Source organism: Thauera chlorobenzoica (genome assembly GCF_001922305.1).
GTDB classification, from domain to species: Bacteria; Pseudomonadota; Gammaproteobacteria; order Burkholderiales; family Rhodocyclaceae; genus Thauera; species Thauera chlorobenzoica.
The window spans coordinates 3,602,307-3,716,461 of sequence record NZ_CP018839.1; the positions used below are offsets into that span (position 1 = coordinate 3,602,307).

Annotated in this window: 99 protein-coding genes, 6 tRNA genes and 3 pseudogenes (2 of these 108 cut by a window edge); 26 read left to right on the top strand and 82 right to left on the bottom strand. The window is 65.6% G+C overall.

All coding sequences use genetic code 11. From position 1 onward, the window contains the following. The 5 genes from tkt to fba all read left to right on the top strand — a co-directional run. A protein-coding gene (gene tkt / locus Tchl_RS16860) for a transketolase (RefSeq protein ID WP_075149392.1) crosses the window boundary here: on the top strand, positions 1-1,537 show its 3' portion. 491 nt of this gene lie to the left of the window's left edge; 1,537 of the gene's 2,028 nt are visible here — the last part of the coding sequence; its start codon lies beyond the left edge, outside the window; it ends in the stop codon at positions 1,535-1,537. 136 nt (positions 1,538-1,673) lie between these two features. Then, the gene (gene gap / locus Tchl_RS16865; RefSeq protein WP_075149393.1) at positions 1,674-2,702 is read left to right on the top strand and encodes a type I glyceraldehyde-3-phosphate dehydrogenase; all 1,029 of its coding nucleotides are present in this window, start codon (positions 1,674-1,676) and stop codon (positions 2,700-2,702) included. A gap of 74 nt (positions 2,703-2,776) precedes the next feature. Beyond that, on the top strand, positions 2,777-3,961 hold the full coding sequence (locus Tchl_RS16870; RefSeq protein ID WP_075149394.1) for a phosphoglycerate kinase: 1,185 nt from the start codon (positions 2,777-2,779) through the stop codon (positions 3,959-3,961). 119 nt (positions 3,962-4,080) lie between these two features. Then, positions 4,081-5,535: a pyruvate kinase gene (pyk, locus tag Tchl_RS16875; RefSeq protein WP_075149395.1), complete on the top strand. Its 1,455-nt coding sequence runs from the start codon at positions 4,081-4,083 to the stop codon at positions 5,533-5,535. 103 nt (positions 5,536-5,638) lie between these two features. Continuing rightward, positions 5,639-6,703, top strand: a complete 1,065-nt coding sequence (gene fba, locus Tchl_RS16880; RefSeq protein ID WP_075149396.1) for a class II fructose-bisphosphate aldolase — start codon at positions 5,639-5,641, stop codon at positions 6,701-6,703. An 88-nt stretch (positions 6,704-6,791) separates the two neighbouring features. Here the strand turns inward: fba and Tchl_RS16885 are convergent, their stop codons facing one another. The 25 genes from Tchl_RS16885 to fdxA form a co-directional block, all read right to left on the bottom strand. Continuing rightward, positions 6,792-7,976, bottom strand: a complete 1,185-nt coding sequence (locus Tchl_RS16885) for an O-succinylhomoserine sulfhydrylase (protein ID WP_075149787.1) — start codon at positions 7,974-7,976, stop codon at positions 6,792-6,794. A gap of 46 nt (positions 7,977-8,022) precedes the next feature. Further along, entirely contained in the window at positions 8,023-9,564 is a 1,542-nt protein-coding gene (gene purF, locus Tchl_RS16890) for an amidophosphoribosyltransferase (RefSeq protein ID WP_075149397.1), read from the bottom strand. Positions 9,565-9,575: 11 nt separating this feature from the next. Next, on the bottom strand, positions 9,576-10,067 hold the full coding sequence (locus tag Tchl_RS16895; RefSeq protein WP_075149398.1) for a CvpA family protein: 492 nt from the start codon (positions 10,065-10,067) through the stop codon (positions 9,576-9,578). A gap of 9 nt (positions 10,068-10,076) precedes the next feature. Further along, positions 10,077-10,748 (bottom strand): SPOR domain-containing protein, encoded by a 672-nt coding sequence (locus Tchl_RS16900; protein WP_075149399.1) that lies wholly within the window; start codon positions 10,746-10,748, stop codon positions 10,077-10,079. A gap of 9 nt (positions 10,749-10,757) precedes the next feature. Beyond that, positions 10,758-12,080, bottom strand: a complete 1,323-nt coding sequence (folC, locus tag Tchl_RS16905; RefSeq protein WP_075149400.1) for a bifunctional tetrahydrofolate synthase/dihydrofolate synthase — start codon at positions 12,078-12,080, stop codon at positions 10,758-10,760. Next, positions 12,080-12,958 carry an acetyl-CoA carboxylase, carboxyltransferase subunit beta gene (gene accD / locus Tchl_RS16910; protein ID WP_075149401.1) on the bottom strand — a complete coding sequence of 293 codons (879 nt, stop codon included), beginning with the start codon at positions 12,956-12,958 and terminating at the stop codon, positions 12,080-12,082. The genes folC and accD overlap by 1 nt, the downstream gene beginning before the upstream one ends. Beyond that, positions 12,955-13,776, bottom strand: coding sequence for a tryptophan synthase subunit alpha (trpA, locus tag Tchl_RS16915; RefSeq protein ID WP_075149402.1), 822 nt, complete (start codon positions 13,774-13,776; stop codon positions 12,955-12,957). Before trpA ends, accD begins: the two co-directional genes overlap by 4 nt. Positions 13,777-13,818: 42 nt before the next feature. Next, positions 13,819-15,030 (bottom strand): tryptophan synthase subunit beta, encoded by a 1,212-nt coding sequence (gene trpB / locus Tchl_RS16920; protein WP_075149403.1) that lies wholly within the window; start codon positions 15,028-15,030, stop codon positions 13,819-13,821. Then, complete coding sequence (locus Tchl_RS16925; protein WP_075149404.1) at positions 15,017-15,640, bottom strand: phosphoribosylanthranilate isomerase; 624 nt, start codon at positions 15,638-15,640, stop codon at positions 15,017-15,019. The genes trpB and Tchl_RS16925 overlap by 14 nt, the downstream gene beginning before the upstream one ends. Then, the gene (gene truA, locus Tchl_RS16930) at positions 15,641-16,438 is read right to left on the bottom strand and encodes a tRNA pseudouridine(38-40) synthase TruA (RefSeq protein WP_075149405.1); all 798 of its coding nucleotides are present in this window, start codon (positions 16,436-16,438) and stop codon (positions 15,641-15,643) included. After that, a complete protein-coding gene (locus Tchl_RS16935) occupies positions 16,435-17,043 on the bottom strand; it encodes a CbiQ family ECF transporter T component (protein ID WP_075149406.1) in 609 nt (202 codons plus the stop codon). Before Tchl_RS16935 ends, truA begins: the two co-directional genes overlap by 4 nt. A 59-nt stretch (positions 17,044-17,102) precedes the next feature. After that, complete coding sequence (locus Tchl_RS16940) at positions 17,103-20,021, bottom strand: FimV/HubP family polar landmark protein (protein ID WP_075149407.1); 2,919 nt, start codon at positions 20,019-20,021, stop codon at positions 17,103-17,105. A gap of 217 nt (positions 20,022-20,238) precedes the next feature. After that, the gene (gene asd / locus Tchl_RS16945) at positions 20,239-21,372 is read right to left on the bottom strand and encodes an aspartate-semialdehyde dehydrogenase (protein ID WP_075149408.1); all 1,134 of its coding nucleotides are present in this window, start codon (positions 21,370-21,372) and stop codon (positions 20,239-20,241) included. Positions 21,373-21,426: 54 nt separating this feature from the next. After that, the gene (leuB, locus tag Tchl_RS16950; protein ID WP_075149409.1) at positions 21,427-22,491 is read right to left on the bottom strand and encodes a 3-isopropylmalate dehydrogenase; all 1,065 of its coding nucleotides are present in this window, start codon (positions 22,489-22,491) and stop codon (positions 21,427-21,429) included. Positions 22,492-22,509: 18 nt separating this feature from the next. Next, the gene (gene leuD, locus Tchl_RS16955; protein ID WP_075149410.1) at positions 22,510-23,148 is read right to left on the bottom strand and encodes a 3-isopropylmalate dehydratase small subunit; all 639 of its coding nucleotides are present in this window, start codon (positions 23,146-23,148) and stop codon (positions 22,510-22,512) included. Next, on the bottom strand, positions 23,148-23,276 hold the full coding sequence (locus tag Tchl_RS16960; protein ID WP_075149411.1) for an entericidin A/B family lipoprotein: 129 nt from the start codon (positions 23,274-23,276) through the stop codon (positions 23,148-23,150). The genes leuD and Tchl_RS16960 overlap by 1 nt, the downstream gene beginning before the upstream one ends. 28 nt (positions 23,277-23,304) lie before the next feature. Further along, a complete protein-coding gene (gene leuC, locus Tchl_RS16965) occupies positions 23,305-24,714 on the bottom strand; it encodes a 3-isopropylmalate dehydratase large subunit (protein ID WP_075149412.1) in 1,410 nt (469 codons plus the stop codon). Between the two features lie 79 nt (positions 24,715-24,793). Next, positions 24,794-25,609, bottom strand: a complete 816-nt coding sequence (locus Tchl_RS16970; RefSeq protein ID WP_075149413.1) for a M48 family metallopeptidase — start codon at positions 25,607-25,609, stop codon at positions 24,794-24,796. A 15-nt stretch (positions 25,610-25,624) separates the two neighbouring features. Then, positions 25,625-26,785 (bottom strand): MFS transporter, encoded by a 1,161-nt coding sequence (locus tag Tchl_RS16975; RefSeq protein ID WP_075149414.1) that lies wholly within the window; start codon positions 26,783-26,785, stop codon positions 25,625-25,627. A 167-nt stretch (positions 26,786-26,952) separates the two neighbouring features. Beyond that, complete coding sequence (gene aroC, locus Tchl_RS16980) at positions 26,953-28,083, bottom strand: chorismate synthase (protein WP_075149415.1); 1,131 nt, start codon at positions 28,081-28,083, stop codon at positions 26,953-26,955. A gap of 141 nt (positions 28,084-28,224) precedes the next feature. Next, on the bottom strand, positions 28,225-28,542 hold the full coding sequence (ilvN, locus tag Tchl_RS16985) for an acetolactate synthase small subunit (RefSeq protein ID WP_075149416.1): 318 nt from the start codon (positions 28,540-28,542) through the stop codon (positions 28,225-28,227). Beyond that, the gene (gene ilvB / locus Tchl_RS16990) at positions 28,542-30,209 is read right to left on the bottom strand and encodes an acetolactate synthase large subunit (RefSeq protein WP_075149417.1); all 1,668 of its coding nucleotides are present in this window, start codon (positions 30,207-30,209) and stop codon (positions 28,542-28,544) included. The genes ilvN and ilvB overlap by 1 nt, the downstream gene beginning before the upstream one ends. 291 nt (positions 30,210-30,500) lie before the next feature. Continuing rightward, positions 30,501-32,183: a long-chain-fatty-acid--CoA ligase gene (locus Tchl_RS16995; protein ID WP_075149418.1), complete on the bottom strand. Its 1,683-nt coding sequence runs from the start codon at positions 32,181-32,183 to the stop codon at positions 30,501-30,503. 202 nt (positions 32,184-32,385) lie between these two features. After that, a complete protein-coding gene (locus tag Tchl_RS17000; RefSeq protein WP_075149419.1) occupies positions 32,386-32,847 on the bottom strand; it encodes a CBS domain-containing protein in 462 nt (153 codons plus the stop codon). Between the two features lie 101 nt (positions 32,848-32,948). Next, positions 32,949-33,272: a ferredoxin FdxA gene (gene fdxA / locus Tchl_RS17005; protein WP_075149420.1), complete on the bottom strand. Its 324-nt coding sequence runs from the start codon at positions 33,270-33,272 to the stop codon at positions 32,949-32,951. A 294-nt stretch (positions 33,273-33,566) separates the two neighbouring features. Between fdxA and trxA the strand changes: the two genes are divergently transcribed. Then, positions 33,567-33,893, top strand: a complete 327-nt coding sequence (gene trxA / locus Tchl_RS17010) for a thioredoxin TrxA (protein ID WP_075149421.1) — start codon at positions 33,567-33,569, stop codon at positions 33,891-33,893. Between the two features lie 178 nt (positions 33,894-34,071). Next, complete coding sequence (gene rho, locus Tchl_RS17015) at positions 34,072-35,331, top strand: transcription termination factor Rho (protein WP_268810516.1); 1,260 nt, start codon at positions 34,072-34,074, stop codon at positions 35,329-35,331. A 75-nt stretch (positions 35,332-35,406) separates the two neighbouring features. Here the strand turns inward: rho and Tchl_RS17020 are convergent, their stop codons facing one another. After that, positions 35,407-36,261, bottom strand: a complete 855-nt coding sequence (locus Tchl_RS17020; protein ID WP_075149423.1) for a 3-hydroxybutyryl-CoA dehydrogenase — start codon at positions 36,259-36,261, stop codon at positions 35,407-35,409. Between the two features lie 333 nt (positions 36,262-36,594). On the opposite strand from Tchl_RS17020, the gene Tchl_RS17025 reads away from it, so the two are divergent. Next, entirely contained in the window at positions 36,595-38,295 is a 1,701-nt protein-coding gene (locus Tchl_RS17025) for an IS1634 family transposase (protein WP_075149424.1), read from the top strand. Positions 38,296-38,521: 226 nt separating this feature from the next. On the opposite strand, the gene Tchl_RS17030 is transcribed toward Tchl_RS17025, so the two are convergent. From Tchl_RS17030 to Tchl_RS17090, 13 genes are all read right to left on the bottom strand, one after another. Further along, positions 38,522-38,598 (bottom strand) — tRNA-Asp (locus Tchl_RS17030). Positions 38,599-38,661: 63 nt separating this feature from the next. After that, positions 38,662-38,737: transfer RNA gene (locus Tchl_RS17035), tRNA-Glu, on the bottom strand. A gap of 22 nt (positions 38,738-38,759) precedes the next feature. Further along, positions 38,760-38,835, bottom strand: a tRNA-Ala gene (locus Tchl_RS17040). A 97-nt stretch (positions 38,836-38,932) separates the two neighbouring features. Continuing rightward, a tRNA-Asp gene (locus tag Tchl_RS17045) sits at positions 38,933-39,009 on the bottom strand. 63 nt (positions 39,010-39,072) lie between these two features. Further along, positions 39,073-39,148: transfer RNA gene (locus tag Tchl_RS17050), tRNA-Glu, on the bottom strand. A 22-nt stretch (positions 39,149-39,170) separates the two neighbouring features. Continuing rightward, a tRNA-Ala gene (locus tag Tchl_RS17055) sits at positions 39,171-39,246 on the bottom strand. Positions 39,247-39,311: 65 nt separating this feature from the next. Next, entirely contained in the window at positions 39,312-40,766 is a 1,455-nt protein-coding gene (locus tag Tchl_RS17060; protein ID WP_075149425.1) for an FAD-binding oxidoreductase, read from the bottom strand. A 17-nt stretch (positions 40,767-40,783) separates the two neighbouring features. Next, positions 40,784-41,764: a patatin-like phospholipase RssA gene (gene rssA, locus Tchl_RS17065; RefSeq protein ID WP_075149426.1), complete on the bottom strand. Its 981-nt coding sequence runs from the start codon at positions 41,762-41,764 to the stop codon at positions 40,784-40,786. Positions 41,765-41,804: 40 nt separating this feature from the next. Further along, on the bottom strand, positions 41,805-43,136 hold the full coding sequence (gene rimO / locus Tchl_RS17070) for a 30S ribosomal protein S12 methylthiotransferase RimO (RefSeq protein WP_075149427.1): 1,332 nt from the start codon (positions 43,134-43,136) through the stop codon (positions 41,805-41,807). A gap of 64 nt (positions 43,137-43,200) precedes the next feature. Continuing rightward, the gene (gene phaR / locus Tchl_RS17075) at positions 43,201-43,791 is read right to left on the bottom strand and encodes a polyhydroxyalkanoate synthesis repressor PhaR (RefSeq protein WP_075149428.1); all 591 of its coding nucleotides are present in this window, start codon (positions 43,789-43,791) and stop codon (positions 43,201-43,203) included. 118 nt (positions 43,792-43,909) lie between these two features. Next, positions 43,910-44,650 carry a beta-ketoacyl-ACP reductase gene (phbB, locus tag Tchl_RS17080; protein WP_075149429.1) on the bottom strand — a complete coding sequence of 247 codons (741 nt, stop codon included), beginning with the start codon at positions 44,648-44,650 and terminating at the stop codon, positions 43,910-43,912. 283 nt (positions 44,651-44,933) lie between these two features. Next, complete coding sequence (gene phbB, locus Tchl_RS17085; RefSeq protein WP_075149430.1) at positions 44,934-45,674, bottom strand: acetoacetyl-CoA reductase; 741 nt, start codon at positions 45,672-45,674, stop codon at positions 44,934-44,936. Positions 45,675-45,785: 111 nt separating this feature from the next. Then, positions 45,786-47,531: a PHA/PHB synthase family protein gene (locus Tchl_RS17090; RefSeq protein WP_075149431.1), complete on the bottom strand. Its 1,746-nt coding sequence runs from the start codon at positions 47,529-47,531 to the stop codon at positions 45,786-45,788. 86 nt (positions 47,532-47,617) lie between these two features. Between Tchl_RS17090 and Tchl_RS17095 the strand changes: the two genes are divergently transcribed. Next, the gene (locus tag Tchl_RS17095; RefSeq protein WP_075149432.1) at positions 47,618-47,833 is read left to right on the top strand and encodes a hypothetical protein; all 216 of its coding nucleotides are present in this window, start codon (positions 47,618-47,620) and stop codon (positions 47,831-47,833) included. Between the two features lie 70 nt (positions 47,834-47,903). Here the strand turns inward: Tchl_RS17095 and pgeF are convergent, their stop codons facing one another. Both pgeF and rluD read right to left on the bottom strand, forming a co-directional pair. Beyond that, entirely contained in the window at positions 47,904-48,659 is a 756-nt protein-coding gene (gene pgeF, locus Tchl_RS17100) for a peptidoglycan editing factor PgeF (protein WP_075149433.1), read from the bottom strand. A gap of 8 nt (positions 48,660-48,667) precedes the next feature. Beyond that, on the bottom strand, positions 48,668-49,627 hold the full coding sequence (gene rluD / locus Tchl_RS17105; protein WP_408646114.1) for a 23S rRNA pseudouridine(1911/1915/1917) synthase RluD: 960 nt from the start codon (positions 49,625-49,627) through the stop codon (positions 48,668-48,670). A gap of 13 nt (positions 49,628-49,640) precedes the next feature. On the opposite strand from rluD, the gene Tchl_RS17110 reads away from it, so the two are divergent. Next, complete coding sequence (locus Tchl_RS17110) at positions 49,641-50,450, top strand: outer membrane protein assembly factor BamD (RefSeq protein WP_075149435.1); 810 nt, start codon at positions 49,641-49,643, stop codon at positions 50,448-50,450. Positions 50,451-50,526: 76 nt separating this feature from the next. Next, positions 50,527-52,134: an MFS transporter gene (locus Tchl_RS17115; protein ID WP_075149436.1), complete on the top strand. Its 1,608-nt coding sequence runs from the start codon at positions 50,527-50,529 to the stop codon at positions 52,132-52,134. A gap of 82 nt (positions 52,135-52,216) precedes the next feature. Here Tchl_RS17115 and Tchl_RS17120 read toward each other — a convergent pair whose 3' ends face one another. The 15 genes from Tchl_RS17120 to Tchl_RS17190 all read right to left on the bottom strand — a co-directional run bounded on the left by Tchl_RS17120 (position 52,217) and on the right by Tchl_RS17190 (position 70,282). Beyond that, a complete protein-coding gene (locus tag Tchl_RS17120) occupies positions 52,217-54,400 on the bottom strand; it encodes a malate synthase G (protein WP_075149437.1) in 2,184 nt (727 codons plus the stop codon). A 195-nt stretch (positions 54,401-54,595) separates the two neighbouring features. Beyond that, positions 54,596-57,388 carry a formate dehydrogenase subunit alpha gene (fdhF, locus tag Tchl_RS17125; RefSeq protein WP_075149438.1) on the bottom strand — a complete coding sequence of 931 codons (2,793 nt, stop codon included), beginning with the start codon at positions 57,386-57,388 and terminating at the stop codon, positions 54,596-54,598. Then, positions 57,388-59,151, bottom strand: a complete 1,764-nt coding sequence (locus tag Tchl_RS17130; RefSeq protein ID WP_083945267.1) for an NAD(P)H-dependent oxidoreductase subunit E — start codon at positions 59,149-59,151, stop codon at positions 57,388-57,390. The genes fdhF and Tchl_RS17130 overlap by 1 nt, the downstream gene beginning before the upstream one ends. A 119-nt stretch (positions 59,152-59,270) precedes the next feature. Further along, a complete protein-coding gene (gene paaH, locus Tchl_RS17135; protein ID WP_408646115.1) occupies positions 59,271-60,806 on the bottom strand; it encodes a 3-hydroxyacyl-CoA dehydrogenase PaaH in 1,536 nt (511 codons plus the stop codon). A 63-nt stretch (positions 60,807-60,869) separates the two neighbouring features. Then, a complete protein-coding gene (locus Tchl_RS17140; RefSeq protein WP_075149439.1) occupies positions 60,870-61,037 on the bottom strand; it encodes a rubredoxin in 168 nt (55 codons plus the stop codon). Between the two features lie 150 nt (positions 61,038-61,187). Further along, a complete protein-coding gene (locus Tchl_RS17145) occupies positions 61,188-61,961 on the bottom strand; it encodes an alpha/beta fold hydrolase (RefSeq protein WP_075149440.1) in 774 nt (257 codons plus the stop codon). 85 nt (positions 61,962-62,046) lie between these two features. After that, complete coding sequence (locus Tchl_RS17150; RefSeq protein WP_075149441.1) at positions 62,047-62,760, bottom strand: ABC transporter ATP-binding protein; 714 nt, start codon at positions 62,758-62,760, stop codon at positions 62,047-62,049. Further along, the gene (locus tag Tchl_RS17155; RefSeq protein ID WP_075147518.1) at positions 62,753-63,508 is read right to left on the bottom strand and encodes an ABC transporter ATP-binding protein; all 756 of its coding nucleotides are present in this window, start codon (positions 63,506-63,508) and stop codon (positions 62,753-62,755) included. The genes Tchl_RS17150 and Tchl_RS17155 overlap by 8 nt, the downstream gene beginning before the upstream one ends. Further along, positions 63,501-64,472 carry a branched-chain amino acid ABC transporter permease gene (locus tag Tchl_RS17160; protein ID WP_075149442.1) on the bottom strand — a complete coding sequence of 324 codons (972 nt, stop codon included), beginning with the start codon at positions 64,470-64,472 and terminating at the stop codon, positions 63,501-63,503. The genes Tchl_RS17155 and Tchl_RS17160 overlap by 8 nt, the downstream gene beginning before the upstream one ends. A 3-nt stretch (positions 64,473-64,475) precedes the next feature. After that, positions 64,476-65,342 carry a branched-chain amino acid ABC transporter permease gene (locus Tchl_RS17165; RefSeq protein WP_075147516.1) on the bottom strand — a complete coding sequence of 289 codons (867 nt, stop codon included), beginning with the start codon at positions 65,340-65,342 and terminating at the stop codon, positions 64,476-64,478. Between the two features lie 118 nt (positions 65,343-65,460). After that, positions 65,461-66,588 carry an ABC transporter substrate-binding protein gene (locus Tchl_RS17170; RefSeq protein ID WP_232311732.1) on the bottom strand — a complete coding sequence of 376 codons (1,128 nt, stop codon included), beginning with the start codon at positions 66,586-66,588 and terminating at the stop codon, positions 65,461-65,463. A gap of 249 nt (positions 66,589-66,837) precedes the next feature. Beyond that, entirely contained in the window at positions 66,838-67,623 is a 786-nt protein-coding gene (locus Tchl_RS17175; RefSeq protein WP_075149443.1) for a crotonase/enoyl-CoA hydratase family protein, read from the bottom strand. A gap of 35 nt (positions 67,624-67,658) precedes the next feature. Next, complete coding sequence (locus Tchl_RS17180) at positions 67,659-68,669, bottom strand: acyl-CoA dehydrogenase (protein WP_075149444.1); 1,011 nt, start codon at positions 68,667-68,669, stop codon at positions 67,659-67,661. A gap of 12 nt (positions 68,670-68,681) precedes the next feature. Next, positions 68,682-69,833 carry an acyl-CoA dehydrogenase family protein gene (locus Tchl_RS17185; RefSeq protein WP_075149445.1) on the bottom strand — a complete coding sequence of 384 codons (1,152 nt, stop codon included), beginning with the start codon at positions 69,831-69,833 and terminating at the stop codon, positions 68,682-68,684. Then, positions 69,830-70,282 carry an acetyl-CoA hydrolase/transferase C-terminal domain-containing protein gene (locus Tchl_RS17190; RefSeq protein ID WP_075149446.1) on the bottom strand — a complete coding sequence of 151 codons (453 nt, stop codon included), beginning with the start codon at positions 70,280-70,282 and terminating at the stop codon, positions 69,830-69,832. The genes Tchl_RS17185 and Tchl_RS17190 overlap by 4 nt, the downstream gene beginning before the upstream one ends. A 167-nt stretch (positions 70,283-70,449) precedes the next feature. Here Tchl_RS17190 and Tchl_RS17195 point away from each other — a divergent pair, with 167 nt between their 5' ends. Further along, positions 70,450-72,150: an IS1634 family transposase gene (locus Tchl_RS17195; protein WP_075147077.1), complete on the top strand. Its 1,701-nt coding sequence runs from the start codon at positions 70,450-70,452 to the stop codon at positions 72,148-72,150. Positions 72,151-72,171: 21 nt separating this feature from the next. Here Tchl_RS17195 and Tchl_RS17200 read toward each other — a convergent pair whose 3' ends face one another. The 16 genes and pseudogenes from Tchl_RS17200 to istA form a co-directional block, all read right to left on the bottom strand. Next, positions 72,172-73,065, bottom strand: coding sequence for a hypothetical protein (locus Tchl_RS17200; RefSeq protein ID WP_083945269.1), 894 nt, complete (start codon positions 73,063-73,065; stop codon positions 72,172-72,174). 33 nt (positions 73,066-73,098) lie between these two features. Then, positions 73,099-73,503 carry a 3-hydroxyacyl-CoA dehydrogenase family protein gene (locus Tchl_RS17205; RefSeq protein WP_083945270.1) on the bottom strand — a complete coding sequence of 135 codons (405 nt, stop codon included), beginning with the start codon at positions 73,501-73,503 and terminating at the stop codon, positions 73,099-73,101. 44 nt (positions 73,504-73,547) lie between these two features. Further along, positions 73,548-74,684 carry an acyl-CoA dehydrogenase family protein gene (locus Tchl_RS17210; protein WP_075149449.1) on the bottom strand — a complete coding sequence of 379 codons (1,137 nt, stop codon included), beginning with the start codon at positions 74,682-74,684 and terminating at the stop codon, positions 73,548-73,550. Between the two features lie 429 nt (positions 74,685-75,113). Further along, on the bottom strand, positions 75,114-76,694 hold the full coding sequence (locus tag Tchl_RS17215; protein ID WP_075149450.1) for a benzoate-CoA ligase family protein: 1,581 nt from the start codon (positions 76,692-76,694) through the stop codon (positions 75,114-75,116). Between the two features lie 468 nt (positions 76,695-77,162). Beyond that, the gene (locus Tchl_RS17220) at positions 77,163-77,933 is read right to left on the bottom strand and encodes a cyclohexa-1,5-dienecarbonyl-CoA hydratase (RefSeq protein ID WP_075149451.1); all 771 of its coding nucleotides are present in this window, start codon (positions 77,931-77,933) and stop codon (positions 77,163-77,165) included. A 13-nt stretch (positions 77,934-77,946) separates the two neighbouring features. After that, positions 77,947-79,110 (bottom strand): 6-oxocyclohex-1-ene-1-carbonyl-CoA hydratase, encoded by a 1,164-nt coding sequence (oah, locus tag Tchl_RS17225; RefSeq protein ID WP_232311621.1) that lies wholly within the window; start codon positions 79,108-79,110, stop codon positions 77,947-77,949. Continuing rightward, the gene (gene had / locus Tchl_RS17230; protein WP_075149453.1) at positions 79,111-80,178 is read right to left on the bottom strand and encodes a 6-hydroxycyclohex-1-ene-1-carbonyl-CoA dehydrogenase; all 1,068 of its coding nucleotides are present in this window, start codon (positions 80,176-80,178) and stop codon (positions 79,111-79,113) included. An 84-nt stretch (positions 80,179-80,262) separates the two neighbouring features. Then, positions 80,263-81,126, bottom strand: a complete 864-nt coding sequence (locus Tchl_RS17235; RefSeq protein ID WP_198158972.1) for a 3-hydroxyacyl-CoA dehydrogenase family protein — start codon at positions 81,124-81,126, stop codon at positions 80,263-80,265. Positions 81,127-81,138: 12 nt separating this feature from the next. Continuing rightward, positions 81,139-81,909 (bottom strand): enoyl-CoA hydratase/isomerase family protein, encoded by a 771-nt coding sequence (locus tag Tchl_RS17240; RefSeq protein ID WP_075149455.1) that lies wholly within the window; start codon positions 81,907-81,909, stop codon positions 81,139-81,141. A 10-nt stretch (positions 81,910-81,919) separates the two neighbouring features. After that, complete coding sequence (locus Tchl_RS17245; protein ID WP_075149456.1) at positions 81,920-83,116, bottom strand: thiolase family protein; 1,197 nt, start codon at positions 83,114-83,116, stop codon at positions 81,920-81,922. A gap of 13 nt (positions 83,117-83,129) precedes the next feature. Continuing rightward, positions 83,130-83,972, bottom strand: coding sequence for an amidohydrolase family protein (locus Tchl_RS17250; RefSeq protein ID WP_083945271.1), 843 nt, complete (start codon positions 83,970-83,972; stop codon positions 83,130-83,132). Positions 83,973-84,731: 759 nt separating this feature from the next. After that, positions 84,732-85,553: an acyl-CoA dehydratase activase gene (locus tag Tchl_RS17260; RefSeq protein WP_075149459.1), complete on the bottom strand. Its 822-nt coding sequence runs from the start codon at positions 85,551-85,553 to the stop codon at positions 84,732-84,734. A 3-nt stretch (positions 85,554-85,556) separates the two neighbouring features. Then, on the bottom strand, positions 85,557-86,366 hold the full coding sequence (locus Tchl_RS17265) for an acyl-CoA dehydratase activase (protein WP_075149790.1): 810 nt from the start codon (positions 86,364-86,366) through the stop codon (positions 85,557-85,559). Positions 86,367-86,387: 21 nt separating this feature from the next. Then, on the bottom strand, positions 86,388-87,554 hold the full coding sequence (locus tag Tchl_RS17270; protein ID WP_075149460.1) for a 2-hydroxyacyl-CoA dehydratase subunit D: 1,167 nt from the start codon (positions 87,552-87,554) through the stop codon (positions 86,388-86,390). 20 nt (positions 87,555-87,574) lie between these two features. Beyond that, complete coding sequence (locus Tchl_RS17275; protein WP_075149461.1) at positions 87,575-88,912, bottom strand: 2-hydroxyacyl-CoA dehydratase subunit D; 1,338 nt, start codon at positions 88,910-88,912, stop codon at positions 87,575-87,577. Between the two features lie 191 nt (positions 88,913-89,103). Next, a pseudogene (gene istA / locus Tchl_RS17280) lies at positions 89,104-89,820 on the bottom strand (IS21 family transposase); the annotation flags it as partial. A gap of 120 nt (positions 89,821-89,940) precedes the next feature. Here istA and Tchl_RS17285 point away from each other — a divergent pair. Continuing rightward, positions 89,941-90,117 (top strand): annotated as a pseudogene (locus tag Tchl_RS17285) (IS66 family transposase); the annotation flags it as partial. Between the two features lie 34 nt (positions 90,118-90,151). Here the strand turns inward: Tchl_RS17285 and Tchl_RS17290 are convergent. Continuing rightward, positions 90,152-91,722 (bottom strand): IS3 family transposase gene (locus tag Tchl_RS17290; protein WP_103893907.1). Its coding sequence is split into 2 segments (ribosomal slippage): positions 90,152-91,290 and positions 91,290-91,722, totalling 1,572 coding nucleotides; the frame shifts between segments, so codons are not numbered across the junction. Positions 91,723-91,784: 62 nt separating this feature from the next. On the opposite strand from Tchl_RS17290, the pseudogene Tchl_RS17300 reads away from it, so the two are divergent. The 5 genes and pseudogenes from Tchl_RS17300 to Tchl_RS17870 form a co-directional block, all read left to right on the top strand. Further along, positions 91,785-92,095 (top strand): annotated as a pseudogene (locus tag Tchl_RS17300) (transposase domain-containing protein); the annotation flags it as partial. Continuing rightward, the gene (locus Tchl_RS17305) at positions 92,095-92,352 is read left to right on the top strand and encodes a hypothetical protein (protein WP_075149464.1); all 258 of its coding nucleotides are present in this window, start codon (positions 92,095-92,097) and stop codon (positions 92,350-92,352) included. The pseudogene Tchl_RS17300 and the gene Tchl_RS17305, both read left to right, overlap by 1 nt. Before the next feature lie 194 nt (positions 92,353-92,546). Next, a complete protein-coding gene (locus tag Tchl_RS17310) occupies positions 92,547-92,876 on the top strand; it encodes a TetR/AcrR family transcriptional regulator (protein WP_075149465.1) in 330 nt (109 codons plus the stop codon). A 72-nt stretch (positions 92,877-92,948) separates the two neighbouring features. Continuing rightward, positions 92,949-94,034, top strand: a complete 1,086-nt coding sequence (locus tag Tchl_RS17315; protein WP_075146924.1) for an IS5 family transposase — start codon at positions 92,949-92,951, stop codon at positions 94,032-94,034. 245 nt (positions 94,035-94,279) lie between these two features. Then, positions 94,280-94,600, top strand: coding sequence for a TetR family transcriptional regulator C-terminal domain-containing protein (locus Tchl_RS17870; RefSeq protein WP_157110126.1), 321 nt, complete (start codon positions 94,280-94,282; stop codon positions 94,598-94,600). A 354-nt stretch (positions 94,601-94,954) separates the two neighbouring features. On the opposite strand, the gene Tchl_RS17325 is transcribed toward Tchl_RS17870, so the two are convergent. Further along, positions 94,955-95,926: a YcjF family protein gene (locus Tchl_RS17325; protein ID WP_075149467.1), complete on the bottom strand. Its 972-nt coding sequence runs from the start codon at positions 95,924-95,926 to the stop codon at positions 94,955-94,957. Between the two features lie 231 nt (positions 95,927-96,157). Between Tchl_RS17325 and Tchl_RS17330 the strand changes: the two genes are divergently transcribed. From Tchl_RS17330 to can, 6 genes are all read left to right on the top strand, one after another. Beyond that, positions 96,158-96,817, top strand: a complete 660-nt coding sequence (locus Tchl_RS17330) for a PepSY domain-containing protein (protein ID WP_075149468.1) — start codon at positions 96,158-96,160, stop codon at positions 96,815-96,817. 59 nt (positions 96,818-96,876) lie between these two features. Beyond that, positions 96,877-98,196, top strand: coding sequence for a ferredoxin reductase family protein (locus tag Tchl_RS17335; protein ID WP_075149469.1), 1,320 nt, complete (start codon positions 96,877-96,879; stop codon positions 98,194-98,196). A 123-nt stretch (positions 98,197-98,319) separates the two neighbouring features. After that, entirely contained in the window at positions 98,320-99,186 is an 867-nt protein-coding gene (locus tag Tchl_RS18195) for a response regulator (RefSeq protein WP_083945272.1), read from the top strand. Positions 99,187-99,196: 10 nt separating this feature from the next. Then, positions 99,197-100,189: an ATP-binding protein gene (locus Tchl_RS17345; protein ID WP_332307177.1), complete on the top strand. Its 993-nt coding sequence runs from the start codon at positions 99,197-99,199 to the stop codon at positions 100,187-100,189. 70 nt (positions 100,190-100,259) lie between these two features. Next, entirely contained in the window at positions 100,260-100,766 is a 507-nt protein-coding gene (locus tag Tchl_RS17350; RefSeq protein WP_075149471.1) for a hypothetical protein, read from the top strand. Between the two features lie 137 nt (positions 100,767-100,903). Continuing rightward, complete coding sequence (gene can / locus Tchl_RS17355) at positions 100,904-101,551, top strand: carbonate dehydratase (RefSeq protein ID WP_075149472.1); 648 nt, start codon at positions 100,904-100,906, stop codon at positions 101,549-101,551. A 36-nt stretch (positions 101,552-101,587) separates the two neighbouring features. On the opposite strand, the gene Tchl_RS17360 is transcribed toward can, so the two are convergent. Both Tchl_RS17360 and Tchl_RS17365 read right to left on the bottom strand, forming a co-directional pair. Next, complete coding sequence (locus Tchl_RS17360) at positions 101,588-101,899, bottom strand: hypothetical protein (RefSeq protein WP_075149473.1); 312 nt, start codon at positions 101,897-101,899, stop codon at positions 101,588-101,590. Positions 101,900-101,902: 3 nt separating this feature from the next. Beyond that, positions 101,903-102,520, bottom strand: a complete 618-nt coding sequence (locus Tchl_RS17365; RefSeq protein WP_075149474.1) for a cytochrome c oxidase subunit 3 family protein — start codon at positions 102,518-102,520, stop codon at positions 101,903-101,905. Positions 102,521-102,641: 121 nt separating this feature from the next. Here Tchl_RS17365 and Tchl_RS17370 point away from each other — a divergent pair, with 121 nt between their 5' ends. Further along, positions 102,642-104,048 carry an aminotransferase-like domain-containing protein gene (locus Tchl_RS17370; protein WP_075149475.1) on the top strand — a complete coding sequence of 469 codons (1,407 nt, stop codon included), beginning with the start codon at positions 102,642-102,644 and terminating at the stop codon, positions 104,046-104,048. 25 nt (positions 104,049-104,073) lie between these two features. Here Tchl_RS17370 and Tchl_RS17375 read toward each other — a convergent pair whose 3' ends face one another. Then, on the bottom strand, positions 104,074-106,263 hold the full coding sequence (locus Tchl_RS17375) for a primosomal protein N' (RefSeq protein WP_075149476.1): 2,190 nt from the start codon (positions 106,261-106,263) through the stop codon (positions 104,074-104,076). 154 nt (positions 106,264-106,417) lie between these two features. Between Tchl_RS17375 and Tchl_RS17875 the strand changes: the two genes are divergently transcribed. After that, positions 106,418-106,609, top strand: a complete 192-nt coding sequence (locus Tchl_RS17875) for a hypothetical protein (RefSeq protein ID WP_146060765.1) — start codon at positions 106,418-106,420, stop codon at positions 106,607-106,609. 55 nt (positions 106,610-106,664) lie between these two features. On the opposite strand, the gene hemE is transcribed toward Tchl_RS17875, so the two are convergent. From hemE to Tchl_RS17400, 5 genes are all read right to left on the bottom strand, one after another. After that, entirely contained in the window at positions 106,665-107,735 is a 1,071-nt protein-coding gene (gene hemE, locus Tchl_RS17380) for a uroporphyrinogen decarboxylase (protein WP_075149477.1), read from the bottom strand. Between the two features lie 100 nt (positions 107,736-107,835). Next, positions 107,836-109,293 (bottom strand): TrkH family potassium uptake protein, encoded by a 1,458-nt coding sequence (locus tag Tchl_RS17385; RefSeq protein WP_075149478.1) that lies wholly within the window; start codon positions 109,291-109,293, stop codon positions 107,836-107,838. Positions 109,294-109,309: 16 nt separating this feature from the next. Beyond that, a complete protein-coding gene (gene trkA, locus Tchl_RS17390) occupies positions 109,310-110,713 on the bottom strand; it encodes a Trk system potassium transporter TrkA (RefSeq protein ID WP_075149479.1) in 1,404 nt (467 codons plus the stop codon). Between the two features lie 108 nt (positions 110,714-110,821). Further along, on the bottom strand, positions 110,822-112,069 hold the full coding sequence (locus tag Tchl_RS17395) for a sigma-54-dependent transcriptional regulator (RefSeq protein WP_075149480.1): 1,248 nt from the start codon (positions 112,067-112,069) through the stop codon (positions 110,822-110,824). A gap of 3 nt (positions 112,070-112,072) precedes the next feature. Beyond that, on the bottom strand, positions 112,073-114,155 hold the 3' portion of the coding sequence (locus Tchl_RS17400; RefSeq protein ID WP_075149481.1) for a sensor histidine kinase. The gene runs 38 nt beyond the window's last position; 2,083 of the gene's 2,121 nt are visible here — the last part of the coding sequence; the start codon falls outside the window, past its right edge; its stop codon occupies positions 112,073-112,075.

The window sequence follows — 114,155 nt, forward strand, 5'->3', positions numbered from 1 at the left end:
CTGCCTGATGGAAGGCATCTCGCACGAGGCCTGCTCGCTCGCCGGCACCTGGGGCCTCTCCAAGCTCGTCGCCTTCTACGACGACAACAACATCTCGATCGACGGCCACGTCGACGGCTGGTTCACCGACGACACCCCGAAGCGCTTCGAAGCCTATGGCTGGCAGGTGATCCGCGACGTCCAGGGCCACGACCCGGCCGCGATCGAAGCCGCGATCGAGCAGGCGAAGGCCAATACCACCCAGCCCACGCTGATCTGCTGCAAGACCATCATCGGCGCCGGCGCCCCCAACAAGCAGGACAGCCACGACGTGCACGGCGCCCCGCTGGGCGCCGCCGAAATCGCCGCCGCGCGCGAGCACATCGGCTGGAACCACCCACCGTTCGAGATCCCCGCCGACGTCTATGCGGCGTGGGATGCGCGCAGCAAGGGCGCCGCGCTCGAAGCGCAGTGGAACGCCGGCTTCGCCGCCTACCGCGCCGCCCACCCCGAGCTCGCCGCCGAGTTCGAGCGCCGCATGGCCGGCGCGCTGCCCGCCGACTGGGACGCCCACGTCGCCGCAGTGCTCGCCGGGGTCACCGACAAGGCCGAGACCATCGCCACCCGCAAGGCCAGCCAGAACAGCATCGAAGCCTACGCCCCGAAGCTGCCCGAGCTGCTCGGCGGCTCGGCCGACCTCGCCGGCTCCAACCTCACCCTGTGGTCGGGCGCGAAGGGCGTGAGCAAGACCAGCGGCGGCAACTACGTGTATTACGGCGTGCGCGAATTCGGCATGGCGGCGATCGCCAACGGTATCAGTCTGCACGGCGGCCTGATCCCCTACACCGCCACCTTCCTGATGTTCAGCGAGTACGCGCGCAACGCCCTGCGCATGGCCGCGCTGATGAAGGTGCGCCAGATCTTCGTGTTCACCCACGATTCGATCGGCCTCGGTGAGGACGGCCCCACCCACCAGCCGGTGGAGCAGACCGCCTCCCTGCGCCTGATCCCCAACATGGACGTGTGGCGCCCGTGCGACACCACCGAATCGGCGGTGGCCTGGGCGAACGCGATCGAGCGCCGCGACGGCCCCACCGCGATGTGCTTCTCGCGCCAGAACCTGCCCTTCCAGGCGCGCACGGCGGAGCAGATCGCGGCGATCCGCAAAGGCGGCTACGTGCTGTCGGAGGCCCCGGCCAACGTCAATGGCGGCAAGGTGCAGGCGGTGATCCTCGCCACCGGCTCCGAGGTCGCGCTCGCGGTCGCGGCGCAGAAGACGCTGGCCGAGCAAGGCCTCGCGGTGCGCGTGGTGTCGATGCCCTCGACCAACGTCTTCGACCGCCAGGACGCCGCGTACAAGGCGGGCGTGCTGCCCGCCGGCCTGCCGCGCATCGCGGTCGAGGCCGGCAGCACCGACGGCTGGTACAAGTACGTCGGGCTGGAGGGCCGCGTCATCGGCCTCGACCGCTTCGGCGAATCGGCGCCGGCGGGCGAGCTGTTCAAGTATTTCGGCATCACCGCGGAGGCGGTGGTGCAGGCAGTGAAGTCGGTGCTCTGACGACAGCCCGGCGCCGGAGCGGCTCCGCAAGCGGACCGCTCCCGCTGCACATCAGGGCGTAGTCCGGCACCGGCCGGCAGGGCATCGGCAACGATAAACACCCGGTTTTCCACCGTTATTCCACGGAGAAGTATCGATGAGCATCAAGGTCGCCATCAACGGTTTCGGTCGTATCGGTCGCTGCACGCTGCGCGCCATCTACGAGCAGGGCCTGCAGAACGAATTCGAAGTGGTCGCCATCAACGCCTCCGGCGATCTGGCCACCAACGCCCACCTGCTCAAGTACGACACCACCCACGGCCGCTTCGCCACCCCGGTCGACACCGAGGGCGAGAACGTCATCATCATCGACGGGAAGAAGATCCCGTTCTACTCGACCAAGGACCCGAAGGGCGTCGACTGGGGCCGCCACGGCGTGGACGTGCTGCTCGAATGCACCGGCGCCTACACCACCAAGGCCAAGGCCCAGGCCCTGCTCGACCAGGGCGCCCGCCGCGTGCTGATCTCGGCCCCGGGCGGTGACGACGTGGACACCACCATCGTCATGGGGGTGAACGAAGAAGTGCTGCGCGCCGGCATGACCGTGGTCTCCAACGCCTCGTGCACCACCAACTGCCTGGCGCCGGTGGCCAAGATCCTGGCCGACAGCGTCGGCATCAAGCAGGGCCTGATGACCACCATCCACGCCTACACCAACGACCAGGTCACCGTGGACGTGCGCCACAAGGACCTGCGCCGCGCCCGTGCCGCCGCCGCCAACATCATCCCGACCAAGACCGGCGCCGCCAAGGCCGTCGGCCTGGTGCTGCCGCAGCTCGCCGGCAAGGTCGACGGCTTCGCGCTGCGCGTGCCCACGATCAACGTCTCGCTGGTCGACCTCACCTTCACCGCCGAGCGCGCCACCACCAAGGAAGAGATCAACGCGCTGATGACCGCCGCGGCCAACGGCCCGCTGAAGGGCATCCTCGCGGTCAACACCGAGCCGCTGGTGTCCTCCGACTTCAACCACACCACGGTGTCCTCGACCTTCGACGCCACCCAGACCCGCGTCATCCAGGGCGCGGACGGCTCGGTGCTGGTCAAGGTGCTGGCCTGGTACGACAACGAGTGGGGCTACTCCTGCCGCATGCTCGACGCCGCGCGCGCCTTCCATAACGCCAAGTAAGCGCCCAGCAATACCGACATCCAGTCGAACCGACGCCCTGCCCCGCAGGGCGTTTTTCCAGGACCGAGCGAATCATGCAAGTCAATAAACTCACCGACCTCGACGTGCGCGCCAAGAAGGTGTTCATCCGCGCCGACCTCAACGTGCCGCAGGACGAAGCCGGCAACATCACCGAGGACACCCGCATCCGCGCCTCCATCCCGTCGATCCGCTACTGCCTCGACAACGGCGCCGCGGTGATGGTCACCTCCCATCTGGGCCGTCCCACCGAAGGCACGGTCGGCCCCGACGACACCCTCGCGCCGGTGGCGGTGCGCCTCGGCCAGCTCCTCGACAAGCCGGTGCGCCTGATCCAGGACTGGGTCGACGGCGGCTTCGAGGTCAAGCCGGGCGAAGTCGTGCTGCTCGAGAACTGCCGCTGCAACAAGGGCGAGAAGAAGGACAACGAGGAACTGGCGCAGAAGATGGCCGCGCTGTGCGACATCTACGTCAATGACGCCTTCGGCACCGCCCACCGCGCCGAAGCCACCACCCACGGCATCGCCCGCTTCGCGCCGGTGGCCTGCGCCGGCATCCTGATGGGCGCCGAGATCGACGCCCTGTCCAAAGCCACCGAAAACCCGGCACGCCCGCTGGTGGCGATCGTCGGCGGCGCCAAGGTATCGACCAAGCTCACCATCCTCAAGACCCTGGCGGAGAAGGTCGACCAGCTCATCGTCGGCGGCGGCATCGCCAACACCTTCCTCCTTGCCGCCGGCAAGCGCATCGGCGAATCGCTCGCCGAGCCCGAGATGGTGCGCGAGGCGCAGCAGGTGATGGACCTCATGAAGGCGCGCGGCGCCGAAGTGCCGCTGCCGGTGGACGTGGTGGTCGCCGACGAGGTCTCGGCGCTGGCCCGCGCCAACCGCATCCCGGTCGACGAGGTCGGCCCCCACGACCGCATCCTCGATTTCGGCCCGAAGAGCTCGGTGCGCCTCGCCGACATCATCGCCCACGCCGGCACCGTGGTCTGGAACGGCCCCGTGGGCGTCTTCGAGTACGCCCAGTTCGCCGGCGGGACCAAGATGATGGCCTCGGCGATCGCCCACTCCGAGGCGTTCTCGATCGCCGGCGGCGGCGACACCCTGGCCGCGATCGGGAAGTTCGACATCGCCCGCGACGTCGGCTACATCTCCACCGGCGGCGGCGCCTTCCTCGAGTTCCTCGAAGGCAAGACCCTGCCCGCGATCGCCGCGCTGGAACAACGCTACAGCGCCTGATTCCACCCCGCTCCGCCCCGATGGCCGCCAGGGGCGGCCATTTTCATGCCGGCTGCGGATTAGAATGTCGGGCCATCGCCCACCCTGCACCCATCCGCCAGACCGCCTCCGGAGATTCCATGCCCCGCCACACCAAGATCGTCGCCACCCTCGGCCCCGCCTCTTCCGACCCGCAAGTCCTCGAACGCATGGTCCATGCCGGCGTCGACGTGGTGCGCATGAACTTCTCCCACGGCAAGGCCGAAGACCACATCGCCCGCGCCGCGGCGATCCGCGAAGCCTCGGCGCTGGCCGGCCGCCCGGTCGGCATCCTCGCCGACCTGCAGGGGCCGAAGATCCGCGTCGGCAAATTCGCCGAAGGCCGCATCGTGCTGGTGCGCGACATGCCCTTCATCCTCGATTCGCGCTGCGAGCTGGGCAACGCCGAGCGCGTCGGCCTCGACTACAAGGACCTGCCCAAGGACGTCAAGGCGGGCGACGTGCTGCTGCTCGACGACGGCCGCCTCAAGCTCGGGGTGACCCGGGTGCTCGGCCACGAGATCCACACCGTGGTCAAGGTCGGCGGCGAGCTCTCCAACAACAAGGGCATCAACCGCCAGGGCGGCGGCCTCACCGCGCCGGCGCTCACCGCCAAGGACATGGACGACATCCGCACCGCGGCGCAGATCGGGGTCGATTTCGTCGCCGTCTCCTTCCCCAAGAGCGCGGCCGACATGTACATGGCCCGCCAGCTGATCCGCGCCGCCGGCGGCGAGTCCTTGCTGATCGCCAAGATCGAACGCACCGAAGCGGTGGCCAACCTCGACGAGATCCTCGACGCCTCCGACGGCATCATGGTGGCGCGCGGCGACCTCGCGGTCGAGGTCGGCGACGCCGCAGTGCCGGCGCTGCAGAAGAAGATGATCCGCGCCGCGCGCGACCGCAACAAGCTCACCATCACCGCCACCCAGATGATGGAGTCGATGATCACCAGCCCGGTGCCGACCCGCGCCGAAGTCTCCGACGTCGCCAACGCCGTGCTCGACGGCACCGACGCGGTGATGCTGTCGGCCGAGACCGCCGCCGGAAACTATCCGGTCGAAGTCATCGAGGCGATGAGCCGGGTCTGCCTGGAGGCGGAGAAGTCCTACGATACCGGGCTCGACCGCGAGATGCTCGACCGCGTGTTCACCCGCATCGACCAGTCGATCGCGATGGCGGCGATCTGGACCGCCTACCACCTCAAGGTCAAGGCCATCGCCTCGCTCACCCAGACCGGCTCGACCGCGCTGTGGATGAGCCGCCTGATCGCCGGCGTGTCGATCTATGCGCTCACCCCGGAAGTCTCTGCCCGCAACCAGATGACGCTGTACCGCGAAGTCTACCCGCTGCTGATGAGCCAGACTCACCAGGACCGCGACGTGCTGCTGTGGGAAGCCGAGCAGGTGCTGCTCGAGCAGGGCGTGGTCGACTACGGCGACCTGATCGTGCTCACCATCGGCGAGCCGATCGGCGCCTCCGGCGGCACCAACACCCTGAAGATCGTGCGCGTCGGCGAACATCACCGCCCCGGCACGCTCGACGATCCGGTCTGAACGCTGCGGCCCGCGCCATCCGCACCCGGACCAAGGCTAAAATAAACACTTTCGAACCACCCCGAGCGCCGCGCCGCCGCGCGCGCCTCCCCGGAGAATCCCCATGCCCCTCGTTTCCATGCGCCAGCTGCTCGACCACGCCGCCGAACACAGCTACGGCCTGCCCGCCTTCAACGTGAACAACCTCGAGCAGGTCCAGGCCATCATGGAAGCCGCGGCCGAATGCGACAGCCCGGTGATCATGCAGGCCTCGGCCGGGGCGCGCAAATACGCCGGCGAGGCTTTCCTGCGCCACCTCATCGACGCCGCCGTCGAAGCCTATCCGAACATCCCGGTGGTGATGCACCAGGACCACGGCCAGAGCCCCGCGGTGTGCATGGCGGCGATCCGCTCGGGCTTTTCCAGCGTGATGATGGACGGCTCGCTGCTGGAAGACGGCAAGACCCCGTCCTCCTACGAGTACAACGTCGCCGTCACCCGCGAGGTGGTGAAGTTCTCCCACGCCATCGGCGTCACCGTCGAGGCCGAGCTCGGCTGCCTGGGCTCGCTCGAGACCGGCCAGGCCGGCGAGGAAGACGGCGTCGGTGCCGAAGGCACGCTCGATCACTCGCAGCTGCTGACCGACCCCGACCAGGCCGCCGATTTCGTCCGCCAGACCGACTGCGACGCGCTCGCGATCGCCATCGGCACCAGCCACGGCGCCTACAAGTTCAGCCGCAAGCCTACCGGCGACATCCTCGCCATCGACCGCATCAAGGCCATCCACACCCGCATCCCCAACACCCACCTGGTGATGCACGGCTCGTCCAGCGTGCCGCAGGAGCTACTCGAAATCATCCGCCAGTACGGCGGCGACATGAAGGAAACCTACGGCGTGCCGGTCGAGGAGATCGTCCAGGGGATCAAGTACGGCGTGCGCAAGATCAACATCGACACCGATATCCGCCTCGCGATGACCGGCGCGGTGCGCAAGTTCCTGGCCGAAAACCCGTCCAAGTTCGACCCGCGCGAATTTCTCAAGCCGGCACGCGAGGCTGCCAGGCTGGTGTGCAAGGCGCGTTTCGAAGCCTTCGGCTGCGCCGGTATGGCCTCGAAGATCAGGCCGGTATCGCTGGATAAAATCGCCGCTCGCTACCAAGCCGGCGAACTGAGCCAGGTCGTGCGCTGAGCGCCCCCCGCCGGCTACAAGCCGCCGCCGCGGCTGCCGCGCCCGTCACCGACCGGTCGACATCATGGCAGCCGCAGCCGATGCGCGCTCAGCGTGCCAATCCCCGCGCCAGATCTTCCTTCAGATCCTCGATATCCTCGAGGCCGACTGCGATCCGCAGCAGGCCCTCGCCAATCCCCGCGGCGGCCCGTGCCTCGGCGCTGATGCGGCCGTGGGTGGTGGTGGCCGGATGCGTGATCGTGCTCTTGGTGTCACCCAGGTTCGCGGTGATCGAGATCAGACGCGTTGCATCGACCACCTTCCACGCCGCATCGCGTCCGCCCTCGAGCTCGAAGCTCAGGATTGCGCCACCGCTCTTTTGCTGGCGCATCGCCAGCTCGTGCTGCGGATGCGAGGCAAGCCCGGGGTAATGCACCCGCGCCACACCGGCTTGCGACTCCAGCCAGCGCGCCAGCTCCAGCGCGCTCGCCGACTGCGCCTCCATGCGGATACGCAGGGTTTCCAGCCCTTTCAGGATCACCCAGGCGTTGAACGGCGACAGCGTCGGTCCTGCGGTGCGCAGGAACTTGAACACCTCGTCGGTCACCGCCTTGCTGCCGGCGATGGCGCCGCCCAGCACCCGCCCCTGGCCGTCGAGGTACTTGGTCGCCGAATGCACCACCACGTCGGCCCCCAGCGCCAGCGGGCGCTGCAACACCGGCGTGCAGAAACAGTTGTCCACCGCGAGCAGCGCCCCCGCCTCGTGCGCGATCGTCGCCACGGCGGCGATATCGACCACCTCGGTGAGCGGATTCGACGGCGTCTCGATGAAGAACAGCTTCGTGCGCGGGCGCAGGGCGTCGCGATAGGCATCGAGTTCGGTCGCGGGCACGAAACTCGTCTCGATGCCGAACTTCGCCAGGATGCCGCCGAACAGCTGCTGGGTGGCGCCGAACAGCCCGTTGGAGGCGACGATGTGATCTCCCGCCTGCAGGGTCGCCATCGCCAGCGACAGGATCGCCGACATCCCCGAAGCGGTCGCAACGCAGGCTTGTGCACCTTCGAGCGCGGCGAGCCGGGTCTGCATCGCGCTGACGGTGGGGTTGGAGAAGCGGGCGTAGACATAGCCCTCCTCGGCACCGGAAAAACGCGCCGCGGCCTGGGCCGCACTGTCGAACACGAAGCTGGAAGTGAGGTACATGGCCTCGCCGTGTTCGCCGAACTGGGTGCGTTCGGTTCCGGCACGTACGGCGAGGGTGTCGGGGCGGAAGGCCTGCTCGTCAGGAAGAGTCATGGTCGTGGTCGGGATGAGGGTCTTGATCGAGGGCGGGCAGCGCACCTCAGCGTTCGCCACCGGAAGCCAGGTTCAGATCGAGCTGGCCGCCGTCGTCATCGCCGTCGCCGCTGTCGGGCCTGGCCGGCTTGGCTGCGCCGCGCTGGTTCTCGACGCCGTTGAGATATTCGGTGGTGATGTCGCCAGTGATGTAGCTGCCATCAAAGCAGGACGTTTCGAAGAACCTGAGCGCAGGATTGAGCGCGCGAACCGAAGCCTTGAGATCGTCCAGGTCCTGGTAGATCAAGCCGTCGGCGCCGATCTCGCGGCAGATCTCCTCGTCGCTGCGGTCGGAGGCGATCAGTTCGGCACGGGTCGGCATGTCGATGCCATAGACATTGGCGTGGCGCACCGGCGGCGCCGCCGAAGCCAGATAGACCTTCGTCGCCCCCGCTTCGCGCGCCATGTTGACGATTTCCCTGCTGGTCGTGCCGCGCACGATCGAGTCGTCGACCAGCAGCACGCTCTTGCCCTTGAATTCCTGGTGGATGGTGTTGAGCTTCTGGCGCACCGACTTCTTGCGCGTGGCCTGGCCCGGCATGATGAAAGTGCGGCCGATGTAGCGGTTCTTGACGAAGCCTTCGCGGAACGGCAGGCCCAGGCGCTGCGCCATCTGCATCGCCGAAGGACGGCTGGAATCGGGGATCGGGATGACCACGTCGATGTGCACGTGCGGCATCGTCCGCTTCATCCGGTCGGCGAGGAATTCACCCATCTTCATCCGCGATTCGTACACCGAAACGCCGTCGATGATCGAATCCGGCCGCGCCAGATAGACGAACTCGAACATGCAGGGCGCATGGACCGTGCTGTCCGCGCACTGCCGGCTGTGGAAATGGCCGGCGGTGTCGATCAGCACCGCTTCGCCGGGCGCGATGTCGCGCACCAGCTTGTAGCCGAGCACGTCGACTGCCACCGATTCCGAAGCGACCAGCCATTCACAGCCAGCCCCGGTGTCGTTGCGCCCGATCACCAGCGGGCGGATGCCGTACGGATCGCGAAAGGCGAGCAGGCCGTAGCCGGAGATCATCACCACCACCGCATAGGCGCCGCGGCAACGCCGGTGCACCTCGGCAACCGCGCGGAAAACCGCGTCCTCGTCGAGCTTGAGCCCCTTGCAGGCGGCCTGCAGCTCATGGGCGAGCACGTTGAGCAGGACTTCGGAGTCGCTGCTGGTGTTGATATGGCGCAGGTCGGAGAGGAACATCTCGCGCTTGAGTGCTTCCGAGTTCGTCAGGTTGCCGTTGTGCGCCAGCAGCAGGCCGAAAGGCGAATTGACGTAGAACGGCTGCGCTTCGGCGGCATTGTAGGCCGAGCCGGCGGTGGGATAGCGCACGTGGCCGATCCCCCAGTTGCCCTGCAGATTGCGCATGTTGCGGGTGCGGAACACGTCGCGCACCAGGCCCGACCCCTTGTGCATGTGGAAGCGCCCACCTTCCGAGGTGGCGATGCCTGCGGCATCCTGACCGCGGTGCTGCAATACCTGCAGCCCGTCGTACAGCAGCTGATTGACCGGTGAGGTGGCTACGACCCCGAGAATTCCGCACATGGAAGTTACGCCTATCTGAATCGAATCTTGTCGGCTACCGCATCGGGCAGCCAGGGTTTTACCGCAAGGACCGCCGACTCCATCGGCGCCGAAAACAATGCCTGTGTCCACCACGGCTCACGCGACACGCCCGCGAGTCCGCCGATCAGCACCACCACGCAGGCGACCGCCAGGCCGCGCGCGACCCCGAACAGGGCACCGAAAAAGCGGTCGGTTGCCCCCAGCCCTGCGGCTCGCAGCAGCTCACGCAGCAGATAACGCAGCAACGCCGCCAGCAGCAGCACGCCGACCACCACCAGCGCAGCGCCGGCCACCTGGCGCCACATCGGCTCTGCGATCATCGCGGAAAACACGCTCGCCGCCTGTTCGTTATAGCGCCATGCGGCGAACAGCGCCGCCACCCAGGCGAGCACGGCCATCACTTCGCTGACCAGCCCGCGCCACATGCCGACTGCGGCAGACAGGGCCAGGATTCCGAGAAAGACGTAATCGAATACAGTCATCGTCACCGCTCAGCGCGCCTGCAGCACGGCCTGGTGGCCGCCCGCCTTGAGGCGGGTCGCTACCGCCTCGGCGGCGGATCGTCCCGGCACCGGCCCGACCCGGACCCGGGTCACGCTGCCCACCACCTCGGTATAGGCAGGAAAGCCCTTCGCCTTGAGCTCGTCGGCCAGACGCGCCGCCTTCGCCGCCTCGCTGAACGCACCGACCTGGACGACGAAGGACTCACCGCGCGGCGGCACCGGCTGGCCGCTGAGGATCGCCCGCACCCGGGCCTCCTCTTCGGCAGATACGGCAGGAAGCGGACCCGCCTCGGGTGCCGGGCGCACGGGCGCTTCCGGTTTGGGTGTGGGAGTCGGTGCGGGAGTCGGCGCAGGCCTTGGCGCCGGTGCCGGCGGGGAGTCGGCGGCCGGCGCCGGCTTGTCGCCGGGGGCGGCAACGCCGTCCTCTTCTTCCGGCGGCGGAGCGATGTCGACGGGCGGCGGGGCCATCGCGAGCGGACGCTGCAGCCCGGTAGCGGCCTCCCGGTCGGGGATGGTGATCTGGATGTCCTGGACCGCGGAGTGCGGCTCCTGATCCATCGTCATCGGCAGCACGATCGCCGCCAGCAGCGCCAGCGCAATGGCGCCAACCAGCCGCCGCCGCGCACGCTTCTTGATTTCCAGATTGTCTGCGTCGCTCACCGGAGAACCTCACCCGTGCCGCGCAGCCCTGAGCGCTGCAAGCACGTCCGCCACCGTCAGGAAGGAACCGAAGGCGACGATTCTATCACCCTCGGCAGCGCGCTCCTGCGCTGCAACAAACGCTTGCGCAGGCGACGGAAAACAATCGATGTCGCCCTGGCCGCCGGCCGCGCGCACCCGCTCGGCCAGCGCCTGCGCCGACAGCCCCCGCGCCCCGGGCAGATCCGTCAGCAGCCAGTGCTCGACCCGGCCGGCCATCCGCGCCACCACGCCAGCGACATCCTTGTCGCCGAGCATGCCCAGCACCGCCCAGGTTTCGGGATAAAACCCCATGTTGCCGAGATTTTCCGCGAGCACGCCGGCGGCTTGCGGGTTGTGCGCGACATCGAGCACCACCGTCGGCCGCCCCGGCAGCACCTGGAAGCGCCCCGGCACGTCAACCAGCATCAAGCCCTGGCGAACGTGCTGCATCGACACCGGCAGGCGCTCCCGCAGACATTCGAGCGCGGTCAGCACGGCGGCGGCGTTGAGCAGCTGGTTGGCCCCGCGCAGCGCCGGGTAAGCCAGCCCGCCGCGCCTGAGCAGCGCACCCTGGGCGGCAGGCTGCGCATAGCGCCAGTAACCCCACTGCTGGCGGTCGCCGCCGAAGCCGAAGTCCCGCCCACTGACCCACAGTTCGGCACCGATCGCACGCGCATGTTCGAGCAGGCTGGCCGGCGGCTGGGGGTCGCCGCATACCGCAGGCCGGCCACCGCGGAAAATGCCGGCCTTTTCGAAGCCGATCTTCTCGCGCGTGTCGCCGAGATACTCCATATGGTCCATCGCCACGCTGGTGACGATCGCACAGTCGGCGTCGAACACGTTGACCGCGTCCAGGCGCCCGCCCAAGCCGACTTCGAGGATGATCACGTCCGGACGCGCGGCGGCGAACACCGCCCAGGCGGCGAGGGTACCGTGCTCGAAGTAGGTCAGCTCGGTGTCGCCGCGCGCCGCCTCGACCGCGGTGAACGCGGCGACCAGTCGCGCATCGTCGGCGTCCCGCCCGTCGATGCGCACGCGCTCGTTGTAGCGCAGCAGGTGGGGCGAGGTGTAGCAGCCGACCCGGTAGCCGGCAGCGAGCAGGATGCTCTCGAGCATCGCGCAGCACGAACCCTTGCCGTTGGTGCCGCCGACGGTGATCAATACCGCCTCCGATGGCGCACCCATCGCCGCCCGCACCGCACGCACGCGCTCGAGGCCGAGCTCGATGCGCTGCCCGTGGCGCTGTTCGAGGAGGTCGAGCCAACCGGCCAGTGTGTCCGGCAACAACGGCCGTTCGGCGCCGCGAGGCATCAGGCGGCAACCACGTCGGCAGGGTGGCGGGCCAGCATCGCGAGCAGTGCGGCCAGCCGGTCGCGCATCTCGCGCCGGTCGACGATGATATCGACCGCGCCTTTTTCGAGCAGGAACTCCGCGCGCTGGAACCCTTCCGGAAGCTTCTCGCGCACCGTCTGCTCGATCACCCGCGGCCCGGCGAAACCGATCAGGGCCCCGGGCTCGGCGACCACGACGTCGCCCATGAAGGCGAAGCTGGCCGACACGCCGCCCATGGTGGGGTCGGTCAGCACGGTCACGAAAGGCAGGCGGCGCTCGGCCAGACGGGTGATCGAGGCCGTGGTCTTGGCCATCTGCATCAGGGACAGCAGGCCTTCCTGCATGCGCGCGCCGCCCGACGCGGTGATGCAGATGAACGGCAGGCGCTGCTCGTAGGCTTCGCGCGCACCGCGCACGAAGCGCTCGCCCACCACCGAGCCCATCGAACCGCCGAGGAATTCGAACTCGAAGCAGGCCACCACCACCGGCAGGGTCTTGATCGCGCCGCGCATCACCACCATCGCGTCGGCCTCGCCGGTGTCGGCAGCGGCGGCCGCCAGGCGCTCGGGATACTTGCGCGAATCCTTGAACTTCAGCGCGTCGACCGGGGTGACTCCGGCGCCGATCTCGATGCGCTCTTCCGCATCGAGGAGGATGTCCAGGCGCCGCCGTGCGCGCAGCCGGTGATGGTGGCCGCACTTGGGGCAGACGCCAAGGTTGCCGTCGAGATCGGCGCGGTACAGCACCGCCTCGCAGCCCTCGCACTTGCTCCATACGCCTTCCGGGATCGACTTGTTGCGCGCCGATGCCTGGCCACGCTTGATCCGCGGCGGCAGCAATTTCTGCAGCCAGCTCATTGTGCCTCTCCTTTTGCCGGCGCGAGCCCATCGAGCGCAGCACGGATGCCCCGCATGAAGGCGGTGACGCAGGCCACTTCCGCGCCCGGGTTGTTTTCGATTTCCTCGATGATGCGGCTGCCGATCACGACCGCGTCGGCGACCGCGCCGATGCGCCGTGCGCTCTCGGCGTCGCGAATGCCGAAGCCGACCCCGACCGGCATGCCGACCGCGGCACGGATCTGCGGGATGCGCCGTGCCACTTCATCGACGTCGAGCTTGCCGCTGCCGGTCACCCCCTTCAGCGACACGTAGTAGATGTAGCCGCTGCCGGCGCGGGCGACATCGGCGAAGCGCTGCGCGGACGAGGTCGGCGCGAGCAGGAAGATCGGATCCAGCCCGCCGGCCTTGGCCGTCGCAGCGAAGGCGACGCATTCCTCGGGCGGATAATCGACCACGAGCACGCCGTCGACGCCGGCCGCGACGGCCTCGGCGACGAAGCGCTCGGCACCCATGGCTTCGATCGGGTTGGCATAGCCCATCAGCACCACCGGGGTGGTGACATCGGTGGCGCGGAAGGTGCGCACGATGTCGAGCACCTTGCGCAGGCTCATGCCCTGGGCGAGCGCACGCTCGGAGGCGCGCTGGATCGTCGGGCCGTCGGCCATCGGATCGGAGAACGGCACACCGAGCTCGATGATGTCGGCGCCGCCTTCGACCAGCGCATGCATCAGCGGCAAGGTCAGCCCGGGGGCGGGAAAACCGGCGGTCACGAAGGGGATGAGCGCCTTGCGGCCACCGGCCTGCAGGCGCTGGAAAACGGTATGGATTGTCGACATGTCTCGATCACGCTGCGGGCCGCAGAAGCGGCCCGCTCGGGTTCAGAACTGGAGGCCGGAACGCTCGGCGACGGTGTGCATGTCCTTGTCGCCACGCCCGGACAGATTGACAAGCAGAATGCGGTCCTGCGGCAAGGTCGGTGCCAGCCTGGCCGCGTGGGCCAGCGCATGCGAGGACTCGAGCGCCGGGATGATGCCTTCGAGCCGGCACAGGTCGTGGAAGGCCTGCAGGGCTTCGGCATCGGTCACGCCGACGTACTCCGCACGGGCAGAGTCCTTCAGCCAGGCATGCTCGGGGCCGACGCCCGGGTAGTCGAGGCCGGCGGAGATCGAATGGGTCTCGATGATCTGGCCGTCCTCGTCCTGCAGCAGGTAGGTGCGGTTGCCGTGCAACACGCCCGGGCGGCCCGCCGTCAGCGACGCCGCGTGGTGGCCGCTGTCGAGGCCCTCGCCCGCCGCCTCGACGCCGACGAGCTTGACGCCGGGCATGTCGAGGTAGGGGTGGAAGATGCCCATCGCGTTGGAGCCACCGCCGACGCAGGCGATGACGTAATCGGGCTGGCGGCCGGCCATCTCGGGCATCTGCACCAGGCATTCCTTGCCGATCACGGCCTGGAAGTCGCGCACCATCATCGGGTAGGGATGGGGGCCGGCGACCGTGCCGATGATGTAGAACGTGTCGGCGATGTGGGTGACCCAGTCGCGCATCGCTTCGTTGAGCGCGTCCTTCAGCGTCTTCGAGCCCGAGTCCACCGGGACCACGGTGGCGCCGAGCAGCTTCATGCGGTAGACGTTGGCGGCCTGGCGCTTGACGTCCTCCGCGCCCATGTAGACCACGCACTCCATGCCGTAGCGCGCGGCGACGGTGGCGGTGGCGACCCCGTGCTGGCCGGCGCCGGTCTCGGCGATCACGCGCTGCTTGCCCATGCGGCGGGCGACCAGCGCCTGGCCGATGCAGTTGTTCACCTTGTGCGCGCCGGTGTGGTTGAGGTCTTCGCGCTTGAGGTAGATCTGGGCGCCGCCGAGCAGGCCGGACCAGCGTCTGGCGTGGTAGATCGGGCTCGGACGGCCGACGTAGTGCTTGAGTTCGTATTCGAACTCGGCGACGAAGGCGGGATCGTTCTGGCACGCGGCGTAGGCCTCGCGCAGTTCGGCCAGCGCCGGCATCAGGGTTTCGGCGACGAACACGCCGCCATAGGGGCCGAAATGCCCGCTGGCATCGGGAAACTGGTAAGACGTATCAGCCATCTGCATCTCGAACTCCGGCGATGAACGCGGCGATCTTGGCCGCATCCTTGATTCCCCTGGCACTTTCCACTCCGCTCGATACGTCCACCGCCCACGGGCGAACGCGGCGGACCGCCTCGGCGACGTTGTCCGCATCCAGGCCGCCGGACAGCACCAGCGGCCGCCCGAAGCCCTGTGGGATCAGCGACCAGTCGAAAGTCTTGCCTCCGCCGCCGTAGCCGTCGACGAAGGCGTCGACCAGGATGCCGCGGGCGCGCGGATGCGAAAGGGCGAATTCTAGCAGATCGACTCCCGCCCGCATCCTCGCCGCCTTGATCCAGGGCAGGCCGTAGCGGGCGCAGTCGGCTTCGCGCTCGTCGCCGTGGAACTGCAGCAGCTGCAGGGGTACGCGTGCGAGCACCGCCTCGACCTCGGCCGGTGCGGGATTGACGAACAGGCCGACCGCGGTCACGAACGGCGGCAGCAAGGCGGCAAGCTCGGCCGCACGGTCGACATCGACCGCCCGCGGGCTGGGGGGATAGAAGACGAAGCCGATCGCATCGGCGCCGTTTTGGACGGCCGCACGCACGTCTTGCGCCCGCGTCAGGCCGCAGATCTTGATTCGGGTACGGGACATTCAGGCGAGAGGAAGCTGGGGCAGCGCGATGATACGCCCATCACCTGGCAGCGACCAGCGCGGCGGGTAGCTCACCCCGCACAGGTAGAGGCCGTCGGGAGCGAAGGTCGGTGCGGCGCGGGCGCGATCGCGCGCTTGCAGCAGTTCGCCCATCCAGGAGGGCGGGTAACGTCCCTTGCCGACATAGACCAGGGCGCCGACCAGGTTACGGATCATGTGGTGGAGAAAGCCGTTGGCGCGGAAATCAAACAGCAGGTAGTCGCCCTGGCGCCCGACCCGGGCCTCGTGCATCACCCGCACCGGCGTCTTCGACTGGCAGCCGGCGGCCCGGAACGAGGAAAAGTCGTGGGTTCCGACCAGGCAGGCGGCAGCCTCGGCCATCCACGCCAGGTCGAGCGGCAGATGGAACCAGCCCACCCGCCCCGCCAGCAGGGCCGGCCGGGTCGGGGCGTTGTGCAGGATGTAGCGGTACTGGCGCTCGGTGGCGAGATAGCGCGCATGGAATGCCCGGTCGGCCTGCGCCGACCAGCGCACCACCACCGTCGCCGGAAGCAGGGCGTTGACCCCGCGCACCCAGGCCGACAGCGGGCGTTGCGCGCAGGTATCGAAGTGCACCACCTGGACGCTTGCATGGACCCCGGTGTCGGTGCGCCCGGCGCAGTGCAGCCGCACCGGCGCGGCGGCGATCTTCCCGAGCGCGGCCTCCAGCACATCCTGCACGGTGCGCCCGTGCGCCTGGCTTTGCCAGCCGCAGAACGCGTCCCCCGCATATTCGAGCCCGAGCACGATCCGCTTCATCCCAGGCTCCACCAGAACAGCATCCCGAACACCCCGAGCGCGACCACGGCGTCGGTCCGGCTCAGGCGCTCGCGCTGCAGCAGCACCGAGGGGTTGTCCGAGCCCGTCGACTCGTCTTCCAGCCACTCTTTCCAGTGCATCGGCTTGTGCCCGCGGGGCGACGCATCGACATAGCGCAGCACCAGCAGCAGGCGCAGCGCCAGCCGCTCCGGCGGCACCCCGATCAGGCGCAGGGGGCGACTGAGCGCGTACAGGCCACCGATCAGGCGCGCCAGGGGAAGGTGTTCGAGGAGCAAGGCGACCGCGCACACGACCGCCACCAGCCGGGCGCCGTGCAACAGGGCGAGGGCGCTTCCCTCACGACTGGGCCCCACCCGCGGCCAGTCGAGCAGGAGCGCCTCGCCCGGCGTAAACCAGGCGAACAGGATCACGATCGCCAGCAGCAGCAGCCGGATCCGGCGCAACAGGCGAAGGCTGCGCACGCGCGCGAACAGCAAGGCGGCGGCCGCACACGACAGCACCGCAGGCCAGAGGGCGGCAGAAGGCAGGACCTGGATCGAGGCCACGGCGGCGAGCCAGAGCAGCAGGATGAGACCGGAATGCATGTCGTTGAGCGCAAAAAGGGGGGCGGGCGGCCGTTTCGCAGCCGCCCTGCGGCGCCATATCAGTTCAGACCAGAGAGCATTTCGCGCGCGGCGGCCTGCTGCGCCGCCGACCCTTCGCCAATGACTTCCTGGAGCAGCTCGATCGCTCCTTCCCTGTCGCCCATTTCCTCGTATGCCCGTGCCAGCTCGAGCTTGGTTTCGGTTCCGTCATCGGCGCCATACGAGGGAGCAACGGCAAGGTCGGCGCCGGCATCTGCCGCAGCCTCGCCGGCGTCGGGGATTTCCGTCACCGAAATGCCAGCTTCATCGAGTTCGTCGAGTTCGAGATCGATCGCACTCAGATCGAGTCCGGGCGCGGCATCCGCCGGCACGGCGGCGGGCGCAGGCTCATCGAGACCGAAATCGAAAGCGGGCGCAGTGCTGGCGCGGCCCGCTTCCCCCAGGCCGGATGCGAAAGCCGGCGCGAAGCCCGCCCCGCGGTTCGCTGTCGACCCCGGGCGCTCCTCGTCGAACACGCCGCCAGCCTCATCCGGGCACACCACCGTGGCGTCCATGTCGACCGCCCAGGGCTGCGGCGCATCCAGCTCGAGATCGGGCAACTCGAAATCGAGCGGTGCGCCAGGTTCAGCGCCCTCGGGGTAATCCTGCGCGCTGCGGTCGCGCCCGGCCGGATCGGCGTCCTCGGCGCCGGCGCCAAAATCGAGATCGAAATCGAATGCCAGCCCGGCCTCCTCCTGCACTGCAGCGGCCGAATCGGTCTGCACCGACGCTTCAGGAGCACGCCCGCCCCCAGCTGCGGGCGCGGCGGGCGCCGGCTCGGCAAAAGGCGCGGAACCGACCGCCTCCGCGCCCCCCGGCTGCGCCACTCCAGCGGCGGACCTCGCCTGATCAGCGGACGCCTCCGGCAGCGTGGCGGGAGGCATTCCGCCTCCCGCCTCCGCGGCGCTGCGGCTCGCGGCGCCAGGCGCTCCACCATGCTCCGCGTGCACACCCGGCGGGGGCACCGGCACGGTGAAATCGAGCGCATGCGGAATGGCAGCCTCCTGATGCGCCCCGGAAGCCTCATCGGCCGCGCCCTGCGATGCATGAAGCACCCCGCCCAGCACCACCGCAGCAGGCGCTCCGCCCGCCCCGCCCCGCCCGTCCGTCCTCGCCCCTGCCGGCGGCGCCACAGGCTCTTCGGCGCGCGGCTCCTGGTAACGCGGATTCTTCGGGTCGAGCTTGCGCCCCAGCGTCGCAGCCTTCTCCCACTCCCGGCCGTGGCCGGCGGTAAGGGCGAACAGCTTGCGTTCCACGTCCTCGAACCGGGACGAATCGCCGCGCAGGGCATAGATCTCGAGCAGCTTCAGGTGGATCGCGGCGCGCTTCGGGTCTGTCTTGAGCGCATCCTGAAGGATTTCCTCCGCCTGCGCGTCACGGCCATACGCCATATACACATCGGCTTCGGCAACGGGGTCCACGCCTTCATCGGTATCGATCGACGACAGCCCCGACTGGCCGAAATCAGTATTCATGATGCTCGCGGCCAGCCCCGCATCCTGCCCGTCACTGCCGGCAAAAGCGGCGTCCTCCACCCCGTCCTCCCTCGCTCCGGCGACCCGCTGCGCGGCTTGCCTGCGCCGCTGCCTGAGTCCCGCGTACGCCAGCAGCAGCACCAGAATGGCAGCACCACCGAGCAGCAGTTTCGAGTTTCCAAGCACGGTTTCAAGCACGCCGGGCTCATTGCCGGCAGCAGGCGGCAGCGCGGCGCGCTGGGCGGGGGGCGGTGCGGCCTGCGGCACGCCAGCCACCTCGGCACCAGCCGCAGCCGGTTGCGCATTCAGGCCGCGGCCAACCTGCCCTTCCCGGGCACTCGGCGCAGCCGGTGCCGCCTGCTCCTGCAAGCGGCCCATGGTCCCGTCTTGCAGCTCGAGCAGGCGCTGCAGGCCGCGGATGCTGTTTTCAAGCAGGGCAAGGCGGGCGGCGGCCTCGTCGAGCGAGCGCTCGCGCGAGCCCAGCTCCTCCTCGAGCGCCTGCAGGCGCTGTTCGGCCTCACCCGCACCGGCAAGGCGGCTGCGGGATACACGCAGCTGGTCGGCGCTGTCCTCGCCGGGGGCGGGCGCATCCACCCGGGGCACGATACGCCCCGCGCCCGCCTGCTCATCGGCAGGCGCGGGCACCGGCGCACGGTCTTCCACCGCAGCAGCGAGGCCGCGCCGGTAGGCGTCGAAATCGGCCGCCTGGGCGCGGATTTCGCGCTGCGCCTGTTCGGTGCCGAGCGCCCGCACCGCGCTGGGCGCGGGCAGGCTCAGCACCGAGCCGGCGCGCAAACGGTTGATATTGCCCCCGGCGAAGGCGTCGGGATTGGTGCGATGGAGCGCCACCAACATCTGATCGAGCGTCATCCCCGGCTGAAGATGAGCGCTGGCAATGCGGTAGAGCGTATCGCCCCGGTTCACCACATAGGTCGATGGCGGCGCGCTCCCGGAGGGGGCGGAGCGGGGCGCGGACGGGGACACGGATTCGGCCGCGGGGGACGACGGGCGCTGCACCGGCAGCACCGCGGGAGGATCGACGGCCGCAGTGGCAAGCGCGCCCGGCGTGGCGAAATCGACCGGATCGAGCAGGAAGGTGTATTCGCGCACAAGCCGTCCTGCGGCCCAGTTCAGCTCGACCAGCAAATCGACGAAGGGATCGTCGATCGGACGCTCGCTCGACAGCTGGATCACCGCGCCCGACGCACGCGCATCGACGCTGAGGCGGATGGCGCGGGCTGCGCTGCCATAACCGAGGTCGGCCTGGCGGAAGGCCTCGGGTGAAGCGATCCGGGCACTGAGCGAGCGCAGTTCCTCGGGCGTCGCACTGACCGGGATCTCTGCGCGCAATGGCTGACCCAGGGCGCTGAACACTCGGATCTGCCCCAGTCCCGCCCCATGCACGGCAAAGGGGAGGGCCGCGATGGAAAGGGCGATGAGCGATGCCTTGAACGACCTGGTCATGTTGAATTTCAAACCGCGTTTCCCCCGAAACTGAGCTTTACGGTCAAAGGCGTCATAAACCGGTTTGTGAATCTAGCATCTTCCCGCCCTTCCCGCATTAGCCGGGGCCGGCTCCGGTGTTCCGGTCTCAAGCCAGTGGCAGGCGTGATGCGATGGTCCGTAGTGATGACAAAGGGGGCTTTCGCCCCCCTTTTTGATCTTCTCGATGGAAGAACGCTCAGCGTTCGAGCAGGATGCGCAGCATCCGGCGCAGCGGCTCGGCGGCGCCCCACAGCAGCTGGTCGCCGACGGTGAAGGCGCCGAGGTACTCGGGGCCCATCGCCATCTTGTGCAGGCGCCCGACCGGGACGGTCAGCGTGCCGGTGACCGCGGTCGGGGTGAGTTCGCGCTCGGTGATCTCGCGCTCGTTGGGCACGACCTTCACCCATTGATTGCCGCCGGCGATGATCTCGCTGAGCTCGTCGAGCGGCACGTCCTTGTTGAGCTTGATCGTCAGCGCCTGCGAATGGCAGCGCATCGCGCCGATACGCACGCACAGGCCGTCGATCGGGATCGCGCCCGGGCTGCGGAAGGCCGGGTTGCCGAGGATCTTGTTGCACTCGGCGCCGCCCTTCCACTCTTCCTTGCTCTGGCCGTGCTCGACCGGGACGTCGATCCACGGAATCAGGCTGCCGGCGAGCGGGGTGTTGCGGAAGTTCTTCTTCGGGAAGGCGTCCGAGCGCATGGTCGCGGCGACCTTGCGGTCGATCTCGAGGATCGCCGAGGCCGGGTCGGCGAGCAGGTCCTTGACCGAGTCGTGGATCGTGCCCATCTGGCTGATGAGTTCGCGCATGTTCTGCGCGCCGGCGCCCGAAGCGGCCTGGTAGGTCATCGCCGAGATCCACTCCACCAGGCCGTGGCGGAACAGGCCGCCGAGGCCCATCAGCATCAGCGACACGGTGCAGTTGCCGCCGATCCAGTTGCGCCCGCCCTTGGCGAGCGCGGCGTCGATGACGTTGCGGTTGACCGGGTCGAGGATGATCACCGCGTCGTCGTTCATGCGCAGCGCGGATGCGGCGTCGATCCAGTGGCCGTTCCAGCCGGTGGCGCGCAGCCTGGGGAAGACTTCCTTGGTGTAGTCACCGCCCTGGCAGGTGATGACGATGTCGCAGGCCTTGAGCGCGTCGATGTCGGTCGCGTCCTGCAGCGGCGACGCCGCTTCCTTGCCGCCGAAGGACGGCGCCTTGCCGCCGGCGTTGGAGGTGGAGAAATACACCGGCTCGATGAAGGCGAAGTCGCCCTCTTCCACCATGCGCTGCATCAGCACGGAACCGACCATGCCACGCCAGCCGACCAGACCGACTCGATTCATGTTCATCACTCTCTACAGAAACGTTCTTCGAAAAACCTTTGCAGGTACGACAGCTTACAGTGCCGCGAGCACCGCGTCGCCCATCTCGCGCGTACCGACCTTGTTGGTGCCCGGCTCGAAAATATCGCCGGTGCGATAGCCCTGGGCGAGCACCTTCTTGACCGCGTTCTCGACGCGCTGCGCGGCCGCTTCCTGATTGAAGGTATAGCGCAGCATCATCGCCGCCGACAGGATGGTGGCGAGCGGGTTGGCGAGGTTCTTGCCAGCGATATCGGGCGCCGAGCCGTGCGAAGGCTCGTACAGGCCCTTGTTGTCGGCGTCGAGCGAGGCCGAGGGCAGCATCCCGATCGAACCGGTGAGCATCGAGGCCTCGTCCGACAGGATGTCGCCGAACATGTTGCCGGTGACCATCACGTCGAACTGCTTGGGCGCACGCACGAGCTGCATCGCGGCATTGTCGACCAGCATGTGGCTGAGCTCGACCTCGGGGTAGTCGTTCGCCATCTCGTCGGCGATGTCGCGCCACAGCTGGGTGCACTCGAGCACGTTCATCTTGTCGACCGAGCACAGCTTCTTGCCGCGCTTTTGCGCCGCCTCGAACGCGACCTTGAGGATGCGGCGGATCTCGTACTCGGCGTAGATCATCGTGTTCCAGCCCACGCGCTGCGGCGTGCCCTCGACCTCGCGCGTCTCGATGCCGCGCGGCTGGCCGAAGTAGATGTCGCCGGTCAGCTCGCGCACGATCAGGATGTCCAGGCCGGCGACGATCTCGGGCTTGAGCGAGGAGGCGTTGGCAAGCTCCGGATACAGGATCGCCGGGCGCAGGTTGGCGAACAGGTTCAGATCCTTGCGGATGCCGAGCAGCCCGCGCTCCGGGCGCTGCTCGCGCGGCAGGGCGTCCCACTTCGGGCCGCCGACGGCGCCGAGCAGCACCGCGTCGGCCGCGCGTGCGAGCTTGCGGGTCGCTTCCGGATACGGATTGCCGGTGGCGTCCACCGCACAGCCGCCGAGCAGAGCCTCTTCCATTTCCAGCTTCAGGTCGAGCGCGTCGAGCACGCGCACGGCCTGCGCCATGATCTCGGGGCCGATGCCGTCACCCGGCAGCACGCAAATTTTCATCGAGTCGTTTTCCTTGGTTCAGGCAAAGTAATAGGGGTGTTCGGCGCGACGCCGCTCTTCGAAGGCGCGGATCTTGTCGGCGTGGCGCAGCGTGAGGCCGATGTCGTCCCAGCCGTTGAGCAGGCATTCCTTGCGGAAGGGATCGATATCGAAGGGAATCGACTTGCCGTCGGGGCGGGTGATGGTCTGCGCGGCGAGATCAACCTTGAGGCGATAGCCCGCGCTGGCCTCGCACTGGCAGAACAGCGCGTCGACCTCGGCGGCCTCGAGCTTGACCGGCAAGAGGCCGTTCTTGAAGCTGTTGTTGAAGAAGATGTCGGCGAAGCTGGGTCCGATCAGGACACGGAAACCGTAGTCTTCGAGCGCCCACGGCGCGTGCTCGCGCGAGCTGCCGCAGCCGAAGTTGTCGCGCGTGAGCAGGATCTGCGCGCCCTGGTAGCGCGCCTGGTTGAGCACGAAGTCCGGATTCAGCGGGCGCGCGCTGCAGTCCTGGCCGGGCTCGCCGACGTCGAGGTAGCGCCATTCGTCGAAGGCGTTGGGGCCGAAGCCGCTGCGCTTGATCGACTTCAGGAACTGCTTGGGGATGATCGCGTCGGTATCGACGTTGGCGCGGTCGAGCGGCGCGACCAGGCCGTCGAGCGTGGTGAACGGTTTCATTACTTGACTGCCCTCTGGATGGCCTCGCCACCCTTTTCGATGTCCTTGCCGACGCCCTGCACGGTGTTGCAGGCGATGGAGACGAAGCCGGCGACGAGCGCAGCGGCGATCAGTGCGAGTTTGTTCATGGCATTCTCCGGAATCCGGATGCGGTGCTCAGGCCAGCGTGCGCACGTCGGTGAAGCGCCCGGCCACCGCAGCGGCCGCCGCCATCGCCGGGCTCACCAGGTGGGTCCGCCCGCCCGCGCCCTGACGGCCTTCGAAGTTGCGGTTCGAGGTCGAGGCGCAGCGCTCGCCCGGTTCCAAGCGGTCGGCGTTCATCGCCAGGCACATCGAACAGCCCGGTTCGCGCCACTCGAAGCCGGCGGCGAGAAAGATCTCGTGCAGGCCTTCCGCTTCGGCCTGGCGCTTGACCAGGCCCGAGCCCGGCACCACCAGTACGCGGCGGACGCTGGCCGCCTTGCTGCGCCCTTTCGCCACTGCGGCCGCTTCACGCAGGTCTTCGATGCGCGAGTTGGTGCACGAGCCGATGAAGACCTGATCAACGGCGATCTCGGTGATCGGCGTGTTCGGGGCCAGTCCCATGTATTTCAGCGCGCGCTCGATGCCCTCGCGGCGCACCGGGTCGGCGACCGCGGCGGGGTCGGGGACGCACCCGTCGATGGAAGTGACCATTTCCGGCGAGGTTCCCCAGGTGACCTGGGGCTGGATGTCCTCGGCCCGCAGCTCGACGACCTTGTCGAACTGCGCCCCGTCGTCGCTCTTCAGCGTGCACCAGTAGGCCACGGCCTTGTCCCAGGTTTCGCCCTGCGGCGAGAAGGGGCGATCCTTCAGGTAGGCGATCGTGGTTTCATCGACGCCGACCAGGCCGGCGCGGGCACCGGCCTCGATCGCCATGTTGCAGACCGTCATCCGCCCTTCCATCGACAGCGCGCGGATCGCGCTGCCGCCGAATTCGATCGCATAGCCGGTGCCGCCGGCGGTGCCGATCCGGCCGATGATGGCAAGCACCACGTCCTTGGCGGTGACGCCGCGGCCGAGTTCGCCGTCGACTTTCACCAGCATGGTCTTCGACTTTTTCTGCAGCAGGCACTGGGTGGCGAGCACGTGCTCGACCTCGGAGGTGCCGATACCGTGCGCCAGACAGGCGAAGGCGCCGTGGGTGGATGTGTGCGAGTCGCCACAGACCACGGTCATGCCCGGCAGGGTGGCGCCGTTCTCCGGCCCGATCACGTGCACGATGCCCTGGCGGGCGTCCTTGAACGGGAAGTAGGCCAGCGAGCCGACGGCGCGGATGTTGGCATCGAGCGTCTCGACCTGCTGGCGCGACACCGGATCCTGGATGCCTTGCTCCCAGTGGTCGGTGGGCGTGTTGTGGTCGGCGGTGGCGACGATGGAACTGATCCGCCACGGCTTGCGCCCGGCCAGCTTGAGCCCTTCGAAGGCCTGCGGGCTGGTCACCTCATGCACCAGATGGCGGTCGATGTAGATCAGCGCCGTGCCGTCGGCTTCCTGGTGGACGACATGACTGGACCAGAGCTTTTCGTACAGCGTTTGCGCTTGCATCCGGTGAATTCCACGTCAACAAAAGAGGAAGATTATTTCACAAAGCCCGCAAGACTGAACAGCCGATCGCACATCCGGGTCAGCGCCGGGCGGACTGGTAGAGCGGCATCACCCGCGCGGCGTAGTCGGCAAGATCGCGCTGGCGGTTGGCGTGCGAAGGATGGGTGGACAGCCACTGCGGCGGAGCCCCTGCCGACCGGGTCGCCATCTTGTCCCACAGCGTCACTGCGGCGCGGGGGTCGTAGCCCGCGCGCGCGGCCAGCTCGACGCCGATACGGTCGGCCTCCACTTCATGCTCGCGCGAGTTGGGCAGTTCGAACGTGACCTTGGCCACCGTGCCCATCAGCTCCTGCCCTACCTGCCCCACGCCGAGCAAAGCCCCGGCCACGGAAATCCCCAACCCGGTCGCCATCGATTTCGATACCTGTTCGCGCACATGCTCGCGCAGCGCGTGGGCGATCTCGTGCCCCATCACTGCCGCGATCTCGTCGTCGGTCAGGCGCAGGCGCTCGATCAGACCGGTGTTGATCGCCATCTTCCCTCCCGCCATGCACCAGGCGTTGAGTTCGTCGGATGACAGAACATTGACTTCCCATTGCCAGGACGGCGCATCCTGGCGGAACGCCCGGGTCTGCACCGTCAGCCGCGAGACGATGTGCCGCACGCGCTGGACCGTGGCGGGGTCGCGGTTGAGGGTGTTCTTGCGCCGCGCCTCGGCGAGCAGTTCCTGATACTGCTGGACCGAGGCCTGCTCCACGTCCTGCGCCGACACCATCATCAGCTGCGAACGCTGCACCCCGACCGCACCGCCGCCGGTGGTCTGCACCGTCTGGCAGGCCACCGTGATCGTCGCCGCCAGCAGCGCCGGCAGCATCGTCCCGAACATCTTCTTCATCACCCCAGCTTCTCCTCATTCGATACCGTTCGCATCGTGCCCGCTGGCACTGCGCCAGCCCAGCAACAGCCACAACAACCCGGCGAGCGCGAAAACCGAACCCAGAGTGTAGGTCCATGCGGCGCCGAACGTTTCCCAGGTGTAACCGCTGATCAGGCCGCCGAGCATGCCACCGGCACCGAACGACAAGCTCCCGTACAGCGCCTGCCCGCGGGATTGGAGCCGCCCCGGGAACCACAAGTTCACCACCGCGATCGCCGCCGCATGGTAGGCACCGAACGTCGCACCATGGAGCAGCTGCGCCACCAGCAGGATCTCGAGGCTGTCCGCCCCCCAGCCGATCATCACGAAGCGAAGCACCGCGCAGGCGAAGGCGAAGAGCAGGATCGAACGCAGCGCGAAACGCTTCATGATGCGCGGCATCAGCATGAACACGGCGATTTCGGCGAGTACGCCCAGCGTCCACATCCAGCCCACCAGCGCCTTGCCGTAGCCGTGCTCGACCAGAAAGATCGAGTAGAACACGTACAGCGCACCATGCGCCGCCGACATCAGGAAGCAGGCGCCGAGCAGGGCCTGCACCTGGGGACGGCGCAGGACCTCGCCCAGGCGAGCGGATTCGTGCTGCAGCGGCGGACGCTCGGCCTCGGGCAGGGCCAGCGCACAGGCGAAGATACCGCCCAGGATCGCGGCCGTGGCCCACAGCACGGCCTCGATCGGCACATGGTCGAGCAGATGGCCGAGGGCGAGCACGGCGACGATGAAGCCGACCGAGCCCCAGACCCGGATGCTGCCGTAGCGATGCCCATCGCCCCCCAGGTGCGAGAAGGTGAGCCCTTCGGCAAGCGGCAGGGCGGCGCTCCAGAAAAAAGCCATCAGCGCCATCGCCGCGAACAGCCCGGCGAACTCGGTGGTCATGAAGAACACCGAAAACCCGGCCAGGCTCGCCAGCGCCGACAGACGCACGATCGCCAGACGCATCCCCAGGCGTTCGGCCAGCCAGCCCCACAGATTGGGGGCGAGCACCCGCATCAGCTGCATCAGCGACATCAGCAAGGCGATGTCGGTGGCGGTGAGCGCGATCGACTGCAGATAGAGGGTGAAATACGGCGAGAACGCGCCGACGAAGGCGAAGTAGAAAAAGTAGTACGCCGACAGGCGCCAGTAGGGAATCATCGTCAAGACTGCATTCGAACCCGGATGGAGAAGCGGCGCGGAGCGGCTCCGGGCTCGTGCCCGTGCCCACGGATCGGCGGCACAGCGGCATCATCCGCTGTCACCGCGCTCCTGGCGTCTGCTGCGGGCGGGCCCGGAAAGCCTGCGCGCGGGCCGCAGCGGCAGCTTCAGCGTGGCGAAGGCAGGCGCTGGCTGCCCTGCGGCGCGAGCGCAGCGATCCGCGGCGTGGCCGATGCGACATCGCCGCACTGGGCGCGGTGGCGCAGCGCGTGGTCGATCAGCACCAGCGCCAGCATCGCCTCGGCGATCGGGGTGGCGCGGATGCCGACGCAGGGGTCGTGGCGACCGTGGGTGTTGACGATCACCGGGTTGCCGGCGCGATCGATCGAGCGCCGGTCCAGGCGGATGCTGGAGGTCGGCTTGATCGCGATGCTGGCGAGGATGTCCTGCCCGGTGGAAATCCCGCCGAGCACGCCGCCGGCATGGTTGGAAAGGAAGCCCGCGGGCGTCATCTCGTCGCTGTGCTCGGTGCCATGCTGGATCACCGAGCGGAAGCCGGCGCCGATCTCGACCCCCTTGACCGCGTTGATGCCCATCATCGCCCAGGCGATGTCGGCATCGAGGCGGTCGTACACCGGCTCGCCCCAACCCGCCGGCACGCCGCTGGCGACGACCTCGATGCGGGCGCCGATCGAGTCGCCCGACTTGCGCAGCTCATCCATGTAGGCTTCGAGCTGCGGCACGATCGCGGCATTGGGGGCGAAGAAGGGATTGCCGGCGACTTCGTCCCAGGACACGAAGGGGATCTCGATCGGCCCGAGCGCGCTCATGCAGGCGCGGATCTCGATGCCGTAGCGCTCGCGCAGCCATTTGCGCGCGATCGCGCCGGCGGCAACCCGGACTGCGGTCTCGCGCGCCGACGCCCGGCCGCCGCCACGGTAGTCGCGCAGCCCATATTTCTGCTGGTAGGCATAGTCCGCATGGCCGGGACGGAACGTGTCGGCGATGTTGCCGTAGTCGTGCGAACGCTGGTCCTGGTTGCGGATCAGGAGCGCAATCGGCGTGCCCGTGGTGACGCCCTCGAACACGCCGGAGAGGATTTCCACCGTGTCCGGCTCGCGGCGCTGGGTGACATGGCGCGAGGTGCCGGGCTTGCGCCGGTCGAGTTCGGCCTGGATGTCGGCCGCGCCGAGCGCCAGCCCCGGCGGACAGCCGTCGACCACGCAACCGATCGCCGGGCCGTGGGATTCGCCAAATGAAGTGACGGTGAAGAGCGTGCCGAGAGTGCTGCCGGACATGAGAAGACTCGCCTGTAGGCCGCCGCCGCCATCCCGGGGAAGGCGTGCGCGGCGGCGCGGAAACGTCGGGAAGGAACGCGGCCGAGTTTATCACGGCCCCTTCTCTTCGGCCGGCACACGAAACGGGCATACCCCGCGCCGTCAGTGGAAAAAGCGCTCCAGCCGTTCGAACACCTCGTGCTCGGTGCCGTGCCGGCGCACGGTGAGGACATCTTCGAGCTTTTCGAGCTGGCGAACCATCTGCTCCAGGCGCAGGTCCTCGAACACCAGCAGCCAGATGCGCGAGCGCCGGCCGTCGGATACCGGCATGCACAGGATCCCCTCGACGTTGAAGGCACGGCGGGCAAAGAGATTGCAGATGTGGCTCATCACCCCGGGATGGTTGTTCACGTCCAGCTCGAGGACGACTTTGGCATAGCCCGCCTGGGGCAGGGGGTCGGCAACCTGTTCGATCATCATCAGTCTCCGATCATTTCGGTGTTGGCCGCACCCGGCGGCACCATGGGGTAGACGAACTGCTCGCAGTCGATGCTGGCGTGGATCAGGCACGGCCCCGGCGCGTGCAAGGCCCCGGCCAGGGCCGCACGCGGGTCGTCGGCCTGGTCCAGATCGAGTGCGGCAACGCCGAAACCTTCGGCAATTTTGGCGAAATCAGGCGCGGCGCGGTATTTCGAGGCGAACAGGCGCTTGCCGTAGAAAAAGTGCTGTTGCTGGTGCACCAGGCCAAGCGCGTTGTTGTTCATCAGCACGATCTTGACCTTCAGCCCCTCCTCCGCCAGCGTCGCCAGTTCCTGGATGTTCATCTTGAAGCTGCCGTCGCCGGTAAAGCACACCACGGTGCGTTCGGGTTCGGCCAACGCCGCGCCGATCGCCGCCGGCAGGCCGAAGCCCATCGTCCCCAGCCCGCCGGAAGTCAGCCACTGGCGCGAACGGCGGAAGGGATAGGCCTGCGCAACCCACATCTGGTGCTGGCCGACATCGGTGGCGATGATCGCGCGGTCGTCGAGCGCAGCGGCCACGGCATGGACCAGGCCGTAGTGGCTGCGCACGTCATCCACCCCCGGCAGGCGCATCGGAAACCGCAGCTTCAGGCTTTCCACGTGCGACAGCCAGCGCTTGCGCAAGGCCGGCCTGATGCGCGGCAGCAGGGCTTCGAGCGCCGGGCCGAGACCGGCGTGAATGGCGACATGGGCATTCCGGATCTTGTGCAGTTCGGAGCGGTCGATGTCGATATGCACCACCTTCGCGTTCGGGCAGAACTGCGCGGCGCGGCCAATCGCACGGTCGTCGAAGCGCGCACCGAGGCAGATCAGCAGGTCGGCTTCTTCGAGCACGAAGTTGGTGTAGCGCGCACCGTGCATGCCCAGCATGCCGAGCGACAGCGGATGGTCCATCGGCATCGCACCGAGCGCCATCAGCGTCATCGTCGTCGGCAGCCCGGCCTGCTCGGCGAGGCGCACCGCGAGCGCTGCGGCCGCGCCGTGAATGACGCCGCCGCCCAGGTACAGCACCGGCCGCTCGGCGTCATTGATCCTCTTCGCCGCCGCCTCGACCGCCTCCAGGTCGAGCGCCGGCGGCACGCCGGGCAGCGCCGGCGGCGGCAGTTCGTCGACCGCAACGAGCTGGTTCTGCACATCCTTGGGAACGTCGATCAGCACCGGCCCGGGGCGGCCCGACATCGCGATGCGGAACGCATCGGGGATCACCTGCAGCAGTTCGTGGGCCGAGCGCACCAGATAATTGTGCTTGGTCACCGGCACCGTGATGCCGTAGATATCCACCTCCTGAAAGGCGTCGGTGCCGATCATCGCCTGCGGCACCTGGCCGGTGATGACGACCATCGGAATCGAGTCGAGGCAGGCATCGGCAATCGCGGTCACGAGGTTGGTGGCACCCGGACCGCTGGAGGCGACGCACACCTGCGGCACTCCGCTCACCCGCGCCATGCCCTGCGCGATGAACCCCGCCCCCTGTTCATGGCGGGCGAGCACGTGGCGGATCTGCGCACTGTCCGCGAGGGCATCGTAAAACGGCAGGATGGCGCCGCCGGGAATCCCGGCGATGGTGCGCACGCCCTGGCGCTCGAGAAGGCGCACCATCAGTTGTGCGCCGGTCAGTTGCATCATCTCTTTCTCCTTGACTGCGAAAGTGGCGACCCGACCGGCGATACAAAAGCAAAACCCCCGCCGGCCTGGTGCGCCGACGGGGGTTGGTGTTGCTGCTGTGCCTGAGTGAGCTGTCCCGTTACGACGCGCGCATGCCTACGCCTACTACGCGTACTACCGCTGCGGTACGGGTCGGGGCGAAGGAACAGGCGGACGGGAACATTGCGGCTCGAAGCGGAAAATGTGAGTGAAGCGGTGACCGCAGTTTAATCATGAAAACCTCCCGGGCACAAGCACGTTGTCCGTGCATGCTCAGCTCGCTGCAGGCGTCGAAGCGCTGTCGCGCAGTTCCCTGCGCAGAACCTTGCCGACATTGCTCTTGGGCAGCGCCGTCCTGAACTCCACGTGACGCGGCACCTTGTAGCCGGTCAGGTTGGCCCGGCAGTGGGCGATCACCGCCTCGGCGGTAAGGGCCGGATCCTTGCGCACGACGAACACCTTCACCGCCTCGCCGCTATGCTCGTCGGGCACACCGACCGCCGCCACTTCGAGCACGCCGGGGAGGCTGGCGATGACATCCTCGATCTCGTTCGGGTACACGTTGAAGCCCGACACCAGGACCATGTCCTTCTTGCGGTCGACCAGGGTGATGAAGCCCTTCTCGTCGATCACCGCGATGTCTCCGCTGCGGAGATAGCCGTCGGCGGTGAAGGCGCGCGCGGTTTCCTGCGGGCGGTTCCAGTAGCCCGGCGTGACCTGCGGGCCGCGGATGCAGAGCTCTCCACGCTGCCCCGGCGGCTGCTCCTGGTCGTCGTCGTCGCGGATGCTGATTTCGGTCGAAGGCAGCGGCAGGCCGATGGAGTGGTTGAAGCGCCCGATGTCGAGCGGATTGATCGTGACCGCAGGCGAGGTTTCGGTCAGACCGTAGGCTTCGACCAGGGCCTTGCCGGTCAGCCGGAACCATTTGTCGGCCACCGCCTGCTGTACCGCCATCCCCCCGCCCAGGGTGATCTTCAGCGCGGAGAAATCGAGGCGGGCGAAATCGGGGCTGTTGAGCAGGGCATTGAACAGGGTATTGACGCCGGTGATCACCGTGAAGCGGTGGCGGCGGAGTTCGCCGACGAAGGCGGGAATGTCGCGCGGATTGGGGATCAGCACGTTGGTCGCACCGATCTTGAAAAAAGTGAGGCAGTTCGCGGTCAGGGAGAAGATGTGATAGAGCGGCAGCGCGGTGATGATGATTTCCTCGCCGTCGCGCACGACAGGGCGGATCCAGGCGTGCGCCTGCTGCAAATTGGCGATGATGTTGCGGTGCGTCAGCACCACCCCTTTGGCCACCCCGGTGGTGCCGCCGGTGTACTGCAGATAGGCGATGTCGTCGTGGCCGGTATCGACCGGCTGCAACGGATGCGCCTCTCCCCGGGCCAGCGCCTGCGAGAACCGGATCGCACCATCGATACGCCACGCCGGAACCATCCTCCTGATCCGCCGGACGACGAAATCGGTGATTACGCCTTTGGGAAAACCGAGCATTTCGCCGACGCTGGTGACGATCACCTGTTTCAACGTCAGGTCCGCATGCACCCGCTCGAGCGTGTGGGCGAAGTTCTCGAGGATGACGATCGCCTCGGCGCCCGAGTCGGCGAGTTGATGCGCCAGCTCCCGCGCGGTGTAAAGCGGATTGACATTGACCACCGTGTATCCGCCGCGCAGCGCGCCGAACATCGCGATCGGATACTGCAGCAGGTTCGGCATCATCAGGGCGACGCGCGCGCCCTTGCGCAAACCGAGCGCTCCCTGCAGATACGCCGCGAAGCGGGCCGATCGGGCATCCAGTTCGGCATAGGTGAGCGTACGCCCCATGCAGACATACGCCGTTTGGGCCGAAAAACGCGCGACGCTGCAGGCGAAAAGTTCGCCCAGCGAACGGAATTCGTCGACATCGATTTCGTCCGGCACGCCTGGCGGGTAGCTTTTGAGCCAGATCTTGTCCACGCCCGTCCCTCCCGCCGCGAAAAATTCGCGAAGTGGCCGATGGCAACCAACCTCCCGCGCTTTCGCAGCACCCTTGCAGAACCTGCGTCGTTCTTTGCCTTCGCGCAGTTCACCGCATCCTGCAAGCAGCGGCGAAGGCGCCCGGGATGCGGCGAAACCCGCCGGGGACGGCGGAGCAGCGGCGCGCCGAGGGCATCCGCCCTCACTCGCCCTGTCGCTCGCCCTCTTCCGCTTCCGGCCAGTTGCGGATGTAGTTCTTCAGCATGCGATTCTCGAAGCTTTGCTCTTCCAGCACCGCCTTGGCGACATCATGAAAGCTGACCACGCCAAGGAGGATATATCCGTCCATGACCGGCAGGTAGCGTTGATGGTGCTCCACCATCAAGCGGCGCAACTCGTCCATCTCCATGTCCGGCGAGGCGGCAAACGGGTCCCGGACCATCACGTCCTCGACACTGAGCGCCTGCCAGCCCGCTCCTCCGCGCTGCACCGCCTGCAGCACCTCGCGAAAGGTCAGCATTCCCGTCATCCGCCCGCCGGAAAAGACCACCAGCGAGCCAACATCCTGCTCGTTCATGACTTCGACCGCTTCCGCGACACTTCTGCCGGGCCCGATGGTGAACAGCACCTTACCCTTGATCGCGAGAATCTCGCTCACCAGCATGACGCCCCCTTGCACTCCGTGTTTACCGAACAATCGACTGTGCGCCATCTTAGTGCATTGGCCAGACGAGGCAAAGCGAAACCCCGGCCAACTGCAGGGTCTCAGCGCTTGAGCTCACCGAGCTTGCCTTTTACTTTCGACCAATCCTCGGCATCGGGCAACGCGTCCTTGCGTTCGACGATCGGCTTCCACTGCTTGGCAAGCTCGGCATTGAGGGCGATGAACTGTTGCTGATCCTGAGGCACATCGTCCTCGGCAAAGATGGCCTCGACCGGGCACTCGGCCACGCACAAGGTACAGTCGATGCACTCATCGGGATCGATGACGAGGAAATTCGGCCCTTCCCGGAAGCAGTCCACCGGGCAGACATCGACACAATCGGTATATTTACAGCGGATGCAGCTCTCGGTCACAACGTAAGCCATGATGTTTCTCCTTGGGGATGGCGTTCGCCCGCTTCGCGCGCGAAGCGAATCCGCAATATAGTGCAGCCGTTTGCTTTTTCGCCACGGTCCCGCGCAACAAATAATGGGAGAGGCCGTCAATTTCCTTGACGCGACTGCCGCCTTCGCATAACTTCCTGCTGAACTTCTTCAGGGAGGCGCCTGCCTTCCGCACCCGGTGTGCGCTCTCCGCCACTCCGCCCCCATCCGAGCAGTACCCCCGCGAGCACAGTCCCAGACTCTCGTTGACACCTGCTATCCCTGACGTGAGGAATCATGAGCGAGCATATTCATTATGTGACCGACGGCAACTTCGAAATCGAAGTGCTGCAGTCCCAGATCCCGGTGCTGGTCGATTACTGGGCAGAATGGTGCGGCCCGTGCAAGATGATCGCCCCCATCCTTGACGACGTCGCGAAAGATTACGCCGGCAAGCTCAAGGTCGCCAAGCTCAACATCGACGAAAACCAGGAAACTCCGGCCAAGTACGGCATCCGCGGTATTCCGACGCTGATGCTGTTCAAGGGCGGCAATGTCGAGGCGACCAAAGTGGGCGCCCTTTCCAAATCTCAACTGACCGCCTTCATTGACAGCAACATCTAAGCCGGACCAGGCTCCGGCCCGTTCTCGCGGTTCTTCGCGTGCCCGACGCCGTGGCACGCGCAACCGCGACGGTAATCTCCCCCAGAACACCCCGCCCGAAAACGAACTCTTCGACGTCGAAGGGACGTACGAGGAAACAGCTTCTTCATCCGGTGAATCCGCCGGGCCCGGACTCCATCTGTCGGAGCTCAAGGCCCTCCATGTCAGCGAATTGCTGCAGATGGCGGTCGAAAACGAGATCGAAGGCGCAAACCGGCTGCGGAAACAGGAACTCGTCTTCGCCCTGCTCAAGAACCGGGCCAAGAAGGGCGAGCCGATCTATGGTGACGGCGCGCTCGAAGTCCTGCCCGACGGCTTCGGCTTCCTGCGCTCGCCTGACACCTCGTACCTCGCCGGGACCGACGACATCTACGTCTCGCCCTCGCAGGTCCGGCGGTTCAACCTGCGCACCGGCGACACGATCGAAGGCGAGATCCGCACGCCCAAGGATGGTGAGCGCTACTTCGCCCTGGTCAAGCTCGACCGCATCAACGGCCGCCCGCCTGAAGAGTGCAAGAGCAAGATCCTGTTCGAGAACCTGACTCCGCTGCATCCGCAGGAGTGTCTGAAGCTCGAACGCGAGATCCGCGGCGAGGAAAACATCACCAGCCGCGTGATCGACATGATCGCGCCGATCGGCAAAGGGCAGCGCGGCCTGCTCGTCGCTCCGCCCAAGAGCGGCAAGACGGTCATGCTGCAGCACATCGCCCACGCGATCGCGACGAACCATCCGGACGTCAAGCTGATCGTGCTGCTGATCGACGAGCGCCCGGAAGAAGTGACCGAAATGCTGCGCTCGGTCAAGGGCGAGGTGGTGGCCTCGACCTTCGACGAGCCCGCCACCCGTCACGTCCAGGTCGCCGAAATGGTGATCGAGAAGGCCAAGCGCCTGACCGAGCACAAGTACGACGTGGTGATCCTGCTCGACTCGCTGACCCGCCTCGCCCGCGCCTACAACACCGTGGTACCGGCCTCCGGCAAGGTCCTGACCGGGGGCGTGGACGCCAACGCACTGCAAAAGCCGAAACGCTTCTTCGGTGCGGCACGCAACATCGAGGAAGGCGGCTCGCTGACCATCCTCGCCACCGCGCTGATCGACACTGGCAGTCGCATGGACGACGTGATCTACGAGGAATTCAAGGGCACCGGCAACATGGAGCTCCACCTCGACCGGCGGATGGCAGAAAAGCGCGTCTACCCGGCGATCAACGTCAACCGCTCCGGCACCCGGCGCGAGGAACTGCTGCTGAAGGCCGACGTGCTCCAGAAAGTGTGGATTCTGCGCAAGTTGCTGTACGGCATGGACGACATCGACGCGATGGAGTTTCTCCTCGACAAGATCAAGGCCACCAAGGGCAATGCCGAGTTCTTCGACGCGATGCGTTCGGGGCGCGGCTAGAAAGCCCGGCACTGCAAAACAAAAAACGCCATCAGTCATACGATGGCGTTTTTCTTGGCACTTCCGGCTACACCCTCACTGGCCGTAGTCGTAAAAGCCCTTCCCTGTCTTGCGTCCGAGATACCCGGCCTCCACCATTTCCACCAGCAGCGGAGCGGGACGGTATTTAGGATCCTTGAAGCCCTCGAACAGCACCTGCATCACCGCCAGCTCGACATCCAGGCCAATCAGGTCACCCAGCGCCAGCGGGCCGATCGGATGATTGCAGCCGAGCTTCATCGCCTCATCGATCTCGGCCGCCGTGGCCAGACCTTCGCCGAGGGCGAAAATCGCCTCGTTGATCATCGGACACAACATGCGGTTCACCACAAATCCGGGGCTGTTCTTGATCTGAACCGGAGTCTTGCCGATCGCCCTGGCCACCGCTTCGACTGCGGCATAGGTCTGATCGCTCGTCTGCAGCCCGCGAATGAGTTCAACCAATGCCATCATCGGCACCGGGTTGAAGAAGTGCATGCCGATCACCCGATCCGGGCGCGAAGTCGCCGCAGCGAGCTTGGTAATCGAAATCGACGAGGTGTTGCTGGCGAGAATCGCCCCGCTCTTCATGACGCGGTCGAGATCGGCAAATATCTTGAGCTTGAGTTCCAGATTTTCGGTCGCAGCCTCGATCACCAGATCACAGTCGGCCAGCGCCGATGCTGAACTGGCGGTACCGATCCGGGCCATCGCCGCAGCCTTCTGCTCGGCACTCATCTTGTCCTTCCTGACCAGCCGCTCCAGGCTGGCACTGATGGTATCCAGGCCGCGCTGAATTTGCGGCTGTCCGACATCCATCATGATCACATCCTGCCCTGCAACGGCGAACGCCTGGGTAATGCCATTTCCCATCGTCCCCGCCCCAACGACCCCGATCTTGCCGATAGTCATCCTCGTTTCGCTCCTGTCCAGTTGATCGACGGCGCACCTCAGCGCGGAATGCCGCTCATTCCATACCGGTACGTATGGGCAGGCACTTTATCGGATTAGGCCCGCTCGCACCAGCACTTGACACACATCAACGCCCGCCGCCCATCTTCTCCGTACCACACCGACGCCGAGAACCGGGGTTCGACACTTCACCCCGAATTTCGCCCCTTTTCGGAAAGTGCCTTCAGCACCGGCGCGGGTTTCAAGGCCATGATCGCAAAAGTGCTGTGGTGGCACGTTTGTAACAGCCACCTTCAAACTTAACGAGGCCTTGTGCCTGGGTAAAGTGGCGGCATGCACGTCAAGCTCACCACCTCCGGAGGTCGCCGCTACGTCCAGCTTGTCGAGTCTTATCGCGACGAGGCGGGACGGGTGAAGAAGCGCACCGTCGCCACGCTCGGCCGTGCCGAGCAGGTCGATGGTTCGCTCGACGCGGTGATCAACGGCCTGCTCAAGGTCACCGGCCGCGAACCGATGGGCGCCAAGCCACCGGCGCCGACGGTGTCGTTCGAGTCCGCGCGCTCGCTCGGTAACGTGTGGGCGCTGACCGAGCTGTGGAAGTCGCTCGGGTTCTCGGGGCTGCGTCGGGTGTTCCGGCGCACGCGCCGGAACACGGATGTAGAAGCGCTGATCCGCCTGATGGTGCTCAACCGCCTGTGCGATCCGGAATCCAAGCTCGGCGTGCTGCGCTGGGTACAGACGGTGGCGCTGCCCGACTTCGGGCCGAAGGCGGTCACGCACCAGCAGTTGCTGCGCAGTCTCGATGCCCTGATGGACCACCAGGATGAGGTCGATGCGGTGATCGCCGGGCTGCTGCACCCACTGATCGACCAGGATCTGTCGGTGGTGTTCTACGACCTCACCACGATCCGTAGCGAAGGACTCAGCCAGCAGGCTGGCGACGTGCGCCAGTACGGCATGGCCAAGGAAGGACTGATCGCCCGCCAGTTCATGCTCGGCGTGGTGCAGACCGCCGAGGGGCTGCCGATCTACCACGAGGTGTTCGACGGCAACACGGCCGAGACCCGGACCCTGTTGCCCACGCTCACCAAGGTGCTCGAGCGCTTCCCGTCGGTGCAGCGCCTGGTGCTGGTCGCTGACCGGGGGCTGCTCAGCCTGGACAATCTGGAGGCGCTGAAAGCCGTGCGCCTGGCCAGCGGCAAGCCGCTCGAGTTCATCGTCGCCGTGCCCGGTCGGCGCTACAACGAGTTCATCGAGCTGCTCGAACCCTTCCACGAGCAGCAGTGCGCCACCGCCACGCAGGAAGTGATCGCGGAGCAGGCCTGGAACGAGCTGAGGCTGGTGGTCGCGCACGACCCGGTGGCTGCGGCCACCAAGACCGAGCAGCGCAACGAGCGTATCGACGCGCTGACCCGCCAGGCGGACCAATGGACGGGCAAGCTCACCGAGCAGGATGAAGGCGTGAAGCACCGGGGTCGCAAGCTCTCGGACAGCGGCGCCAAGGCGCGCTTCTACCACGCGGTCAGCGAAGCGCACCTGTCGCGCATCCTCAAGGTGGATCTGGCAGAGGAGCTGTTCAGCTACCACATCGACGACAAGGCGAAGCGCCTTGCCGAAATGATGGACGGCAAGCTGCTGCTGGTCACCAACGCCGAGGGCCTGTCCGCACAGAACGTGATTCAGCGCTACAAGTCGCTCGCCGACATCGAGCGCGGCTTCAAGGTGCTCAAGTCCGAGATCGAGATCGGCCCGGTGTATCACCGCCTGCCCGAGCGGATTCGCGCGCACGCGTCGATCTGCTTCATGGCGCTGATCCTGCATCGGGTCATGCGTAGCCGACTTAAGGCCACCGACGCGGGTTACACGCCCGAGCGCGCGCTCGAGCAACTACAGCGCATCCAGCATCACCGGGTGCGGCTGAACGGCGGCGAGCCGGTGGCGGGAGTGTCGACGCTCAGCACGGAGCAGAACGAGGTGCTTCATGCATTAGGAATCGAAAAGCCAACAGCGCCGGAGCAGTTAGCGCTGTTGTAGTGGCATTTTTGAAAGTGCGCTCTAGCAAAAACAAGCACTTGCGAGCGTAACTGTCGAACTCGGGCGAGAACGGCGTCGGTCACTGAGAGAATCCATCGCAGACATCGACACCACCTGGCAGCCTCCCAGAAGCGGCAAAACGGCAACGCCAGAACGGACCCGCGCGCCCATGGGGCAGCGTGCTGGGCTCACCATGAAAAAAGGAGCCCGAAGGCTCCTTTTTTGGTGGCGGAGTGGACGGGACTCGAACCCGCGACCCCCGGCGTGACAGGCCGGTATTCTAACCGACTGAACTACCACTCCGCGCTGACCTGCACCGGCGTCACTGCCGGCTTCGCCTGCCAGCCGAAGCCGACAAGCCGAAATTGGCGTCCCCACGGGGATTCGAACCCCGGTTATCGCCGTGAAAGGGCGGTGTCCTAGGCCTCTAGACGATGGGGACTACGTACTGCAAACCTTCAGGTTGGTGGAGGTAAGCGGGATCGAACCGCTGACCTCTTGCATGCCATGCAAGCGCTCTCCCAGCTGAGCTATACCCCCACAACGAACTGGCGATTATAGCTTGCACCAAAGCCCACCACAAGCACCCCGGCACTTCAATTTCAGGGCGCAGCAGGCAAAAAAACCTGCTTGAAACTGGCGGAGTGGACGGGACTCGAACCCGCGACCCCCGGCGTGACAGGCCGGTATTCTAACCGACTGAACTACCACTCCGCGCTGACCTGCACCGGCGTCACTGCCGGCTTCGCCTGCCAGCCGAAGCCGACAAGCCGAAATTGGCGTCCCCACGGGGATTCGAACCCCGGTTATCGCCGTGAAAGGGCGGTGTCCTAGGCCTCTAGACGATGGGGACTACGTACTGCAAACCTTCAGGTTGGTGGAGGTAAGCGGGATCGAACCGCTGACCTCTTGCATGCCATGCAAGCGCTCTCCCAGCTGAGCTATACCCCCGTCACCGAAGAGCGCGCATTATAGAACCCACCAATACCTCTGTAAACCTCTTTCGTGCTTTATTTTTAAGTCATCCAAGCATCGGGGTCCGTCCCCGCACCTGGGCGTTCAGTATCCAGCAGCTTGCCTGGGTTCATCAGCCCTCGCGGGTCGAAAGCCTGCTTGATCGCGCGCATCATATCCAGCTCGACTACCGACTTGTAGCGCAGGATTTCGTCGCGCTTGAGCTGGCCAAGACCGTGCTCGGCTGAAATCGATCCACCGAGGGTGGCCACCAGATCATGCACGATCCGGTTCGCTTCGGGTGTCCGTTCGATAAAGACGGCATTATCTTCGGCTGCCGGCCTGGAAAGATTGAAGTGCAGGTTGCCATCGCCAATATGGCCGAAGGCGACGATGCGCACCCCAGGCCATACGGCGCGCAGCGCTGCGCCTGCCCGTTCGAGGAATTCGGGTATGCGGCTGACCGGCACGGCAATGTCGTGCTTGATGCTGAGCCCTTCGATGCGCTGCGCCTCCGAAATGCTTTCGCGCAGCGTCCACAGCGCCTGCGCCTGCGCAAGACTCGCGGCAATCACCGCATCTTCGACCAGTCCCTGCTCGGCGGCCAGACTCAGCACGTCCTGCAACATGGTCTCCAGACCGATATCGGCCGCGGCATCGGACAACTCGACCAGAACAGCCCATCGGGCGGGCTGGGAAAAAGGATTGCGGGCCGAGGGAATATGCTTGAGCACGAGCTCGAGGGCGCTGCGCCCGACGATCTCGAAAGCGCTGACCCGCTCGCCGCAGTCCCCCCTCAGCAGCCCGAGCAGGCGGACAGCGGCCCGCGGATCAGGAACGGCTACCCAGGCGGTGGCACGCGAGCGGATCGCCGGAAAAAGCTTCAGCACCGCCGCCGTGATGACCCCCAGCGTTCCCTCAGCACCGATGAACAGCTGCTTCAGGTCATAGCCAGTGTTGTCCTTGCGCAGGCCGCGCAAGCCATTCCACACCCGCCCGTCGGGCAGCACCACCTCCAGCCCGAGCACGAGCTCACGGGCATTTCCGTAGCGCAGCACCTGCACCCCGCCGGCATTGGTCGACAGGTTGCCCCCGATCAGGCAGCTGCCTTCGGAAGCCAGCGCCAGCGGGAACAGGCGGCCGGCCGCAGCGGCCGCCTGCTGCACCGCCGCCAGCGTGCAGCCGGCATCGACGCAGAGAGTGTCGTTGTCGGCGTCGAGCGCCCGGATGCGGTCGAGCCGGGACAGGCCGAGCACCACTGCCCGGCCATCGGCCAGCGGAGTCGCGCCACCGCACAGGCCGGTATTGCCGCCCTGGGGCACGATCGGCACCCCCGCCTGGGCACAGGCCGAAACCACTTCGGCCACTTGCGCCGTGGTCGACGGCTTCACCACCGCCAGGGCAGCGCCATGATAGCGTCCTCGCCAGTCGGTCAGAAACGGCGCCATGTCCTCTGGCGCGGTCAGCACATGGTCGGCGCCAGCCGTGCGGACCAGTGCAGCGAGCAGTTCGTTCATCGTATTCCTCCCACCGCTCAGTCCGCGTCCCGCCCCATCACTTCGTGCAGCAGCGGACGCATGCGGGCGACAGCGGCTTCTCCTTCGGCGATCGCCTCGGCGGCACGGTGGTAATCCATCAGGGCGAGCTGTCCGACCCGCGGGGCGATCAGCACATCGGCGGGATCGCCCGCGAGACGGCTGCGGGCGATCCGGACCTGCATGATGTTGAGGCTGGAACTGATCACCGAGATCAGCGAGGGCAGGCCGCCATCGTCGGCAAAAGCGGCTGCCCGCGCCTGAGCCAGGCTCTCGCCGGCAGCAGAGGCGAAGCGGGTGAACAGGCGCTCCGTCCACCCCGCCTCGCCGCCCTCTTCCGCAGCCGGCTGCGGCACGATGCGCCGTGCTACGTGGCCGACGACATCCGAACCGAGATCGACGGCGATCACGATGTCCGCCCCCATCGCCCGGCACAGCGACACCGGCACCGGGTTGACCAGACCGCCATCGACGAGCACGCGCCCGTCGTGCATGACCGGCGTCATCAGCCCGGGCAGCGCGATCGAGGCCCGCACCGCCGCCGACACGCTGCCGTCGTGGAGCCAGATTTCGCGTCCAGTCGACAACTCGGTGGCAACGCAGGCAAAACGCAGGTCGAGTTCGGAGAAGTCGCGATCGGTGAAGTTGCGCTCGAAAAACCCGATCAGGCGCTCGCCCTTGATCAAGCCGCCGCGCAGGGAAACGTCGAGCAGGGACATGACATCCTGCCATTTCAACGCGTCCGCCCAGCGGATGAGCTTGTCGAGGTCCCCGGACGCGGCGGCGGCGCCGACGAACGCCCCGATCGAGCAGCCGCAGATCACGTCGGGGGCGATGCCTTCGGCCGCCAGCGCGCGCAACACCCCCAGATGCGCCCAGCCGCGTGCCGCGCCGCTACCGAGCGCGACACCAACCACCGGGGCGTGATGCTTGCGCGCGGCTACCGGGATGGTCCCCGAACTCGGTACGGCCTTGCTCATGCGCTACTCCATCATCACAGGTCCGTTTCAGGCGTCAGGCTCAGTCCAGGCGTTCGGCGTAAAGGTCATGGACGTCACAGTCGGTGATCCGCACCCGGACGAAATCGCCCGGCGCCAAGCCTTCGCCATCCGGGATGATCACCAGCCCATCGACTTCCGGCGCATCCCCCGGCGAACGTGCGAGCGCCCCCTCTTCGTCGACTTCATCCACGAGCACGGTCATCTCGCGGTCGATCTTCGCCTCGAGGCGCTGGGTGGAAATATCCTCCTGGAAATCCATCAGCCGCGCCCGCCGCTCCTCGCGGATATCGTCGGGGACGGCGCCGGGCAGATCGTTCGCTGTCGCCCCTTCCACCGGCGAATAGGCAAACGCGCCGACGCGATCGAGCTGGGCCTGCTCCAGGAAGTTCAGCAGCATTTCGAAGTCTTCCTCGGTCTCCCCCGGGAAGCCGGTGATGAAGGTCGAGCGGATGGTCAGATCGGGGCAGATGCTGCGCCACTTGCGCACACGCTCGAGCACGTTCTCGGCATTCGCCGGCCGCTTCATCGCCTTCAGGATGCGCGGACTGGCATGCTGGAAAGGCACGTCCAGGTACGGCAGGATGCGCCCCTCGGCCATCAGCGGAATCAGCTCATCTACGCTCGGATAGGGGTACACGTAGTGCATGCGAATCCAGATCCCGAGCTCGCCCAGGGCCCTGGCCAGGTCCACCAGGCGGGTCTTCACCGGCCGTCCGCCCCAGAAACCGGTGCGATACTTGATATCGACGCCGTAAGCGGACGTGTCCTGCGAAATCACCAGGATCTCCTTCACCCCAGCATCGGCCAGAGCCTCGGCCTCGCGCATCACCTCGTGGATCGGCCGGCTGAGCAGATCGCCCCGCATCGACGGAATGATGCAGAAGGAGCAGCGGTGATTGCAGCCTTCGGAAATCTTCAGGTACGCGTAATGCTGCGGCGTCAGGCGGATGCCTTGCGGCGGCACCAGATCGGTGAACGGATCGTGGGGCTTAGGAAGAAACTTGTGCACGGCATGCATCACCTCCTCGGTGGCATGCGGGCCGGTCACGGCCAGCACCTGTGGATGGGAGGCGAGGACGACATCGTCCTTGGCACCAAGGCAGCCGGTGACGATCACCTTGCCGTTCTCGGCCAGCGCCTCGCCGATCGCATCGAGCGACTCCTCGACCGCCGCATCGATGAAGCCGCAGGTATTCACCACCACCAGGTCGGCGTCGTCGTAGCTGCCGGAAATCGAGTAGCCTTCGGCGCGCAGCCGGGTCAGGAGGTGCTCGGAGTCCACGGTTGCCTTTGGGCAGCCGAGCGACACCATGCCGACGCGCGGCAGTTCCGGAGTCTTCAAAGTGGTCATGCTGGCGCAGGCCTTGTCAGCGGCCGCGGCGGCGTACGCCCGGGGCGGTACGCCGGCGCGGGTTTTACTTGTCGGAGTCGCTCTTCCCGGCGGCGGGTGCGGCACGCTCTTCGCCGGGCTTGACGTACTGGGGAAACTGGAAGCCGGTGAACATGTTGCGGGTCTGGCTTTCGAGTTGCTGCTGCATCTGCTCGAACATTTTCCTGGACTGGTCCACGTAGGCCCCCATCATGCTCTGCAGCGCCGGCCCCTGGAAATTCAGGAACTGGGCCCAGAGATCCTGGCCGACCGGGCTGTTCTCGCCGTAGATCGCACGAGCCTGATCCTGGAGCTTGCCCTGCATTTCGGTAAATGCCTTGATGTTGCTTTCCAGATACTTGCCCATCATCCCCTGCATGGCATTGCCATAAAAGCGGATCATGTGCGCGAGCAGGTCGCTGGTAAACATCGGCGCCCCTCCCGCCTCTTCCTCGAGGATGATCTGCAGCAGGATACTGCGCGTCAGATCCTCCCCCGTCTTCGCATCGACGACCTGGAATTCCTCATTGCCCAGCACCAGTTCCTTGACGTCGGCCAAAGTGATGTAGGAACTGGTGCGGGTGTCGTACAGACGGCGGTTGGGATACTTCTTGATCAGGCGCTGCTGCTCGGGCATTTCTCCATCTCCTCGGTGCGGGCCGTTCCGCGCTAGCTGGTGGATTATATCGCGGTGCGAAAACGAAACCCCGTCACTGGACGGGGTTTCGTGATCACGCGCCTGACACAGTGCACCATCAGCACATGTGCAGGCCGCCGTTGATGTTGATGGTAGCACCGGTGATGTAGGCCGCCTTGTCCGAGGCGAGATAGGCGCACAGGTCGCCGATCTCGTCCGGGCGCCCCAGACGTCCCATCGGGATGGTGTCGATGATGCCCTGGCGGATGTCGTCGCGGATCGCCATTACCATCTCGGTGCCGACATAGCCCGGCGCGACGGCATTGACCGTGACCCCTTTCGTCGCAAGTTCGGCCGCGAGTGCCTTGGTGAAGCCGAGTACGCCGGCCTTGGCCGCGGAGTAGTTGGTCTGGCCGGCCTGTCCCTTGACCCCGTTCACCGACGAAATGCTGATGATCCGCCCCCAGCCGCGCTCGGCCATCTTCGCCGAAACGTGATGGGTCACGTTGAACAGGCTGTTCAGGTTGGTGTTGATCACCGCATCCCACTGCGCCTTCTGCATCTTGGGGAAGAACTTGTCGCGGGTGATGCCGGCGTTATTCACCAGCACATCGACCGGGCCGACTTCAGCTTCGATCCTGGCGACCATCGTCGCACAGGAGTCGTAGTCGGAAACATCCCCTTCGGCGGCAATGAAATTGAACCCCAGGTCGCGCTGGGCTGCCAGCCACCCCTCTTTCTGATCGAAACCGGGCAGGCAGTTCGCCACCACCTTCATGCCGTCCTTGGCAAGGGACTGGCAGATCGCGGTGCCGAGGCCGCCCATTGCGCCCGTTACGAGGGCGATTTTCTGGGACATGTTGTGATCCTTCGGAAGCAATTTTCAACGCCGGGCGCGCCCCGCGAGCACATCGGGGAACGGGTCCGGCCCTTCATGCGGCAGCGCATCAGCTGCTTGGAAGAGGCATTATAAACACACTCTACAAAGCGTGCTGCAATGCAATAAAAAACAGGCGCCGACAAAAAAAGCGTGCCCGCAAAGGACACGCTCTACCTGCTGCCGCTTTGTCCCGACCCTTGCCGGACGGGCTTGCCCCGTCCGGCCGGAACGTCACGCCGCGAAATCGCCGCGGTGAACGAACTCAGAACATGTGCTGCCCGCCGTTGATCGAGATATTGGCCCCGGTCACGAACGCCGCCTCCTCCGACGACAGGTAAGCCACCAGACCCGCAATCTCCTCCGGCTTGCCCAGGCGGGCGAGCGGGATCTGCGGCAGGATTTTCGAATCCAGGATTTCCTGCGGAATCGCCATCACCATCTTGGTGCCGATGTAGCCCGGCGAAATCGTATTCACCGTGACGCCGTTGCGCGCCACTTCCAGTGCCAGCGCCTTGGTGAAACCATGCATCCCGGCCTTCGCCGCAGAGTAGTTGGTCTGGCCGAACGCCCCTTTCTGCCCGTTCACCGACGACACGTTGATGACTCGCCCCCAGCGCCGCTCGACCATCCCGTCCATGACCTGCTTGGTCATGTTGAACACGCTGTCGAGGTTGGTGCCGATGACCGCATCCCAGTCGGCCTTGGTCATCTTCTTGAAGGTCATGTCGCGGGTGATCCCGGCGTTGTTCACCAGCACATCCACCGGCCCCACTTCGCGCGCGACGGTTTCGACGCAGGCCTTGCTCGAATCGAAATCCGACACGTCGCAGGGATAAGCCTTGAAGCCGTAGCCCATGTTGTTCATGGCCAGCAGCCACTCCGCGGCCTTGGTGTTGCCCGGCGAATGCGTCGTCACCACTTTGTAGCCCAGCGCCGCAAGCTTGATGCAGATTGCTTCGCCCAGCCCCCCCATACCACCCGTTACCAACGCAACTCTGGACATCGTTCTCTCCTCTCCCTAAACGGGGTTCGCTCTGTCAGGCAGGTTTATTTACAGTGCGGCGACAGCTCCCGCCTCCGACGCTGCCGCCGGCCGATCCCGCATCTTCCCGCCTCAGGCGCGCTCCTTGACGTAGCGCCCGGGGGCCGGTTCGATGGGTTCGTACTTCGTGCTGCCCAAGCGGCCGCGCGCGGCGATCTTCCTGCCGCTGCGGGCCTGCAGCCATTCGATCCAGTGCAGCCACCAGCTCCCTTTGTGCTCGACCGCCGCCCCCAACCACTCGTCCGGGTCGGCCGCATCGACGTCCGCGGTCCAGAAACTGCGGCGATTCTTCGACGCCGGATTGATCGCGCCGGCGATGTGGCCGCTGGCACCGAGCACGAACGTGGTTTCGCCGCCGAGCAAGCCGCGCCCCAGATAAGCCCCCTTCCACGGCACGATGTGATCCTCCCGTGCCGCCATCAGGTAAGTGGGCATGTCGAGCTTGCCGAGATCCACCTTCTGTCCCAGCATTTTCAGCTTGCCCGGCACCCGCAGGTTATTTTCCAGATACATGTTACGCAAATACCAGACGAGGAAGGGGCCGGGCAGATTGGTCGGATCGGAGTTCCAGTACAGCAGATCGAACGCCGGCGGAGTGCCGCCCTTCAGGTAGTTGCCCACCACGTACTGCCAGACCAGGTCGTTGGCGCGCAGGAAGGAAAACACGTTCGCCAGTTCCTGCCCCTTGAGCACGCCGCCCTTGCCGATCGCCGCCTCACGCGCCGCCAGGCTGGCCTCGTCCACCAGGCAGCCCAGTTCGCCGGCTTCGGAGAAATCGAGCAGGGTCGTCATCAGGGTCAGGCTGGAAACCGGCTCCTCGCCGCGCGCACGCGCCACCCCCAGCGCCGAAGCGAGCAGCGTGCCGCCGACGCAAAAACCCAGCGCGTGAGGCTTTTCCACCCGCGTCACCGCGCGCACCACCTCCAGCGCCGCGAGCGGCCCCTTGTCCAGGTAGTCGTCCCAGGTATGGTGGCCGCCGCTGTCCGGGCGGGGGTTTTTCCATGACACCAGAAACACGGTGAAACCCTGCTCGACGATGAAGCGCACCAGCGAATTCTCCGCCTGCAGATCCATGACGTAGAACTTGTTGATGCAGGGCGGCACGATCAGCAGCGGCTTTTGTGCCACCTTGTCGGTGAGCGGCGCGTACTGGATGAGCTGGATCAGCTCGTTCTCGAAGACCACCGCGCCCGGCGTCAGCGCCAGGTTGCGCCCGACTTCGAAGGCCGCATCGTCGGTCATCGAGATCCGCCCTTTTTCAAGGTCGGCGAGCAGGTTGTGAATACCGCGGGCAATGCTCTCGCCTTTCGTTTCGAGCGCGGTCTTGATGAACTCGGGGTTGGTCGCGGCGAAATTGCTCGGCGCCAGGGCGTCGGTGTACTGCCGGGTCAGGAAGCGGAGGCGGGAACGGGCACGGCTGTCGGCGATCGGCATCGCCTCGGCCATCTCGCGCAGCAGGCCAGCATTGAGCAGGTAAGCCTGTCGCAGGTAGTCGAAGAGCGGACTGGCAGACCACTCCGGTGCGGCAAAGCGCCTGTCGCCGGGCTCCGGGCTTACGACCGCTTCGGCGGCCGCGCCGGATTCATGCGCCAGCATCGAGGACCACAGCGCGGCGTGCTTTTCCGCATATGTCTTGTGGATCGTCGCCAGCGCCTCGGTTTCCGGCATCGGCAGGCGAGGCGCCGCAGCGCCGGAAGAATCGAGCAGCGCAGCGTGCTGGCGCGCCAAGGTGTCGAAAAAGCCCTGTGCCATCGCCTGGCCGGCAACGAACATCGCCTGCATGCCCGGCGGCATCTGCCCGCCCGCTGAATCCGCCATCTGCATCTCCTCGTCCCGGCCGCGGCAACTCGCCGCCACGGCGATTGTTTGCGATTTCCCAGCGCCCGAGGCTTTAAAATCGGCGCATGTACCTGATCCCGATCGCCTGGCTCTACGTCGTCGTTCTCGTCGCCGCAGCCGAAGACAGCGTGCTTGCCGGCACACTCACCTTCGTCTTCTGGGGCCTGGCTCCGCTGGCGCTGTTCATGTGGTTGCTGGGCACTCCCGCACGCCGGCGCCGACAGCGTACGCAAGAAGCATCCGACCACAACGATAGAGCCGAAACCGGCTCCGATCAATAGCCCGGAACACGCCCCGAAGTCTCTTTTTCATCGATGCGAAGTGAATCCGATGGAGCCGCGGCCGGGCCTTTCATCGCGGCTGCAGCCAGATCAGCGAAGCAAAGCGCCCGGTCACGCCATCGCGTCGGTACGAATAAAACCGCTCCGGCGTCGACACGGTGCACACCCCTCCGCCGGCAACCCGCACGACTCCCGCCCGGTACAGCCGGCGCCGGGCGAGCCGCTCCAGGTCGGCCATCCATTTCCCCGCCTCCCTCCCCGGTGTGAACGCGGCCGCCGCCACCGGATCGTCGGCGACGAAAGCCGCGCGCACCTCGTCTCCCACTTCGAAGGCCTGCGCCCCGATCGCCGGCCCCAGCCAGGCCCGCAGCCGCGCCGGCGCCACCGCCATGCGCGCCACCGTCGCCTCCAGCACGCCGGCGGCCAGCCCGCGCCAACCCGCATGCGCGGCCCCGACCACGCTGCCCGCATCGTCGCACAGCAGCACCGGCAGGCAGTCCGCGGTCAGCACCGCGCAGGCACGCTCCCTGCCACGTGCCACGGCCGCATCGGCCCGCCGCAGGCCTTGCGCGGCGTCGGCGTCGGCCACCGCCGTTCCATGGACCTGGGCCAACCACAAAGGCGTGACGGAAAGGGTCCGGCATAGCCACGCCCGGTTCGAGGCGACCGCTTCCGGGTCGTCCCCGACATGGTCACCGAGGTTGAAACCAGCGAACGCACCACGACTGCAGCCGCCTGCACGCGTAGTCAGCACCGCCTCCACTCCGGCCGGCAAATCCCAGTCGGGCCGCAGCAGGCCAGGCACGCCCTCCCGCCAAGGCGTCATCGCCCGGCTCACGGTCCGCGCCCGCGCAGATCATCGAGCAAGGCGGCGAAATCGGCCGCCATCGGCACCTGCCACAGCATGTCCTGGCCACCGTACGGATGGCGCAGGCCGAGCTGGAAGGCATGCAGCGCCTGGCGCGCAAAGGCACCGAGCGGTGCATCGCCGCTGCGCGCACGGCCATAGACCGGATCGCCCACCAGCGCATGGCCGAGGTGCGCCATATGCACCCGGATCTGGTGCGTGCGGCCGGTTTCGAGCCGGCACTCGAGCAGGGTGCAGCGCGCGAAGCGCTCGACCACGGTATAGCGGGTCAGCGCCGCACGACCGTTACCGACCACGGCCATCCGGGTGCGCTGGCTGGGATGGCGGCCGACCGGTGCATCGACCACTCCGCCACCCTCCAGGCTGCCATGCACCAGCGCCCAGTAATGCCGCTTCACCGTGCGCGCCTGGAGCTGGCGCACGAGTTCGGTCTGCGCGGCGAGCGTCTTCGCCACCACGAGCAGACCGCTGGTGTCCTTGTCCAGGCGGTGAACGATCCCGGCGCGCGGTACGCCGGCCAGCACCGGCGCATGGTGCAGCAAGGCGTTGAGCAGGGTTCCGCTCCAGTTGCCGCTGCCCGGGTGCACCACCAGCCCCGCCGGCTTGTCGATGACGATCAGGTGCTCGTCCTCGAACACGACCTGCAGCGGAATGTCCTCGGGCAGCTCGGCCGCCACCTCGGGCGGCGGCGGCGGATCGAGCTCGACGCATTCACCGCCCCACACCTTGCTATGGGCGCCGGGCGAGTTCCCGTCGATGCGGATGAAGCCTTCCTTCAACCAGGACTGCAGGCGGCTGCGCGAATGCTGCGGAAACAGGCGCGCCAGCGCCTGGTCCAGCCGCAGTCCGCCCAGTTCGACAGGAATCGTCAGCGCTTCGAGCGAGTCGCCGTCGTCGGCTGGGATATAATCGGCGCGTTCATTCACGCGAGTGTCTTCGATGGCCAGGTTCACCCTCGGAAGTTTAACGGGAAAAGTCGCGCTCATTGGCGCATTGCTGCTCGGCGGCTGCGGCATGCTGCCGGAACAGATCGACGAGACCGCGGGCTGGAATGCCCAGACGCTGTACTCCGAGGCCAAGACCTCGATGGGCGAGGGCGCCTACGACCGCGCCATCACCCTGTTCGAAAAGCTCGAGGCGCGCTACCCCTATGGCCGCTTCGCCCAGCAGGCCCAGCTCGAAGTCGCCTACGCCTACTACAAGCAGGGCGAACAGGCGCTCGCGCTCGCTGCGGCCGACCGTTTCATCAAGCTTCACCCCAACCATCCCCACGTGGACTACGCGTACTACCTGAAGGGGCTGGTGAATTTCAACGAAGACCTCGGCCTGCTTGCCAACCTGTCGCGCCAGGACCTTTCCGAACGCGACCCCAAGGGCGCGCACGAAGCCTTCGAGAGCTTTCGCGAGCTGACCCGGCGCTTCCCGGAAAGCCGCTACGCCGAAGATTCGCACGCCCGGATCCAGTACCTGGTGAATTCGCTCGCCTCGCACGAAGTCCACGTGGCGCGCTACTACTACAACCGCGGCGCCTACGTGGCGGCAATCAACCGCGCCCAGACCGCGGTCACGAACTTCCCGCAGTCTCCCGCCATCGAGGAAGCGCTGTTCCTGCTGGTCAAGAGCTACGACGCACTCGGCATGAGCACGCTGCGCGACGACGCCGACCGCATCATGCACGCCAACTTCCCCGACAGCGCCTACTTCCGCGGCGGTCCGGTGAGCGACAAGCCGTGGTGGCAGCTCTGGTGACCGCACCCGGCACCGCTCCCCCCCCTTTCACCCCGATACCGGCGGCGGCGCCGCCCGACCCGCCTCCCCGGCCGACATGAGCGATAGGCCTGCCGCTGCACCATCCCCCCCTTCCGCGCTGACCCCATTGCGCGGAGCGGTGTTCCGGATGCTGTGGCTGGCCTGGCTGACCGCCAACATCACGATGTGGATGAACGAGGTCACCAGCGCCTGGCTGATGACCTCACTGACCGACAGCGTCGTCATGGTGGCCCTGGTGCAGGCCGCCTCCACCCTGCCGGTATTCCTCCTCGGCCTGCCCAGCGGGGCGCTTGCCGACATCGTCGACCGCCGCCGCTACTTTGCCTTCACCCAGCTCTGGGTCGCCGCGATCGCCGCCGTCCTCGCCACGCTGTCGCTGGCGGAGCTGCTCACGGCGCCGTTGTTGCTCGCCCTGACATTTGCCAACGGCATCGGCATGGCAATGCGCTGGCCCGTGTTCGCCGCCATCGTTCCCGATATCGTGCCGCGCCACGAATTGTCGAGCGCCCTGGCCCTCAACGGCATCGCGATGAACATGTCGCGCATCATCGGACCGATCGTGGCCGGGGCCCTGATCGCCAGTGCCGGCAGCCACATCGTGTTCATCGTCAACGCAGCGATGTCGCTGCTCGCCTTCGCCCTGATCCTGCGCTGGAAGGCGCAGCCACGCGCCAGCGCCCTGCCCGGCGAGCGATTCTTCGGGGCGATGCGGGTCGGCGTCCAGCACGTTGCCCAATCGCCGCGCATGCGCATCGTCCTGCTTCGGGCCTGCGTCTTCTTTCTCCAGTCGAGCGCCTTGCTCGCCCTGCTGCCGCTGCTCGCCCGCGAACTCGGCGCCGGCGCCGGCGGTTTCACCGCCTTGCTTGCGGCGATGGGGGTCGGCGCGATCCTCACCGCACTCTTTCTGCCACGTCTTCGCCGCGGCATCCACAGCGACGCCTTCATCCTGTGGGGAAGCTGCATCCACGCTTTGGCTGCGGCCGCAGTGGCGCTGTCCCCGGTGCTGGCGGCCGCCCTGCCTGCCTGTGCTCTGGCGGGCGCGGCCTGGGTCCTGACCGCCAACGCCCTCGCCGTGGCCGCCCAGACCGCGCTGCCGAACTGGGTCCGTGCACGCGGGATGTCGATCTATCAGATGGCCCTGATGGGTGGCAGCGCTGCCGGCGCCGCACTCTGGGGGTATGTCGCCAGCCACGCCACGCTCGCGATTGCGATCCTCACCGCCTCCGCACTCGGCCCGCTGTTCACCTGGTTCTCCCGCGGACTGAGCGTCGGCGGCGGCGGCGACGAGGACATGACACCAGCACGGCCGACGGTGAGCGTGGGCGAACCGATGATCGACATCGATCCCGACGAAGGCCCGGTGATGGTGACGATCGAATACCTGATCGACCCCGCACAGGCGGCCGCCTTCAACATGATCATGCAGCAGACCCGGCGCGCGCGGCTGCGCCAGGGGGCGCTGTCATGGGGGCTGTTCCGCGACACCACGCTGCCCGGGCGCTACATCGAATACTTCCTCGACGAGAACTGGGTCGAACATCAGCGCCGGCTGGAGCGCTTCACCGCCGCCGACATCGGCTTGCGCGCGCAACGCCTCGCCTTCCACCTGGGGCCGGAGCCGCCGCGCGTGCGCCGCTATGTGGCCGAAACGATGAAACCCTGATCCCTCTGAAACACGATGGCGTAAACGACCGGACCGGCTTGCGCCGGTCCGGTCGTCACTGCACAGCGCGCGGAATCGGCGATCAGCCGCCGACCTTGGCCTTGAACTGCTGGCGGTAGCGGTGCAGCAGCGGCTCGGTGTAGCCGCTGGGCTGGGTGCAGCCTTCGAAGATCAGCGCGCGCGCGGCCTGGTAGGCCACCGAGTCGTCGAAATTCGGCGCCATCGGGCGGTAGGCCGGATCGCCGGCGTTCTGCCCATCGACCACCGCGGCCATCCGCTGCAGGGTCTGTTCGACCTCCTCGGCGCCGACCACGCCGTGGCGCAGCCAGTTGGCGATGTGCTGGCTGGAGATGCGCAGGGTGGCGCGGTCCTCCATCAGGCCGACGTCATTGATGTCGGGCACCTTGGAGCAGCCCACGCCCTGCTCCACCCAGCGCACCACATAGCCGAGGATGCCCTGGCAGTTGTTGTCGAGTTCCTGCTGGCGCTCGGCGGCGCTCCACCCGGCCTTCGCCACCACCGGAATGGTGAGCAGGTCGTCGAGCAGCGCGGCGGCTTCCTGGTTCAGGTCGAGCTTCTCGATCTCCTGCTGCACCGCAGCCACGCTCACCTGGTGGTAGTGCAGCGCATGCAGGGTCGCCGCGGTGGGCGACGGCACCCAGGCGGTGTTCGCGCCCGACTTCGGGTGGTTCACCTTCTGCTCGAGCATCGCCGCCATCAGGTCGGGCATTGCCCACATCCCCTTGCCGATCTGGGCGCGCCCGCGCAGCCCGGCGGCCAGCCCGATCAGCACGTTGCGGCGCTCGTAGGCGGCGATCCACTTGCTGTTCTTGATCTCGCCCTTGCGCATCATCGGGCCGGCTTCCATCGCGGTGTGCATCTCGTCGCCGGTGCGGTCGAGGAAGCCGGTGTTGATGAAGGCCACGCGGGCCGGCGCGGCGGCGATGCAGGCGGCCAGGTTGACGCTGGTGCGGCGCTCCTCGTCCATGATGCCGAGCTTGACGGTGTGGGCCGGCAGGCCGAGCAGCTGCTCAACGCGGGTGAACAGCTCGTCGGCAAAGGCGACTTCGGCCGGGCCGTGCATCTTGGGCTTGACGATGTAGATGCTGCCGCGGCGCGAGTTGCCCTTGCGTTCGAGGTCGCGCTTGGCAATCAGCGTCGTCACCACCGCGTCCATGATGCCTTCGGGCACTTCGTTGCCGGCGCCGTCGAGGATCGCCGGATTGGTCATCAGGTGGCCGACGTTGCGCACGAACAGCAACGAGCGCCCGTGCAGCGCGAGCGCCTTGCCGTCGGCGCCGGTGTATTCACGGTCGGCGTTGAGGCGGCGGGTCATCGGCTTGCCGCCCTTCTCGAACGTATCCTCGAGGGTGCCGGCCATCAGCCCGAGCCAGTTGCGATAGACGACGAGCTTGTCCTCGGCATCGACCGCGGCGACCGAGTCCTCGCAGTCCATGATCGTCGACAGCGCGGCTTCGAGCAGGAGGTCGTTCACCCCGGCGGCATCGCCCTTGCCGATCGCCCCGGCGCGGTCGATCTGGATCTCGATGTGGAGGCCGTTGTTCCTCAGCAGCACCGCTTTCGGCGCGGCGGCTTCGCCCTGGTAGCCGGCGAACTTGTCCGCCTGCTGCAGCCCGGTGGTGCTGCCGTTGCCCAGCGTCACCACGAGCTTGCCGCCGGCCACGGCGTAGGCGGTCGCGTCGGCGTGCGAAGCCCCGGCAAGCGGCGCAGCCTGGTCGAGCACCTGACGGCCGAAGGCGATGACCTTCGCCCCGCGCACCGGGTTGTAGCCGGCGGTGAGGCCGGCCCCATCGGTCTGCGCAATTGCATCGGTGCCGTACAGCGCGTCGTACAGCGAGCCCCAGCGCGCATTGGCGGCATTGAGCGCGTAGCGTGCGTTCATCACCGGCACCACCAGCTGCGGGCCGGCCTGCAGCGCGAGCTCGTCATCGACGTTGGTGGTCGTGATCCGGGCATCGGCCGGCACCGGCAGCAGATAGCCGATCGATTCGAGGAAGGCGCGGTAGGCCGCCATGTCGGCGATCGGACCGGGGTGGGCACGGTGCCAGGCATCGATCTCGGCCTGCAGGCGCTCGCGCTCGGCGAGGAGGGCGCGGTTCTTCGGTGCCAGCGCGTGGATCAGCGCATCGAAACCGGACCAGAACGCTACCGCATCGACACCGCTGCCGGGCAGGGCTTCTTCTTCAATGAAACGCTTCAGGTTTGCAGCGACCTGAAGGCGCTGGCACGTCACTCGTTCGGTCATTTCTCGGGCTCTCTTCGACAAGGATATTGATCAACGCTCGTCCTGCGCACCACGCGCAGCCGAAAAAGCATGCGATCGATCGGCGCGTGGGTCAAGACCAGCGGACAAAAGTCTTCTATAAGATACAACAGATGAGCCCCCGCCTGCAGCACACACCCCGCCGCAATACGCGAAATGGACTCGAGGCGACGACGTTCAGGACACCGCCTCGACCCGCAGCGCACAGTACTTGAACTCCGGGATCTTGCCGAAGGGGTCGAGCGCAGGCTGGGTCAGCAAGTTGGCCGCCGCCTCGCGGTAGCAGAACGCCATGAACACGGTGCCGGCGCGCACGCCCTCGTCCGCCCTCGCCTCGAGCTCGATGCGCCCGCGCCGGGTCTGCAGCGCCACCCGCCCGCCCGTCGCCACGCCGAGGCGGGCGAGATCGGCCGGATGGACCGCGCACCAGGGGTCCGGGTCGAGCGCATCGAGCACCTCGGCGCGGCGCGTCATCGACCCCGTGTGCCAGTGTTCGAGCACACGCCCGGTGATCAGCACCATCGGGTAGTCCTCGTCGGGCAGCTCCGCCGCCGGCAGCGGCGCCACCGCGACGAAGCGACCGCGCCCGTTGGCGGTCGGAAAGCACGCCTGGAACAGCACCGGCTCGGACGGCGCATCGGCGGCGAGCTTCGGCGCCACGATCGCGCCCTCAGCCTCGAGCTTCGCCCAGCTCATCCCGCCGTGGCTGGGCATCGCCTGCACGAGCTCGTCGAACACCGCCCCCGGGCCGGGGTAATCCCACCCCAGCCCCATCCGGCGGGCGATCTCCTGGATGATCCACCAGTCCGGGCGGGCCTCGCCCGGCAGCGGCAGCACCGGACGCGCGAGCTGCACCAGGCGGTCGGTGTTGGTGAAGCTGCCGCCCTTCTCGAACAGGCTCGAAGCCGGCAGCACGACGTCGGCGAACATCGCGGTCTCGGTCAGGAAGATGTCCTGCACCACCAGGTGCTCGAGCTTTGCCAGGCCTTCGCGGGCGTGGGCGAGATCGGGGTCGGACATCGCCGGGTTCTCGCCTTCGATGTACATGCCGCGGATCTGCCCGGCGCAGGCGGCATCGATGATCTCGACCACGGTGAGGCCGGGGGTCTGCGCCAGCGGCGCCTGCCACAGCGCCTCGAAGCGCGCCCGCACCGCGGGGTCGGCCACCTTCTGGTAGTCGGGCAGCATCATCGGGATGAGGCCGGCGTCGGAGGCGCCCTGGACGTTGTTCTGGCCGCGCAGCGGGTGCAGGCCGGTGCCGCGGCGGCCAATCTGACCGGTCATCAGCGCCAGCGCGATCAGCGCGCGCACGTTGTCGGTGCCGTGGGTGTGCTGCGACACCCCCATCCCCCACAGGATCATGCTGTTCGGCCCGCGCGCGTAGGCGCGCGCGACCTCGCGCACGGTGGCGGCAGCGATGCCAGTGAGCGCCGCGGTGCGCTCGGGCGGATAATTCAGCGCGGCGTCACGGAAGGCCTCGAAGCCTTCGGTACGGGCGGCGATGAAGTCCGCGTCGGTGAGTCCTTCCTCGATGATCGTGCACGCCATTGACAGCAGCAGGGCGACATCGGCGTCGGCGCGGAACTGCAGCACGCGCCAGGCATGGCGCGCGAGCGGGGTCGCGCGCGGGTCCATCAGCACCAGCTTCGCGCCGCCGCGGTTGCCGCCGCTTTGGCCCTCGTGGTTGCCCCCCTTCACCGCGTTCTTGATGAAGCTCGCCGCCACCGGGTGGTTGGCCGCCGGATTGGCGCCGATGACGATGATCACGTCGGCGAAGTCGACGTCGCGCACCGGATTGGACACCGCGCCCGAGCCGATCCCTTCGAGCAGCGCGGCCACCGACGAGGCGTGGCACAGGCGCGTGCAGTGGTCCACGTTGTGGGTGCCGAAACCGGTCCGCACCAGCTTCTGGAACAGGTAGGCCTCCTCGTTGCTGCCCTTGGCCGAACCGAAGCCGGCGAGCGCGTGCGGGCCGTGGGCGTGCCGGATCCGCAGCAGCCCGGCGGCGGCGGCGTCGAGCGCCTCATCCCAGCTCGCTTCACGGAACGCAGTCAGCGGAGCGGCCGGATCGACCACCGTTCCCTTGGGCACTTCCGGACGGCGGATCAACGGCGTGGTCAGGCGCTCGCGGTTGCGGCTGTAGGTGAAGCCGTAGCGCCCCTTTACGCACAGGCGGCCGGCGTTGGCCGGGCCGTCGCCGCCCTCGGCGAAGACGATGCGCTGCGCCGCGCCCTCGCCGGCGACGTGGTAGCGCACCTGGCAGCCGACGCCGCAGTAGGGGCACAGGGAATCGACCTGCCGGGTCGGACGGTAGCTCGACGCGGGCGCGGCGGTGGCCTCGAGCAGCGCCGCCGGCTGCAGCGCGCCGGTCGGGCAGGCCTGGACGCATTCGCCGCAGCCAACGCAGCTCGAGTCCCCCATCGGCACGTCGAAGTCGAACACGATCGAGGTGTCGGCGCCGCGGCGGGCGAGGCCGATCACGTCATTCACCTGGACCTCGCGGCAGGCGCGCAGGCAGCGCGTGCACTGGATGCAGGCGGCCAGATCGACGGCGATGCCGGGGTGGCTGCGCTCGGGCACGGGATTGGCGCGGGGGGCGAAGCGGGGCTCCACGACGCCGAGCGCCTCACACCAGTGGGCAAGTTCGGAGTCCGCCTTCTCGACCTCGGCCGGGACGTCGGCGTGCAACAGCTCCAGCACCATGCGCTGCGAGGCGCGTGCGCGTTCGCTTGCGGCCTTCACTTTCATCCCCGGCTTGGGCGCGCGGCAGCACGAGGGGGCGAGCACGCGCTCGCCGTCGATCTCGACCACGCAGGCGCGGCAGTTGCCGTCGGCGCGCAGTCCGTCCGTGTAGCACAGGTGCGGGATGTCCGCGCCGGCGCGCTGCGCGGCCTGCAGGATCGATTCGCCGGGGGCGGCGTCGATGTCGCGGCCATCGAGCTCGAAGCGGATCCGGTCGGTGGCGTTCATCATGCGCTCCTCGTGTCGTCTGCATGCGGCCCCGGAGGGGCGGCGCCCGCATCGGAAGTCGTCGGCGAAGCGCCCGCTGCAGCGCCAGCGCGCGCGCCTCCGACCTCATGCGGGAAGAAGCGCAGCACCGACTGCATCGGGTTCGGCGCGGCCTGGCCGAGGCCGCAGATCGAAGCGTCCATCATCGTCCTGCCGAGTTCGGTGAGGAGCCCGGCGTCCCACGCGGGTGCCTTCATCAGCTCTACCGCCTTCGCCGTACCGACCCGGCACGGCGTGCATTGGCCGCAGGATTCGTCGGCGAAGAAGGCCATCGCATTTTCTGCGAGCAGGCGTGCGCGGTCGTGCTGCGAGAACACGACGATCGCCGCGGAGCCGATGAAGCAGCCGTAGGGCGCCAGGGTGTCGAAGTCGAGCGGCACGTCGGCCAGCCGCGCGGGCAGGATGCCGCCCGAGGCGCCACCGGGGAAGTAGCCGTACAGTTCGTGGCCGGGGAGCATGCCGCCGCAGTGCTCGTCGATCAGCTCGCGCAGGGTGATCCCGGCATCGGTGACGACGACGCCGGGCCGGGCCACGCGGCCGCTGACCGAGAAGCTCCTGAGGCCCTTGCGGCCGTGGCGGCCGTGGCGCGCGAACCATTCGGCGCCGCGCTCGGCACTCGTTTCGACGGTGTCGCGCACCCACCACAGCGTCTCGAGGTTGTGCTCCAGCGTCGGACGGCCGAACAGGCCGACTTCGGCGACATAGGGCGGACGCAGCCGCGGCATGCCGCGCTTGCCTTCGATCGACTCGATCATCGCCGACTCCTCGCCGCAGACGTAGGCGCCGGCCCCGCGGCGCAGCTCGATCGGCGGCAGCTCCGGCCATTCGGCGCGCACGCGCTCGAGCTCCTCGGCGAGCAGCCGGCGCAGCGCCGGGTATTCGTCGCGGATGTAGATCCAGATCGCGGCGATGCCGACCACCCGGGCGGCGATCAGCATGCCTTCGATGAAACGGTGCGGATCGGTCGACAGGTAGTGGCGGTCCTTGAAGGTGCCCGGCTCGCCTTCGTCGATATTGACCGCCATGTGGCGCGGCGCCGGCTGCGCCGCGACCGTGTGCCACTTGCGCGCGGCGGGAAAGCCGGCGCCGCCCAGCCCGCGCAGGCCGGCCGCGTCGAGCGCGGCGACGACCGACGCGGGATCGCGCGCGCCGCTGCGCACCGCCTCCCACAGCGCGTAGCCGCCAGCGGCACGGTAGGCCTCGAAGCGGATCGCAGCGGGCAGCACTTCTTCACGCTCGCCGCTGGCAACGACCGCGGCGACGGTGTCGACATCGGCGTGCAGCACCGGCCGTTGCCCGACCACCGCGACCGGCGCGCTGTCGCAGCGCCCGACACAGGGCACGCGCTGCACCCGCACCCCGGCGCCGAGCCGCGTTGCGAGCGTGGCGGCAAGTTCCGCGCCGCCGGCCATCGCACAGCCGAGCGAATCGCACACGCGCACGGTGAGCGCCGGCGGCGCGGCGCCGCCCTCGGCAACGAAGTCGAAGTGGTGATAGAAGGTCGCGACCTCGAACACTTCGGCGCGCGCCAGCTGCAGCGCTTCGGCAAGGGCGGCGAGGTGCTCGGCGTGGAGCGCACCGTGCGCGTCCTGCAGGCGGTGGAGGTATTCGATCAGGCGCTCGCGGCGCGGCGCCTCGCCGGCAAGCGCGGCGCGCGCGGCATCACGCGCGGTTTCGGACAGCGGGACACGCGTGGGTCCGCGCATCGCGGAACGGGCAGACATGGGGCTCTCCTCGGAGCAGGTTGCCGGGCTGCGCACGGGGCGGTGCCCCCCGGGCGCAGCGGCGGCGATGCCGCTCCCTGGCGCCGGGCACCGTCCCGCCGGAGCCGGTCTTCGGATGCTCAGTGCAGGGGCGCGCCGGTCAGGGCGCGGCGGGCGATCAGCGGAGACAGACGATAACGCTCCTCGCCGTAATGCGCACGCAGATTCTCCAGCACGCGGGCGACGAAGGGCGTGCCGAGGCGGTCGGCCCAGGCCAGCGGCCCTTCCGGGTAGTTGGTGCCGTTGCGCATCGCGGTATCGATGTCGGCCGCGGTGGCGATGCCCTGCAGCACGCAGTCGGCGGCTTCGTTGGCGAGCATGCACACCGTGCGCAGCGCCACCAGACCGGCGACGTCGTCGACCCGGCTGAGCGCGATCCCGGCGGCCTGCAGGGTGCCGACCACCGCCTGCCAGGCGGCATCGCTGCACTGGTCGGCGCGGGCCAGGGCCAGGCGCGGCGTGCTCGCGTAGTCGCGCGCGAGATCGAACAGCACCAGCTCCGGCGTCCCTTCCTCGTGCGCCCGCCGGGTGGCGGTACGGCCGTCGGACAGGGCCAGGCGCGCCATGCCGATGCGCAGCTCGCCGCCTTCCTCGGCCGCGCTCGCCGCGCAGCGCTCGACGGCGATGCCAGCCTGCGCGAGACGCGCCACCAGCGGCTCGGCGACGCCGAGGCGGCCGTGGACGGCGAGCGCCGGCAGCGCCGCCGCCGCGGGCTCCGCCGCCGGCGCCGGTTTTTCCGCTCCGTCGCGGTAGTCGTAGAAGCCCTGCCCCGACTTGCGCCCGAGGCGCCCGGCCAGCACCAGCTCGCGCTGGATCAGGCTCGGGGTGTAGCGGCGGTCGCCGTGGTAGGCGTCGAACACCGAATGGGTCACCGCGTAATTGACGTCGTGGCCGATCAGGTCCATCAGCTCGAACGGCCCCATCGGGAAGCCGCAGGCTTCGCGCAGCACCGCATCCAGCGTCGCCGGGGCGGCGGCACGCTCGGCGAGCACGCGCTGGGCCTCGGCGTAATAGGGACGGGCGACACGGTTGACGATGAAGCCCGGGGTCGAGCTCGCATGCACCGGCGTCTTGCCCCAGGCCTTCGCGGTGTCGTACAGCGTGCCCGCGACCGCGGGGTCGGTGGCGAGCCCGGAGACGATCTCGACCAGCGCCATGCGCGGTGCCGGGTTGAAGAAGTGCATTCCGGCCAGCCGCTCCGGGCGCGCCAGCGCCGCAGCCATCGCGGTGATCGACAGCGACGAGGTATTGGTGGCGAGAATCGCCTGCGGCCCGGCCAACTCTTCGAGCTGGCGGAACAGCTTCTGCTTGACCTCGAGGTTCTCGACGATGGCCTCGATCAGCAGACCGGCATCGGCGAGATCGTCGATGCGGCTGCTGCCGATCACCCGCGCCAGCACCGCCTCGGCTTCGGCTTCGGCGAGCTTGCCCTTGCCGACGAGAAAGCGCAGGTCCTTGCCGATCGCGTCGCGGCCGCGCGCAACCGCCTCCGCATTCATGTCGTACAGATAAACCGTGTGGCCGGCGCGGGCCGCCACGTGGGCGATGCCGCTGCCCATGGCGCCGGCGCCGATGACGGCGATGCGGGTCGAGGTCGAAAGTGCTGCCACGTCCATCTCCAGAAAGGGGACTCGGGAAAAGCCTCCGGGGCGCGGGTGACGCCCCCCGTGAAGCCCGGTTCAGTCGGTGTTCAGTTCCATCCAGTTCGACTTCGGCGTGCCGCAGTCGGGGCAGACGAAATCGGCCGGCACATCCGCCCACCGCGTGCCGGCAGGGATGCCGTGCTCGGGCAGGCCTTCAGCCTCATCGTAGGGGAAATAGCATGCACTGCATTGGTATTGGGCCATGGTGACTCTCCGTGAGGGGCAAATGCCCGCATGTGACGAGGGGAACAGCGGCGGAATCATCGCCGTCTCCGCGCCGGCGCAAGCCGGACGCGGAGCGCGGTCGTGCTTCCGTTCATGAGTGGGGTACAGGATGTCCTCGCCATCCGGTATTCAGTCTTCGAGCACGCGCTCGACAAAAGCGGCGACGGTGTCGAGCACCGCCTGCGGCTGGTCCTTGTGCGGCGAATGCCGGCAATCGGCGAGGCGGCACAGTTCGACGTCGCGCGCCTGCGCGGCGATGCGCTCGATCTGCGTCATCGTGCCGTACTCGTCATCCTCGCCCTGGATCGCCAGCACCGGCACGGTGATGCGCGGCAGATATTGCTCGATGTTCCAGGCGCGGAAATCCGGGTGCAGCCAGATGTCGTTCCAGCCGCGAAAGGCCGCCTCGACGTCATGGTGGTAGCGCCCCAGACGGGACGGCAGGTCGGTCGTGGTCCACGCCTGCCCGGCGGCGGCGATGCTCGAAACCGAAATGTCCTCGACGATCACGTGCGGCGCCATCAGGATCAGCCCGGCGAGCGCAACGTCGGTCCCCCCCGCGCAGATCAGCGCGATCGAGCCGCCGTCCGAGTGGCCGAACAGCAGCGGGCGCTCGACGCCCAGTTCGGCGAGCAGCGCCGGCAGCACCGTCAGCCCTTCGTCGTGCATGTAGCGCACCGTGCGCGGCAGCGTCGCCGGACCGGAGCGGCCGTAGCCGGCGCGCGAATAGACGATGGCCTCGCATCCGGTCGCATCGGCGACGCGCTGCGGAAAATCGCGCCACATCGCCACCGAGCCCAGCCCTTCGTGGAGAAAAACGATCGCGGGGGCGCCCTCGCGCGGATGTGCCGAGGGCAACCGGACGTATTCGAGGCGGGTGCCGCCGATACCGACTGTCTTCATCGTGAACAAACTCCGTCTGGGGTGCCGCCCTTGGCGGGCGGCCGATGCGGGAGCCGGCCCGATGGGCGGCCCCCTGCGTGTTTTTTTAGACGCCGAGATGCTTCTGGATCAGTTCCGGGTCGTTGCGCACGGCGGCGCTGGGGCCGTCGAAGACAACCTGGCCCTTGACCAGGATCATCGAGCGGTCGGTGAGCGCGGTCACCGCGGCGTGGTTCTTGTCCACGATTACGGTGGCGATGCCGGTGTCGCGGATGGTGCGGACCACGTTCCAGATTTCCTTCACCATCAGCGGCGCCAGGCCCTCGGTGGCTTCGTCCAGGATCAGCAGGTCGGGGTTGGTCATCAGCGCACGGCCGATGGTGAGCATCTGCTGCTCGCCCCCGGAGAGCTGGCCGCCGCCGTTGGACAGGCGCTCGCCCAGGCGCGGGAAGGTCTCCATCACGCGCTCGAAGGTCCACGCGCGCTGGCCGTCGACGCCGGCGCGCGCGGCCATGATCAGGTTCTCGCGCACGCTCAGGTTGGGGAAGATCCCCCGCCCCTCGGGCACGTAGGCAATGCCGCGCAGCGCGATCCGGTGCGTGCTCGCCCCGGTCATGTCGTCGCCATTGACCTTGACCGTGCCGTGACGCGGACGCACCAGCCCCAGCATCGAGCGGATCAGCGTGGTCTTGCCCATGCCGTTGCGCCCCATCAGGCCGAGCGCCTCGCCCTTGGCGATGTGGAAATCGACCCCGTGCAGGATGTGGCTCGAACCGTAGTAGGTGTGCAGGTCGTGCGCTTCGAGCAGCGTCTCAGACATGTTCGTCCTCTCCCAGGTAAGCGGCCTGCACCTCGGCGCTGTTGCGGATCTGCGCCGGCGGGCCCGATTCGAGCACCGCACCGTTGACCATCACCGTGATCGTGTCGGCGACCGCGAACACCGCGTCCATGTCGTGCTCGACGAGCAGGATCGCGCGCCCGTCCTTGAGCCCCCGGAGCAGCTCGACCATCTTCGCCGACTCCTCCGAGCCCATTCCTGCCAGCGGCTCATCGAGCAGCAGCACCTTGGCGTCGGTCGCCAGCACCATCGCGATCTCGAGCTGGCGCTGCTCGCCGTGCGACAGCGTGCCCGCCACCCGCGCCTCGCGCCCGCCCAGCCCGGCTTCGGCGACCGCCGCGCGCGCGCGCTCGACGGTGTCGCCCAGGCGCTGGGCGTCGGTGAAGATCTTCCACGGCCGCGGCCGGCGCGACTGCGCCGCCAGGCGGCAGTTCTCGAGCACGGTGAACTGCGGGAAGATGTTGGTGCGCTGGTAGCTGCGCCCGATCCCCAGGTGCGAGCGCGCCGCCGCCGACAGCCGGGTGATGTCCTTGCCGCCGAGCAGGATGCGCCCGGACGAGGGCGGCAGATCGCCCGAGAGCATGTTGATGCAGGTCGACTTGCCCGCGCCGTTGGGGCCGAGCAAGGCGTGCAGCGTGCCGCGCTCGAGCGTGATGCACACTTCTTCGTTCGCCGTCAGCCCGCCGAAGTGGCGGGTCAGACGGTCGGCCACGAGCATTGCCTCAGCCATTCTTGTCCTCTCCCCAGTTGATCATGCGGATCACCCGCTTGGGCAGCCCGGCCAACCCGTCCGGCATGAACAGCACCGCCAGCACGATCACGCTGCCCATCAGCAGCTGCCAGTGCTTGCTCAGGTCGGTAAACAGCTCCTGCAGGCCGATGAAGGCGAACGCCCCGGCCGCCGCCCCCGCCAGGCTGCCCATGCCGCCCAGGATCACCATCATCAGCACGTTGCCCGACTGGTGCCAGGACAGGTACTCGGGAGTGACGAAGCCGAACAGCACCGCGTACAGGAAGCCCGCCACCCCGGCCAGCGCGCCGGCCAGCGTGAACGCGGCCAGTTTGTAGCGGAAGGTGGCGTAGCCCAGCGACTGCATGCGGTGCTCGTTGCTGTGGATGCCCGCCAGCACGCGCCCGAACGGCGAGCGCAACACCAGCTTCAGGAGCACGAACACCGCCACCATCGCCGCCAGGATGAAGTAGTACATCTGCAGCGGCTCGTTCAGGTCGAACGGCACCCAGCTGCCGATCGCCGCATCGGGCTTGAAGTTCAGGTAGATCCCGTCCGAGCCTCCGCCCAGCGGGGTGTCGTGGAAGATGTAGTAGGCCATCTGGGCGAAGGCCAGCGTCACCATGATGAAGTAGATGCCCTTGGTGCGCAGCACGAACAGCCCGATCACGAGCGCGGCCAGCGCCGCGGCCAGCACCGAGGCCGGGAAGGCGAACCAGAAGCTGGCCGGGTCGTACTTGGGCGTCACCAGCGCCACAACGTAGGCGGCGATGCCGAAATATGCCGCGTGCCCGAGGCTCACCAGCCCGGTGAAGCCGACCAGCAACGCCAGGCTCATGGCGAAGATCGCCATCACCAGGGTCTTGGCCAGCATCTCGACGTAGAAGCTCGAGCCGTACAGCGGATAGGCGATCAGCACGAGCAGCGCGAGCAGTTGTAGAAACAGCGGGAGTCTGGAATTCATCGCCTAGCCTTTCTTGAAGATGCCTTCGGGGCGCCACAGCAGCACCACCGCCATCACCAGGTACACCCCCAGTCCGGCGAACTCGGGCACCAGCACCTTGCCGAAGGTGTCGGTAAAGCCCACCAGCAGCGCCGCCACCAGCGCCCCCCACACCGAACCGATGCCGCCGATCACCACCACCACGAAGGAGATGATCAGCACGTTGCCGCCCATCCCCGGATACACCGAGGACACCGGCGCGGCGAGCATGCCGGCGAGCGCGGCCAGCGCCACGCCGAGGGCGAACACGTTGCGGTACAGCAGGTCGATGTTGACGCCGAGCGCCTGCACCATTTCGCGGTTGTGCGAGCCGGCGCGGATCATCATCCCCAGCCGGGTGCGCTGCATCAGCCACCACAGTCCGGCGGCCAGGGCCACGCACACCACCGAGATCACGATCCGGTAGACCGGGTAGGACAGGGTGTCCGAAAGCTGGATCGAGGCCGAGAACAGCGCCGGGATGTCCACCCCGTGCACGTCGTCGCCCATGGTCAGGCTGCGCAGTTCCTCGAAGATCAGGATCAGCCCGTAGGTCAGCAGCACCTGCTGCAGGTGGTCGCGTTTGTACAGATGTACGAACAGCAGCTTCTCGAGCAGCGCCCCGAAGGCGAACGCCAGCGGTATGCCGAGCACGATCGCCAGCATCAGGTTGCCGGTGGCGCTGGTGAGGGCGAACGCCATGTAGGCGCCGATCATGTAGAAGCTGCCGTGCGCCAGGTTGATGATGCCCATGATCCCGAACACCAGCGTCAGCCCGCTGGCCACCAGAAACAGCAGCAGTCCGTACTGCAGCGAATTCAGGATCTGGATCAGGAAGGAAACGAAATCCATGCTTGGGCCTCCCCCTCCCGGACTCGCCCAGGGCGGCGGGATACGGTGGATGAAAGTGCGTGGAACGGAAAACCCTGCGCCGGCCCGGCCGGCGCAGGCGGTGCGATCGGCGCAGCGATCAGTTCATGCGGCAGCCGCGGGCCGGATCGGCGAGCTTGGGCGCGGCGACGCCGACGACCTTGTTCTCCTTGCCCTCGACCTTGCGCAGGTAGATGTCCTGCACCGGGTTGTTGGCCTTCGACAGGGAGAACGCACCGCGCGGGCTGTCGACCGTCGCCGCGCTCATCGCCTTCATCACCGCATCCTTGTCGAACTTGCCCGCCGGCGCCTTGGCCAGGCCGGCGCCGAGGAGCTGGGCGGCGTCATAGCCCTGCACCGCATAGACGTCGGGCTGTGCCTTGTAGGCGCTGGCGTAGCCGGTGCGGAACGCCTTGTCCTTCTCGGTATCGAGGCCGTCGGCGTAGTGCAGGGTGGTCATCACGCCCTCGCCCGCACCGCCCATCGCCTCCAGCGTGCCGTCGGTGAGGAAGCCCGAGCCGTACAGCGGGATGCTGTTCATGAGCCCCGCCGCATCGTAGTCCTTGACGAACTTGGCCGCGCCGCCGCCGGCAAAGAACACGAACACCGCATCGGGCTTGAGGCCGGCGATCTCGGTCAGGAAGGGCTGGAACTCGACGTTCGGGAAGGGCAGGTAGAGCTCCTTGGCGATCTTGCCGCCGGCCTGTTCGAAGGCCTCCTTGAAGCCGGCCACCGACTGCTCACCGAACGAGTACTTCCAGGTCACCGTGACCACGTTCTTGTGCCCGCGCTCGGCCACCACCTTGCCCATTGCGTAGGCCGGCTGCCAGGCCGAGAACGACACGCGGAACACGTTGGGCGCGCACAGCGGCCCGGTCAGCTCGTCGGCCCCGGCGTTGGGGATGATCATCAGGGTCTTGGTGTCGCGCGCGACCTTGGCCATTGCCAGCGCCACGCCCGAGTGCACCGTGCCGACGAGCACATCGACTTCGTCGCGCTTGACCAGCTTGTTGGCGTTCTCGGTGGCCTTGGCGGCGTCGGACTCGTCATCGACGACGAAGTATTCGACCTCGCGCCCGCCCAGCTTGCCGCCCTGCTCCGCCACGTACTGCTTGAACCCGTTGGTGATCGCATTGCCTACTGAAGCGTAGGTCCCGGTATAGGGCAGCATCAGGCCGACCTTGACCCTGTCCGCCGCATAGGCTCCGCTCAGCGGCAGCAAGGCCATCAGACCAACTCCGACCACACCAGTCACACACTGCATCGATTTCCGCGTGTTCATGTAAGTCTCCTTTCGAATTTATAATTAAGCCAGCAAGCAAGGTTATTCACCCACTTCTTGAACAACTCTGTTTCAACGATCAGCTTCGATTTTGTCAGATTCTTATGACATTTGTATTTACTAAATTCCCTGTTATTAACCCGGCAATGACACGGATTCAGGTTTTAAAGATGGCTACGCGAAGCGCAGTGAGCATTAGGCTCTATGCCGTTTTTCCAGGAATGCCGCGACAGCCTCCTCATGCTCTGAAGTCTTGTGAGCTAGCGCCTGGTAGGTTGCAGAAAGCTCCAACAGGGACTCCAAACGCATGTGCTGCCCCTCTCGCAGAAGCCGTTTTGTCATACGCAATGCAGGGCCAGGGTTGGAAACAATACGCTGCACCAACTTGTTAGCCACCTCCAGCAACTCCTCGCCAGGCACTACACGGGACACCAGGCCGCAGTCGAGAGCCTCTTGCGCAGAAATTGGATCGCCCGTGAAGGACATTTCCGCCGCCCACGATTGACCTACCACACGCGGCAGTAACCAAGCCCCCCCATCGCCCGGAACAATCCCAACCTTTACAAAGGACTCCGCGAAATATGCTGATGAAGCGGCGATTCGGATATCGCACATGCATGCCAAGTCGCATCCTGCACCGATTGCCCCCCCATTTACTGCCGCGATCACAGGCACCTCAAGATTGTAGAGTGCCAGCGTGAGCCGCTGAATTCCACGTCGATATTCATCGCTGATCGTGATCGGATCTACTTTCTCCTCCGAATAACGCCGCATATCCTTCAAATTTCCGCCCGCGCAAAACACCGTTCCCGCAGCAGTGAGGATGACGGCACGAACGGTCGGATCACAGGCGATACGGGAACATGCATCGACGAAGTCTTCGACAGCCGAATTGCCTGTCAGCACATTCCGGAGTTCGGGCTGATTCATGGTCAGCGTGACCACAGGCCCGTTCTTTTCGAACAGCAGGAAACTACCCATTATTCGTCTCTCAATATCAAGTTGGATGGAACAGCTCAACCGGCAAGACTCTGACGTACGAAATCCAGAGTTCGTGACTCACCGGCGGCAAGCAGTTCGCGCCCGATGATCTTTGACCAATAGACTTCGGTTCCATACGCGAGGCGCCACTCGTGCATCCGGCGTGTGAAAAGTTGCAAATCATATTCCTCGGTAAACCCCATTGCGCCGTGAACGGAATGCGCAATTGACGACACCGTACCGACCGCCTCGCTGGTGCGTTGCTTTGCCACAGCGGCAGCCATCAATTTGGGACGTGTCCCCGCGGTACTAAAACCGACCTGGGCCGCCATTCTGGCCGCGAAAACCTGCTCTGCCATGACACTGACCTGCTGCTGGATGATTTGCAGTTTTGCAATCGGCCTCCCGAATTGCACTCGATCATTGGCATAGCCCATGGTCATATTCAACGTCCGCTCCATGGCTCCGGCGAGCATTGCCGAAATCAGACACGCTCCATAGGCGCGCCAGTGAGATCCGGGAAGTTCGTTGCCAGAAATCGACGGGTTGGTCCATCGCATTCGGGCATTGACGCTCCCGTACCCCCCGGCAATGTGCCTTTGGGCACCGGTCGCAGGCAATAGCTGCGCCCGATCGCCGAAATCCACCAAGACCCAGTCAGCCACTTCACCAAACGGTACGTAATTCGATACGACTGTTCCGTCCGGAGTCACCGAGACGTCTCCAGCAATCGTTATCGACCCTTCTGGAAGTTCGGCATTGGTCTCCGACATGATTCCTCGAACCAATATGGTCTGCATCAACGGTAGCGGCAAGGCATGGCGACCAGCAACAAACGCGATCGGATAGGCATCGGACAGACTCAATCCTGACCCCCCTCTCGCTTCAGCCACCAGGGCGTCGGTAAAGCCGGACTCCTGTAATGCCCGCCAAAGTACGGCACGTTCCTTCGGGCCTCCCTCCCCCCTCTCGATACGGCGCACATGATTCGGCGAACAGCAATCACCGAGCAGTTGCTCCATCGCGTCGAATATGATCTCTCGCATGACCGCTGTCCTCTACCGAAGTCCGAGCCCACGGGCGATCATCCCGCGCAGGATTTCCCGCGTGCCGCCTCGCAGAGAAAATGAAGGAGAAATTTGTGTCACGTATGCCAGGGTTTTCAACAGGACGGATGGCACCGGACGATCCGGATCGTCCCCCAGACTGTCAGCAATCAGGAGCGGCATCTGCTGCTCGAATTCCGTCCCCAAGTCCTTGACTAGCGCGGCCTCAACCACTGGACTCTCACCCCGCGCCAGCTTTTCCGTGACCGAAATGGCCATCGCACGCAGCACGCATAGCTGGCTGGCCATGCGCCCGAGCAACGCGACGTGCCCATCATCAACAGGCATATCACGACCGAGGAAAGCAAACCACTCGTCAAGGAGAACCAGCGTGGAATAAATGCGCTCCGGCCCACTGCGTTCGAACGCAAGTTCCGCCGTCACTTGTTCCCAACCGGACCCCTCTGCACCGATCAGCGCATCGTCACCGAGCATCACGTCGTCGAAGAAGACTTCACAGAAATGAGCGTCCCCCGTAATGTCATGGATCGGCCGCACAGTCACGCCCTGTAAGGAGAGATCGACGATCATCTGGGACAAGCCCTTGTGCCGATCCGCAGGCTCCCCTGATGTACGCACAAGTGCAATCATGTAATGGGAACGGTAGGCATTCGTTGTCCAGATCTTGCGTCCGTTCAGCTTCCAGCCGCTATCCGTCCTGACCGCCCGAGTTGTCACGCTGGCGAGATCCGAACCCGAGTTAGGCTCACTCATGCCGATGCAAAAAAAAGCTTCCCCTCGGCAGATTCGGGGCAGATAGAATTTCTTCTGCACTTCGGACCCATATTTGTGGATCAAGGGTCCGCTCTGGCGGTCTGCAATCCAGTGAGCGGTGACGGGAGCCCCGGCAGAGAGCAGTTCCTCCACGACGACAAAGCGCGCGAACGAACTTCGCCCGCCCCCGCCGTATTCCTTCGGCAGGGTCAAGCCGAGCCACCCTTTCGCAGCGAGCCGGCGACTAAAGTCGGCGTCGTAGCCCATCCAGGACCGGGCACGGACATCGGCCGGCACCCCGTCCAGCGCTTCGTCAAGAAATGCACGCACAGAGGCTCGCAGAGCCTCGTCCTCGGCGGGGATGGATGTAAGCTCAAGCGACTCGATCATGAATGCTCCTTCGTTCTATTGAATGTCTCGCCGCGCCGAAGCGCGGCTCGGAAATCCGGATGTGCCACGGCACTGAGCTCCAGTGCCCGCTGTGCTGGCGATTTATTTCGCAGTCGAGCAACCCCATACTCGGTCACCACGTAATCGATGTCTTGCGCACCTACTGTCCTAGGCACTCCCCGGCCGAACGCAGTGACAATGTTGCTGACCGCGTCCCCTTTGGTTGCGGCGCGGAGTGCGATGACGCTCATACCGCCCTTCGCTGCTGATGCGCCCCTTGCAAAGTCCGGCAGTCCTCCGGGCGTTGAGATCACGCGATCGCCGACCTGCTCGGCATTGGCACTGCCATTTATGTCGACCTGCAGGACGCTGTTGATCGCAACGAGCCCATCGATGGCCGCGAGGACATCAAGTGCGTGTGTAAACGAGCAGGGATGAAATTCGACCAACGGGTTACCGGGGTTCGACACTTCACCCCGAATTTCGCCCCTTTTCGGAAAGTGCCTTCAGCACCGGCGCGGGTTTCAAGGCCATGATCGCAAAAGTGCTGTGGTGGCACGTTTGCAACATCCGCCTTCAGACTTGACGAGGCCTTGCGCCTGGGTAAAGTAGCGGCATGCACGTCAAGCTCACCACCTCGGGAGGCCGCCGCTACGTCCAGCTCGTCGAGTCCTATCGCGACGAGGCGGGACGGGTGAAGAAGCGCACCGTCGCCACGCTCGGCCGTGCCGAGCAGGTCGATGGTTCGCTCGACGCGGTGATCAACGGCCTGCTCAAGGTCACCGGCCGCGAACCGATGGGCGCCAAGCCACCGGCGCCGACGGTGTCGTTCGAGTCCGCGCGCTCGCTCGGTAACGTGTGGGCGCTGACCGAGCTGTGGAAGTCGCTCGGGTTCTCGGGGCTGCGTCGGGTGTTCCGGCGCACGCGCCGGAACACGGATGTAGAAGCGCTGATCCGCCTGATGGTGCTCAACCGCCTGTGCGATCCGGAATCCAAGCTCGGCGTGCTGCGCTGGGTACAGACGGTGGCGCTGCCCGACTTCGGGCCGAAGGCGGTCACGCACCAGCAGTTGCTGCGCAGTCTCGATGCCCTGATGGACCACCAGGATGAGGTCGATGCGGTGATCGCCGGGCTGCTGCACCCACTGATCGACCAGGATCTGTCGGTGGTGTTCTACGACCTCACCACGATCCGTAGCGAAGGACTCAGCCAGCAGGCTGGCGACGTGCGCCAGTACGGCATGGCCAAGGAAGGACTGATCGCCCGCCAGTTCATGCTCGGCGTGGTGCAGACCGCCGAGGGGCTGCCGATCTACCACGAGGTGTTCGACGGCAGCACGGCCGAGACCCGGACCCTGTTGCCCACGCTCACCAAGGTGCTCGAGCGCTTCCCGTCGGTGCAGCGCCTGGTGCTGGTCGCTGACCGGGGGCTGCTCAGCCTGGACAATCTGGAGGCGCTGAAAGCCGTGCGCCTGGCCAGCGGCAAGCCGCTCGAGTTCATCGTCGCCGTGCCCGGTCGGCGCTACAACGAGTTCATCGAGCTGCTCGAACCCTTCCACGAGCAGCAGTGCGCCACCGCCACGCAGGAAGTGATCGCGGAGCAGGCCTGGAACGAGCTGAGGCTGGTGGTCGCGCACGACCCGGTGGCTGCGGCCACCAAGACCGAGCAGCGCAACGAGCGTATCGACGCGCTGACCCGCCAGGCGGACCAATGGACGGGCAAGCTCACCGAGCAGGATGAAGGCGTGAAGCACCGGGGTCGCAAGCTCTCGGACAGCGGCGCCAAGGCGCGCTTCTACCACGCGGTCAGCGAAGCGCACCTGTCGCGCATCCTCAAGGTGGATCTGGCAGAGGAGCTGTTCAGCTACCACATCGACGACAAGGCGAAGCGCCTTGCCGAAATGATGGACGGCAAGCTGCTGCTGGTCACCAACGCCGAGGGCTTGTCCGCACAGAACGTGATTCAGCGCTACAAGTCGCTCGCCGACATCGAGCGCGGCTTCAAGGTGCTCAAGTCCGAGATCGAGATCGGCCCGGTGTATCACCGCCTGCCCGAGCGGATTCGCGCGCACGCGTCGATCTGCTTCATGGCGCTGATCCTGCATCGGGTCATGCGTAGCCGACTTAAGGCCACCGACGCGGGTTACACGCCCGAGCGCGCGCTCGAGCAACTACAGCGCATCCAGCATCACCGGGTGCGGCTGAACGGCGGCGAGCCGGTGGCGGGAGTGTCGACGCTCAGCACGGAGCAGAACGAGGTGCTTCATGCATTAGGAATCGAAAAGCCAACGGCGCCGGAGCAGTTGGCGCTGTTGTAGTGGCATTTTTGAAAGTGCGCTCTAGCAAAAACAAGCACTTGCGAGCGTAACTGTCGAACTCGGGGGGTTACGGTCAAGGAAGTCATAGAAGGATCGGGTACCTGCAGCCATCGTTGTAACCGTCTTACCCGGCAACACCTTTTTCGTTGCGTTAGTCACAACACCGCGCTCGATCAGCGGCCGAACGCCATCGCTGATGACACCGCTATGGATCCCCAAATCGTATAGGTGGCCCAGTTCCGTGAACACCAGGTCCGGCAAGGCTCCGATGCCAGTCTGCAACACAGCTCCAGAAGAGATGAGACCTGCTATATGTCCTGCGATTGTCAGGTCAATGTCGTCAGTGTCGGCTGGGCACACGACCTGCGGGCCGCGATTCGCATTAATGACGAAGTCGACCTCCTCGGGCAGCAAGGCCGTGTCTCCGCAGGTAAAAGGCATCTGCGGGTTCACTTCCGCAACGACGATTGGATCCTGAGCGAGGACCGCCCGCATATAGTCGACCGATACCCCGAGAGACATCCTCCCATTTTCGTCTGGCGCAGAGACCTGTAGTAGCAGGAGATCGGCCCTGATCTCACCGCTTACGAAAAGGGCCGGAATTTCCGACAGCGTGCAGCGTCGAAAAGAAGCGCGGCCTGAATTGATCGGCTCACGCAATCCCTTTCCCGGAAACAGCGCCTGGACCGAAAGATGCTCGGTTGCCTCTACGCCAGCATAGGGCGCTTCGCCCATCGGCATGAGCCCATACACGGTCGCCCCGCGGAACACCTCGGCTGCTTCACTCAGTTGCTGAGCCAAGCGCGGAGGCTCGGCACACGCGGAGTGGAGTACTATGCATGGCGCATCGGGCAAAGCCGAACGTAGGTCTCGGAGATGCGACAGTTGGAGTCTCTTGCCGCGCGGAGTAATCATTACTTCTTGCCTCCCTCTTACGTACAGAATTCTTTACCAGCCTTCTTGCCCCAGCTGCCCCGCGTACATCTCCTTGCCGATGCGGTTGGGCTTGGCCGAAGCCAGACCGGTTTCGTTGTATTCATCCGTTCGCGCCAGGTAGAAAACGTCAATTTCTGTTGTATCCTGCGCGCATATCGGACAACCTAGTCTCTTGACCACGTCGAGATCGACATCCTCGGCCGATGCGTACGCATCCTCATAGAGAGTCACGGACTCGCGGATCGGAGCACGAAAGATGCGATTCACAATGAAACCTAATATTTCCTTGCGCAGGATCACCGGTGCTTTCCCGATCGCATTGCAGAACTCCACTACGCGTTCAACGGCATCAGAAACTGTCGAATGAAAGACAACCTCCACCAATTCGATAACCGATGCCGGGCATGAGAAACGCAAATTGCTTTATCCCGGGAGACGGACCACAGTTGCATCCTCGCTCTTTATCCCGTTAGTGCACGTGCGATGACCAATCGCTGCATGTCTCCAGTGCCCTCGTATATCTGACAGACCCGTACATCCCGGTAGATCCGCTCCAGTGGAAAATCAGCCAGGTAGCCGTATCCTCCCAGAGTCTGGATCGCATCCGAGCAGACCCGCTCCGCCGTTTCGCTCGCGAGCACCTTCGCCATGGATGCTTCTTTGAAGCAGGGTAATCCGGCATCACGCATGGCCGCGACGTGTAGCACCAACTGCTCGGCCGCTTCAAGCCGCGTGGCCATATCGGCGAGGCGGAATGCGACTGCCTGATGCTCGATGAGGAGTTTGCCGAACTGCCGACGTTCCTTGGCGTAACCCAATGCGTGCTCAAAGGCGGCGCGTCCCATACCCACCGACTGGGCCGCGATGCCAAGGCGCCCGCCGTCAAGGTGGGAGAGCGCAACTCGCAGCCCCTCGCCTTCTCTGCCCAAGAGGCTATCGGCGGGGACCCACATGTCATCGAATGAAAGGGCGCAGGTATCGGACGAGCGCTGGCCCATCTTTTCCTCAACGCGGGTCACGGTCCACCCCGGGGTATTGGTGGGCACAACGAAGGCTGAAATTCCCTTCTTGCCGGCGTTTGGATCGGTAACGGCGAAGACAATGCCCACGCTCCCATTCCGCCCCGACGTGATGAATTGCTTAGTACCCGAGATGACATACCCCGAACGGCCATCCTTGCGCGCTATCGTCTTTATGGAGGCCGGGTCGGATCCTGCTTCCGGCTCCGTCAGGCAGAAACAGCCAATCATCTCCCCACGCGCCATAGGACGAAGGAAGCGGTTCTTCTGCTCCTCCGTACCATAGGTGAGCACCGGCAGGCAGCACACCGATGTGTGTTCGCCCATGATGGTCGAAATCGGACCGTCGCCGGCAGCAATTTCCATGATTGCCGCCACATAAGAGACATAATCGGTTTCCGCACCGCCCCACGCCCGTGGTACGACCATGCCCATGAAGCCCAATCTGCCTAGCTCGGCGAGCTCCCCGGCAGGAAAACGGCAATCACGATCGCGTATAGCCGCAGTAGGCGCCAGGCGTTCACGCGCAACTTTTCGAGCTGTTTCACGAATGAACGATTGCTCCTCGTTGAGAATCATTTCAACACCCCCACCGCTGTGGCCGTCGGTTCGCCCCGGGTAAATAGCGAAGTCATCGCTCGCCGAAATTCATATTGTCCAAGGGCAGAAAGCGAGCCGTTTTGCCGATCGGAGAACCAATCCGCCTCTGCGGGGGCACTGACAGTAAATATCTCCCCGCGCTCGACGTAATCGTTCCAGGGCGTACCGCTCCCGCCGCAAAAAACCTTAGGTCATGTCCATACCAGCCTATCCACGAGCACCGACACGGCGGCTGAAATTCGCATGGAAGCCGTCTCAAGTGACCAAGTGTCGCTGCGCGCTAAATCGAAAATGCCTCCTCGAAAAAATCGCGTGCAGACTGACGCAGGAGTTCAGTATCCGGTGGCAGGCATAGGATCGAAGCAAAACGCATCTGGCGTCTCCTACATCGTTTCGGTAATTGCGACATCAGCCAGGTACTGCGCTCCTGAGCTTGAAGCGCTGAATCTTGCCTGTGGCCGTTTTCGGCAGCATCTCCACGAAGTGGACCCAGCGGGGATACTTATAAGGAGCAAGGGTTTTCTTGCAGTAGGTGACGATTTCGTCGGCAAGTGCATCACCGGCAGCCCCAGGGTTCTTGAGAACGATCCACGCCTCAGGCTTGACCAATCCAGCATCGTCGGGGCGCCCGACAACGGCGGCTTCGATCACCTGCGGGTGCGAGATCAGTGCGGCCTCCACTTCGAAGGGCGAAACCCAAATTCCGCCGACCTTGAGCATGTCGTCGTTGCGCCCGCAGTAGTAGTAATACCCCTCATCGTCACGTAGATACGCATCGCCCGTATCGAGCCAGCCGTCAATGATGGAAGATGCCGTCTTCCCCGGGTTATTCCAGTAGCACCGTGTCACTGATGGTCCCTTGACCCAGAGGCGCCCCGGGCTACCGCCGTGAGTCTCCTCTCCGGCTTCATCGGTGATGCGCAATTGATAACCTGGAACAACACGTCCGCTCGAGTTGGGGCGAATGTCTTCAAATGTGTTGGAAATGTAGATATGAAGGGCTTCGGTGGAACCGATGCCATCAATGATCGGCACCGGTGAAACTTTCATCCAACGTCGCTGAAGTTCCTCGGGTAGGGCTTCGCCGCCAGATACGCAGCGCCGCAAGCTTCCCACATCTGCCGCGTCAAGCACTTCTGAAGCCAACAGCGCGGAATAGTAAGTGGGCACCCCAGCAAAGACGGTTATCCTGAAACGGCCAAACAACTCGGCCGTGACATTCGGCATAGGACGCCGTGCGTCGAGTACCGCCGTGGCACCTACCCACAACGGAAAGGTCATTCCGCAGCCTAGACCGTAGGCGAAAAACAGCCGGGGGATCGAGTAGTAGACATCGCTTTCCTGTCCACCGAGCACACGTACGTTATAGAGCAGGGCAGTGGCGACGATATCGCGGTGGGCGTGAACGACGCCCTTCGGCTGTCCGGTGGTTCCAGACGAATACAGCCAGAAGCATTCATCGTCGGCTGTCGTCGCTACTCCTTCCAGTTTAGCCGACTCTGCACTCGCCCTTTGGGCCAGGCTACCTGTCACATGGCGCACTGGCAGTACATGCTGCGGTGGCGAGGTCTCTTCAAGCGCAGCAAAAATGCCATCCTTGAACTCCACGGAGTACACCAACGCATTCGCCCCGGAGTCAGAAATAATGAATTTGTAATTCTCCACGGTAAGCATCGTATTGAGCGGGACGGGGATAAATCCGGCTTTTATACATCCCCAGAATACGTAATAAAATTCTGGCGCATCTTTAATAATCATCAGCACCCTATCGCCCCGCTTCAGGTCGAGCTTCATGAGTGCATTTCCATAGCGGTTGACATTGGCTACAAGTGTCTCGTAATCGACGGTCTCATCAACTGTCAGGATTGCGGCCTTGTTGCCTCTGCCTTCGTCTAGATGACGATCGATCAGCGCACTTGCAACGTTAAAGGTGGGCGGAAACTGCAATGCAGGGCCGTTTTCAGTTTCGATAATTTGTATGTTCCTCATCACTTCCTCCCTAAACGCTTTCGTGTGTGCCGAGCAGAGGCAGCCGCGGCATGAAGTTCTTCAAAACTGTCTGTGCTATGCAATGAATCATGTTACAGGTCACGACTTCCTTCCTCTGTACCATCAATATACATTGATAACTAGTCAGCCGGTATGTGCAATACATGAATCTATTTCCCTTTATGGAACACCCGATCCACAAGCCTCAGCACATTATTTTTCTGCTGCCTGATCTGCAGCCCTGAGCGCCATCTTTTCATGGCCCGGAGCCCCGGTATGCAGACCCTCGGAGCGCACGCTGCGTCATTTTCCAGCTTCCACGTATTCGTCGTCCTTCCAATGCAGCGAAATGCTCTTGAGAGGGAGCGTTTAACGACCGGGTTCGCATCATGGCGAATCCACCGCACACAGCCGCACCGCTGGCTGAGCACTTACGCTGCGCGGGTCGTCGTCTTCGTGTAACACGTGTTAGCGGTTTTTCCAGCGTGGAGGCCGCTTTTCCTGAAAGGCGAGCAAACCTTCGAGTGCATCATCGCTATTGATGAGGTCTTGCCCACATACCTTTTCGAGTTCGTCGAGGCGTTCCATCACACGCCGGGTCATAGCCCCGCGCGCCGCCTTGACGGCGAAACGAAGTGCGTTGGTGCTGTGCGTGGCCAGGTGTTCATCGAAATAGGCGAGCGCGGCGGCCACTGGGTCTTCTGCCACGCTGTTGACAAGGCCGAGCCGCATCGCCTCTGGCGCTGAAACGCTGCGCCCGGAGAACAGCAAGTCGTCGGCAGCACCCTGGCCGATGCGCTCGGGGAGAAGACAACTGGCGGCAGGTGCAAAGAGACCCAACTTGATTTCGGGCTGACCGAATCTTGCATCCTCTGCCGCGAAGATCAGACTGCCTGCAAGGGCGACCTCCATTCCCCCACCCAGACACTGGCCGCGCACCGCGACCAGTATCGGGCGCGGGAAATCGAGCATTCGCTTGATTAGGCCGTGAAGTACCGCCAGCATTCCTGTCATCTGATCGGGGAAATGCTCCTCGATGCTCGCGCCGAAGCTGAAGTGCGGTCCAGCATGCTCGAGCAGCACTGCTGATAGATTGTGGTCCTCGGCATGCACCTTGAGCGCCTGACTGAGCGCTGCGATCATTTCAGCATCGACAATATTGGCTTTAGGACGGTTGAGCCGAAGCCGCAGCAGCTTCGCGCCGCGGTCAAGCCCGACTTCAAGCGGTGTGTCGGTCATCTCTGGGGTCTCCTCAGTTTCTAGCGTGGGGCATCAAGTTGTCGATCAGATCAGGCGTCCACGGGGCGCCCTTGGCAAGGGCCTGCCGCAGAGCCACGAAATCGATTTCGCGCCCCGCTTCCTTGCTACCTTCGGCAAAAGCGCGAAAACCGGCGCAGGCTTCGGTCATCATGTTCAAAGCAAGCCAGGCGCGGTTGTCTTCCTTGTTGCGGTTCCAGGCCTCGATCTTGGGTTTGCGCAGGGCTTCGAGGCTCTTGGTCAGGCTATCCGGGAACATGGTTACGAACTTGGCGCACAGTTCTTCGACCTTGGCATCAAGCAGGCTCAGGTCGACCTCGCCGCGAGCGAGAAGCGCCTTTCCCTGCAGGAGCGCTTCGCCAGTCTTGGGCTCGCCCAGAACCAGTTCGCCGAACTCGTCGACGCAACGGTCGGTGACCACCAACGGATTGGGTACGAACTTGCCGTCCACCTTGAGGGCCGGCACCACGGCAGTGATCATGCCGAGGCGGCGCGCCTTGTGGGCCGAGAGGGACTCGCATAGCGTGCCTACCGCGAGTGCGGCTTCCGCACCGATCATCACCGGCAGGAAGTCCGTCGCCCCGCCGATCATCGCCCCCCCGTGCTTCGGACCGGCAAGCCCGAACAAGGCCAAGTCCTGGGCGATGGTGAAGTCGCAGGCCAATCCCAGTTCCTGAGCGCCGCCGGTGCGCATGCCATTCACCCGGCAAATCACAGGTTTCTCGCACACCATGACCGCCGACACCGTATCATTGAACAGACGCATGAATTGGCGGAATTCCTGCGGGTTGCGGGCATAGTAGCGGGCAAAATCCGTCGCGTTGCCGCCGGTGCAGAACGCTTTGCTGCCGGCGCCTGTCAGGACGACGCTGACGACATCCCGAGCGTTGCTAGCTGTCTTCAGCGCCCACTGGATGCCCTTGAGCATGTCGACGCTGTAGGAGTTGAACTGCGCCTGATTGTCGATGGTGATCCAGGCGTGGTAGATACCGGGGGCCAGGTCGCCGCGCGGCGTTCTCGCGGGGCGCTTTTCATGGACGACGCCCGGCACTACGACGTCGGGAGCCACGCAGTGATCGGTCAACTGCCTGGGTGCCGTGTGGCGCGCAACAATCTGGTCAGTAACGCTTCTCATGGTCGATTCTCGAATAGCATTCATCTAGGGAACCAGCACTGCCCGGCGCACCAAGCGGCGGTCGTGTGCCGCCTGGAAGACCTCGTTGATCTGGTCCAAGGGCAACTCTTCCACGAACGACGCGATCTTCACCTTACCCTCCAGCACAAGGTCGAGGGCAGGCACGTAGTTCTTGAGCAGGCATCCCCAGTTGCCGAGCGCGCGGGCGTGCAGTGCCATGAAATTGGAAAGCCGCACCTCGACCTTGTCCAAGGTGAAGCCAACCACGCAGAGGGTGCCGCCGCGCACCAGCAGGCTGAAGGCGCTTTCCTGGCCGGCGCGGGTGCCCGAGCACTCGAAGATGGTCCATTCGATGGGGCGCAATCCGCGCTCCCGCGCAAACGCCGCGATGCGCTTCTTCTGTTCGCGGCTGTCCACTTCCCGCGCGTTCAGGGTTAGGGCGGCACCGTAATCGGCAATCATTTTCAGCTTGGCCGGATCGACATCGATCGCGACGACTGTCGCACCCATCGCGCGGGCAATCTGCACACAATAACCCCCTACCCCACCGACGCCGTTGACGATCGCAATGTCGCCCGGCCCCAGGCCAGATTGCAGCACTGCCTGGTACGGCGTAGTCACGGCATCCGCGACCACGGCCACCGATGCCAGCGACAGCCCGACATCGCGCAACCGCGATTCGTCGACCGGCACGAGACCTCGAGCTGGCACCCGGATATGCGTGGCGAAACCTCCATCGATATCGTTGCCAGGCATCTTTTCGTTGCTACAGAGAGTGCCCTTGCCACGTTTGCAAGGATCGCACTCGCCGCATTGAAACATCGCCGGCACGATGACCGCGCGACGCATCCACTCGTCGGCACCCTTGCCGGTCGCCACCACATGGCCGCTGATTTCATGGCCAAGCGTCAACGGCAGCGGATGATTTGTGCGTACCCCGTCGTAGTAGAAACCGAGATCAGTGTGACAGACGCCGCAACCGGCCACTTCGACAACGACCTCGTCCGGTCCTGGAGCGCCCGGGTCGAACATTTCCCTTTCCATAGGCTGGCCGACCGCCTTCATCACCCAGCGATATGCTTGAATCGCCATGAAAGACCTCATCAATACTATCTGTATAGGATGTTAAATATTCCAAAAAAACATAGCCCGCTTTCCCTGCCGGGCGCGTCGCGATTACTTGGCTTTGTCGTCCCCGTAGATATAAAAACCCTTCCCGGACTTCTTCCCCCATTCGCCACGCTCGTACATGTCCTTCAGAAGGCGGTTAGGTTTGGCCGATTCGGCCCTAGTTTCTTCATATTCATCCATACGTGCAAGATACGACACGTCGATTCCGGTCGTATCGAGCAGGCGCAGGGGCCCCATCGGGTGCCCAAGCCCCTTGGTCACGGCAAGATCGATGTCCTCGGCCGAGGCGTAACCCTCCTCGTAGAGGCTAACCGCCTCACGTGTCAGCGCCCGGAAGATGCGGTTGACGATGAATCCCGGGATTTCCTTGCGCAGCACCACCGGGGTTTTGCCGATGCTGCGGCAAAACGCTTGCACCTCTTCAATGATCTCTGCCGGCACGGCGGGATGCACTACGACCTCCACCAGTTCCATCACGAGTGCCGGGTTGAAGAAATGTATGTTTAGCACTCGCTGCGGTCGCGCAGTGACTTCGGCCAAGCGTGAGCCCCGGATATTCGAGCTGTTGGTGCCGAAAATCGTCTGCGGCGGACAAAGTCGATCGAGTGTGCGGAACAGTTCAGCCTTCGGTTCGAATTTTTCGACGATGGCTTCAATGATCAGATCAGCATCGGCGGCAGCGGCCAAGTCCGGCGCCAACTCGATATTGCCGAGCGCCGTAGCCCTCTGCTCGCTGCTGATGCGCCCCTTGGCGACGCGCTTGTCCAAATGCTCTCGAACGAAGTCCGCCGCCTGCTCCAGACCTTCCTTGCGGCTGTCGTTGAGTACCGTTTTCAGGCCGTTGAGTGCGCACTGGAGCGCGATCTGCCGCCCCATGGCCCCTGCCCCGATGACCGCGATCTTTTCCATGACCATATTCTCTCAAGAGTGCGCCGGCTTACGCCCGGAAAATTGGGAGACGCCTTCCTTGCGTTCCTTCGCTGCGTAGCAACCATTGGATATGTCGATATCGAACGATTCGGAATGCTCCATATCGAGCGCATGATCCATGCAGCGCTTGGCACCTCGGACGGCCACTTGGACGTTACCCCGGATGCGTTGCGCCATTTCCAGCGCCTGCGGCATCAGTTCCTCGCCGGAGACGATACGGTTAATCACCCCCATTCGCTCCGCCGCGACCGCGTCGAAGGTGGATGCTCCCAGAATAAATTCCTTGGCTCGTGCAGCGCCGATTAACTTGGGCAGCTTGCGGCACCCCCCCGCCGCCGGGATCAAACCCCATTTCACCTCAGGCAGGCCGAAGGTCGAGCGCGGCGTGGCAAATATCAGGTCGCAGGCCAGTGCGATTTCGAAGCCCCCGGCCAAGCAATGGCCGTCGACTGCGGCAATGGACGGTTTGCGCCTGGCCTCAAGCTCGCTGTACATCGGAAACATCTCTTCAAGGCGCAAGACGGCGGCATCCTCGTCGCTCAGGGTCTGGCGCTCCTTGAGGTCGATGCCGACACAAAAAGCCTTGCCGCCCGAGCCAGCGACGATGACCACATCGACTGCCTCGTCGCTCTCCACGTCCCGAATCGCAACGCGCAGCTTGCGCACCATCGCGCGATTGATGGCGTTCATGGCCTCAGGGCGATTGAGCGTCAGGATCGCAATTCCGTCGCTCCGCTTTTCCAGCACGATTTCGTTTGCCATGGCCGCCCCATCAAGATTCGCGGCGGATCACGATGGCGGTGGTGACCCCGCCGCCACCGCAGATCGACGCTACGCCCAGTTCGCCGTTCTCGCGCTGCAATATGTTGCCGAGCGTCATTAACAACCGTGCACCGGACATACCTGTCGGGTGGCTGAGAGCAATCGCCCCCCCGTATACGTTGACCTTGGCTCGGTCCCAGCGGAGCGCGCGCTCGTTCGCCAGCACCTGTGCAGCGAATGCCTCGTTGACCTCAATGAAGTCAATGTCGCTCAGCGTCATGCCTGCCTTTTTCAATACCATGGGAATCGCACGACCGGGCCCTTCGCCCATGTAGGCAGGCTCTACTGCAGTCTGCGCCGACGCCACCAGGGAAAACATGGGCGAGCGTCCCAGGGATTTGGCGATAGCGCGCGTGGTCAGCACGATTGCGCAAGCGCCATCGCCCATGCTGCAGGCGTTGCCTGCCGTCACGCTGCCATCCTTCTTGAAGACCGGTTTGAGCTTCGCCAAGCTCTCCAAGCAGGTGTCTGGCCGAATCGCCTCGTCAAGCGAAAGGGTCACTTCGTCCTGGGTTCGTGTTGCCGGCAACGTCACAGGAACAATCTCGCTCGCGGTGAACCCGCCTCGCTGCGCCTTGGCCGCTCCATCGTGCGAGGCGAGCGCAAACTCGTCCATTTCCTCGCGGGTGATGCCGTACTTGGACACAAGATTCTCCGCCGTCATGCCCATGCCACAGCCGCACAATGGATCGAACGTATCCGCCCAGCCGTCAAGCAGGGTCTTGTCACCGAGCTTGAACCCTTCCCAGCGCACGTTCTTCAGCAGGTACGGCATAGTGCTCATCGACTCCATGCCCCCGGCAACAATGAATCGAGCATTACCGCTGGCAAGCTCCTGGGCGGCGAGCATCACGGATTTCATGCCCGAGGGGCAGGCCATATTAACTGTGAAGGAAGGCGCTTCAACCGGGATGCCACCCTTCACCGCCGCAGTGCGCGCAGGGTTGGGACCATTTCCCGCCTGCCGACAGTTGGCAAAGATCATCTGGTCGATCTGATCGCCGGGCAGTGCGGCACGCTCAAGAGCCGCCCTAATAGCGATCGCACCCAGCTCCCATACAGGAACTTCGCGCAAGCTGCCGCCAAAACTGCCAAGCGGTGTGCGAGCGACGCTGATTGCAACAATATCGTTTTCGCTGGTCGTCATTTCTGGTTTCCCGCTACAGCCCATACACGGCCGCAGCGTTCCCGTGCAGGATCTTCTGCGCCACCTTTTCGCTCAGGCCGAGTTCGTTCTTGATGCATGCAATGGACTCGCCATGCAGGACGGCCGGGTAATTCGTCCCGTAGATGACCTTGTTCTGCCCGCGGGTCTTCATGAACTGGATCAGGGTGGGCTCAAGATATTTTGGATAGTGTGCATCGATGCCTAGATAGACGTTCTCGTGCTTCCAAGCGAGCGAAATCATCTCCTCCGTCCAGGGCCATCCCGTATGGGCGCCGATCAGCTTCAGCTCGGGAAAATCAAGCGCGACGACATCCAAGTGGATCGGACGGCCCAGTTCATTAGGCATATGTTCAGCCGAATGGCCTACCTGCATGGACACAGGAATACCCAACTCAACGCATTTGGCGTACAAGGGGTAGTAGAGTCGATCATTTAGAGGAATGCCAAAACCATACGTGTGAATGTAAACGCCCTTGAACCCGAACTCCTTTACGGCCCGCTCTACCCTGCGCACGCTTTCCATTTTTTGCAGGGGATTGAACCCGCACAGGCCTACCAGGCGATCTGGATATTGACGGACTACAGCATGCACTTCTTCCTCAGTGATGTCCCAGACCATGGTCTTTTTCTGATAGGACATCATGCGGATCGCGGGGATGAACGCCTTGTCGAGACCTGCCTCATCCATCATGGCAATGAACTCGCCGACAGACTTGCCCTGGATGCGCTCTTCCATCTTCCACCACTTGATGAGCCGTAGCATTTCCGGCTGTCCATACCACCACTTGTCGATGGCTTCCGGCGTAAACAGATTGCAGTGAAAATCGATTGCCATGTTTCCTCCTTTGGTAACCGCCAACAAATTTCGTTATCGCCGGACACGCCCGTCCGCTCGGCGGATCACTGTCTTCATGCATCAGTTCGCCTCCAGGACGACAAACGCACACGCACTCCGTGAACTCTTGACTTCACTCGTACTCTGGTACACACCTTCAAGCACCTAGTCGTCATGCCTCTCTGCCAACCGTGGCGGCAAGCCAATCTCAACTCGCGCAAGCCCAGAGATAAAGCGCACACCGCCAATGCCCTACGTTTTATACTATACAGCTGGTTTGTTTTGTCAACGCACTGTCCCGTATTTTTATTGCAACGCATAACGGTGTGCTCAACCCCGTGTCGTCATCCGTCGGAGCTGCTCGTCATAGCGGGCTTGAGCTCGCTACGGCGGCCGGCCAAGGTCAGACTCCCTCCCCTTTAGACCACCATGAACGAATATAGGGACAACAAAGTTATATATCACCTCGACTGCTTAACGAATACAGCTACAGAATCACCGAGCATTTCTTTGCACCCCGCACAGTTATCGCTTAAGGCGTGAAGGTCGAGCGGTTCCGTTCGAACCTCGAAACCCAGTTCCAGGTAAGAATCAGTGATCTGGCGCAGTTTGGGCTCATTAGCGTTGCAACGCCATTCCCAGCCATGCTCCTTGAGCCCAATGCCTACAGGCAAGCGGCAGCCAAGAACATTGCCTGTGGGTGGGTGGCAGTCAACAAGCCGTTTCCCATCGTCCACTTGGCGGACAACTAGCACTTTTTTACGCCGCTCTTCGATCGCCACCGGAACCTCTCAGCTTTTTCAGACGAAGATGGCCAAGGATGGCGCAACCCAGTGCGGCGGTGAACTGCGGCATATCACCTGATGCGACATTCGCACCCAAATTGAGCTCATCGCGAATCGCCTTGGCCATTACGCCCCAGCGCATAATGCCACCGACCAAAGTAATTTGAGACTCAACATTGATACGCTTGAGCAACTGTACACTGCGCTTGGTCAGCGACATGCCCGCGCCGTACATGATGTCTTCGGGCGGCACGCTGTTGCTCAAGTGATTGATAACCTCCGACTCGGCAAATACGGTACAAACCCCAGAAATGGAGGCAGCTTCCTTAGCGCTGTTCAATAGTCCGTCAATGCCGGCCGTGTCATAGCCCATGTAACGCACGGTCTTTTCAAGAAACATGCCGGTACCTGACGCGCACTTGTCGTTAAGGCGGAAGGTTCGGACCTTATGAAAACCGTCAAGGCGACTCGCCTTCATGGTCTGACCACCAATATCAAGCACTGTACGCGTCTCAGGAAACAGAAAGACCGCGCCCCGGGCCGTCGCGGTCAAATCTGTAACCTGCAAGTCCCGGCCGGAATACTGGTAGCGACCATAACCAGTGGTAATACAATAGGCCAGATCGCCCTTATTGATCTTGGCTTGTTCGGCCGTCTCGTTGACCACCAGCTCCGCAGCTCCCTGCAGATCGGCGCCTGTCGGCCTCATATGATGAGCTACGATATTGGAGTCTTCGTCCAGCACAAGCCCTTTTATATACGTGGAACCGATATCCACACCAATCGTATAGACCATAGTTCAAGCCTCTTGTGTCGCCGACTTCTCGCCGGCCTGCAAACTGCTAAGAGCAAAGAGCGCAGCTCCCAGTGCCCCCATGAAATGGCTGTCGTCGCTTACGTTAAGTTTCATACCGAGCTTTTCTTCCAGCGCTTTGATCATGCCGACGTTCTTAGCCACCCCACCAGTGAAGGTGATCTCAGAGGCAATACCTACGCGGCGCAGCAAGCCGATGGCACGTGCGGCGATAGACTGATGTACGCCCCATAGAATGTCTTCCACCTTTTTGCCTTTTCCGAGCCATGACAAGACCTCAGCTTCAGCAAAAACGGTACACGTAGTGGAGATGCGAACAGGCTTCTCAGACTTGAGCGAAACCTGGCCAAGTTCTCCAAGCGGAATGCGCAATGCATCGGCTGCAGCACCCAGAAAACGCCCGGTACCAGCCGCGCATTTGTCGTTCATGCAGAAATCAGTAATTTCGCCATTGGGAGCCACCCGGATCGCCTTAGTGTCCTGCCCCCCCATGTCAATCACCGTCTGCGTACCCGGGAACATGTGGGACGCACCGCGTCCGTGGCACGAGATTTCGGTGACCTGGCGGTCACCGAAGGTAACCTTGTAGCGGCCATACCCGGTTCCGATCACATACCCCACGTGCGACCGCTTGAGCTTCGCACTGGCAAGCGCCTGTTCAAAGGCGCTATGTGCAGCCTGGATGACATCGGCACCCGTAAAGATCAGGGCCCGGCCAACAATTTCCTGATGCTCGTTTAGGATAACCGCCTTGGTCTGGGTGGACCCGACGTCCACACCACCTGTATATTTCATGCTTGCTTCTCCCATCTGCGATCAATCGAACATGATGTTTTCAACGAAGGTCTCTAGCTGGATCGCCAACTGGTCGAAGGTATTCTGATTCTCCTCGAATTCTGAAATGAAATAAGGGATCTTGGCCTCCTCCAACGCCTTCGAATAGGCGACCTGCTCCTCTAGACCCGGCTCACACATCTTGGCCGAAGCAAGGATCACCGTTTCAGCATCAGCGTTGCGCACTCGCTCTAGGAGCATGTGCTCCTTCGGCTTGCGCTGGTCGTGCTGTACCGGGCTATAGGACGAGTGATCGATATATGCATCGGCCAAATCGGCAAGAGCATCGCCTGAGTCGACCACGTCTTCGACAATGAAACGAAGCCCGATAAAGACGTCGTCGTCCACGACATAGCATGAGCGGGTGATTGTTTGAAGTAGATCGAACGGCGGGGTTTCGCAGAATCCCCCCTCAAGCACGACCCGCATCTTGTCCTGCCGACTCGCCTGCCGATCCAGGATCATCGGAATGACCGCTTCCAACAATTCGACAAATTCAGACCGCGGCAGAATACCTGCCAGGCCGACTAGCGCCATCGACTCATCCGCCCCCAAGAGCCAGGGTTGATTCTTGCGAATAACGTAGAGATCGCGCATGAGACGGCGCGAATGGTTATAGAGATTGACCGACGCGCGCAGTTCCTGTTCAGTAATCTTGCGCCCAGCGACTGACTCGATATCTCCAAGCAACCGTCGGTATTCATTCGCGAGATAGCTCTTCGAATGCTTTGAGTTCGGGTTCTGCGGCAAGTACAAAATTTGACATTTGTAGTCAAAATTTCGCCCCCAAATCGGTGCGAGGTTGCGCGCCGCATCGCAGATCGGATGGGTAACAAACAGATCCAGTTCGATGTTCTTTGTAAGGGCAATATCGAGGGAAGTCTTGATAATAGAGCACAGATATGACCCAAAATGAGACTCGGATTCATTACCGTCCGTCTGAGCACCACAGATACGTACGGGCAATAATCCAGCGGCGTGCGCGATCTCTTCCGGGAAATACACCTGAAAGTGACCGATGACACGGCCACCGTCAGCACGCCAAGCTTTGACCGTGGGATATGCCGGATCTTCGACCAACTCACGGCAGAGGTCGAAAATTTGTTCGAGAGGCTTGCCCTCCCAACCGGTGAAGTATTTCTTTGCCATTGACTACCCCATTTCTCTGGTTAGGCGGACGCCGCCTGTTGCTGACGACGGGAAATGAGACCTTCAAAAAAGGCATCCACGCGATTTCTCATCGGCGCTTCCGCCACGACATCAGGGTCAACCAGATCCGACTCAATAAATAACGTCGGCAGTCCCATTTCGTTCGCAACAATGCGGCGCATGTCGGCCTGCCCAGTGGAGACAGTTCGACAGCTCTTGACCGGATGGAAGACTACGCCGTCAAGCCCGAGCTCCGGGGCCAGTTTCTTTAGGTTATCGGACTCGTGAAACACGCTATCAGAGCCCGACGCATGCATGATCAGTTGCCCTTCCGCATAGCTGTCGATCGGGTCATTAAGGTCGTACTGATAACCGGTCAAGGCACCTGTTGAGGCAAAATCGAGGTACGACGAATATACGAATATGCCTCCCCACCTGGAGAACATCTCATTGAATTGCCGATAGATTGGATAACAAGGTGTGCCGACGAGAGCGAGACGGAAACTCTGCTTCATAGGCACGGTACCTTCAGTTCCCTTATCCAGCGCGCCAATACCATGCACGACGCGATATTCGAGTTCTTCGACAAGGTCCTTGAAGTACTTACTGGCAACCTCGGTTCCACGCAAGGCGTTTGCAACACCCATGTAAATGTTTCCATCCGTCACCGCATTGAATACCGCAGGTTTATTTCTGTTGAGTTCAAGCACTCGCTTCAAACCAGCGTTTACATCATTCGAAAACGCGAGAATTTGCCGAAATTTATCGATATCGAATTTCTTACCGGTAATCCTCTCGCAGACGCTAATAGCTTCCTCGATCTGCCCCTTGAGATAGGCTTTTTCATACTCAAATTTCTGCGTACCGCGTTTCGGCTTTTCTCCGGCTGAGCGCGTCATCGGGTAATCGAGATTAATTGTCGGACAGTTGTATGTCCGTTCCCAGATCTCACCCCACTTTATAAAAGTATTGCAGTAATTATTGATCATTCCGATTTTTGGTTTTGGGATTTTTCCCATCGGATGCTCGCCATTTCGGCGCTGAAGTGCAACACCGATTTTCACGTAGCCGCAGATATCAGGCGAATATCCATAATCTTCTGCATTATTGATATAGTCGCGGGAAACATTCCGAAATGCGGTCTGAAGTGAATTGATTTCCGGAAAAGTCGCAGGAATATCGAAGGTTCGAAGAACCTCGATCACATTGCCCGCGATAAAGCAGTAGGCAGCTCCCTCTCCTCGCTTGGCGACCTCCGTCAAACTGTCAAACCAGTCTCGGAACAAACGTGCACCGTCGTACACTCCTCGCCCGACAAGGACTTTTCCTTCGCCGGTCATCTGGGTCGCTAAAGTCATTTGACGCTCTCCTCCTTACTTATTTAATGGAAACGCGCTGCGATAGCTTTCCACGTTCACTTCCGCCCTGATACCGTCAGAGCGTCGAGAGACGCATATCCCCGCAGCTCTTCAACCTCGACTAGCATACTGACTGGCTAGTATTTCACAACAAGGTCTGGCTGTTGTCAACGCCACTTTGCGGATGTCTTACCCTTTTCCCAACCACTGGCCACGTTGCAGAAGTCCGGATCGAAGAGGTAGTGCGAGCACATCGCATAAAAACGCGCATTGACCACCCGGCCCTTGCCCTTCTTGACCTTGTCGACCGCGGTTTTCATGTTGTCGTAGATCCCGCGCCGGGCAATGCCGCCGAGTGCCTTGAAACTCCTCGTGTGCGCACCGAACAGCATCTCGTGGGCTTGACTCGGGTAGGCCACCAGCACGAACGCATGGCTCGCACACAGTTTCAGATGCGCCACCTGCAGCTTGCACCACACCCCACCGATCACCAGCCGCTCCTCGCTCCAGTCGAACTGAAACGCCTCGCCCAGTTCGAACTTCAGCGGCACGAAAGCCCGCCCCGGGTCGTTCGTCCCCTTGCGGTGCCGCCAGTCGCGGTTGAAATCGGTCAGGATCGTGTAACCACCCTCGAAGCCTTGTGCCTTCAACTGCGCAAGCATCGCTTGGGCCGTCCGCCGCTCCCGTTTCGGGCGGCGGGCATCGGCTTCCAGCCAGCTCACCACCGTGGCATCGAAGGCCGTGAGTTTGCCCGGCGCCTTCGTGCGACGGTAACGGGGCGCCGCCGCATTGGCCTCCTCGAGCCACTTCCTCACCGTCGTGCGCGACAGCCCCGTGCGTCGCGCAATCTCCGAGCGGGACAGCCCGTCCCGGTAATGCATCCTTCTGACCTTGCCCAGCATTTCCATGGTGATCACCTCTGATCCTCTGCCGCAAAATGAGGCAGAGAGGTTAAACACCCTGGTCAGTTTTCAGCCGGAATTCACCCCTCTACATGGACAGTTTTCGGCCGGCGCCAACACGGCCTGCTGTACACGGTGGAAGAGTCGATTCGCGGCAAACCGCCCGAACTGCGCCGGGCGGAGCGGCAGGCGCGCGCCGGCCCCGTGCTGGTCGCGCTACGCGCCTGGCTCGACGCCCCCCTCAAGCAACTCTCGCAGAAATCGGCGCTGGCCGAGGCGATCCGCTATGCGCTCGCCCGCTGGGAGTCGGAACAAGTCAAGATAGTTGTCGCCTGATTCATGCGACCAAACGCCCTATGTCTTCAGCATGCGCATGCTCGCGAACGACGTCGTCGCGCTCCGGATTGAGCGTGACCGCGCCGACTGGCGTCCAGTCGCGTGTCCCACGGGACCAGCGAGCAGGGTTGCGCTCTCGGGCCTGGAGGTACGTCTGATGCCGTGCCGCCAGGATCGCGGTGTCCTCCCGCGCGTGTCGCTGCCCCGGCGTGACGTAGCGGATGCCGCTGTGGCGATGCTCGAAGTTGTACCAGCGCACGAAGTCGCGTCCCCAGAGGCGGGCGTCTTCAAGGGTGGCGAAGCCGCGCACCGGGAATTCGGGGCGGTACTTGGCCGTTTTGAAGAGCGACTCGACGAAGGCGTTGTCATCAGAAACACGAGGGCGTGAGTACGACGGCTTGACGCCCAGCCAATGCAGCATGGCGAGCACCGTGGTTGCCTTGAGCGTGCTGCCGTTGTCGCCGTGGAGCACGGGCTTGTCGGTCATCGCGTGGAGGCCTTCGGCCAGCGCGGTGCGCTTGAGCAGGCTCACCGCGTGGTCGGCGTCGTCGGCCTCATGGATCTCCCAGCCGACGATCTTGCGGCTGTAGAGGTCCTGGATCAGGTAGAGGTAGAACCAGCGTCCCTGCACCTGCGTCGGCAGGTAGGTCATGTCCCAGCACCAGACCTGGCCCGGCGCGGTGGCCACATGCGTAGTCGGCGTACGCGAGCGCTGAGGCGCCCGGGTGCGGCCCCGGTGACGGGTTTGCCCGTGGGCACGCAACACACGCTGGAAGCTCGACTCGCTGGCGATATAGACGCCTTCGTCAGCGAGCGTCGGCACGATCCGCGCCGGCGGCTGATCGGCGAAACGCGGCTCGTTGGCCACGGCCAGGACGCGGGCGCGCTCCGCCTCGGTGAGCGCATGCGCGGGCGTCGGGCGTTCGGCCAAGGGCCGGCGGTCGCCTACATGCAGGCCATCCTCGGCCTTCCAGCGTTGCAGGGTGCGAACGGTGATGCCGGCGACCTCGCACGCCGGGCGCAAGCGCGCACCCGCTGCGTGCGCGGTGTCGATGTGGTGGACCATCATTTGGCGATCTTCCAGGCCGATCATGCGTCCTCGTCCTTGTCCTTCGGAAAGATCGCCTCGAGCTTTTTTGACAGCACCAGCAGCGCGGCGGCTTCGGCCAGGGCCTTTTCCTTGCGGCGCAGGTCGCGCTCGAGTTCCTTGATGCGGCGCCGGTCGGCCTTCTTCTCGCGGTGGCTGATCCGCGCGGCGTCCTCGGGGTCGGCCAGCGCCTGCGTAGCCGCTGAGCGCCATTGCTCGAGCTCCTGCGGATACACCCCGTTCTCGCGGCACCAGGCGCTCTTGCTGGCCTCGTCCATCGCGGCGGTGACCAGCACCGCCTCGAATCGGGCCGGCGCTGTCCAAGCCCGCTCGCGAGCGGGCTTGGACAGCGCATCCGCGCGCCACCGCTCCAGCGTCGCCGTTGAAATGCTCAGTTCGCGGGAAACCGTCTCCACCGATGCGCTCTCCGGGGGCAACAACCGTGCTACCGCTTTGTCCTTGAATGCTTGTCCGTATCTGGCCACTTCGTTCTTCCGTTATCGCCCTCAGGTTTCAGATTCTATCGAGGCGACAACTATCTTGACCCAGAGGGGAGTCGCTCGTGCGCTACAGCACCGATGGGCGCATCGAGATCGACAACAACGCCGCCGAACGAGCGCTGCGCACGGTCGCCCTGGGGCGGAAGAATTTCCTCTTCTCGGGCTCGGATGCGGGGGCGAGCGCGCGGCGGCAATCTACAGCCTGATTGGCACGGCCAAGCTCAACGGCCTCGACCCCGAGGCCTACCTGCGTCATGTGATCGGGCGCATCGCCGAGCATCCGGTCAACCGTGTCGATGACTTGTTGCCGTGGAAGGTCGAACTGAAGGTGCTGGCTCCCGAACAGAACTCCGCCTGATGAAGCAGTCCGCCGCCGACCCGCTGGCAATGCTGAAGAACGTGGATTGGTTGATCTCGAATGGTGGCGAGATCACGCTCGGCGCGTTCGGTCCGGTCGAGTGTGCCGCCTCCGCGAGTGACGAGAGTGATTACCTGGCGATGCTACAGCGCCGCGACGGGGAATCCCTCTACCAGCTTCTGACCCGCCTAGATGCCGCCATCGCCCGTACATGGGGCGCGGGCGAGTTCACCGACGAGATCAACCCGGACTGCTGAAACTCAAGCAAGACGGCGCTCGTCGGACGCTTACGATATAACGACATAGCCTTTACCCACCACGACGGTGTGAATTCGTATTACTCCCTTAAAATGCTCTCGCCAAAAATGTTCAGAATGCAGCGTTCTCATTTAAAATTGCAAACCCCTCTGAAGTGACGAGGGGCAACTCCATTGGAACATCTCCAGACATCATGAGAAAGCTGAACAAGAAGGAAGAGCAGAGGAAGGCCAGCACCGAGAATATACTCACCTGCGCGCTCGATCTTTTCGTCAAAAATGGCTACCGTGCGACGACGATCGACATGATCGCAGCAAGAGCAGGACTGACCAAGGGCGCGATCTACTTCTACTTCAAGACCAAAGACGCAATCATGCTGATGCTCCTTGGGGAGGCAGAAAAGTACATTGTTGATCCGATCGAGGAGTACATGGCGAACGAAGGGCCGCACGCTGACGCCAAACTGGTGAAATTCATCAATACGCAAGCACTCCTCGGGGTGACTAACAGGATGTTGATTTAATAGGTTTTCCAGCATCCATGCGGGTTGTGAGGCTGATATAATTACATCTGCATTAAGAAACTGATTATTCTCATGCGCGGCATCGACCATAAACAGAACGCCCTGTTCAGCTACGTCAATATCGAAGACCGCATTGACCGGGATCATCCGTTGCGCCGGATCAAAACGCTGGCCGATATGGTTCTGCGCACGATGTCGCCGCAATTCGATGCGTTGTATGCCGATGGTGGCCGCCCGTCGATTGCACCGGAACGCTTGTTGCGGGCGTCGCTGTTGCAATGTCTGTTTTCGATTCGCTCGGAGCGTGCGCTGGTCGAGCATATCGATTTCAACATGATGTTCCGGTGGTTCGTCGGCATGACGCTGGACGAGCCGGTCTGGGATCACTCGACGTTCAGCGCCAATCGCGAGCGGCTCCTCAAGGAGAGCGTGATGCGCGAGTTCTTCGGTGGCGTGGTGGCGATCGCCGAATGGGCCGAGCTGGTGTCGGACGAGCATTTCAGTGTCGACGGCTCGCTGTTGCGGGCGTGGGCCTCGCACAAGAGCATGATGGCCCGGGACGGCTCCGACGAGCCGCCCGGACCGGATCAGGGACGCAACCCCGAGGTGGACTTTCGCGGCAAGAAGCGCTCGAACAAGACGCACGTCTCGCGCACCGACCCGCAGGCCCTGCTCGCCAGCAAGGGCGGCGGCGTGGCGTACCTGAGCTACACCACGCATGCGTTGGCCGAGAATCGTCACGGTCTGATCGTCGATGTCCACACTACGACCGCCACCGGAACCGCTGAGCGTGAGGCGGCGTTGGTGATGGCCAGGCGCAGCATCAAGCCCGGCAATTCGGCGCACAAGCCGACGCTGGCGGCCGACCGGGGGTACGACACCGCCGAGTTCATCGCCGCGCTCGAGCCGCTGGGCATTGCCCCGCATGTCGCGGCCAAGGTCAAGGGCAGCGCCGTGCCCAATGAGGTGAAGTCGTCCCCCGGTTACGCGGTCAGCCTGCGCCGACGCAAGATGATCGAAGAGGCCTTTGGCTGGGCGAAGGATATCGGCACGCTGCGCCATGCGATGGCGCGTGGGCTGGATCGAATCCGTGCGCATGCGTTGCTCAATTTCTCGGCTTATAACCTGACGAGATTGGGCAATCTGCTGGCGCCGTAATTCGCGGGCGCCCTGGCGCCCTGCGGATGGGAAACGTTGTAGTCGAAAAACCATGTCTTTGCGGCGACAGGAGCGCTGCTGATTTGCGGTAGCACAATCGACGGAAAAGTCAGCTTGAATCGGCATGATCACGGGGAAAGCGGGCGATTTTCAAAGTCGATTTTTCCCCGGGGACTGGAAACCGAAGGTGAACCCGAGATTTTCAACACCCTGCTAAGCCGCAGCATGTCCTATTGCTTATTCTTGTGTCTATCGATTTTTCCGGCGCCGGAGATGAAGTTGAGAAAAGGGCTAAAGCCATCTACCGTCGGATGTATGGGCACATCGAACAGTTGATTGCACAAGGCCAAACCGAAGGGGTATTTCGGTCTGATTGCGGTAGCGATGAGCTGGCGTCAATTGTGATGGCGGCCCATGACGGAGTACTCATTGAATGGTATCGGAGACCCAACGAACTAACGGGAAAGACCCTTACCAAAGCATTGAGATCGGTACTCCTCAATGGCTTGATTATGGAAAGCAAAAAAAACCTCACGATCGAAGCCGCTCGCAAGAAAGCGCTCTAATAGCAGGACCTCCGCACTCGAACACTATGCGCCAGCACTCGCTAAGCAACTGATACTAAAGACACTCATCGCTAAGCCTGAATTCCAGTGAGCAGAAAAGGGACCAAAATTCGCTGGCTTCGACTAAGAGAAACTTTCAGGCGACACCGCCCGGCGCCTTGATTTTATTGATTAAATACATGGGTACATTATGCAAACAGAGTGCGTAAACCCTGATGCCTTGGCCTGTACAAAATTTGTGTAAAATGCTATTGATTTGGACGGGTAGCTGCCCACTCGAAAATTCCAAGCCCGTAGCTGCGGCAGCCCCCCCCCCCACCCCCCGCGATACGGAGTGTGGGCGAGACGCTGTCGTCAGGAGGCGCGCAGTTCGGCGGTGAGCTTGCCCAGGTCCAGCGTGCGCGCGCGCTGCTCGATCTCGCCCGCGTAGTTCGCCTGCAGGCCGCGCGCCTGCTCGAACAGGCGGGCGAACATCGCCTTCAGGCCGGCGGCGTCGAGGCGGCGGCCTTCGCCGTAGTAGTGCAGCGCGACCTGGCCGATGGCGTAGGTGGTGGCGAAGGAGAACGCCGAGCCGGTGGCCTGGCTGCCGATCGCGCGTCCGAGCTTGCCGAAGGCCTTGCCGAGGAGGCCGCCGACCAGCTTGCGCCCGAGCTGCTCGATGTACTGCCCGGTCATCCCCACCCCGGTGGTGGCGAGGAAGTCCTTGATGTGGCCGCGATCAAGCTCGTAGCCGTGGGCCTTGCCGATGCGATAGACGAGGCGGATCTGCAGCGGAATGATCGCCATCGAGGCCATCGACTGCGGCAGCAGCTCGAGCGCGCCGTTGAGGATCGAGGCGTTGAGGATCATGCGTTCGAGCTCGCCGCGGTCGATGGCGGCGGACGCCGGCCCGGGCGCCGCGCCCGCGGCCTCGGCCTCCGGCGCCGCGGTCACCAACACCTCGGTCACCGGCGCCTGCGCCAGCGCTTCGGCCTCCTCGACGAAGCGCCCGGCCGCGCCGCGCTCGAGTCCGAGGAGGGCGGCGAGACGTTCGAGGAAGGCAGCTTCCTGGGGGTTGCGGTTGCCGTCGGCCTCGCACACTCCAACCGCGAGTTCGAAGGCGAGCTGACGCAGCGCCGCGCTGTCGAGCTCGGCGACCACCGCCTCGAGGCCGAGACGGCCGAGCAGCACGTCCTGGTACAGCGCGATGAAGTCGATCTCGGCGTCGCGGCCGAGCGATTCGGCGACCTTGCGCACGTGCTCACGCTCGCTGCCGTCCTGGGCGCCGTCGGCGAAGGCGGCCATCAGGCACACGGCGATGATGGAACGGGCTTGCTCGGGGGTCATGGGGGGCTCTCCTTTTCGATCGGTCGTCAATCGGCCGCCGGATGCGCAGTGCGCACAGGCGCTCCAGCGCCCTGCGCAGCTGCGTCACCGGCGCCGGCCGGAGGCGAAAGTATGACCCGAAACATGAACCGGAAATGAACGCGCGCTTCAGCATCGGTTCAGACCCGCCGGCGCAGGATGGCGCCACGGTCGAAGGAAAGACCGCGATCCACACCAACCGGAGAAGCCATCATGCGTGCCACCACTCTCATCACCACCCTCCTCCTCGGCGCCGGCATCCTCGCCGGTGGCGCCGTGCTCATCCCCGCCCTCGCCCAGAACGGCACCGGCAGTGCCATCGGCATTTCCGCCGCCACCGGCCAGGACGGCTGGCTGACGCTGCACGAGGTCCAGCTCAAGCTCGAAGCCCTCGGCTATCGCGAACTGACGAAGATCGAGCGCGACGACGACAAGTACGAAGTCAAGGCCATCGATGCGCAAGGACAGCGGGTGGAACTCGACGTCGATCCGCTCACCGGCGCCATCCTCGGCACCGAAGTCAAGCGCAGCAAAGGCAGCCGCAGCGACACCGAGCAGGCCTCCTGGCTGACGCTGCACCAGGTCCAGGTCAAGCTCGAAGCCACCGGCTACCGCGACATCCAGGAGATCGAGCGCGAACGCGACCACTACCAGGCCAAGGCCACCGATGCCCAAGGGCAGCGGGTGAAGCTGGCGATCGACCCCCGCAGCGGCGACGTCCTCGACACCGACGTCAAGCGCAGCCGGGGCGATGACCGCCGTAGTGCGGACGAGCCGCGGACCCGACTCACCGTCGATCCCTACAGCGGCGACGTCATCGAAGGCACCGCCGCCGAGCGCGCCACCAACCCCACCGCCCCCGCCACCAAGTAAGCCGCCCCCGCGGGGCGCCGCGCAACGCCGGCGCCCCGCCTTTTTCTGGAGCCACTGCCATGATTCCCGCCCTGTCGGCCTTCATCGGCCTCATCGTCCTTGCCTGGGGCGTGGGTGTCCCCGCCCTCGACTCCGCCGCCGGCGCCCTGCCCTGGGCGGTGCGCGAGCAGGCGCTTTACCTCAGCGGCCTGCTCGCAATCGGGCTGATGTCGCTGGCGATGGTGCTCGCCACCCGCCCGGCCTGGCTGGAACGCCCGCTCGGCGGGCTGGACCGCATTTTCCGCATGCACAAGTGGGCCGGCATCCTCGCCGGCGTGTTCGCCGCGCTGCACTGGCTGATCGAGCTGTCCGACGACCTGATCAAGTCGATCTTCGGCCGCGGCGAGCGCCCGCACGAGGAAGAATTCGGCGGCCTGCTCGACAACCTGCGCGAAGCCGGCGAGGAGCTCGGCGAGTTCGCCATCTACCTGATGCTGGCGATGGTCGTGCTCAGCCTGCTGAAGCGCTTCCCGTACAAATTCTGGCGCCATCTCCACCGCGCCATGCCGGTACTCTACCTGATGCTCGCCTTCCATGCCGCGGTGCTCGCCCCGGTCGAATACTGGACCCAGCCCGCGGGTGCGCTGCTCGCCCTGCTGCTGGCTGCCGGCACGGTCGCTGCGGCGCTGTCGCTGGGCGGGCGGATCGGCCGCGAGCGCCGCGTGCACGGCGTGGTTACCGCCGTGTCTTCGCCCGCGCCCGACGTCACCGAAGTGGAATGCCGCCTCGACGGCGACTGGCGCGGGCACCGTGCCGGGCAGTTCGCCTTCGTCGGCTTCGAGCGCTTCGAAGGCGCCCACCCCTTCACCATCGCCAGCGCCGACCGCGGCGACCGCACGCTGCGCTTCCAGATCAAGGCCCTGGGCGACTACACCCGCCGGCTCTCGAGCCGGGTCGCGGTCGGACAGGCGGTCACCGTCGAAGGCCCCTACGGCCGCTTCGTCCTCGGCCGCCACGACCGCCAGGCGCGCCAGATCTGGGTCGCCGGCGGGATCGGCATCACCCCCTTCCTCGCCTGGCTCGAGACCCTGCACACCCGCCCGGACGAGGCGCCGGCCGCCGACCTGCATTACAGTACCCGCGATCGGGCCCACGACCCCTTCGTCGCCCGCCTCGAAACCCTGTGCGCCGGACTGCCTGCGGTGACGCTGCACATCCACGACAGCAGCACGGACGGCCTGCTCACCGCCGAGCGCCTGTCCGCGCTGCACGACGCGCGCCAGCGCGCCGAAGTCTGGTTCTGCGGGCCGCGCGGATTCGCCGAGCAGCTGCGCGCGGGGCTGGCCCGTGCCTGGGGGCGGCGGCTGCGCTTCCACCAGGAAGCGTTCGAGCTGCGCTGAAGCCGCGCCTGCCGCGCTGCGGCCGCCGAGGCGGCTGCGGCGCGGGGCGGACGCCGGACCGCAACCGCGGACGCAGGGTGCGAAGGACCGGTGGAAACTACTGCGCAAGAAAGGACGGCAACGATGAAGATCCTGCTCGTCGAAGACGACGAACTGCTCGGCGATGGCATCCAGGCCGGCCTCGAACAGGCCGGCTTCACCGTCGACTGGGCGCGCGACGGCAGCGCCGCGGCCCATGCCCTGGACACCGGCGCCTACCAGGCGGCGGTGCTCGACCTCGGCCTGCCGCGCCTGTCCGGGATGGACGTGCTGCGCCGCGCCCGCGCCGCGGGGCTGCAGCTGCCGATCCTGATCCTGACCGCGCGCGACGCCCTCGCCGACCGTGTCGCCGGCCTCGATGCCGGCGCCGACGACTACGTCGTCAAGCCGTTCGAACTGGCCGAGCTGCAGGCCCGGCTGCGCGCCCTGGTGCGACGCGCGAGCGGTAGCGCGGCACCGCTGCTCACCTGCGGCGCGCTGCAGCTCGACCCCGGCCGCCGCCAGGTGCGCTTCGGCGGGCGCGCGGTGGCGCTGACCACACGCGAGTTCGCCATCCTCCACGCCCTGCTGCTGGGCAAGGGCCGCGTGCTGTCGAAGGCGCAGCTCGAAGAGCAGCTCTACGGCTGGGGCGAGGAAGTCGGGAGCAACACGGTGGAAGTGTTCATCCACCACCTGCGCCGCAAGCTCGCCCCCGGGCTGATTCGCACCGTGCGCGGCGTGGGCTACCTGATCGAGGACGAGCCCTCTCAAGAAAACGCAGGGCCGCCCCAAGTGTTCTTGTCCCCCTCGGGGGCGGAAACGGCAAAGCTGTTTCCCGGGGGCGCTCATGACCCCATTTCGCCCCTCCCGCCCGCCTTCCCTGCGCCACCGCCTGATCGCCCTGCTGGCGGCGGCCGTCCTGCTCGCCTGGGGGGCGACCGCGGCCTTCAGCTACCTCGATGCGCGTCATGAGATCGACGCCATGCTCGGCACCCACCTCCCCGCCACTCCCGCCACCGAAGCGCTGCACGCCGCGCTCGCCGAGAGCATCGCCCGCCACCTGCTGCACCCGCTGCTGTTCGCCGTCCCCGGGCTGGCGGTGGCGATCTGGCTCGCCGTCGGCGTCGGCCTCGCCCCGCTCGGGCGCTTCGCCGGCGAAGTCGAGCAGCGCGCGCCCGACAACCTCGCCCCGCTCGCGCTCGCCCGCGTGCCGCGCGAGGTCCTGCCCCTGCAGCAGGCGCTGAATGCGCTGTTCGCCCGCCTGCGCCAGTCGCGCGAACTCGAGCGCCGGTTCACCGCCGATGCCGCCCACGAGCTGCGCACCCCGCTGGCGGCGATCCGCACCCAGGCCGAAGTGGCGCTCAACGCCGACGACGGCACCCAGGCCCGGCGCGCGCTCGCCAACGTCGTCGGCGGCGCCGAACGCGCGACCCGGCTGGTCGAGCAGCTGCTGACCCTGGCCCGCCTCGACCCCCAGACCGCCCTCGAACGGCCGCAGCCGATCGGCCTGCGGGCGCTGGCACGCGACGCGGTCGCCGCCCAGGCGCCGTCGGCCGCGCGCCGGAACATCGACCTCGGCCTGCTGCCGGGCGACGAGCGCACGGTGCACGGCGACCCGCTGCTGCTCGCGGTGCTGCTGCGCAACCTGGTCGATAACGCCGTCCGCTACACCCCGCCGGGCGGGCGCGTCGATCTCGCCGTCGAGGAGGCGCACGCGGCGCGCGGCGGCTATCCGCTGCTGCGCGTCACCGACAGCGGCCCGGGAATTGCGCCCGCGGCACGGGAACAGGCCTTCGAGCGCTTTCACCGCGGCTCCGACCGCCGCGAGGAAGGCAGCGGCCTGGGGTTGTCGATCGTGCGCCGGATCGCCGAACTGCACCGCGCCACGCTCACTCTCGATGACGGCCCCGGCGACCGCGGGCTGACGGTACGGGTCGGCTTTCCGCCACCGGAGGACGGATCGGCGCCACTTTAAGGGCGGTTTAAGGCGGCGCGCGGATACTGCCGCCTGCGCCCCCTGAAACGGCGCATGACACGGAGGAATCATGAAATTTCAAGTACACGCATCGGCGCTCGCCGCCGCCCTCGGCCTTTTCTTCGGCAGCGCGGCAGGCGGTGCCTGGGCCGCTTCGGCGACCCCGCAGGCTCACACCCACGCCCCCGCCGCCAACGCCAACGCCACGCCGCAGCTCGATCATGGCAAGAAGTGGGCGATCGACGCCCCCCTCGCGCAGGCGATGGCGAACATCCGCAACGACATCGCCGCCCGGCTCGAGGACATCCATGCCGACCGCCTGCCTGCCGCCGGCTACCAGGCGCTGGCGAAGCGGGTGAATGGCGAAGTCGCCTACATGGTCGAGAACTGCCGGCTGAGCCCGGCAGCCGACGCCCAGCTCCACCTCGTGGTAGCCGATCTGCTCGAAGGCGCCAGCGCGATGGAAAACGCCGACGGTCGCCACCAGCCGCGCGCCGGCGCGGTCACCGTGATCGGCGCGCTCGACAGCTATGCGCGCTACTTCGACGACCCTGGCTTCAGGCCGATCGCGCACTGAAACCGGGCGGCCGGAGCCGGCCGCGACCGTGGAACGGGAATTGCATGCGCATGCTGCAGATGCGCTGACAAACTGGGAAGCGCTCCTTCATAATCCCGCTGTTTGTCCACACTCCCGTCCTCCACCGGCTGATCATCATGGCCCAGTCCATCGAACACCTCTTCGCCAACAACAAATCCTGGTCCGAGCGCATGCAGGCCGACGATCCGGAATATTTCGCCCGCCTGGTCACCCAGCAGAGCCCGGAGTACCTGTGGATCGGCTGCTCCGACAGCCGGGTGCCGGCGAACCAGGTCATCGGCCTGGCGCCGGGCGAAGTTTTCGTCCACCGCAACATCGCCAACGTCGTCGTGCATACCGACCTCAACGCCCTGTCGGTGATCCATTACGCGGTCGAGATCCTGCGCGTGAAGCACATCCTGGTGGTCGGCCACTACGGCTGCGGCGGCGTGCGGGCGGCGATGCACGACAACCGCACCGGGCTCACCGACAACTGGCTGCGCCACATCCAGGACGTGCGCGACCGCCACGACGAACGCCTGGCGCGCATCGACGACACCACCGAGCGCCTGAACCGCCTGTGCGAGTTCAACGCCATGCACCAGGTGGTCAACGTCTGCCAGACCTCGATCCTGCGCGAGGCCTGGCAGCGCGGCCAGAATGTCACCGTCCATGGCTGGTGCTACAGCCTGCACGACGGCATGGTGCGCGACCTCGGGGTCAGCGCGCGCAGCCGCGAGGAAGCCGTCGAGCGCTACCGGGACGCGGTCGAGCGGGTCGGCTGAGCGCCGGCCCGATCACGCTTCCCCCGGCGCGGCGCGCTAGCGTGCCGCGGTCAGCCCTGCCAGCTGGGGGCCGAACCAGGTCGTCAACACGAGGGCGAGCGGCACGCCGAGAAGGAAGATCCGGATCACCCAGGCGATGAACGGGTGGGTCTGGTGAGACTCGATGAAGTACCTCGCCACCACCCAGCCCTTGAGCCAGATGATGGCGGCAAGCGGAAGCTGGACCCAGGAAGCGGGGCCCAGCCAGCGCACCAGCCACAGGCTGAACACGGTCATGGCGACGAGGAACAGCCAGGCGAGGCCGAGCGGAAGGAGGGCCGTCGACGGCGCGGAAGAGTCGGTTCGCATGGCTCAGGGCAGCACGTAGCAAAGGGCGAAGATGACCAGCCAGATGATGTCGGTGGCGTGCCAGTAGCTCGCCAGCGCTTCCAGCCCGTCGTGGTTTTGCGCCGAATAGGCGCCGATGGCGTGGCGTCCCAGCACCCACAGGATGCCGAGGATGCCCCAGAAACCATGAACGAGATGGGTGAAGGTCAGGTAGTAATACACGGTGAAGAAGATTCCCGACCCGCCGTCGATGCCCTGGGCGAGGTTCCAGCGGATCTCGAGCAGCTTCGCCAGCGGGTAGCCCAGCGCAAGGACGAGCCCGCCGACGAGAAAGGCGATCGACCGCCCCCGCCGGCCGGCGCGGATCGTGGCCACGGAGCAGGCGATGAGGAAGCTGCTGCTGACCATCAGCAAGGTGATCGCGACTCCGGCGGTGGCCGACAGCCGCGGCGCGCCGTCCTCGAAAGCCTGCGGGAAGTGCGCCCGGGCGACGAAGTAGACCGCGAACAGGACGAGGAACTCGACGAACTCGCAGGTGATGCCGACCCAGATCCCGGCGTTGCCCGGCACCCGGCCGGAGGTACGGCCGATGCCGCGCTCCGCGTCGCCTGCGCGGTATTCCGGTAACGCTGCCGATGTCATGCCGATCCGCCTTTCCGTCGATCCCCGATTCCGCATTATTCGCCACCCGGCCGCCGTTTCACAGGTACAGCCGCCCGCATCGGCGACCGTAACAGCGCCGGGCGCGGCATACAATCGACCGATGCACCTCTACGAGCACCTGGCACTGGACATCGAACAGCACATCCGCGACGGCGTGCTGCGCCCGGGCGAACGCCTGCCTTCGATCCGCCAGGCCTGCCGCGCCCGCCAGCTGAGCCCGGCGACCGTGCTCGAGGCCTATCACCGGCTCGAAAGCCGCGGGCTGGTCGAGGCGCGGCCGAAATCGGGCTACTTCGTGCGCCCCCATCACACCCTCGCCGCACCCGGCCTCACCCGCCCCGCCGGCCGCTCGACCGCACCCAAGGTCAGCGACTTCATCTTCGAAATCCTGGAGTCGGCCCGGGACCCGGCGGTCGTGCCCCTCGGCTCGAGCTTCCTCAGCCCGTTCCTGTTTCCGTTCGAGCGTCTCGGCCGCTGCCTCGCCGCCGCCGCGCGCGGCATGGACCCGCGCGCCACCGTCACCGACCTGCCGCCGGGCAACGACGAGCTGCGCCGCCAGATCGCGTTGCGCTACCTGCACGGCGGCACCACCGTGGCCGGCGACGAGATCGTGATCACCTCGGGAGCGATGGAGGCGCTCAACCTGTGCCTGCAGGCGCTGACCCGGCCCGGCGACCTGGTAGCGGTCGAGTCGCCGGCCTTTTACGCCGTGCTCCAGGCGATCGAGCGCCTCCACCTGCGGGTGGTCGAGATCCCGACCCATCCGCGCGACGGCGTCAGCCTGCCCGCGCTCGAGCAGGCCTTGCGTGTGCACCCGGTAAAAGCCTGCGTGCTCATGCCGAACTTCCAGAACCCGCTCGGCGCGCTCGTGCCCGACGACCAGCGCCCCGCGCTGCTCGCGCTGCTGCAGCGCCACGACGTGCCGCTGATCGAGGACGACACCTACGCCGAGCTGTATTTCGGCCGCCGCGCCCCGCTGGCGATGAAGGCGCTCGACCGCAGCGGGCTCGTGCTCCACGTGTCGAGCTTCTCCAAGTGCCTCGCCCCCGGCTACCGGGTGGGCTGGGTCGCCGCCGGGCGGTTCGCGCAGAAAGTCCAGCGCCTGAAGATCGCCACCAGCCTCGCCACCACGGTCCCGGTCCAGATCGCCCTCGCCGACTTCCTGCGCAGCGGCGCCTTCGATCCCCACCTGCGCCGCCTGCGCGCCATCCTCGAACACCAGGAAGCCCGCCTTGCGGCCGCGCTCGAACGCCATTTCCCTGCCGCCAGCCGCATCGCCCGGCCGCGCGGCGGCTATTTCACCTGGGTCGAGCTGCCGCCCTGGGCCGACACCCTGGCGCTGCACCGGAGGGCGCTCGACGAGGGCATCAGCCTCGCCCCGGGGCCGATGTTTTCACCGCGGCGCGCCTACCGCAACTGCCTCCGGCTGAACTTCGGCCACCCCTGGTCGGTGGCGCATGAGCAGGCGATCGAGGCGCTCGGGCGGATGCTCGCCGCGCAGCGCTGAGTCCGCGCCCGGATGCGGGCGGGTCTCACACCTCCAGCGGATCGACATCGAGCTGCCAGCGCAGCTCGCGCGCGGTGCGCTGGCGGTAGAGCAGCGCCACCCAGCCGGCGAGGAAGCCCTGCAACACGCCGCGCTGGTCGGCCTCGATCAGCAGCTGGGCGCGCTCGCGCCGCGCCAGCCGGGTGAGCCGCATCGGCACCGGATCGTAGAGGCGCAGGCCCTCGGGAGCACACTCCTCGGCCAGGCGGCGGGCATGGCGCAGGAAGTCGACGGCGGCGTCGAGCGCAGGGGCGTCGGCGCGCAGCATCGCCTGGTGGGTGAACGGCGGGAAGCCCGCACTGCGCCGCTCCTGCAGCGCCATGCGGGCGAAGGCGTCGAAGTCGTGGCGCGCCAGCTGCTGGTAGAGCGGGTGCGCCGGGTATTCGGTCTGAATCAGCACCGTGCCCGCCAGGGCACCGCGCCCGGCACGGCCGCCGACCTGCATCAGCTGCTGGAACAGGCGCTCGGGAGCGCGGAAGTCGGCGGCGTGGAGCGCGGCATCGGCGCCGATCACGCCGACCAGGGTGAGGTTGGGGAAGTCGTGGCCCTTGGCCATCATCTGGGTGCCGACGAGGATGTCGGCGCCGCCTTCGGCGATGGTCGCGAGCACGCTTTCCCACTGCCGGCGGGTGCGCGCGGCGTCGCGGTCGACGCGCAGCACCCGGGCCTGCGGGAACAGCTCGGCGAGGCGCGCCTCGACGCGCTGGGTGCCGCGCCCGAAAGGCCGGATGTCCTGGTCGCCGCAGCTCGGGCAGGCGGACGGGATCGGCCCATCGCAGCCGCAGTGGTGGCAGCGCAGGCGGCGGTCGGCGAGGTGCACGACGAGGTTCGCCGAGCAGTGCGGGCAGCGGCTGACCCAGCCGCAGGACGGGCACGACAGCACCGGCGCATAGCCGCGGCGGTTGAGGAACACCAGGCTCTGCTCGCCGCGCGCCAGGCGTTCGCCAAGCGCCGCCTGGAGCGCCGGGCTGAGGCCTTCGTCGAGGCGCAGGCGGCGGGTGTCGATGCAGCGTACCGCCGGCAGGGTCGCGGCGAGCGCACGTTGGTTCAGGGTCTGCAGCGCATAGCGTTCGCTACGGGCGTGGTACCAGGTTTCCAGCGAAGGCGTGGCCGAGCCCAGCACCACCGGCACGCCGCGCTGGCGCGCGCGCCACACGGCGAGGTCGCGCGCCGAATAGCGCACCCCTTCCTGCTGCTTGTAGGAGGCGTCGTGCTCCTCGTCGACGAGGATCAGACCCAGCCGCGGCAACGGCGCGAACACCGCCAGGCGGGTGCCGAGGACGATGTCGGCCTCGCCCGCGAGCGCCTGCACGAAGCCGCGCGAGCGCGCACCGTCGGCGAGCGCGGAATGCAGGCTGACGACGTGCGCGGCGGCGAAGCGCTGCGCGACGCGGCGCTCGAGCTGGGGGGTAAGGGCGATCTCCGGCACCAGCATCAGCACCTGGCGGCCCTGCGCCAGCAGATGCGCGGCCAGGCGCAGATAGACTTCGGTCTTGCCGCTGCCGGTGACGCCGTGCACCAGCCAGGGCTTGAAGCCGGGTCCGGCACCGAGGATCGCCTCCAGCGCCTGCGTCTGCTCCGGCGTCGGCTCGGGCTGGGCGCCGGCGGCGTGGCGCGGGGCGACGCGGTCCGCCACCCGCTCCGCCACCCGGATCCAGCCGCGACGCAGCAGCTCGCCGACCGCCTCGCCGCCCTCGAGCGCGCGCACCACGCTGCGCCGCCAGGGCCCTTCGCCGGCTGCCGCCAGGCCCTGCAGCAGGGCCAGGGCCTTGCTCGCGCGGCGGGCGCCGCACAGCGCCTCGCGCCCCGCGGCGGCAATCTGCAGCAAGGGGTCCTCATCCTCGCCGCTTACCCCGTCGGCGCGGCGCAGGCCGGGCGGCAGGGCGAGGGCGACCACTTCACCGATCGGGGCGTGGTAGTAGCGGGCAACGAAATCGACCAGTTCCAGCCAGTCCGCCGGCAGGGGCGGGACTTCGCGCTGGATGTGGCGGACCGTCTTAAGGCGGGCGGGTTCGATGTCCGCGGCCGCCCCCAGCGCCAGGATCAGGCCGTTGCGCTCGCCGCGCCCGAAGGGGACGGTCACGCACCGGCCGACGTCCGCCGCGGTGGCGTCCGGCGCAAGATAATCAAAGACTTGCGGCAGCGGCAGGGGCAGGGCAACACGGACTATACTCATTTTAAGCCCGGCCGATCATCAAAATCCATTCTGGATCAAATGCTTGCATCACACTCATGAGAGCCGGCGGAGAAAATGTCCACCAAGTATCTGGCATCGAACCGGAGTGCCGGCTTGTCCACAAAACCTGTGGATAAGTTTGTGGGAAAGCTGGGTGAATCTCGCCGGAAGTGCCGCCAGCACGGGTATTCCGTCACCCTGCCGCAACATTGCGCTTTTTAAAAAAGCGTTATTTATCAACAGCTTGATGAATATGTCAGATGACTTGCAGAATCTCCCCACGGGAGTGGTGACAAAGCATCCGGATGTGCACAAGTCAAGAAGAAAAACAGAATTTTGTCGTTGACAGATTGCCGGGCCGCGGCCGCCCTTTTTGCCAAGGCGCGCCGCGTGGCCCACGCTCAGCGCGCGGTGCGCAGGCTGCGGCTGTACTGGTGGACGGTATCGACCAGCACGCTGACGTTTTCGGGGGGGGTGAATTGGGAAATGCCGTGGCCGAGGTTGAAGACATGCCCCGGGTGGTTGCCGAAGGCATCGAGCACCCGGCAGGTTTCGCGGGCGACCGCTTCGGGCGCAGCGAACAGGACGTTCGGGTCGAGGTTGCCCTGCAGCGCCACCTTGTCGCCGACCAGGCGGCGGGCGCGGCCGATGTCCATGGTCCAGTCCAGCCCCACCGCGTCGCAGCCGATCGCGGCGATCGACTCCAGCCACAGGCCGCCGCCCTTGGTGAACACGATGCTGGGCACGCGCTGGCCGTCGCGCTCGCGGATCAGGCCGGCGACGACCTGCTCGAGGTAGCGCAGCGAGAATTCCCGGTACGCCGCCTCGGACAGCACCCCGCCCCAGGAGTCGAACACCATCACCGCCTGGGCGCCGGCCTCGATCTGGGCGTTGAGGTAGCTCACCACCGCCTGCGCGGTGACCTCGAGGATGTGGTGCATCAGCTCCGGGCGGCTGTAGGCCAGGGTCTTGACCTTGCGGTAGTCGTCCGAGGAGCCGCCTTCGACCATGTAGCAGGCCAGCGTCCACGGGCTGCCGGAAAAGCCGATCAGCGGCACGCTGCCGTCGAGCGCGCGGCGGATCTCGCTGACCGCGTCCATCACGTACTGCAGTTCGGCGTGGGGGTCGGGCGCGCTGAGGTTGCGGATCTCCCATTCGTCCCTCAGCGGGCGCTCGAAGCGCGGGCCTTCGCCGTCGGCGAAGTAGAGGCCGAGGCCCATTGCATCGGGCACGGTGAGGATGTCGGAGAACAGGATCGCGGCGTCGAGCTCGTAGCGCGCGAGCGGCTGCAGGGTGACCTCGCAGGCCAGCGCCGGGCTCTTGCACAGTTGCAGGAAGCTGCCGGCACGCTTGCGCGTCTCGCAGTATTCGGGCAGGTAGCGTCCGGCCTGGCGCATCAGCCAGACAGGGGTGTAGTCGGTCGGCTGGCGCAGCAGGGCGCGCAGGAAGGTGTCGTTTTTGAGGCGGCTCACGGCGAGTCCTTGTTTCTGCGATTCGGGCACGAACCGCGATTATCCCCTTTTGTGCGCGCTGGTGGCCTTGTCGTCCGTCAAGCACGGCCGGGCGGCGCCCTCAGCGCCGCCAGAAGGTCGGCGTCAGCACGACGAGGAAGGTGAAGATTTCGAGCCGGCCGAGGATCATCGTGAACGCCAGCACCCACTTGTGGAACGCGCTCAGGGCCTGATAGTTGGATGCCGGCCCGACCGCATCCAGCCCCGGGCCGGTGTTGTTGAGGCAGGCCACCACCGCCGAGAAGGCGGTGATCAGCTCCAGCCCGGTGGCCGACAGCAGCAGGGTCATGCTGACGATCGACACCATGTACATGAAGCTGAAGCCGAGCACGGCGTGGAGGATGGTCTCCGGCACCGGCTTGACCCCCAGGCGCACCGGGCGCACCGCGTGCGGGTGCAGGGAGCGGACGATTTCGCGGAACACCTGCTTGTACAGGATCATCGCCCGCATCATCTTGATGCCGCCGCCGGTGGAGCCGGAGCAGGCGATGAAGCTGCCGAGGAACAGGATCCAGACCTGGGCGAACATCGGCCACAGGGTGTAGTCGTAGGTCGACAGCCCGAGCGAAGTGGAGATCGACACCACGTGGAAGGCGACGTAGCGCAGTGTGGTGCCGAGGTCGGCATGGGCCTCGAAGCGCATCAGGTAGGCGGTGAGCAGGACGATGCTGACCGCGAGCACGCCGAAGTAGAAGGGGATTTCCGGGTCGCGCAGGTAGGGCCGGGGCGAACGCCGCACGAGGGCGAGATAGTGGGTGGCGTAGTTCAGCCCGGCAAGCAGGGCGAAGACGATGGCGACGATCTCCACCTCCAGGTTCTGGAAATGCCCGAGCGAGGCGTCCTTGCTCGAAAAGCCGCCGAGGCCGGCGATGGAAAAGGCGTGGATGACCGCGTCCCAGCCTTCGAGCCCGGCCCCCCACAGGCTGAAGCCGCAGGCGATGGTCAGCAGCACGTAGGCGAGCCACAGGCCCTTGGCGGTCTCGGTGATGCGCGGCGTCAGGCTGGAGTCCTTCATCGGCGTCGGCACTTCGGCCTTGAACATCTGCCGCCCGCCGATGCCGAGCAGGGGCAGGATCGCCACCACCAGCACGATCACCCCCATGCCGCCGATCCAGTGCATGAAGGTGCGCCACAGGTTGATCGACACCGGCATCCGGTCGAGCCCGGAGAGCACCGTCGCGCCGGTCGCGGTGAGCCCCGAGACGGCTTCGAAATAGGCATCGGTGAAGCGCAGCTCGGGCAGGTAGGCGAGCAGCGGCAGCGCCCCGAACAGCGGCAGCACGACCCAGGTGGCGGCGACCAGGAAGAAGCCGTCGTGCACCCGCAGGTCGCGGCGCCGGGAGCGGGTCGCCGCCCACAGCAGCAGGCCGCTGACGAAGGTGACGAAGATCGCCTGGTCGTAGGCGAGGGTGGCGCCGTCATCGAGCCAGCCCGACACCGCGAGCGGAAAGCCCATCAGCAGGCCGAAGATCATGATGATCAGGCCGAGCGCATTGAGCGCGGGGTGGTAGGCACGCATGCAGGGGAACCGGGTATCAGAGGAAAGTGAAGCCGACCTGGAACAGCTTCTCGACCTTGCGTACGAGCTTCTTGCTGGTGCAGAACACGATCACGTGGTCGTTCTCGACGATCACCGTGTCGTGGTGAGGCATGATCACCTCGCGCCGCACCACCCGGCCTTCGTCGTTTTTTTCGTCGCGGACGATGGCGCCGATCGTCGCGCCCTTGGGCAGGGCGATCTCCTCGATCATGCGGCCGACCACCTTGGAGTCCTTGCGGCTGCCGTGGGCGATGATTTCCAGCGCTTCGGCGGCGCCGCGACGCAGGCTGTGCACCGCGACCACGTCGCCGCGGCGGACGTGGGCGAGGAGGGTGCCGATCGAGGCGTGGGCGGGGGAGATGGCGATGTCGATCGGGCCGCCCTGGACCAGGTCGACGTAGCTCTTGCGGTTGATCAGGGCCAGGGTGCGGCGCGCGCCCATCCGCTTGGCGAGCGAGGCCGACATGATGTTGTCTTCCTCGTCGTTGGTCAGGGCGACGAACAGGTCGGTCTCGTCGATGCCTTCGTTCTCGAGCAGCTTCTCGTCGGTGGAGTCGCCGCGCAGCACCAGCGCGCGCGACAGCTGCGAGGCGAGTACTTCGGCGCGCGCCGGATTCACCTCGAGGATCTTGACGTGGTAGTTCTCCTCGATCGACTGGGCGAGACGGAAACCGATGTTGCCGCCGCCGGCGATCATGATCCGGCGCATCGGCCGGTCGGTGCGCCGCATCTCGCGCATGACCTGGCGAATATGCACGGTGGCGGCGAGGCAGAACACCTCGTCGCCGGGGATGATGACGCTGTCGCCCTCGGGGATGATCGGCACGCCCTCGCGGTAGATCGCGGCGATGCGCACCTCGACGTTGGGCAGGTGAAAGCGCAGCGCCTTCAGCGGATGGCCGACGAGGGGGCCGCCTTCGAACGCGCGCACGCAGATCAGGCTGACCACGCCGTCGGCGAATTCGAGCACCTGCAGGGCTTCGGGGAAGGCGATCAGGCGCTTGACGTAGTCAGTGACGACCTGCTCCGGGCAGATCGAGAAATCGACCGCGAAGTTGCTGTCGTCGAGCAGTTCGGGATGGTCGACGTAGTCGGTCGAGCGCAGGCGGGCGATGCGGGTGGGCAGGTTGAACATCGCCTTGGCGATGCGGCACGCGCAGAGGTTGGTCTGGTCGGACTGGGTGACCGCGATCAGCAGGTCGGCATCGTCGGCGCCGGCCTCCTTGAGCACCGACGGCGAGGCAGCGTTGCCGCACACGGTGCGCACTTCGAGGCGGTCGCGCTGTGCGGCCAGGGGCTCGTCGCTGGTGTCGACGAGGGTGATGTCGTTCGCTTCGGAGACGAGGTTCTCGGCCACCGAGGCACCGACCTGTCCGGCCCCCAGGATGATGATCTTCACCGCGGCTTTCCGATAGATCTGCAGGGACCTGGATTCTACGCGCGCGGGGCGGCAGCTGAAACCGGATGTTGCATCGCAACGACGCTGGTGCGCGGACGCGCTTCGTGCTCAGACATCCTCGTGGCGGCGCCCCGGCTGCAGGCCGAGCTGCTTGAGCTTGCGGTAAAGATGGGTGCGCTCGAGCCCGGTCTTTTCCGCGAGCCGGGTCATGTTGCCGGCTTCGAGGCGCAGATGGTGCTCGAAGTACATGCGCTCGAAGGCCTCGCGCGCCTCGCGCAGGGGCTGATCGAGGGACACGCCGCAGGCGCCGGCACCGGCCTCGGCCGGCAGCAGGCGACGCACCTCGGCGGCGCCGATTTCCTCTTCCAGCGTGCCCAGGGCGAGGGACTTCACCGCCGCCCGCAGTTCGGCGTAGCCGCCCGGCCACGGCAGGTTGCGCAGCTGATTGAGCGCCGCGGTGGACAGGCGCCGCAGCGGCACTTCATGGGCCTCGACCAGGTGGAGCAGGATCTGGCTGGCGAGCTCGGGGAGGTCGTCGCGCACTTCGGCGATCGACGGCAGCGCCATGCTGACTTCGAACAGCCTGGCGAGCAGGCCGGCGTCCCAGCCTTCGGCAGTGAGCGCTTTCTGGCTGCGCTCGGTGGCCACGACCAGGCGCAGGTCGTAGCGCTCCAGGCGCTCGAGGGCGAAGGCGAGGTTCTTCTGCTGCGGCCGCGACAGGCGGGCCAGTTCGGGGACGAACAGCACCCCGCCCTGGGTCGCCTGCAGCTGGGCGATGTCGAGCGGCGCGGTGACCGCGCCCAGGTCGAGCCAGGGCGCGCTGCCGGACAGCACGCTGCGCGCGACCAGTTCGGCGAGCGAACCGCTCCCGGTGCGCAGCAGCAGCAGGCGCGAGCTGCCGGCGATCTGCTCGACCCGGCGCTTGAGCTCGCGCAGCGGCAGCGAGCGGGTGAACGCCTCCAGGGTCAGCGCCGGCGGCGTACCCTGGGCCTGCGGCCGCTGCAGCCCGCGCTTGACCGCGGCGAGGAGCTTTTGCAGCGCGATCGGCTTTTCCAGGTAGTCGATCGCGCCGATCCGGGTGGCCTCGACCGCGGTGTCGATGGTGCCGTGGCCGGACATCACCACCACCGGCATGTTGAGCTGGCCGTTGGCCGCCCATTCCTTCAGCAAGGTTATGCCATCGGTATCGGGCATCCAGATGTCGAGGAGCACCATGTCGGGGCGTGCGGCGTTGCGCACCCCGCGTGCCGCGGTGGCATTCTCGGCGAGGAGGACGTCGTGGCCTTCGTCGCGCAGGATCTCGGAGAGCAGCTCGCGAATGCCGATTTCATCGTCAACGATCAGTATCTTTGCCATTTCTCAGTGTGCACCATTGGATTCGGCCAGGCGCAGCCGAATTCTGATCTCCGCACCGCTCCCGTCCCGGTTGGCGATGCGGACGTCTCCGCCATGTTCGTCGATGATTTTCTTCACCATCGCCAGCCCCAGTCCGGTGCCGCGCGACTTGGTGGTGAAATAGGGTTCGAAGGCGTGCGCCAGCACCTCGGCCGGAAAGCCCGGGCCGTTATCGCGGAACAGCAGCACGGCGCGCTCGCCATCGCCGCGGGTGGCCAGGCACAGCTCGCCCTCCTCGCTGCCGGCGAGCGCGTCCTGCGCATTTTGCAGCATATTGTGGATCACCTGCCGGATCTGGGTCGGATCGCCCTTCACCCGTCCGAGCGCGGGGTCGAGCTCGAGGCGGATACGCAACGCCGAGCTTTCGTACAGGTTCAGCACCTCGCGGATCAGCGCGTTGAGGTCCAGCGCCTCGAAACGGGGTGCGGGCAGGCGCGCGTAGTCGCGGAAGGCGTTGACGAGGTTCTTCATCGCCTCGACCTGATTGACGATCGTGGTCGTGGCGCGTGCGAGCATTTCGCGCCCGCTGTCGTCGAGGCGGTCGGAGAGCTTCAGCGCCAGGCGCTCGGCCGAAAGCTGGATCGGCGTCAGCGGGTTCTTGATCTCGTGCGCCAGGCGACGGGCGACCTCGCCCCACGCCGCGGTGCGCTGCGCCGCGACCAGGCGGGAGATGTCGTCGAACACCACCACCAGGCCGCCGCCGGTGGCCGCCGGCAGGCGCGAGCCGTGGATCAGCAGGGTCAGCGGCGAGCTGTCCTTGACCGGCAGCTCGATCTCGGCCTGCCAGTCGCCCTCATGGGTACCGAAGCCTTCGAGCAGGGCATCGCGGAACGGCATCAGGCGCGGCCATTCTTCGAGGGTAAGGTCCTCGAAGCCGGCGAGGTCGTCGTCGAGGATCTGCAGCGCGCCATGATTGGCCGCGCGCAGGCCGCCGTCGGCGGAAAACGCGAGCACGCCGGTCGACAGGTTGGCGAGCACGCTCTCGAGGTAGGCCCGTGCCGACTCCACCGCGGTGCGGTTGCGCTCCGCGGCGGCGCGGGCATCCTCGAGCTGGCGGGTCATGCGGTTGAAGGACTGGGTCAGCACGCCGAGCTCGTCGTGCGCGGGCAGGGCCTGGCGCGGGCTGAAATCGCCCTGCGCCACCGCCTGCGTGCCTTCGGCGAGGATCAGCAGCGGCGCCGCCAGGCGGCGGGCGATGAGGAAGGCCGCCGCCACCGCGGTGAGCAGCGCCAGCAGCAGGGTCAGGCTCAGGGTGAGGGTATAGATGCGCTGCAGTCCGCTCCGCCCGAGGGTGAGCTGCTGGTAGTCACGGTACGCTTCCTGCACCGCTTCGGCGTGGCGGCCGAAGCTCTCCGGCACCGCCTGGGTCAGTTGCAGCAGGCGGGTTTCGCCGGCCAGCGTACGCTGCGGAATGGGCACGATCACGCGGATCACCAGGCGACCGTCGGCCAGGCTGTCCACGGCGTGGAAATGACGGCTCTGGCGGGCCTGGCGCAGCTGCGCCGGGCTGGGCAGGTCGGGGATCAGGCCCTGGCCGGTATCGGCGGCGGTGGCCAGCACCTGGCCTGCCGCGGTAAGCACCGTGGCACTGCCGATACCGGCCTGCTCACGCAGGCGGTTGAGCAGGGTGGGGGCGATCTGCTCGCTGCGCTCGAGCTCGAGGACGAGGTCGTCGCCCTTGTCCCTGAGCTGGCTGACGAGATAGTCGAGCGCGTTCTGGCCGAGGGCGATTCCCCCTTCCAGCGCCGAATCGACACGCACGTCGAACCAGGACTCGATGCTGCGCACCACGAACTGCAGCGACACCGCATAGACGACGACCCCCGGCACCACCCCCATCAGCGCGAACATAAGCACCAGGCGGTACTTGAGCCGGGAGCCGAACTGGCGGGCGCGATATTCCCGCCACAGCTGGCGCAGCTGGACGCCGACGAGGCCGGCGAGCACCACCGCGGCCATGCCGTTGAGGCCAAGCAGGAAAGGATAGCTGCGGGCGAACAGTTCGGTATTGGCGCTCGCCGAAGTCAGCAGGAACAACGAGATCCCG

What these genes read in the sequence shown, in the direction of transcription:
- Tchl_RS17275 (WP_075149461.1), bottom strand. Translation starts at nt 88,912, where the DNA reads ATGACTTTAGCGACCCAGATGACCGGCGAAGGAAAAGTCCTTGTCGGG.
- phbB (WP_075149430.1), bottom strand. Translation starts at nt 45,674, where the DNA reads ATGTCCAGAGTTGCGTTGGTAACGGGTGGTATGGGGGGGCTGGGCGAA.
- Tchl_RS17325 (WP_075149467.1), bottom strand. Translation starts at nt 95,926, where the DNA reads ATGACCCCCGAGCAAGCCCGTTCCATCATCGCCGTGTGCCTGATGGCC.
- ilvB (WP_075149417.1), bottom strand. Translation starts at nt 30,209, where the DNA reads ATGATGCAACTGACCGGCGCACAACTGATGGTGCGCCTTCTCGAGCGC.
- Tchl_RS17120 (WP_075149437.1), bottom strand. Translation starts at nt 54,400, where the DNA reads ATGACCGAACGAGTGACGTGCCAGCGCCTTCAGGTCGCTGCAAACCTG.
- aroC (WP_075149415.1), bottom strand. Translation starts at nt 28,083, where the DNA reads ATGTCCGGCAGCACTCTCGGCACGCTCTTCACCGTCACTTCATTTGGC.
- phbB (WP_075149429.1), bottom strand. Translation starts at nt 44,650, where the DNA reads ATGTCCCAGAAAATCGCCCTCGTAACGGGCGCAATGGGCGGCCTCGGC.
- Tchl_RS17210 (WP_075149449.1), bottom strand. Translation starts at nt 74,684, where the DNA reads ATGATTCTCAACGAGGAGCAATCGTTCATTCGTGAAACAGCTCGAAAA.
- Tchl_RS17025 (WP_075149424.1), top strand. Translation starts at nt 36,595, where the DNA reads ATGCACGTCAAGCTCACCACCTCCGGAGGTCGCCGCTACGTCCAGCTT.
- asd (WP_075149408.1), bottom strand. Translation starts at nt 21,372, where the DNA reads ATGAATCGAGTCGGTCTGGTCGGCTGGCGTGGCATGGTCGGTTCCGTG.
- Tchl_RS17385 (WP_075149478.1), bottom strand. Translation starts at nt 109,293, where the DNA reads ATGCGTGCCTACCACCCCGCGCTCAATGCGCTCGGCCTGATCATCATG.
- Tchl_RS17360 (WP_075149473.1), bottom strand. Translation starts at nt 101,899, where the DNA reads ATGCGAACCGACTCTTCCGCGCCGTCGACGGCCCTCCTTCCGCTCGGC.
- can (WP_075149472.1), top strand. Translation starts at nt 100,904, where the DNA reads ATGGCCCAGTCCATCGAACACCTCTTCGCCAACAACAAATCCTGGTCC.
- Tchl_RS17215 (WP_075149450.1), bottom strand. Translation starts at nt 76,694, where the DNA reads ATGAGGAACATACAAATTATCGAAACTGAAAACGGCCCTGCATTGCAG.
- phaR (WP_075149428.1), bottom strand. Translation starts at nt 43,791, where the DNA reads ATGCCCGAGCAGCAGCGCCTGATCAAGAAGTATCCCAACCGCCGTCTG.
- Tchl_RS16970 (WP_075149413.1), bottom strand. Translation starts at nt 25,609, where the DNA reads ATGAAGAAGATGTTCGGGACGATGCTGCCGGCGCTGCTGGCGGCGACG.
- Tchl_RS17155 (WP_075147518.1), bottom strand. Translation starts at nt 63,508, where the DNA reads ATGGCTGAGGCAATGCTCGTGGCCGACCGTCTGACCCGCCACTTCGGC.
- Tchl_RS16925 (WP_075149404.1), bottom strand. Translation starts at nt 15,640, where the DNA reads ATGTCCCGTACCCGAATCAAGATCTGCGGCCTGACGCGGGCGCAAGAC.
- trpA (WP_075149402.1), bottom strand. Translation starts at nt 13,776, where the DNA reads ATGTCGACAATCCATACCGTTTTCCAGCGCCTGCAGGCCGGTGGCCGC.
- fdxA (WP_075149420.1), bottom strand. Translation starts at nt 33,272, where the DNA reads ATGGCTTACGTTGTGACCGAGAGCTGCATCCGCTGTAAATATACCGAT.
- truA (WP_075149405.1), bottom strand. Translation starts at nt 16,438, where the DNA reads ATGAAGCGGATCGTGCTCGGGCTCGAATATGCGGGGGACGCGTTCTGC.
- purF (WP_075149397.1), bottom strand. Translation starts at nt 9,564, where the DNA reads ATGTGCGGAATTCTCGGGGTCGTAGCCACCTCACCGGTCAATCAGCTG.
- rimO (WP_075149427.1), bottom strand. Translation starts at nt 43,136, where the DNA reads ATGACCACTTTGAAGACTCCGGAACTGCCGCGCGTCGGCATGGTGTCG.
- Tchl_RS17240 (WP_075149455.1), bottom strand. Translation starts at nt 81,909, where the DNA reads ATGGCAAACGAAATCGTGCTGGAAAAGCGGAGCGACGGAATTGCGATC.
- fba (WP_075149396.1), top strand. Translation starts at nt 5,639, where the DNA reads ATGCCCCTCGTTTCCATGCGCCAGCTGCTCGACCACGCCGCCGAACAC.
- Tchl_RS16940 (WP_075149407.1), bottom strand. Translation starts at nt 20,021, where the DNA reads ATGACCAGGTCGTTCAAGGCATCGCTCATCGCCCTTTCCATCGCGGCC.
- Tchl_RS16870 (WP_075149394.1), top strand. Translation starts at nt 2,777, where the DNA reads ATGCAAGTCAATAAACTCACCGACCTCGACGTGCGCGCCAAGAAGGTG.
- Tchl_RS17350 (WP_075149471.1), top strand. Translation starts at nt 100,260, where the DNA reads ATGAAATTTCAAGTACACGCATCGGCGCTCGCCGCCGCCCTCGGCCTT.
- ilvN (WP_075149416.1), bottom strand. Translation starts at nt 28,542, where the DNA reads ATGATGATCGAACAGGTTGCCGACCCCCTGCCCCAGGCGGGCTATGCC.
- Tchl_RS17330 (WP_075149468.1), top strand. Translation starts at nt 96,158, where the DNA reads ATGCGTGCCACCACTCTCATCACCACCCTCCTCCTCGGCGCCGGCATC.
- leuD (WP_075149410.1), bottom strand. Translation starts at nt 23,148, where the DNA reads ATGAAACCGTTCACCACGCTCGACGGCCTGGTCGCGCCGCTCGACCGC.
- Tchl_RS17250 (WP_083945271.1), bottom strand. Translation starts at nt 83,972, where the DNA reads ATGGCAATCGATTTTCACTGCAATCTGTTTACGCCGGAAGCCATCGAC.
- Tchl_RS17060 (WP_075149425.1), bottom strand. Translation starts at nt 40,766, where the DNA reads ATGAACGAACTGCTCGCTGCACTGGTCCGCACGGCTGGCGCCGACCAT.
- Tchl_RS17020 (WP_075149423.1), bottom strand. Translation starts at nt 36,261, where the DNA reads ATGACTATCGGCAAGATCGGGGTCGTTGGGGCGGGGACGATGGGAAAT.
- Tchl_RS17315 (WP_075146924.1), top strand. Translation starts at nt 92,949, where the DNA reads ATGCGCGGCATCGACCATAAACAGAACGCCCTGTTCAGCTACGTCAAT.
- rssA (WP_075149426.1), bottom strand. Translation starts at nt 41,764, where the DNA reads ATGAGCAAGGCCGTACCGAGTTCGGGGACCATCCCGGTAGCCGCGCGC.
- Tchl_RS16885 (WP_075149787.1), bottom strand. Translation starts at nt 7,976, where the DNA reads ATGACTCTTCCTGACGAGCAGGCCTTCCGCCCCGACACCCTCGCCGTA.
- Tchl_RS17265 (WP_075149790.1), bottom strand. Translation starts at nt 86,366, where the DNA reads ATGAAATATACAGGTGGTGTGGACGTCGGGTCCACCCAGACCAAGGCG.
- Tchl_RS17305 (WP_075149464.1), top strand. Translation starts at nt 92,095, where the DNA reads ATGAAGCAGTCCGCCGCCGACCCGCTGGCAATGCTGAAGAACGTGGAT.
- Tchl_RS17370 (WP_075149475.1), top strand. Translation starts at nt 102,642, where the DNA reads ATGCACCTCTACGAGCACCTGGCACTGGACATCGAACAGCACATCCGC.
- Tchl_RS17335 (WP_075149469.1), top strand. Translation starts at nt 96,877, where the DNA reads ATGATTCCCGCCCTGTCGGCCTTCATCGGCCTCATCGTCCTTGCCTGG.
- Tchl_RS17220 (WP_075149451.1), bottom strand. Translation starts at nt 77,933, where the DNA reads ATGACCGACACACCGCTTGAAGTCGGGCTTGACCGCGGCGCGAAGCTG.
- Tchl_RS17130 (WP_083945267.1), bottom strand. Translation starts at nt 59,151, where the DNA reads ATGTCTGCCCGTTCCGCGATGCGCGGACCCACGCGTGTCCCGCTGTCC.
- Tchl_RS16975 (WP_075149414.1), bottom strand. Translation starts at nt 26,785, where the DNA reads ATGATTCCCTACTGGCGCCTGTCGGCGTACTACTTTTTCTACTTCGCC.
- Tchl_RS17140 (WP_075149439.1), bottom strand. Translation starts at nt 61,037, where the DNA reads ATGGCCCAATACCAATGCAGTGCATGCTATTTCCCCTACGATGAGGCT.
- Tchl_RS17395 (WP_075149480.1), bottom strand. Translation starts at nt 112,069, where the DNA reads ATGGCAAAGATACTGATCGTTGACGATGAAATCGGCATTCGCGAGCTG.
- Tchl_RS17000 (WP_075149419.1), bottom strand. Translation starts at nt 32,847, where the DNA reads ATGCTGGTGAGCGAGATTCTCGCGATCAAGGGTAAGGTGCTGTTCACC.
- Tchl_RS17160 (WP_075149442.1), bottom strand. Translation starts at nt 64,472, where the DNA reads ATGAATTCCAGACTCCCGCTGTTTCTACAACTGCTCGCGCTGCTCGTG.
- Tchl_RS17185 (WP_075149445.1), bottom strand. Translation starts at nt 69,833, where the DNA reads ATGATCGAGTCGCTTGAGCTTACATCCATCCCCGCCGAGGACGAGGCT.
- Tchl_RS17365 (WP_075149474.1), bottom strand. Translation starts at nt 102,520, where the DNA reads ATGACATCGGCAGCGTTACCGGAATACCGCGCAGGCGACGCGGAGCGC.
- fdhF (WP_075149438.1), bottom strand. Translation starts at nt 57,388, where the DNA reads ATGAACGCCACCGACCGGATCCGCTTCGAGCTCGATGGCCGCGACATC.
- leuB (WP_075149409.1), bottom strand. Translation starts at nt 22,491, where the DNA reads ATGAAAATTTGCGTGCTGCCGGGTGACGGCATCGGCCCCGAGATCATG.
- Tchl_RS17115 (WP_075149436.1), top strand. Translation starts at nt 50,527, where the DNA reads ATGAGCGATAGGCCTGCCGCTGCACCATCCCCCCCTTCCGCGCTGACC.
- Tchl_RS17170 (WP_232311732.1), bottom strand. Translation starts at nt 66,588, where the DNA reads ATGGCCTTGCTGCCGCTGAGCGGAGCCTATGCGGCGGACAGGGTCAAG.
- accD (WP_075149401.1), bottom strand. Translation starts at nt 12,958, where the DNA reads ATGAGCTGGCTGCAGAAATTGCTGCCGCCGCGGATCAAGCGTGGCCAG.
- Tchl_RS17175 (WP_075149443.1), bottom strand. Translation starts at nt 67,623, where the DNA reads ATGGGTAGTTTCCTGCTGTTCGAAAAGAACGGGCCTGTGGTCACGCTG.
- Tchl_RS17200 (WP_083945269.1), bottom strand. Translation starts at nt 73,065, where the DNA reads ATGATTACTCCGCGCGGCAAGAGACTCCAACTGTCGCATCTCCGAGAC.
- pgeF (WP_075149433.1), bottom strand. Translation starts at nt 48,659, where the DNA reads ATGACGCCTTGGCGGGAGGGCGTGCCTGGCCTGCTGCGGCCCGACTGG.
- Tchl_RS16935 (WP_075149406.1), bottom strand. Translation starts at nt 17,043, where the DNA reads ATGCATTCCGGTCTCATCCTGCTGCTCTGGCTCGCCGCCGTGGCCTCG.
- Tchl_RS17145 (WP_075149440.1), bottom strand. Translation starts at nt 61,961, where the DNA reads ATGAAGACAGTCGGTATCGGCGGCACCCGCCTCGAATACGTCCGGTTG.
- Tchl_RS17180 (WP_075149444.1), bottom strand. Translation starts at nt 68,669, where the DNA reads ATGCGAGAGATCATATTCGACGCGATGGAGCAACTGCTCGGTGATTGC.
- Tchl_RS17260 (WP_075149459.1), bottom strand. Translation starts at nt 85,553, where the DNA reads ATGGTCTATACGATTGGTGTGGATATCGGTTCCACGTATATAAAAGGG.
- paaH (WP_408646115.1), bottom strand. Translation starts at nt 60,806, where the DNA reads ATGGACGTGGCAGCACTTTCGACCTCGACCCGCATCGCCGTCATCGGC.
- trpB (WP_075149403.1), bottom strand. Translation starts at nt 15,030, where the DNA reads ATGCAGATGGCTGATACGTCTTACCAGTTTCCCGATGCCAGCGGGCAT.
- Tchl_RS17150 (WP_075149441.1), bottom strand. Translation starts at nt 62,760, where the DNA reads ATGTCTGAGACGCTGCTCGAAGCGCACGACCTGCACACCTACTACGGT.
- Tchl_RS17110 (WP_075149435.1), top strand. Translation starts at nt 49,641, where the DNA reads ATGGCCAGGTTCACCCTCGGAAGTTTAACGGGAAAAGTCGCGCTCATT.
- Tchl_RS17345 (WP_332307177.1), top strand. Translation starts at nt 99,197, where the DNA reads ATGCTCGGCACCCACCTCCCCGCCACTCCCGCCACCGAAGCGCTGCAC.
- Tchl_RS17245 (WP_075149456.1), bottom strand. Translation starts at nt 83,116, where the DNA reads ATGACGACCAGCGAAAACGATATTGTTGCAATCAGCGTCGCTCGCACA.
- Tchl_RS17095 (WP_075149432.1), top strand. Translation starts at nt 47,618, where the DNA reads ATGTACCTGATCCCGATCGCCTGGCTCTACGTCGTCGTTCTCGTCGCC.
- Tchl_RS16960 (WP_075149411.1), bottom strand. Translation starts at nt 23,276, where the DNA reads ATGAACAAACTCGCACTGATCGCCGCTGCGCTCGTCGCCGGCTTCGTC.
- Tchl_RS17165 (WP_075147516.1), bottom strand. Translation starts at nt 65,342, where the DNA reads ATGGATTTCGTTTCCTTCCTGATCCAGATCCTGAATTCGCTGCAGTAC.
- gap (WP_075149393.1), top strand. Translation starts at nt 1,674, where the DNA reads ATGAGCATCAAGGTCGCCATCAACGGTTTCGGTCGTATCGGTCGCTGC.
- had (WP_075149453.1), bottom strand. Translation starts at nt 80,178, where the DNA reads ATGGCGATTCAAGCATATCGCTGGGTGATGAAGGCGGTCGGCCAGCCT.
- Tchl_RS17195 (WP_075147077.1), top strand. Translation starts at nt 70,450, where the DNA reads ATGCACGTCAAGCTCACCACCTCGGGAGGCCGCCGCTACGTCCAGCTC.
- Tchl_RS17375 (WP_075149476.1), bottom strand. Translation starts at nt 106,263, where the DNA reads ATGAGTATAGTCCGTGTTGCCCTGCCCCTGCCGCTGCCGCAAGTCTTT.
- trxA (WP_075149421.1), top strand. Translation starts at nt 33,567, where the DNA reads ATGAGCGAGCATATTCATTATGTGACCGACGGCAACTTCGAAATCGAA.
- folC (WP_075149400.1), bottom strand. Translation starts at nt 12,080, where the DNA reads ATGCCTCGCGGCGCCGAACGGCCGTTGTTGCCGGACACACTGGCCGGT.
- Tchl_RS17090 (WP_075149431.1), bottom strand. Translation starts at nt 47,531, where the DNA reads ATGGCGGATTCAGCGGGCGGGCAGATGCCGCCGGGCATGCAGGCGATG.
- Tchl_RS17310 (WP_075149465.1), top strand. Translation starts at nt 92,547, where the DNA reads ATGAGAAAGCTGAACAAGAAGGAAGAGCAGAGGAAGGCCAGCACCGAG.
- Tchl_RS16895 (WP_075149398.1), bottom strand. Translation starts at nt 10,067, where the DNA reads ATGACTGTATTCGATTACGTCTTTCTCGGAATCCTGGCCCTGTCTGCC.
- Tchl_RS18195 (WP_083945272.1), top strand. Translation starts at nt 98,320, where the DNA reads ATGAAGATCCTGCTCGTCGAAGACGACGAACTGCTCGGCGATGGCATC.
- oah (WP_232311621.1), bottom strand. Translation starts at nt 79,110, where the DNA reads ATGAATGCTATTCGAGAATCGACCATGAGAAGCGTTACTGACCAGATT.
- leuC (WP_075149412.1), bottom strand. Translation starts at nt 24,714, where the DNA reads ATGCAAGCGCAAACGCTGTACGAAAAGCTCTGGTCCAGTCATGTCGTC.
- pyk (WP_075149395.1), top strand. Translation starts at nt 4,081, where the DNA reads ATGCCCCGCCACACCAAGATCGTCGCCACCCTCGGCCCCGCCTCTTCC.
- Tchl_RS17270 (WP_075149460.1), bottom strand. Translation starts at nt 87,554, where the DNA reads ATGGCAAAGAAATACTTCACCGGTTGGGAGGGCAAGCCTCTCGAACAA.
- Tchl_RS17235 (WP_198158972.1), bottom strand. Translation starts at nt 81,126, where the DNA reads ATGGAAAAGATCGCGGTCATCGGGGCAGGGGCCATGGGGCGGCAGATC.